Annotated in this window: 109 protein-coding genes and 1 tRNA gene (2 of these 110 cut by a window edge); 41 read left to right on the top strand and 69 right to left on the bottom strand. The window is 68.6% G+C overall.

Annotation, left to right across the window (positions count from 1 at the left end; all coding sequences use genetic code 11):
- The 3 genes in view from ACG00Y_RS07160 to ACG00Y_RS07150 are tightly spaced (at most 54 nt apart) and all read right to left on the bottom strand, a layout consistent with a single transcriptional unit that may run on beyond the window.
- Window positions 1–2162, bottom strand: partial view of a penicillin acylase family protein gene (locus ACG00Y_RS07160; protein WP_394477319.1) — the 5' portion only. Its footprint begins 199 nt before the window's first position; the window shows 2162 of its 2361 coding nt (coding positions 1–2162); the start codon lies at window positions 2160–2162; its stop codon lies beyond the left edge, outside the window.
- The gene (locus tag ACG00Y_RS07155) at window positions 2162–2950 is read right to left on the bottom strand and encodes an SDR family oxidoreductase (protein ID WP_394477318.1); all 789 of its coding nucleotides are present in this window, start codon (window positions 2948–2950) and stop codon (window positions 2162–2164) included. Before ACG00Y_RS07155 ends, ACG00Y_RS07160 begins: the two co-directional genes overlap by 1 nt.
- 54 nt (window positions 2951–3004) lie before the next feature.
- On the bottom strand, window positions 3005–4066 hold the full coding sequence (locus tag ACG00Y_RS07150; RefSeq protein WP_394477316.1) for an ABC transporter substrate-binding protein: 1062 nt from the start codon (window positions 4064–4066) through the stop codon (window positions 3005–3007).
- A 231-nt stretch (window positions 4067–4297) separates the two neighbouring features.
- Here ACG00Y_RS07150 and ACG00Y_RS07145 point away from each other — a divergent pair, with 231 nt between their 5' ends.
- Entirely contained in the window at window positions 4298–5929 is a 1632-nt protein-coding gene (locus ACG00Y_RS07145) for a sensor histidine kinase (protein WP_394477314.1), read from the top strand.
- On the opposite strand, the gene ACG00Y_RS07140 is transcribed toward ACG00Y_RS07145, so the two are convergent.
- The 13 genes from ACG00Y_RS07140 to ACG00Y_RS07080 form a co-directional block, all read right to left on the bottom strand.
- Entirely contained in the window at window positions 5923–6126 is a 204-nt protein-coding gene (locus ACG00Y_RS07140; RefSeq protein WP_394477313.1) for a hypothetical protein, read from the bottom strand. The genes ACG00Y_RS07145 and ACG00Y_RS07140 overlap by 7 nt on opposite strands.
- Window positions 6127–6181: 55 nt before the next feature.
- A complete protein-coding gene (gtfA, locus tag ACG00Y_RS07135; RefSeq protein ID WP_394477312.1) occupies window positions 6182–7678 on the bottom strand; it encodes a sucrose phosphorylase in 1497 nt (498 codons plus the stop codon).
- Window positions 7675–8976: an MFS transporter gene (locus tag ACG00Y_RS07130; protein ID WP_394477311.1), complete on the bottom strand. Its 1302-nt coding sequence runs from the start codon at window positions 8974–8976 to the stop codon at window positions 7675–7677. Before ACG00Y_RS07130 ends, gtfA begins: the two co-directional genes overlap by 4 nt.
- Window positions 8973–9860: a PfkB family carbohydrate kinase gene (locus ACG00Y_RS07125; RefSeq protein WP_394477310.1), complete on the bottom strand. Its 888-nt coding sequence runs from the start codon at window positions 9858–9860 to the stop codon at window positions 8973–8975. The genes ACG00Y_RS07130 and ACG00Y_RS07125 overlap by 4 nt, the downstream gene beginning before the upstream one ends.
- Window positions 9860–12148 carry a TonB-dependent receptor gene (locus ACG00Y_RS07120; protein ID WP_394477308.1) on the bottom strand — a complete coding sequence of 763 codons (2289 nt, stop codon included), beginning with the start codon at window positions 12146–12148 and terminating at the stop codon, window positions 9860–9862. The genes ACG00Y_RS07125 and ACG00Y_RS07120 overlap by 1 nt, the downstream gene beginning before the upstream one ends.
- Window positions 12149–12393: 245 nt before the next feature.
- Window positions 12394–13449 (bottom strand): LacI family DNA-binding transcriptional regulator, encoded by a 1056-nt coding sequence (locus ACG00Y_RS07115; protein ID WP_394477307.1) that lies wholly within the window; start codon window positions 13447–13449, stop codon window positions 12394–12396.
- A 163-nt stretch (window positions 13450–13612) separates the two neighbouring features.
- Complete coding sequence (locus ACG00Y_RS07110) at window positions 13613–15292, bottom strand: MFS transporter (protein WP_394477305.1); 1680 nt, start codon at window positions 15290–15292, stop codon at window positions 13613–13615.
- A gap of 189 nt (window positions 15293–15481) precedes the next feature.
- Window positions 15482–16141, bottom strand: a complete 660-nt coding sequence (locus ACG00Y_RS07105; protein ID WP_394477303.1) for a 2-hydroxychromene-2-carboxylate isomerase — start codon at window positions 16139–16141, stop codon at window positions 15482–15484.
- Complete coding sequence (locus ACG00Y_RS07100; protein WP_394477301.1) at window positions 16138–16362, bottom strand: DUF1289 domain-containing protein; 225 nt, start codon at window positions 16360–16362, stop codon at window positions 16138–16140. The genes ACG00Y_RS07105 and ACG00Y_RS07100 overlap by 4 nt, the downstream gene beginning before the upstream one ends.
- 85 nt (window positions 16363–16447) lie before the next feature.
- Window positions 16448–16960 (bottom strand): YbaK/EbsC family protein, encoded by a 513-nt coding sequence (locus tag ACG00Y_RS07095; protein WP_394477299.1) that lies wholly within the window; start codon window positions 16958–16960, stop codon window positions 16448–16450.
- A gap of 26 nt (window positions 16961–16986) precedes the next feature.
- A complete protein-coding gene (locus ACG00Y_RS07090) occupies window positions 16987–17391 on the bottom strand; it encodes a hypothetical protein (protein ID WP_394477297.1) in 405 nt (134 codons plus the stop codon).
- A 58-nt stretch (window positions 17392–17449) separates the two neighbouring features.
- Window positions 17450–18655, bottom strand: coding sequence for a cyanophycinase (locus ACG00Y_RS07085; RefSeq protein WP_394477296.1), 1206 nt, complete (start codon window positions 18653–18655; stop codon window positions 17450–17452).
- Between the two features lie 22 nt (window positions 18656–18677).
- Entirely contained in the window at window positions 18678–20117 is a 1440-nt protein-coding gene (locus tag ACG00Y_RS07080; RefSeq protein WP_394477294.1) for a cyanophycinase, read from the bottom strand.
- 176 nt (window positions 20118–20293) lie between these two features.
- On the opposite strand from ACG00Y_RS07080, the gene ACG00Y_RS07075 reads away from it, so the two are divergent.
- Window positions 20294–23053, top strand: coding sequence for a TonB-dependent receptor (locus ACG00Y_RS07075; RefSeq protein ID WP_394477292.1), 2760 nt, complete (start codon window positions 20294–20296; stop codon window positions 23051–23053).
- On the opposite strand, the gene ACG00Y_RS07070 is transcribed toward ACG00Y_RS07075, so the two are convergent.
- The 3 genes from ACG00Y_RS07070 to ACG00Y_RS07060 are packed head-to-tail and all read right to left on the bottom strand — an operon-like array spanning window position 23046 to window position 24875.
- Complete coding sequence (locus tag ACG00Y_RS07070) at window positions 23046–23465, bottom strand: acyl-CoA thioesterase (protein ID WP_394477290.1); 420 nt, start codon at window positions 23463–23465, stop codon at window positions 23046–23048. The genes ACG00Y_RS07075 and ACG00Y_RS07070 overlap by 8 nt on opposite strands.
- Window positions 23462–24085 carry a YceH family protein gene (locus ACG00Y_RS07065; protein ID WP_394477288.1) on the bottom strand — a complete coding sequence of 208 codons (624 nt, stop codon included), beginning with the start codon at window positions 24083–24085 and terminating at the stop codon, window positions 23462–23464. Before ACG00Y_RS07065 ends, ACG00Y_RS07070 begins: the two co-directional genes overlap by 4 nt.
- Before the next feature lie 7 nt (window positions 24086–24092).
- Window positions 24093–24875, bottom strand: coding sequence for an SDR family oxidoreductase (locus tag ACG00Y_RS07060; RefSeq protein ID WP_394477287.1), 783 nt, complete (start codon window positions 24873–24875; stop codon window positions 24093–24095).
- A gap of 132 nt (window positions 24876–25007) precedes the next feature.
- Here ACG00Y_RS07060 and ACG00Y_RS07055 point away from each other — a divergent pair, with 132 nt between their 5' ends.
- The 3 genes from ACG00Y_RS07055 to ACG00Y_RS07045 all read left to right on the top strand — a co-directional run bounded on the left by ACG00Y_RS07055 (window position 25008) and on the right by ACG00Y_RS07045 (window position 29650).
- On the top strand, window positions 25008–26681 hold the full coding sequence (locus ACG00Y_RS07055) for an electron transfer flavoprotein-ubiquinone oxidoreductase (RefSeq protein ID WP_394477285.1): 1674 nt from the start codon (window positions 25008–25010) through the stop codon (window positions 26679–26681).
- A 106-nt stretch (window positions 26682–26787) separates the two neighbouring features.
- Window positions 26788–28806 (top strand): S9 family peptidase, encoded by a 2019-nt coding sequence (locus ACG00Y_RS07050; RefSeq protein ID WP_394477283.1) that lies wholly within the window; start codon window positions 26788–26790, stop codon window positions 28804–28806.
- A 31-nt stretch (window positions 28807–28837) separates the two neighbouring features.
- Window positions 28838–29650: a DUF72 domain-containing protein gene (locus ACG00Y_RS07045; protein ID WP_394477282.1), complete on the top strand. Its 813-nt coding sequence runs from the start codon at window positions 28838–28840 to the stop codon at window positions 29648–29650.
- A gap of 3 nt (window positions 29651–29653) precedes the next feature.
- Here the strand turns inward: ACG00Y_RS07045 and ACG00Y_RS07040 are convergent, their stop codons facing one another.
- Together ACG00Y_RS07040 and ACG00Y_RS07035 are read right to left on the bottom strand one after the other, a co-directional pair.
- Window positions 29654–32515: a M16 family metallopeptidase gene (locus ACG00Y_RS07040; RefSeq protein WP_394477280.1), complete on the bottom strand. Its 2862-nt coding sequence runs from the start codon at window positions 32513–32515 to the stop codon at window positions 29654–29656.
- Window positions 32516–32630: 115 nt separating this feature from the next.
- Window positions 32631–33248, bottom strand: a complete 618-nt coding sequence (locus ACG00Y_RS07035) for an FMN-binding negative transcriptional regulator (RefSeq protein WP_394477278.1) — start codon at window positions 33246–33248, stop codon at window positions 32631–32633.
- A 165-nt stretch (window positions 33249–33413) separates the two neighbouring features.
- Between ACG00Y_RS07035 and ACG00Y_RS07030 the strand changes: the two genes are divergently transcribed.
- Window positions 33414–35972, top strand: a complete 2559-nt coding sequence (locus ACG00Y_RS07030; protein WP_394477277.1) for a chemotaxis protein CheW — start codon at window positions 33414–33416, stop codon at window positions 35970–35972.
- Between the two features lie 32 nt (window positions 35973–36004).
- Window positions 36005–36766: a formate dehydrogenase accessory sulfurtransferase FdhD gene (gene fdhD, locus ACG00Y_RS07025; protein WP_394477275.1), complete on the top strand. Its 762-nt coding sequence runs from the start codon at window positions 36005–36007 to the stop codon at window positions 36764–36766.
- Between the two features lie 7 nt (window positions 36767–36773).
- Here fdhD and ACG00Y_RS07020 read toward each other — a convergent pair whose 3' ends face one another.
- The 5 genes from ACG00Y_RS07020 to ACG00Y_RS07000 form a co-directional block, all read right to left on the bottom strand.
- Complete coding sequence (locus ACG00Y_RS07020) at window positions 36774–37733, bottom strand: family 43 glycosylhydrolase (protein ID WP_394477274.1); 960 nt, start codon at window positions 37731–37733, stop codon at window positions 36774–36776.
- A 54-nt stretch (window positions 37734–37787) separates the two neighbouring features.
- Window positions 37788–39836, bottom strand: a complete 2049-nt coding sequence (locus tag ACG00Y_RS07015) for a sensor domain-containing diguanylate cyclase (RefSeq protein WP_394477272.1) — start codon at window positions 39834–39836, stop codon at window positions 37788–37790.
- Window positions 39833–40804 (bottom strand): tripartite tricarboxylate transporter substrate-binding protein, encoded by a 972-nt coding sequence (locus ACG00Y_RS07010; RefSeq protein ID WP_394477271.1) that lies wholly within the window; start codon window positions 40802–40804, stop codon window positions 39833–39835. The genes ACG00Y_RS07015 and ACG00Y_RS07010 overlap by 4 nt, the downstream gene beginning before the upstream one ends.
- Window positions 40805–41041: 237 nt before the next feature.
- Window positions 41042–41515 (bottom strand): hypothetical protein, encoded by a 474-nt coding sequence (locus ACG00Y_RS07005; RefSeq protein WP_394477269.1) that lies wholly within the window; start codon window positions 41513–41515, stop codon window positions 41042–41044.
- A complete protein-coding gene (locus tag ACG00Y_RS07000; RefSeq protein ID WP_394477267.1) occupies window positions 41512–41799 on the bottom strand; it encodes a hypothetical protein in 288 nt (95 codons plus the stop codon). Before ACG00Y_RS07000 ends, ACG00Y_RS07005 begins: the two co-directional genes overlap by 4 nt.
- A 36-nt stretch (window positions 41800–41835) precedes the next feature.
- Between ACG00Y_RS07000 and ACG00Y_RS06995 the strand changes: the two genes are divergently transcribed.
- The gene (locus ACG00Y_RS06995; protein WP_394477265.1) at window positions 41836–42051 is read left to right on the top strand and encodes a hypothetical protein; all 216 of its coding nucleotides are present in this window, start codon (window positions 41836–41838) and stop codon (window positions 42049–42051) included.
- Window positions 42052–42356: 305 nt separating this feature from the next.
- Here the strand turns inward: ACG00Y_RS06995 and ACG00Y_RS06990 are convergent, their stop codons facing one another.
- The 3 genes from ACG00Y_RS06990 to ACG00Y_RS06980 are packed head-to-tail and all read right to left on the bottom strand — an operon-like array spanning window position 42357 to window position 44432.
- Window positions 42357–43403: a FecR family protein gene (locus tag ACG00Y_RS06990; RefSeq protein WP_394477264.1), complete on the bottom strand. Its 1047-nt coding sequence runs from the start codon at window positions 43401–43403 to the stop codon at window positions 42357–42359.
- Window positions 43404–43405: 2 nt separating this feature from the next.
- Entirely contained in the window at window positions 43406–43897 is a 492-nt protein-coding gene (locus ACG00Y_RS06985) for an RNA polymerase sigma factor (RefSeq protein ID WP_394477263.1), read from the bottom strand.
- 7 nt (window positions 43898–43904) lie between these two features.
- Window positions 43905–44432, bottom strand: a complete 528-nt coding sequence (locus tag ACG00Y_RS06980; RefSeq protein ID WP_394477262.1) for a hypothetical protein — start codon at window positions 44430–44432, stop codon at window positions 43905–43907.
- A gap of 241 nt (window positions 44433–44673) precedes the next feature.
- Between ACG00Y_RS06980 and ACG00Y_RS06975 the strand changes: the two genes are divergently transcribed.
- A complete protein-coding gene (locus ACG00Y_RS06975) occupies window positions 44674–44955 on the top strand; it encodes a helix-turn-helix domain-containing protein (RefSeq protein ID WP_394477260.1) in 282 nt (93 codons plus the stop codon).
- A 41-nt stretch (window positions 44956–44996) separates the two neighbouring features.
- Here ACG00Y_RS06975 and ACG00Y_RS06970 read toward each other — a convergent pair whose 3' ends face one another.
- The 7 genes from ACG00Y_RS06970 to cysS all read right to left on the bottom strand — a co-directional run bounded on the left by ACG00Y_RS06970 (window position 44997) and on the right by cysS (window position 52136).
- On the bottom strand, window positions 44997–46211 hold the full coding sequence (locus tag ACG00Y_RS06970) for a tyrosine-type recombinase/integrase (protein ID WP_394477258.1): 1215 nt from the start codon (window positions 46209–46211) through the stop codon (window positions 44997–44999).
- A 197-nt stretch (window positions 46212–46408) separates the two neighbouring features.
- Window positions 46409–46502: transfer RNA gene (locus ACG00Y_RS06965), tRNA-Ser, on the bottom strand.
- 47 nt (window positions 46503–46549) lie between these two features.
- The gene (locus tag ACG00Y_RS06960; protein ID WP_394477256.1) at window positions 46550–47827 is read right to left on the bottom strand and encodes an aspartate kinase; all 1278 of its coding nucleotides are present in this window, start codon (window positions 47825–47827) and stop codon (window positions 46550–46552) included.
- A gap of 59 nt (window positions 47828–47886) precedes the next feature.
- A complete protein-coding gene (gene tilS / locus ACG00Y_RS06955; protein WP_394477255.1) occupies window positions 47887–49191 on the bottom strand; it encodes a tRNA lysidine(34) synthetase TilS in 1305 nt (434 codons plus the stop codon).
- Window positions 49160–50131, bottom strand: a complete 972-nt coding sequence (locus tag ACG00Y_RS06950; protein ID WP_394477253.1) for an acetyl-CoA carboxylase carboxyltransferase subunit alpha — start codon at window positions 50129–50131, stop codon at window positions 49160–49162. Before ACG00Y_RS06950 ends, tilS begins: the two co-directional genes overlap by 32 nt.
- Complete coding sequence (locus ACG00Y_RS06945) at window positions 50131–50763, bottom strand: DNA-3-methyladenine glycosylase family protein (RefSeq protein ID WP_394477251.1); 633 nt, start codon at window positions 50761–50763, stop codon at window positions 50131–50133. The genes ACG00Y_RS06950 and ACG00Y_RS06945 overlap by 1 nt, the downstream gene beginning before the upstream one ends.
- Window positions 50763–52136: a cysteine--tRNA ligase gene (cysS, locus tag ACG00Y_RS06940; protein WP_394477250.1), complete on the bottom strand. Its 1374-nt coding sequence runs from the start codon at window positions 52134–52136 to the stop codon at window positions 50763–50765. Before cysS ends, ACG00Y_RS06945 begins: the two co-directional genes overlap by 1 nt.
- Before the next feature lie 128 nt (window positions 52137–52264).
- Here cysS and ACG00Y_RS06935 point away from each other — a divergent pair, with 128 nt between their 5' ends.
- From ACG00Y_RS06935 to ACG00Y_RS06915, 5 genes are read left to right on the top strand one after another with little or no spacing between them, the layout of a single operon-like run.
- Complete coding sequence (locus tag ACG00Y_RS06935; RefSeq protein ID WP_394477248.1) at window positions 52265–52783, top strand: tetratricopeptide repeat protein; 519 nt, start codon at window positions 52265–52267, stop codon at window positions 52781–52783.
- Between the two features lies 1 nt (window position 52784).
- Window positions 52785–53348, top strand: a complete 564-nt coding sequence (locus ACG00Y_RS06930; RefSeq protein ID WP_394477246.1) for a peptidylprolyl isomerase — start codon at window positions 52785–52787, stop codon at window positions 53346–53348.
- A complete protein-coding gene (locus ACG00Y_RS06925) occupies window positions 53345–53842 on the top strand; it encodes a peptidylprolyl isomerase (RefSeq protein WP_394477245.1) in 498 nt (165 codons plus the stop codon). Before ACG00Y_RS06930 ends, ACG00Y_RS06925 begins: the two co-directional genes overlap by 4 nt.
- The gene (locus tag ACG00Y_RS06920) at window positions 53839–54585 is read left to right on the top strand and encodes a UDP-2,3-diacylglucosamine diphosphatase (RefSeq protein WP_394477243.1); all 747 of its coding nucleotides are present in this window, start codon (window positions 53839–53841) and stop codon (window positions 54583–54585) included. Before ACG00Y_RS06925 ends, ACG00Y_RS06920 begins: the two co-directional genes overlap by 4 nt.
- Entirely contained in the window at window positions 54585–55358 is a 774-nt protein-coding gene (locus tag ACG00Y_RS06915; RefSeq protein WP_394477502.1) for a M90 family metallopeptidase, read from the top strand. The genes ACG00Y_RS06920 and ACG00Y_RS06915 overlap by 1 nt, the downstream gene beginning before the upstream one ends.
- 49 nt (window positions 55359–55407) lie before the next feature.
- Here the strand turns inward: ACG00Y_RS06915 and clpA are convergent, their stop codons facing one another.
- Both clpA and clpS read right to left on the bottom strand, forming a co-directional pair.
- Entirely contained in the window at window positions 55408–57735 is a 2328-nt protein-coding gene (clpA, locus tag ACG00Y_RS06910) for an ATP-dependent Clp protease ATP-binding subunit ClpA (RefSeq protein ID WP_394477242.1), read from the bottom strand.
- Window positions 57732–58112 (bottom strand): ATP-dependent Clp protease adapter ClpS, encoded by a 381-nt coding sequence (gene clpS / locus ACG00Y_RS06905; RefSeq protein WP_394477240.1) that lies wholly within the window; start codon window positions 58110–58112, stop codon window positions 57732–57734. The genes clpA and clpS overlap by 4 nt, the downstream gene beginning before the upstream one ends.
- A 210-nt stretch (window positions 58113–58322) precedes the next feature.
- Between clpS and ACG00Y_RS06900 the strand changes: the two genes are divergently transcribed.
- The gene (locus tag ACG00Y_RS06900; protein ID WP_394477500.1) at window positions 58323–58580 is read left to right on the top strand and encodes a cold shock domain-containing protein; all 258 of its coding nucleotides are present in this window, start codon (window positions 58323–58325) and stop codon (window positions 58578–58580) included.
- Window positions 58581–58782: 202 nt separating this feature from the next.
- Window positions 58783–61020, top strand: a complete 2238-nt coding sequence (locus tag ACG00Y_RS06895; protein ID WP_394477238.1) for an NADP-dependent isocitrate dehydrogenase — start codon at window positions 58783–58785, stop codon at window positions 61018–61020.
- 68 nt (window positions 61021–61088) lie between these two features.
- Here ACG00Y_RS06895 and ACG00Y_RS06890 read toward each other — a convergent pair whose 3' ends face one another.
- Window positions 61089–61457: a carboxymuconolactone decarboxylase family protein gene (locus tag ACG00Y_RS06890; RefSeq protein WP_394477236.1), complete on the bottom strand. Its 369-nt coding sequence runs from the start codon at window positions 61455–61457 to the stop codon at window positions 61089–61091.
- 247 nt (window positions 61458–61704) lie between these two features.
- On the opposite strand from ACG00Y_RS06890, the gene ACG00Y_RS06885 reads away from it, so the two are divergent.
- Window positions 61705–62715: a TerC family protein gene (locus ACG00Y_RS06885; protein ID WP_394477235.1), complete on the top strand. Its 1011-nt coding sequence runs from the start codon at window positions 61705–61707 to the stop codon at window positions 62713–62715.
- Between the two features lie 36 nt (window positions 62716–62751).
- On the opposite strand, the gene icd is transcribed toward ACG00Y_RS06885, so the two are convergent.
- From icd to hemN, 3 genes are read right to left on the bottom strand one after another with little or no spacing between them, the layout of a single operon-like run.
- On the bottom strand, window positions 62752–64005 hold the full coding sequence (gene icd, locus ACG00Y_RS06880) for an NADP-dependent isocitrate dehydrogenase (RefSeq protein WP_394477234.1): 1254 nt from the start codon (window positions 64003–64005) through the stop codon (window positions 62752–62754).
- Between the two features lie 60 nt (window positions 64006–64065).
- Window positions 64066–64692: an urease accessory protein UreH domain-containing protein gene (locus ACG00Y_RS06875; protein ID WP_394477233.1), complete on the bottom strand. Its 627-nt coding sequence runs from the start codon at window positions 64690–64692 to the stop codon at window positions 64066–64068.
- On the bottom strand, window positions 64692–66074 hold the full coding sequence (hemN, locus tag ACG00Y_RS06870; RefSeq protein WP_394477232.1) for an oxygen-independent coproporphyrinogen III oxidase: 1383 nt from the start codon (window positions 66072–66074) through the stop codon (window positions 64692–64694). Before hemN ends, ACG00Y_RS06875 begins: the two co-directional genes overlap by 1 nt.
- A gap of 107 nt (window positions 66075–66181) precedes the next feature.
- Between hemN and fnr the strand changes: the two genes are divergently transcribed.
- Window positions 66182–66934: a fumarate/nitrate reduction transcriptional regulator Fnr gene (fnr, locus tag ACG00Y_RS06865; RefSeq protein ID WP_394477498.1), complete on the top strand. Its 753-nt coding sequence runs from the start codon at window positions 66182–66184 to the stop codon at window positions 66932–66934.
- A gap of 53 nt (window positions 66935–66987) precedes the next feature.
- On the top strand, window positions 66988–68331 hold the full coding sequence (locus ACG00Y_RS06860; RefSeq protein ID WP_394477230.1) for an NAD(P)/FAD-dependent oxidoreductase: 1344 nt from the start codon (window positions 66988–66990) through the stop codon (window positions 68329–68331).
- Here ACG00Y_RS06860 and ACG00Y_RS06855 read toward each other — a convergent pair.
- From ACG00Y_RS06855 to ACG00Y_RS06815, 9 genes are all read right to left on the bottom strand, one after another.
- The gene (locus ACG00Y_RS06855; protein WP_394477228.1) at window positions 68273–68566 is read right to left on the bottom strand and encodes a hypothetical protein; all 294 of its coding nucleotides are present in this window, start codon (window positions 68564–68566) and stop codon (window positions 68273–68275) included. The genes ACG00Y_RS06860 and ACG00Y_RS06855 overlap by 59 nt on opposite strands.
- On the bottom strand, window positions 68563–68784 hold the full coding sequence (locus ACG00Y_RS06850) for a nitrogen fixation protein FixH (RefSeq protein WP_394477226.1): 222 nt from the start codon (window positions 68782–68784) through the stop codon (window positions 68563–68565). Before ACG00Y_RS06850 ends, ACG00Y_RS06855 begins: the two co-directional genes overlap by 4 nt.
- 124 nt (window positions 68785–68908) lie before the next feature.
- The gene (ccoG, locus tag ACG00Y_RS06845; protein WP_394477224.1) at window positions 68909–70306 is read right to left on the bottom strand and encodes a cytochrome c oxidase accessory protein CcoG; all 1398 of its coding nucleotides are present in this window, start codon (window positions 70304–70306) and stop codon (window positions 68909–68911) included.
- On the bottom strand, window positions 70306–71199 hold the full coding sequence (gene ccoP / locus ACG00Y_RS06840) for a cytochrome-c oxidase, cbb3-type subunit III (protein ID WP_394477222.1): 894 nt from the start codon (window positions 71197–71199) through the stop codon (window positions 70306–70308). Before ccoP ends, ccoG begins: the two co-directional genes overlap by 1 nt.
- Window positions 71196–71327 carry a cbb3-type cytochrome oxidase subunit 3 gene (locus tag ACG00Y_RS06835; protein ID WP_394477221.1) on the bottom strand — a complete coding sequence of 44 codons (132 nt, stop codon included), beginning with the start codon at window positions 71325–71327 and terminating at the stop codon, window positions 71196–71198. The genes ccoP and ACG00Y_RS06835 overlap by 4 nt, the downstream gene beginning before the upstream one ends.
- Window positions 71314–71973 (bottom strand): cytochrome-c oxidase, cbb3-type subunit II, encoded by a 660-nt coding sequence (gene ccoO / locus ACG00Y_RS06830; protein ID WP_394477219.1) that lies wholly within the window; start codon window positions 71971–71973, stop codon window positions 71314–71316. Before ccoO ends, ACG00Y_RS06835 begins: the two co-directional genes overlap by 14 nt.
- Before the next feature lie 10 nt (window positions 71974–71983).
- Window positions 71984–73429, bottom strand: a complete 1446-nt coding sequence (gene ccoN / locus ACG00Y_RS06825; protein ID WP_394477217.1) for a cytochrome-c oxidase, cbb3-type subunit I — start codon at window positions 73427–73429, stop codon at window positions 71984–71986.
- Between the two features lie 46 nt (window positions 73430–73475).
- Window positions 73476–73625, bottom strand: a complete 150-nt coding sequence (gene ccoS / locus ACG00Y_RS06820) for a cbb3-type cytochrome oxidase assembly protein CcoS (protein ID WP_394477215.1) — start codon at window positions 73623–73625, stop codon at window positions 73476–73478.
- Window positions 73625–75823, bottom strand: coding sequence for a heavy metal translocating P-type ATPase (locus ACG00Y_RS06815; protein WP_394477213.1), 2199 nt, complete (start codon window positions 75821–75823; stop codon window positions 73625–73627). Before ACG00Y_RS06815 ends, ccoS begins: the two co-directional genes overlap by 1 nt.
- Before the next feature lie 35 nt (window positions 75824–75858).
- Between ACG00Y_RS06815 and ACG00Y_RS06810 the strand changes: the two genes are divergently transcribed.
- Together ACG00Y_RS06810 and ACG00Y_RS06805 are read left to right on the top strand one after the other, a co-directional pair.
- Entirely contained in the window at window positions 75859–76296 is a 438-nt protein-coding gene (locus ACG00Y_RS06810; RefSeq protein WP_394477211.1) for a DUF192 domain-containing protein, read from the top strand.
- Window positions 76297–76497: 201 nt separating this feature from the next.
- Window positions 76498–76950 carry a cupin domain-containing protein gene (locus ACG00Y_RS06805; protein WP_394477209.1) on the top strand — a complete coding sequence of 151 codons (453 nt, stop codon included), beginning with the start codon at window positions 76498–76500 and terminating at the stop codon, window positions 76948–76950.
- A 50-nt stretch (window positions 76951–77000) separates the two neighbouring features.
- Here the strand turns inward: ACG00Y_RS06805 and ACG00Y_RS06800 are convergent, their stop codons facing one another.
- Window positions 77001–77723: a glutathione S-transferase family protein gene (locus ACG00Y_RS06800; RefSeq protein ID WP_394477207.1), complete on the bottom strand. Its 723-nt coding sequence runs from the start codon at window positions 77721–77723 to the stop codon at window positions 77001–77003.
- A 106-nt stretch (window positions 77724–77829) separates the two neighbouring features.
- On the opposite strand from ACG00Y_RS06800, the gene ACG00Y_RS06795 reads away from it, so the two are divergent.
- Window positions 77830–79047 carry a polyhydroxyalkanoate depolymerase gene (locus tag ACG00Y_RS06795; protein ID WP_394477205.1) on the top strand — a complete coding sequence of 406 codons (1218 nt, stop codon included), beginning with the start codon at window positions 77830–77832 and terminating at the stop codon, window positions 79045–79047.
- Between the two features lie 186 nt (window positions 79048–79233).
- On the opposite strand, the gene ACG00Y_RS06790 is transcribed toward ACG00Y_RS06795, so the two are convergent.
- Together ACG00Y_RS06790 and xseA are read right to left on the bottom strand one after the other, a co-directional pair.
- Window positions 79234–79821, bottom strand: coding sequence for a superoxide dismutase (locus ACG00Y_RS06790; RefSeq protein ID WP_394477203.1), 588 nt, complete (start codon window positions 79819–79821; stop codon window positions 79234–79236).
- Window positions 79822–79881: 60 nt separating this feature from the next.
- A complete protein-coding gene (gene xseA / locus ACG00Y_RS06785) occupies window positions 79882–81189 on the bottom strand; it encodes an exodeoxyribonuclease VII large subunit (RefSeq protein ID WP_394477200.1) in 1308 nt (435 codons plus the stop codon).
- 343 nt (window positions 81190–81532) lie between these two features.
- Here xseA and ACG00Y_RS06780 point away from each other — a divergent pair, with 343 nt between their 5' ends.
- From ACG00Y_RS06780 to ACG00Y_RS06750, 7 genes are all read left to right on the top strand, one after another.
- Window positions 81533–82150 (top strand): MotA/TolQ/ExbB proton channel family protein, encoded by a 618-nt coding sequence (locus ACG00Y_RS06780; protein ID WP_394477199.1) that lies wholly within the window; start codon window positions 81533–81535, stop codon window positions 82148–82150.
- Window positions 82151–82154: 4 nt separating this feature from the next.
- Window positions 82155–82571, top strand: a complete 417-nt coding sequence (locus ACG00Y_RS06775) for an ExbD/TolR family protein (RefSeq protein WP_394477197.1) — start codon at window positions 82155–82157, stop codon at window positions 82569–82571.
- Window positions 82572–82575: 4 nt separating this feature from the next.
- Complete coding sequence (lpxK, locus tag ACG00Y_RS06770) at window positions 82576–83592, top strand: tetraacyldisaccharide 4'-kinase (RefSeq protein WP_394477195.1); 1017 nt, start codon at window positions 82576–82578, stop codon at window positions 83590–83592.
- Window positions 83577–83792, top strand: a complete 216-nt coding sequence (locus ACG00Y_RS06765; protein ID WP_394477193.1) for a Trm112 family protein — start codon at window positions 83577–83579, stop codon at window positions 83790–83792. The genes lpxK and ACG00Y_RS06765 overlap by 16 nt, the downstream gene beginning before the upstream one ends.
- 73 nt (window positions 83793–83865) lie before the next feature.
- Entirely contained in the window at window positions 83866–84603 is a 738-nt protein-coding gene (gene kdsB / locus ACG00Y_RS06760) for a 3-deoxy-manno-octulosonate cytidylyltransferase (protein ID WP_394477191.1), read from the top strand.
- Between the two features lie 99 nt (window positions 84604–84702).
- Entirely contained in the window at window positions 84703–85356 is a 654-nt protein-coding gene (gene adk / locus ACG00Y_RS06755; protein ID WP_394477189.1) for an adenylate kinase, read from the top strand.
- A 96-nt stretch (window positions 85357–85452) separates the two neighbouring features.
- Entirely contained in the window at window positions 85453–86211 is a 759-nt protein-coding gene (locus tag ACG00Y_RS06750) for a 3-hydroxyacyl-CoA dehydrogenase (RefSeq protein ID WP_394477187.1), read from the top strand.
- A gap of 54 nt (window positions 86212–86265) precedes the next feature.
- Here ACG00Y_RS06750 and ACG00Y_RS06745 read toward each other — a convergent pair whose 3' ends face one another.
- From ACG00Y_RS06745 to tadA, 13 genes are all read right to left on the bottom strand, one after another.
- Window positions 86266–87519 carry a hypothetical protein gene (locus ACG00Y_RS06745; RefSeq protein ID WP_394477185.1) on the bottom strand — a complete coding sequence of 418 codons (1254 nt, stop codon included), beginning with the start codon at window positions 87517–87519 and terminating at the stop codon, window positions 86266–86268.
- Between the two features lie 82 nt (window positions 87520–87601).
- Entirely contained in the window at window positions 87602–88039 is a 438-nt protein-coding gene (locus ACG00Y_RS06740; RefSeq protein WP_394477183.1) for an ExbD/TolR family protein, read from the bottom strand.
- Between the two features lie 15 nt (window positions 88040–88054).
- Complete coding sequence (locus tag ACG00Y_RS06735; protein ID WP_394477181.1) at window positions 88055–88483, bottom strand: ExbD/TolR family protein; 429 nt, start codon at window positions 88481–88483, stop codon at window positions 88055–88057.
- A 30-nt stretch (window positions 88484–88513) separates the two neighbouring features.
- A complete protein-coding gene (locus ACG00Y_RS06730; RefSeq protein ID WP_394477179.1) occupies window positions 88514–89419 on the bottom strand; it encodes a MotA/TolQ/ExbB proton channel family protein in 906 nt (301 codons plus the stop codon).
- A gap of 6 nt (window positions 89420–89425) precedes the next feature.
- Complete coding sequence (locus ACG00Y_RS06725; RefSeq protein WP_394477177.1) at window positions 89426–90073, bottom strand: ABC transporter substrate-binding protein; 648 nt, start codon at window positions 90071–90073, stop codon at window positions 89426–89428.
- Between the two features lie 494 nt (window positions 90074–90567).
- Complete coding sequence (locus tag ACG00Y_RS06720) at window positions 90568–91194, bottom strand: TonB-dependent receptor (RefSeq protein ID WP_394477175.1); 627 nt, start codon at window positions 91192–91194, stop codon at window positions 90568–90570.
- Entirely contained in the window at window positions 91091–91579 is a 489-nt protein-coding gene (locus ACG00Y_RS06715) for a hypothetical protein (protein WP_394477173.1), read from the bottom strand. The genes ACG00Y_RS06720 and ACG00Y_RS06715 overlap by 104 nt, the downstream gene beginning before the upstream one ends.
- Window positions 91580–91632: 53 nt before the next feature.
- A complete protein-coding gene (locus tag ACG00Y_RS06710) occupies window positions 91633–93462 on the bottom strand; it encodes an ABC transporter ATP-binding protein (RefSeq protein ID WP_394477171.1) in 1830 nt (609 codons plus the stop codon).
- On the bottom strand, window positions 93455–94891 hold the full coding sequence (locus tag ACG00Y_RS06705) for an ABC transporter permease (protein WP_394477169.1): 1437 nt from the start codon (window positions 94889–94891) through the stop codon (window positions 93455–93457). The genes ACG00Y_RS06710 and ACG00Y_RS06705 overlap by 8 nt, the downstream gene beginning before the upstream one ends.
- A complete protein-coding gene (locus tag ACG00Y_RS06700) occupies window positions 94888–95871 on the bottom strand; it encodes an ABC transporter permease (protein WP_394477167.1) in 984 nt (327 codons plus the stop codon). The genes ACG00Y_RS06705 and ACG00Y_RS06700 overlap by 4 nt, the downstream gene beginning before the upstream one ends.
- Window positions 95871–98084, bottom strand: coding sequence for an ABC transporter substrate-binding protein (locus ACG00Y_RS06695; RefSeq protein ID WP_394477497.1), 2214 nt, complete (start codon window positions 98082–98084; stop codon window positions 95871–95873). Before ACG00Y_RS06695 ends, ACG00Y_RS06700 begins: the two co-directional genes overlap by 1 nt.
- A gap of 9 nt (window positions 98085–98093) precedes the next feature.
- On the bottom strand, window positions 98094–99074 hold the full coding sequence (locus ACG00Y_RS06690) for an LD-carboxypeptidase (protein WP_394477165.1): 981 nt from the start codon (window positions 99072–99074) through the stop codon (window positions 98094–98096).
- Window positions 99074–99616, bottom strand: a complete 543-nt coding sequence (gene tadA, locus ACG00Y_RS06685; protein ID WP_394477163.1) for a tRNA adenosine(34) deaminase TadA — start codon at window positions 99614–99616, stop codon at window positions 99074–99076. Before tadA ends, ACG00Y_RS06690 begins: the two co-directional genes overlap by 1 nt.
- 36 nt (window positions 99617–99652) lie before the next feature.
- Here tadA and pxpB point away from each other — a divergent pair, with 36 nt between their 5' ends.
- The 5 genes from pxpB (at window position 99653) to ACG00Y_RS06660 (ending at window position 103262) form a co-directional block, all read left to right on the top strand.
- Window positions 99653–100285, top strand: coding sequence for a 5-oxoprolinase subunit PxpB (pxpB, locus tag ACG00Y_RS06680; protein ID WP_394477161.1), 633 nt, complete (start codon window positions 99653–99655; stop codon window positions 100283–100285).
- Complete coding sequence (locus ACG00Y_RS06675) at window positions 100282–101214, top strand: 5-oxoprolinase subunit C family protein (protein ID WP_394477159.1); 933 nt, start codon at window positions 100282–100284, stop codon at window positions 101212–101214. Before pxpB ends, ACG00Y_RS06675 begins: the two co-directional genes overlap by 4 nt.
- Complete coding sequence (pxpA, locus tag ACG00Y_RS06670; RefSeq protein WP_394477158.1) at window positions 101199–101933, top strand: 5-oxoprolinase subunit PxpA; 735 nt, start codon at window positions 101199–101201, stop codon at window positions 101931–101933. Before ACG00Y_RS06675 ends, pxpA begins: the two co-directional genes overlap by 16 nt.
- Window positions 101930–102919: a DUF72 domain-containing protein gene (locus tag ACG00Y_RS06665; protein WP_394477156.1), complete on the top strand. Its 990-nt coding sequence runs from the start codon at window positions 101930–101932 to the stop codon at window positions 102917–102919. Before pxpA ends, ACG00Y_RS06665 begins: the two co-directional genes overlap by 4 nt.
- A gap of 109 nt (window positions 102920–103028) precedes the next feature.
- Entirely contained in the window at window positions 103029–103262 is a 234-nt protein-coding gene (locus ACG00Y_RS06660) for a CsbD family protein (RefSeq protein WP_394477154.1), read from the top strand.
- A 65-nt stretch (window positions 103263–103327) separates the two neighbouring features.
- On the opposite strand, the gene ACG00Y_RS06655 is transcribed toward ACG00Y_RS06660, so the two are convergent.
- Complete coding sequence (locus ACG00Y_RS06655; protein WP_394477152.1) at window positions 103328–103546, bottom strand: hypothetical protein; 219 nt, start codon at window positions 103544–103546, stop codon at window positions 103328–103330.
- A gap of 46 nt (window positions 103547–103592) precedes the next feature.
- On the opposite strand from ACG00Y_RS06655, the gene ACG00Y_RS06650 reads away from it, so the two are divergent.
- Window positions 103593–103853 (top strand): Loki-CTERM sorting domain-containing protein, encoded by a 261-nt coding sequence (locus tag ACG00Y_RS06650; protein ID WP_394477150.1) that lies wholly within the window; start codon window positions 103593–103595, stop codon window positions 103851–103853.
- A gap of 40 nt (window positions 103854–103893) precedes the next feature.
- Here the strand turns inward: ACG00Y_RS06650 and ACG00Y_RS06645 are convergent, their stop codons facing one another.
- Complete coding sequence (locus ACG00Y_RS06645) at window positions 103894–104508, bottom strand: TetR/AcrR family transcriptional regulator (RefSeq protein ID WP_394477148.1); 615 nt, start codon at window positions 104506–104508, stop codon at window positions 103894–103896.
- 141 nt (window positions 104509–104649) lie between these two features.
- Here ACG00Y_RS06645 and ACG00Y_RS06640 point away from each other — a divergent pair, with 141 nt between their 5' ends.
- From ACG00Y_RS06640 to acuI, 6 genes are all read left to right on the top strand, one after another.
- Window positions 104650–105438, top strand: coding sequence for an SDR family NAD(P)-dependent oxidoreductase (locus ACG00Y_RS06640; RefSeq protein WP_394477146.1), 789 nt, complete (start codon window positions 104650–104652; stop codon window positions 105436–105438).
- 83 nt (window positions 105439–105521) lie between these two features.
- Window positions 105522–106397: an alpha/beta fold hydrolase gene (locus tag ACG00Y_RS06635; RefSeq protein WP_394477495.1), complete on the top strand. Its 876-nt coding sequence runs from the start codon at window positions 105522–105524 to the stop codon at window positions 106395–106397.
- 12 nt (window positions 106398–106409) lie between these two features.
- Window positions 106410–107255: an alpha/beta fold hydrolase gene (locus ACG00Y_RS06630; protein WP_394477144.1), complete on the top strand. Its 846-nt coding sequence runs from the start codon at window positions 106410–106412 to the stop codon at window positions 107253–107255.
- A 32-nt stretch (window positions 107256–107287) separates the two neighbouring features.
- Entirely contained in the window at window positions 107288–107686 is a 399-nt protein-coding gene (locus ACG00Y_RS06625) for a helicase (protein ID WP_394477142.1), read from the top strand.
- 7 nt (window positions 107687–107693) lie between these two features.
- A complete protein-coding gene (locus tag ACG00Y_RS06620; protein WP_394477140.1) occupies window positions 107694–108941 on the top strand; it encodes an NADH:flavin oxidoreductase/NADH oxidase family protein in 1248 nt (415 codons plus the stop codon).
- 24 nt (window positions 108942–108965) lie between these two features.
- Window positions 108966–109838, top strand: the 5' portion of a protein-coding gene (acuI, locus tag ACG00Y_RS06615) for an acrylyl-CoA reductase (NADPH) (RefSeq protein ID WP_394477138.1). It continues 114 nt past the right edge of the window; only the first 873 of its 987 coding nucleotides appear in the window; it begins with the start codon at window positions 108966–108968; its stop codon lies off the right edge, out of view.

The following is a 109838-nucleotide window of genomic DNA, read 5'->3' as shown; positions in this document are numbered from 1 at the left end:
TGCACGCGCGGCATGTGGGCGTCGCCGGCCATGCCTTGCGAGGCCTGGTCCAGCCAGCCCGACAGCGCCGGCACGGCCGCGCTCAGCGGGTGGCGCATGGCGGTGGTGTTGTCCGCGCCCCAGGTCGCGGCGGCCAGGCTGCCGTGCCTGGCGACGAGTGCGGCGCGGCTGTCCAGCACGGCGCGCTGCAGCAGCTCGGGCCAGCTCTTGTGGGCCGCCGGCAAGGTGTCGGGCCGGGCGGCGTGGATCAGCGCCCAGCCGGGCGTCTCGGGCACCAGCTGCAGGTCCGACGCCTTCAGGCCGTTGGCTTCCATCAGGGCGGCCAGCGGCGCGAAGACCTGCTGCAGCGCCCGCTCGCGGAAGGCCCGCACGAGCAGATAGCCTTTCGCCTCGGGCCGCGCGGCGTCGGCGCTCTGGTCGACCTCGGCGCGGTAGTCGGCCAGCCCGTGGGCGGCGACGAAGTCCGGCGTCAGCACGCGGTCCAGCAGCAATTGGCGCCAGCGCTGCAGGAACAGCGCGCGGTGGTCAAGCTGGATGGCGTGCAGGCCGGCCTCGTCGAAGGCGGCTTGCGCGCGCAGGCCGTCGCGGATCTGCGTTGCGCGGGCGCCCAGGTCCCAGCCGCCGTTGCCCAGGGTCTGCATCGCGGCGCCACCCACCATGCGCGAGTTGGCCGTCCACAGCCGCCCGTCGGCCGGGTCGACGATGCGCGGCTGCTCGGCCGGCGCCAGGTAGCCCTGCCAGCGCGGGCGGCCGTCGCTCCAGTCCTGCGGGCGGTCGATGTCGTCGGCGCCGACGCGCTTCGGCACCGCGCCCAGCACGGTCCAGGCGATGCGGCCGGTGGCGTCGGCCACGAGCAGGTTCTGCGCCGGCACGCCGGTGCCGGCGGCGCTGCGCACGGCCTCATCCACGTTCGCGGCCGTCTCCAGCTGCGCCAGCCGCAGGTTCATGCCCTCGGCGTCATGGGCCACCCAGCGCAGCGCATAGGCCTGGCCATCGGGCGCCTGCTGGGCCATGACCGGCCCCCACTCGCTCTCCAGCACCTCGTGGTCGACGGCAGCCTCACCCGCGATCTCGATGCGCTCGACGCGGCGGGCCAGCGGCTTCTCCACGCCGCCCGCCAGGTAGTGCGTGCCGGCGGCATTGAGCTTCAGCGTGACCACGTCGGCCCAGTCGGAGGTCGTGTTCGTGAAGCCCCAGGCCACGCGGCCATTGCTGCCGACGATGAGCAGCGGCGTGCCGGCCAGCGTCACGCCAGCGATGTCGCGGTTGCCGGCGGCGTCCTTCCAGCGCAGGCGCGCCTTGAACCAGGTGCCGGGCGAGCGCAGGCCCAGGTGCATGTCGTCGGCGACGATGGCCCGCCCTTCGGCGCCATGCGCGGCGGCGACGGCGAAGTTGTTGCTGCCGAGGTCGCGCGAATCACGCAGCCGGCAGTCGCTGCAGGCCAGCTTGGCGGCGCGCAAGGCCTCGGGCATGGGCGTGGCCGGCAGCGGCACGGCGACCACGCGGCTGTCGTCCAGCGCCGCCTGCCAGTCGGCGCTGTGCTGCATCAGGAAGGCGTACCAGTCGGCCGGGATGGCGTCGTGCAGCCGGCCCATCGCGATGTCGTCGCGGCCTTGCGCGCCCTGCAGGTCCAGGTAGAGGCCGTAGCCCACCAGCAGCGTGTCGGCCGCGACCCAGGGCGTGGGCGACTGGCGCAGCAGCAGGTATTCCGGCGGCCGGCTGCCCAGCGCCGACAGCCCCGCGTTGACGCCGTCGACATAGGCGTCCAGCAGCGCGCGGTCGGCGGCGGGCATGGCGGCCAGCGCCGCGCCCGCACGGTGGCGAAAGCGGTGCAGCCGCCGCGCCTTGTCCAGCGGCAAGGCCATGGCGCCCACCAGCGCGGACAGCTCGCCGGCCGCGTTTCGCCGCATCAAGTCCATCTGGAAGAAGCGCTCCTGGGCATGCACGAAGCCGAGTGCGCGGGCCACGTCCAGGCGGTTCTCGGCCGTGATGGTCACGTAGCCGCGCGCATCGCGCTGCGCCTCGGCCGGCGCGCTCAGCGAGGCCACGCTGCGTTCGCCGTCGAGCTGGGCCAGGCTGCCGCGCAGCGCCAGCCAGAGCGCCAGGGCCAGTAGTCCCACGAGCAGCAACAGCCCCGCGACGATGCGCTTGAGCCAGGTCATCAGAAGGTCCCCGGGTAGCTCCCACCATCGAGCAGGATGTTCTGGCCGGTCAGGTAGCCGGCCTGCGCGCTGCACAGCATGGCGCAGAGCGCGCCGAACTCGGCCGCCGTACCGAAGCGCTGGGCAGGGATGGCCGCGCGGCGTTTGGCAGCCACCTCATCGACGCCGATACCGGCATTCGCGGCGCCGGCAGCGAAGGTCTTCTTCAGGCGGTCGGTATCGAAGGCCCCGGGCAGCAGGTTGTTGATCGTCACGTTGGCGCCGGCCAGACGCGGCTGGCGGGCAATGCCGGCGACGAAGCCGGTCAGCCCCGAGCGTGCGCCGTTGGACAGGCCCAGCACGTCGATGGGCGCCTTCACCGCGCCGGAGGTGATGTTGACGACGCGCCCGAAGCCGCGCGCCGCCATCGCGTCGACCGTGGCCTTGATCAGCTCGATGGGCGTCAGCATGTTGGCTTCCAGCGCCGCCAGCCACTGCTCACGACCCCAGTCGCGGAAGTCGCCGGGCGGCGGCCCGCCGGCGTTGTTGATGAGGATGTCCACCTGCGGGCAGGCGGCCAGTGCGGCGGCCCGGCCCTCGGCGGTGGCGATGTCGCCGGCCACGCTGCGCACGTCGACGTGTGGGTTCAAGGCGCGCAGCGCGGCGGCCGTGGCGAGCAGGTCGGCCTCGCCGCGCGCGGTGATGACGACGTTGACGCCCTCGCCCACCAGCGCCTCGGCGCAACCGCGCCCCAGGCCCTTGCTGGCCGCGCAGACCAGCGCCCAGCGGCCGTTCAATCCCAGATCCATGACGACTCCTAGCCTCGGCTGCGCCCTTGCGCAGCAGGCCGCATCATCGCGCGATCAGCGTCGGAAGCGGCCGTCCTCGTCGACGATGGACACGTCGGTGTACTCCAGGCCGCTGCGGTCCTTGTCCGAGTAGTTGACCTGCAGGCCGCCCAGGTCGATGCGGCCGTCCAGCGCCCGAGCGAAGCTGTCGCGGGTGATGTCTTTGCCGGCGCGCCGGAGCGCGTCGACGACGAGCTTGGCGGCGGCAAAGCCTTCGATGTGGGACGGCGTCAGCTCCTGGCGGCCGGCCGTCTTGGCCAGGCTCAGCGCCTCGCGCACCATCAGGTTGGCGGTGGAGCGCTCGTAGGGGAAGAGCTGGGTGACGATGACGCCACGCGCGTTCTCGCCCAGCGCCTTGACGAAGTCGGCCGAGGCGTTGTTGGACAGCGTCGCCACATGGGCCGTCGAGCCGGCCGCGCGCAGCGCCTTCACGCCTTCGACGACGGCATAGCCCGGCCCGATCAGCACCACGGCCTCGATGCCGGCCTTGGCGATGGCCTGCATGGTCGGCGCGAGGTTGGGCTTGTTGCGGTCGAAGCGCAGGTTGGACAGCGCGCGCAGCTTGAGATCGTCCAGGCCCTTGATCGCGCCCTTGCCGGCGTCGGTGCCGAAGGGGTCGTTGACCTGCACGATGGTGATGCGCTTCACGCCGATGCCGGCCAGGTGCTTGACGGCCCGCTCGGCCTCCTTCTGGTAGCTGGCGCGCAGATGGAAGACCCAGGGCTGCACCGGCTCGTGCAGGCTGATGGCGCCGGTGGCCGGGGCAATCAGGGGCAGGCGGTTTTCCTTGAGCACCGGCAGCATGGCCTCGGTGGGGCCGGTGCCGCGGCTGAGCATCAGCGCCAGCACGCCTTGGCTGGCCAGGGACTTGGCCTGCGTCACGGCCGTCGCGTTGTCGTACTTGTCGTCCATCGTGACCAGCTCGATGTTCTGGCCGCGGATGCCGCCCTGGGCATTGACCGCATCGAAGTACAGGCGCGCGCCGTCGGCGCTCTCCTGCACGATGCCCGCGACCGGCCCGCTGAACCCGGCCACCATGCCAATGCGCAGCGCGCCCTGCGCAAATGCGCTACCCATACCAAGACAGGCAGCGAACGCCACCGACAGGCCAACCCAACGATTCACTGTTCTTCTCCATGAGCGCACCGCCTCGGCGCGCTGGCGGCGGATTTTGGGGCCAGCACCCCGCCAGGCCGCAGCCCCCTCTCCCCGGGAAAAACCCGGCCCTCTGTAGCCTCGCACGCGCATTTCTGCCGGATTTCGCGGACCTACACTCGGCCGGCCTGCAGCACCGACCGTGCGTCGCCCATGACGGACCGCCCCGACCCGACCCCCACGACCGCAACGCCCCCGCTGACGCCCCATCTGTACGGATGGCAGCGCAACACTCTGACCTTCGCCGTCGTGCTGGCGCTGCTGCTGGGCCTGCTGCTGCCGACGACGGCGGTGCTGGTCTACGACATCCAGAAGACGCGCGCGACCGCCATGGACGACCTGCGGCGGGACCTGGCGCGCACGAGCGAGGTGATGTCGCTGTCACTGGCCGAGCCGGTCTGGCAGGTTTCGCCGGACCTGGCCGAGCCCATGGTCAAGGCCCAGGTGGACGACCCGCGCTTCGTCGCGGTCAAGGTGGTGGAGCCGGCGTCGTCGGCACCCTTCCTGTCCTTCGAGCGCCGCAAGGATGCAGAGGACACGGCGCTGATGCTGAGCCAGACGCGCCCCATCCAGCGCGACGGCCGCGAGATCGCCCGGCTGACGATCAGCATGACCGCCGCACCCCTGCTGCAGGCCAAGCGCGACGACGTGTGGCGCACCGTGTGGCGCAGCGGGCTGACGCTGACGCTGTCGCTGGTGCTGATGCTGTGGGTGCTGCAGCGCTACGTGCTGCGGCCCATGACCGCGCTGACCGGCGCCGCCGAGGCGCTGGCTGCCGGGCGGCTGGAGCAGCCGGTGCGCGTGGGCGGTGCCGACGAGATCGCCCGCGTGGGCGTGGCCATGGAGCGGATGCGCCAGGCGCTGCTGTCCGCCTTCGAGGCACTGCGCCAGCACAACCTCAACCTGGAAGAGACCGTCAACCAGCGCACGGCCGAGCTGACGGCCAGCAACGCGGAGCTGTCAGACGCGCTGCAGACGCTGCAGACGGCGCAGCGCGAGCTGGTGGAGTCGGAGAAGCTGGCCTCGCTGGGCCGGCTGGTGGCCGGCGTGGCTCATGAGCTGAACACGCCGCTGGGCAATGCGCTGACCGTCGTGTCGGCGCTGGACGACCGCTACAAGCAGCTGGAGGCCATGCTGGCGGGCGGCGTGCAACTGCGCCGCAGCCTGCTGGAGGAACTGGCGCGCGACACACGGCGGGGCCAGGACATCTTGCAGCGCAATGTGCAGAAGGCCGCCGACCTGGTGCGTGACTTCAAGCAGGTGGCCATCGACCAGACCAACGACATGCGGCGCGACTTCGACCTGGGCAAGGTGGTGGAGGACGTGCTGGTCATGGTGGAGCCCAGCTTCAAGCACACGCCCTTCGTCATCCAGACCGAGCTCTGTCACGGCCTGATGCTGAACAGCTACCCGGGCGCGCTGGGCCAGGTGCTGACCAACCTGCTGATGAACGCGCTGCTGCACGGCTTCGAGGGCATGGAGCACGGCCGCGTGACGGTGCACTGCGCGCCGCTGGGCGACAGCGAGGCCGAGCTGAGCGTCAGCGACGATGGCCGCGGCATGGACGAGTCCGTGCGGCGGCGCATCTTCGACCCCTTCTTCACGACCAAGCTGGGCACTGGCGGCTCGGGCCTGGGCATGCACATCGTGCACAGCATCGTGACGAATGTGCTGGGCGGGCAGATCGAGGTGAAGTCCACGCCCGGTGGCGGCACGCAGATGCTGATGCGCCTGCCGCTGGTGGCGCCGCAGCGCGGCGGCGCGGAACCGTCAGAGACTCATTGAGACGCGGCGGAAGCCGGCATGGAGGCGGCTTCAACGGCAGTGGCGACGGCGGCTGATGCAGCTTCAGAGGCAGCCGGCTCGTGGCTGCTGGAGATGCCATGCGACTCGCCGCCGAGGTCGATGTCACCGCCGCTCTTGGTCAGGATGAACAGGGCCAGCGCGGCAAAGGCGATGAAGGCGACGACGATCTTCCACATGCTTGAGTCTCCACAGGTTTGTACTGCGACGGATTCTGCGGGCCCAGGCTGACGCTCAACTGAAGGCCAGCGTCTCCCGGCCGACATCGGCGCTGCTGAAGCTCAGCTCGTGGGCGAGGCTGGAGAAGTTGACGCGCAGCGCCGCCCACTCGTTGCCGTGCTGCCAGCGCAGCTGCAGTTCGTCGTCAGCGCTGGGCTCGACGTGGAAGCTGCCAGCGAATGCCACGTGGCTGTTGCGCAGCCTGATCAGCTCAATGAGCCGGCGCACGACGGGGCGTTCGCAGTCGCGAGCGATCTCTTCCTCGTTGTAGTGGTGGCGGTTGATGTCGCGGCCGACCTGGCTGCGGGCGAGCAGGTCCATGTCGTTGTGGCCGGCCAGCAGGCCGACGTAGTAGACCTGCGGCACACCGGGCAGGAAGAACTGGATGGCGCGGGCCAGCAGATAGGCCGTCTCGTCGCGACCCATGGCGTCGAAGAACGTGCAGTTGACCTGGTAGAGGTCCAGGTTGCTGGCCGCAGCGCCGGTGGCCTGGCGGCTCTGACCGCCGCTGGCCGCGTGGATGCGCTCCACCAGCGCGTCCAGCTCCTCGGGCGGCACCAGGCCGGGGTGGGCGGCGCGGTCGCTAGCGTCCGCGCCGATGTCGATGATGCCGATGCCGTCATGCGTGTCGAGCACGGTCAGCGCATTGGTCGGGCGCACGGCGATCCAGCGCTTCAGCGCGCTGGCGGTGTGGAAGTTGAAAGCATGCAGCACCAGCGGCGGCAGCGCGAAGTCGTAGACCCAGTCCACCTGGCGCGCGATCTCGATCTGGCGCTGGTAGTAGGCGTGGATCTCGACCAGCACTTCGATGCCCAGCGCCCTCGCCTCGGCGGCGAACTCGGCGATGAAGTCGAAGGTCTCCGGCATCATGAAGCAGCTGGCGCCGGCCTTCTTGATCGCGTAGCCGACGGCGTCCAGCCTCACCATGCGGATGCCGTTGCCGGCCAGCGTCTGCAGGATGCTGGCGAGGTAGGCGCGGCCCTGCGGGTGGCGCACGGCGATGTCGATCTGCGCGGCAGTGAAGGTCGTCCACAGGATGCGGCGCTCGCCATTCTTCAGCGCGGCGTAGGTCAGCGGCAGTCCGGGGCGCGGGCGGTAGACGGCCAGCAGGCCCCGCTCGGTGGCGCCGTCAGGGAAGACGGCGTCCAGCGTCAGGAACAGGCCGGCGTAGGCCGAGGCCTCGCCCTTCTCGGAGTAGTCCAGGAACTGCGGCGACTCGGCAGACATGTGGTTGACGATGACGTCGGCCATCACGTCCAGATCCTCGGTCAGCGCCTTGATGTCACGCCAGTCGCCCAGGCGCGGATCGACCCGGGTGTGGTCAATGGGGTCGAAGCCCGCGTCGGCGCCGTCGATGGCGTCGAAGAAGGGCAGCAGGTGCACGCCGCCGAACACGCCTTGCAGCGGCGAGCCGGGCGCACCGAGCAGCCGCTTCAGGCGCGCGAGATCGGCGCCGTCGCGGCGGCCGCCGAGGCGGTCGACATAGGTGATGAGCTGGACTTGGTTTTTCATGAGGCGTTCGTCGGTTTGACGCGCAGCACGCAGAGGGCCGCGATGGCCAGCAGCACGCCGGCCAGGCGGATGACGTTCTCGGGCCGACCGCCGAGCAGGCTGTCGTAGAACAAGGGCAGGGTCACCGCCTGGATCAGCATGGGGATGACGATGAACATGTTGAAGATGCCCATGTAGACCCCGGCGCGCTCGGGCGGGATGCTGCCGGCCAGCAGCACATACGGATTGCCCATGATGGAACCCCAGGCCAGGCCGATGCCCACCATGGGCAGGAAGAGCCAGGCCTTGTCCTGGATGCCGGGCAAGGCCCACATGCCGGCCGCCGCGCAGGCGAGCGCAAAGGCATGGACCCATTTCGCACCCAGGCGTTTGGTGAACGGCACCATCGCGAAGGCGGCGACAAAGGCGACGGCGTTGTAGAAGCCGCCGACCTGGCCGTTGAGCAGCGCGGCGTCACGGAAGCCGGCGCTGTGCGGGTCGTCCGTGCCGAAGACCGTGGCGGCCAGCGTGGGCACGATGTAGATCCAGTAGCACATCATTCCGTACCACTGGAACAGCGCCATCCACCACAGGCGGCGCATCGTCGCGGGCATGTCGCGCAGCGCGGCCCAGATCTCGGCGAGCGCGGGGCCCAAGCCCTTGGGCAGGGCACGCAGCCGGGCCATCTCCTCGGCCGGCAGCGGCAACTCGGGCACCTTGCGCACGGACCACCACACGGTCGTGAACGACAGCAGCGCGCCGAGGACGAAGGCCAGCGTCGTCACGACCGGGATGCCGTTGGCGCCCAGCGCATCCTTGTTCATGCCGAAGAAGACCAGCAGGCTGGGCGTCAGATAGGCCAGCGTCTGCGCCAGCCCGGTGAACGAGGCCTGCGTGAGGAAGCCGCTGGCATGCTGCTCCGGCCGCAGCCGGTCGCTGACGTAGGCGCGGTAGGGCTCCATCGTCACGTTGTTGGCGGCGTCCAGAATCCACAGCAGGCCAGCCGCGAACCACAGCGCGGGGCTGAAGGGCATGACGATCAGGCCCAGCGAGCACAGCAGCGCACCGATCAGGAAGTAAGGCGTGCGCCGGCCCAGCCGGTGGGTCGTGCGGTCGCTCATGGCGCCGATGATGGGCTGCACCAGCAGGCCGGTGACGGGGCCGGCCAGCCAGAGATAGGGCAGGTCCTTCCCTTCGGCGCCCAGCATCTGGTAGATCGGGCTCATGTTGGCCTGCTGCAGGCCAAAGCTGAACTGGATGCCGAGGAAGCCGACATTCATGTTCACGATCTGGGAGAACGACAGGTGGGGCTTGTTCATGCTCGGTTCTCCTGCGGCAAGGCATGCAGCGCTTCGCGCCACGGAGCCAGCAACGCCGGGTCTGCCGGAAGCGGGCCGCGCACGCCGCAGATCATCGCGGCGTAGCGATTGGCCAGGGCCAGGGTGGCGGCCAGGTCGCGGCCCAGCGACAGGCCAGCCAGCAGCATGGCCGTGAAGCCGTCGCCGGCGCCGACGGTGTCGACAAGAGCGGGCTGGGCCACGCCATCGCCGCTCGCCAGCAGGCTGCCGCGCTCGCCATACAGCGCATACCCCGCCGCGCCGCGCGTGACCAGCATTCGCCGCAGCGCAAAGCGGGCCATCAGATCCGGCAGCCCGGGCTCGAACCAGGCGAGCAGGCGATCAAGCTCGTCCTCGTTGAGCTTGACCCAGTCCGCCAGCATCAGCACTTCAGCAGCCAGTGCCGGCGTGTCGGTACCGGGGCGCAGGTTGAGGTCCAGGAAACGCGAACCCGGCACACGCTTGACGGTGGCGCGGATGGCCGCGCGTGACGCCGGAGCGCGCTGGGCCAGGCTGCCGAAATAGACGATGCCGGCCTGAGTCGCTGCGGGCGCTTCGAGATGGTCCCAGGCCGCGTCGGCATGGATCTCGAAGCGGTGGCCGCCCTTCCCGTCCTCATGCACGCTGACGCGGCCGGTCGCACGGGCCGCGTCACGCTGGATGCCGTCCACCGCGAGGCAGAAGCGTGCGGCGCTGTCCAGCACGAGGCGGCCCGCCACGTCGTCGGCGCCGATGCGGCTGACGAAGCGCACCGGCGCACCCAATGCCGCCAGCGAGCGCGCCACATTGAAGGGCGCGCCGCCGGCAACCGGGCCGTCGTGGAACTCGTCCACGAGGGCCTCGCCAAGGACCAGGACGGGCGCCATCAGAAGCTGTAGCGCAGCGAAGCCTTGACCGTGCGGCCCGTGTAGGCCCGCGCGGCACCACGCCCGTCGTTGCTCTCCGTGTAGGCCAGCTCGTTGAGCAGGTTGTTGGCCGCCAGCGAGAGCGTCACGCGGTCGTTCAGCGCATAACTGGCAAACGCGTTGACCACGGTGTAGGCCGGCAGCGTGATGGTCAGCGGGCCGGTCGGGCCGTCGTCCAGGCTCTTGGTCGTGCCGACGATGCCGACGCCGAGGGTCAGGTCGTCACCGATGTTGGCCGTGGGCGTGAGCTGGTAGACCACCTTCGCCTGGCGCTTCGGAGCCCGCCCGTCCGCCTGCTTGGCCTTCGTATAGGTCAGCCCGCCGACCAGGTTGAAGATGCCGAAGCGCGCCGAACCCTCCAGTTCCAGGCCATTGCTGCGATAGCTGTTCTCCCGGGCGACGATGGGAACGGTCGTCACGTCGACGTTGACCTCGTCGGTCTTGGCGTGGAACAGCGTGGCGAACAGGCTCATGCCGCCGCCGCGGATCTTCACGCCCACTTCCGCCTGCTTGACCTTGTTGGTCGGGATGGTCGGGCTCTTGCCGTTGACGAGGTTGGGGTTGTTGAAGAAGGTGATGCGGTCGGCGTTGTAGGCGGCGCCGTCGGAGTAGCGGGCGAAGACCGACAAGTCCTTGCTCAGCGCGTAGTTGCCACCCAGCGAGTACGACGTGCGGCCGAAGTCGTAGTCGATGGCGTTCGGCCTGGTGAGGTCGTAGCTGACGCCGGCGTTGGACTGGTAGTAGGCGCCGCTGGCCTTCTGGTTGTCGCGGCGCAGGCCGATGTCGGCCGACAGCGCGCCGGACTCCAGGTTCAGCACGACATAGGGCGCGTTGGTCGTGTACTTGCTGTCCTGCGTGTTGCTGCAGCAGCCGCCGAAGCCGGGCGAGCCGTTGACGACGCCGGGCACGTTCAGCACGCGGGCGCCCTCGCCGCTGGCGGACAGTGAGTACTGGTTGAAGTTCCACGTCAGGTCCAGTTCCTGCACGGACGTGTAGAGGCCGGCGACGGCGCTGAGCTTGGTGCCGGCGCCCAGGTCGAAGTCACGCGAGAACTTCAGGTCGTTGGCCACCAGGCCGGCGTTGTCGACCTTGGTGTTGAAGATGACGGCGGTGAACTTCGTTCCCGTATAGGCGGCGCCGGCTTCGGGGCCAGTCGCGAGCGTGGTGCCGGCGGGCGCGGCGGCCACGTCGTCGCCCGGGAAGATGCCGATGAAGCGGCCCGAGTTCTTGCTCCAGGAGAACTTGTTCTGCAGGCGAAAGCCCGCGCCCACGTCCAAGTCCGCTTCGACGCCGAAGGCATCGCTCTTGGCGGACAGGCCGTCGCGGATGTTGCTGGTGGCGCGGCCGTTGGTGCCGGTCAGCGTGTTGTCCAGCGGCCAGGCGGCGTCGTAGAAGGCGGCGCGGCGCGGGTCCAGGCCGGGGATCTCCTGGATGCTGCCGTTCACGTACTTCACCGGCGTGGGCATGAAGGTGGGGCTGTGGTCGTCCAGGTGCTTGAGGCTGAATCGCACGAAGCTCTTGCCGGTCAGCTCGAAGGTGACGTTGGCGCGCACCTGGCCGCCGTTCTCGGTACCGTCGGCGCCCTTGCGGCCGCCGTCGCCGACGCGGTAGAAGCCGCCGACGAAGAAGCGCGTCTTGGGCGCCAGGCGGCCGCCGTAGCCGAAGTCGACGCGGGTGTGGTCGTAGTCCAGGCCCTTGCTGAGCTGCAGGCTGCCGCCGGGCTCCTGGCCGGTCTTGCTGATGAAGTTCAGGATGCCGCCGGGCGCGCCGGTGGCAAGCAGCGCGGCCGAGCCGCCGCGCACCACTTCCAGCCGCTCGAAGCCGGCGTCGGCGCGCATCCAGGTGTCCGGCGTGGCGAAGGCCACGTCGCCAAACTGCAGCACGGGCAGGCCGTCTTCCTGGAACTGGATGTAGCGCGCGCCGCCAGCCGAGACCGGGATGCCACGCACGGCGACGTTGGCGTTGGACTCGCCACCGCTGGCCTCGGCGCGGATGCCGGGCACGCCGCGCAGCAGGTCGGCCGAGCTGGCGGCGGTGACGGCGGCGACGCCCTCGCTTTCGATGGTCGAGATGGCGACGCTGGAGCGCATCTTGGACTTGGCCGACGAGCTGCCGGTGACGACCACGGCGTCTAGCTTGAGGCCATCGGCCGTCTCGGTGGCGGCCTGCTGGCCGTGCGCGGTGGCGCTCAGCAGCGCAAGGGCCACGGCGGCGGCCAGCGGCTGGAGGGAGGGGCGGGTGCTGGTCATGGTGTCTCCGGGATGTTGGTGTTCGGGCGCCCTCTGCGGGGCCGGCGGGCCGGCCGCCCTGTCGGGCGCCGGTCCGTGCCGTCATTCTGCGCGGCTGCCATTCGTTTTGCAATCGATTGCATTTTGGTAGAAACACGTATTTAAAGAACTACGGCTCGGCTGCTATGTATTTCAATGGAAACGATATCAACGCCGCCGGAGCCGCAGCTGGCGGGGCGGGCTAGTCCCAGCCGAGCCTGGCTCAGTCAGGCCGCAGCCGGGGCGCTGGCGCGCAATTTCAGGCAGACCGGCATCGTGCGCGGCCCGGGGCGCTCGCCGCTCAGCTGGCCCAGCAACGCCTCGACGAGCGCCTCGCCGGCCTCGCCGACCGGCTGGTGCACGGTCGTCAGCGGCGGGTCGCAATAGGCAGCGAGCGGCATGTCGTCATAGCCGACGACGGCCACCTCCCCCGGCACACTGCGGCCGGTGGCACGCAGCGCCTGGCTGGTCAGCAAGGCCAGCACGTCGCTGCAGCAGAACACCGCGTCGAAGTCGCGCCGCGCGGCGCAGAAGCTGCGCACGATGTCGGTGGCCACGCCGGGCTCGAAGGGCGCGGCAAGCTCCAGCGCCGGGTCCACCTGCAGCCCGGCCTCGCGCAGCGCCTGGGCATAGCCCTGCCGGCGCAGCCAGACTTCAGGCAGCTTGGCGTCGCCGAAGAAGGCGATGCGCCGGCGCCCCAGCTGCAGCAGGTGGCGCGTGGCCAGGCTGCCGCCCAGCACGTTGTCGCCGCCCACGCTGGCGTAGAGCTGCTGCGGCATCTCGCCGCCCCAGACCACCAGCGGCAGCTTGCGCGCAGCCATGTCGTTGAGCTGGTCGTGCTGGCGCCACTGGCCGATCAGCACGACGCCGATGGCCTTGCCGGAGTCAACCCAGTGCGCGGCTGAATCCAGCCGGTCGGCATCGACGCGGGACAGCAGCATGTCGTAGCCGCGGTCGGTCAGCGCGTCGGCGATGGCGCCGACGATGGACAGGAAGAAAGGGTCGGAGATGTGCTGGCGTGAACTGGCGTCGTAGGGCACGACGACCGCGATGGTCTTGTTCTCCTGCAGGCGCAGATTGCGTGCGCCGAAGTTGATGGAGTAGTTCAGCGAACGGGCCAGTTCGGCCACGCGCTGGCGGGTCTCGGCGTTGACAAGCTCGCTGCCGTTGAGGGCACGCGACACGGTGGAGACGGACACACCGGCCAGTCGGGCGATGTCGACCATCTGCAGGCGGCGCTGTTCGCCGCTGCCGGGCTCGGACGGGTCTTTGGATTTGGCCATGGGGCGGCATCGTCGCAGGGTGGGCTTGGGTCCACAAGCGGAGCGACCCAATAAGAAAGGGCCGGCATGAGCCGGCCCTTGACTTGCCTCATGCCAGCTCCCTGCAGGTCGCTGGCCTTCGGCAGGCGTCGGACAGTGCGCAGGCACTGTCCTCGGTCCTGCCTCAGTCTTTCGCGTAGATGTCCACGTCCTTCGTCTCACGGACGAACAGCACGCCGATGACCAGGGTCATGACGGCGATGACGATGGGGTACCACAGGCCGTGATAGATGTTGCCGTTCTGGGCCACCATCGCGAACGTGATGGAAGGCAGCATGCCGCCGAACCAGCCATTGCCGATGTGATACGGCAGGCTCATCGAGGTGTAGCGGATGCGGGTCGGGAACATCTCCACCAGCATGGCGGCGATCGGGCCGTAGACCATGGTCACGTACAACACCAGGATGAACAGGATGCCGATGACCAGTGGCACGTTGGCCTTGGCCATGTCCGCCTTGGCCGGGTAGCCGGCGGCCGTCATCGCGGCGCCCAGTTCCTTCTTGAAGGCAGCGATGGCCTTGGTGCTGGCTTCGTCGAACTTGTGCTCGGTCAGCTTGCTGGCCGTGGGCACGGCGATTTCCTTGTCGCCGACGCGCACGACGGTGGCTGCACCGGCGGGGGCCTCGACGGTCTCGGAGCTGGCCGACGAGCCGGCCAGTGCACGCTTGGCGATGTCGCAGGCGCTGGTGAAGTCCACTTCACGGGCGATCGGGCTGCCCTGGAAGGAGCAGCTGGCGATGTTCGTGCTGAGCGTGACCTTGGACGTTTCCTGGGCGCGGGCGAGGTCCGGGTTGGCCGCAGCGGTCAGCGCCTTGAACAGCGGGAAGTAGGTCAACGCGGCGAGCAGCAGGCCGGCCATGATGATGGGCTTGCGACCGATCTTGTCCGACAGCGTACCGAAGATGACGAAGAACGGCGTGCCCAGGATCAGCGAGATCGCGATCCAGATGTTGGCGCTGGACGCTTCGACCTTGAGCACCGACGTCAGGAAGAACAGCGCGTAGAACTGGCCTGTGTACCAGACCACACCCTGGCCGGCGACCAGGCCGAAGAGGGCCAGCAGCACGATCTTCAGGTTCTTCCACTGGCCGAAGGACTCGGACAGCGGCGCCTTGGAGGTCTTGCCCTCGGCCTTCATCTTCTGGAAGGCGGGCGACTCGTTCATGCTCAGGCGAATCCACACCGAGATGCCCAGCAGCAGGATGGAGACGATGAACGGAATGCGCCAGCCCCAGTCGCCGAAGTCCTTCTCGCCCAGCACCGTGCGGGTGCCGAGAATGACCATCAGCGACAGGAACAGGCCCAGCGTCGCGGTGGTCTGAATCCACGACGTGTAGGCGCCGCGCTTGCCGTGCGGGGCGTGCTCGGCCACGTAGGTGGCTGCGCCGCCGTACTCGCCGCCGAGTGCCAGGCCTTGCAGCAGGCGCAGGATGATCAGGATGACCGGCGCGGCAGCGCCGATGGTCGCGTAGGTGGGCAGCACGCCGACGATGAATGTCGACAAGCCCATGATCAGGATGGTGACCAGGAAGGTGTACTTGCGGCCGATCATGTCGCCCAGGCGGCCGAACACCAGCGCGCCGAAGGGGCGCACGATGAAGCCGGCGGCAAAGGCCATCAGCGACGCGATGAACGCGGCGCCGGGCTCAAGGCCCGCAAAGAACTGCTTCGCGATGATGGCCGCGAGCGACCCGTAGAGATAGAAGTCGTACCACTCGAACACCGTGCCCAGTGAGGAAGCGAAGATGACCTTCTTCTCCTCCTTGGTCATCGGCGTTGCGGCGGATGCTGCTGCAGTTGCCATGTTGAAAAGTCTCCGTCTGTTGTGGGGCCATCCGACGGATGGCCCGGCAGCGCGACTATTCAGCGTTCCTCTGACCGTGTTCTGACGCCGGCCTGCACCGAAACTGACAAACCCCGCAGCAACCCGGATACGGCGTTTCTCAATGCGAGATTGGGACCCTGTCGCGGGTAAGTCCCGAGAGTGCCTGCGTCAGTGGCGCCGGGCGATGCCAGGCCTCGGTTGCGCCGCCGCCTCCCACGCGCCGCTGCTAAACCAGGGGTCGCCGGCCAGCGCCGCGCGCAGCATGGGCAGCGCGTCCTGGCCCCAGAACAGACGCCCCTCGAACTCGACGCTAGGCACGCCGAACACGCCCAGATGCAGGGCCGCTTCGGTCTCGCTGCGCAGGCGCTGCTTGACCGCGTCGCCGGCCGGCTCCTGCGCCGGCGCGAGGCGCTCGGTCAGCGCGGCCAGGCGGGCCGCGTCATTGGCATCGGCCCCGGCGCCGCGCCAGACGTGATGGAAGAGCTGCTCGACGACCCAGCGCCCCGGCGTGTCGCCCGGCTGGCCCTCCGGCGCCGCGCAGGCCCACGCCAGGCGCAACAGCGGCAGCGGGTTGAAGGGATGCTGGGCCGGCGGGTCCAGCACCACGCCTTGCGCGTGCGCCAACCAGGCCACTTGCCGGAAGGTCCAGCGGCGCTTGGCCTCGATCTCGGCCGGCCCCTTCTGCCCCAGCGCCTGCAGCAGCGCCGCGAACAGGATGGGCTTGTAGACCACCTCGACGCTGTGGCCGGCCAGCGCCTCGGGCAGCGCCTCGAAGGCCAGTGCCGCGTAGGGCGAGATGGGGTCGAAGTAGAAGGTCAGCTGCTTCAAGGCGCGTACTCCTCAGAATGCTCCGGGCCCAGCCACAGGCCGCTGCGCTGCAAGGCGGCGCGGCGCTCCGGGAGTTGGGTCAGGATCTGACGCTGCCGACCCTCGGGCGCGCTGCCCCAGCCGGCGATCTCGTCCAGCCGCCGCGCGCAGCCCCGGCACCAGCCGCTGGCGGCGTCCATCTCGCAGACGTTGACGCAAGGCGAAGCAACTGCCTGCGGCATCACAGCCCCTCGCCTCGCGGGTACGCGAGGCGATCCCCCGAGGGGATGCCGGCCCGGCTTGGGGCGGCCCGGCGCTCGGTCCGCGTCATGCCTGCACCACGTCGATGACGGGCGCGCCGGTCAGCTTCTCCAGCTCGGCCGGGGTCAGCTTGAACACGCCGTTCGGGTGGCCCGCAGCGGCCCAGACGATGTCGAAGCGGAACAGCTCGCGGTCGATGAAGAGCTGCGGCGGTGCGGCGCCGTCGGCGGGCGCGAAACCGGCAGGAGACACGCCGCCGATGGAGAAGCCCGTGCGCGCCTTGACGAAGTCGGCATCCGCGCGGCCCAGTGGGCCGGTGTGCGGCTTGAGTTTGGCCTCGTCGACGCGCTTGTCGCCCGAGGTGATGACGAGCACGGCGGCGTCATCGGCCTTGCGGCGGAAGACGACTGACTTGGCGATCTGGCCCAGCGACACGCCCAGCGCATCGGCCGCCTCCTGCGCGGTGCGGGCGGCCACATCCAGCCACAGCGGGCGGTGCGGGTGCTCCAGCGCGGCAAGCGTGGCGCTGACGCGCAGGAAGCCTTCGGGTCGGATGTCGCGGGGGTCGAGTTCAGCCATGGCCGCGATTGTCTCGCGGCGCCTGCTCAGTCCTTGCCCTTGCCTCTTTCCTTGTCCTTGCCATGCCCCTTGCCCTTGTCATGGCCCTTGTCGTGGCCCTTTCCGCCATGGTCATGGCGGCTGTAGCGCTGCTCATACCAGTCCTCGCGGACGAAGTAGACCGGCGTGCCGCAGGCGTTGTAGCGAGCGCAGTGCTTGGCCCAGTTCTTCTGGTGGCCGGGCGGGATGCGCATGTAGACGGGCTCGACATGCACCGGCCGGCGCTGCACCCACACCGGCTCGCGCAGCACGACGGCGGGCGGCGCGGTGTTGCCGATGTCGATGCGGCCATAGAAGCCGGGCTGGCCGATCTGCACGGACACGCCGACGTCGGTGGCCTGGGCCGCCCCGGCGAGCAGCGTGGCGGCCAGGCTAAGGATGATCTTCTTCATGCGGTCTCCTTCGTTGTCAGGTAGGCGCAGTGTGAACCCGAAAACACGGCGCATGCCCTCACGGCTGGCCCGCAGCAGCCAGCAGCGGCGTGTACAGCGGGCTGGCGACGCGCACGGGGGTCACGTCGAGCCGCGCACCAAGCACGGTGCAGCCCTGGCTGCCGGGTGTAGCGAGGCGCCAGCCGACCAGGCCCGGCCCGCGATGCAGGCGGAACTCGAAGCCAACGTCGGGCAGGGGTTCGCGCGCCGTCGGATGGGCGCGGTAGGCCAGGCCGAGCACCTCGGGCTCGGGCCCTTCGAGCAACTGCGTCATGGCGGCCAGCATGCAGCCGTCGCCGAGGATGTCCATGAAGTAGCGGCCCGGCAGGTCAGCGGGCTTGAAACCCGGCGCGGCCGGGTCGATGCACGCGCCCTGCAGCTTGTGCGGCGCAGGCGTCGTCACGCCGCTGTCGAGGTCGTGGCGGTCGCCCGCGTCGAGGTAGGACAGCCGCGCGCCGCGCAGGTTGAAGGCCGGCAGCGCGGCATCGTGCGTGGCCTCGCCGAGATCGACGAGCATCGCGCCGCTGCCGCCGATCACCTCCAGCTGCGCGCCCTGGATGACGACGGCCGCGTTCTCGTCCACGCCCAGGCCCAGGCGGCAGCCGAGGAAATGCAGCGCCGGCAGCATGCGGCCGATGCGGCCGCGGCGCAGGAAATGCTGGTCGATGAGCAGCCCGTCGCGCAGGAAGCCCAGGCCGCGGTCGTACTCGCGCCCCGGCCGCCACAGGCCCTTGAGCACGGCGATGTTGTCCATCGCGTCGCGGAACATCACCCGGCTCATGGCAGCCGCGCCTGCGCTGGTCCCGGCGATGACGCCACCGGCCGCGAACACGCTGCGGATGGCCTCCAGCATGGCCGTGGGCTGGCCGCCGGGCTGCAGCGTGTCGACGACATACTCCTGCGCGCCGCCCGAGAAGAACACCGCACGGCTGGCGGCCACGCGGGCGATCAGCGCCGGGTCGTGCAGGCGGGCCTGCAGGTCAACGCCAGTGAGATGAGGCGCGATGGGGATGACCTCGGCGACGGCGCCGCAGCGGCTCAGCGCCGCGACGATCTGGGCGGCGATGCGCTCGGGCTCGTAGGCGGCCGTGGGGAAGACGGCGATAGGCGCGCCTGCGCCGCCGGCCTCGTCGACGACGCGCTGCCAGACGGCATCACTGTCGGCTTTCAGCGCGCCGCCGATGACGACGACGGTGCCGCTGCCGGCTTGAGGAAATGTCTGCAATGGATCGCGGAGCCGTCGCCGGCTATTGCCCAGACGGCGCCTGTGCCGGCGGCGCCGTCGTGGCCGGCACGACGGGCGGCGATATCTTGGCCGGCCCCGCCCAGCCGCCATACAGCGGCATCGGCAGGCGCACGGGCGTGATGTCCAGGTAGAGGTTGGTCACCGTGAACTGCTCACCGCCGAACTCCTCGGTGCTCCAGCCCAGCGAGTCCGAGCCCTTGTAGAGGCGGAACAGGAAGCCCAGCTCGGCCAGCGGGTCGTTGGCGCGTGGCAGCACGTCGAAGGCCAGGCCCTTGACCTCCTTGCGCACGCTGTCGATGAGCCGGCCCATGGCGCTGGAGATGGTCGAGTCGCCCAGCATGTCGAGGTGGAAGACGTCCTCGGTGTAGTAGGGCTTGAAGTTCGGCGACTCGGGGTCGTGCGTCTCGCCGCGCAGCTTGGGCGCCGACGGCGTCGTCGAGCGGGCGCGCATGTGATAGCGGTCGCCATGCTCCAGGTAGGACAGTCGCGCGCCCTGCACGTTGAACGCGCCCAGCGTGGTGTCGCTCGTGGCCTCGGTCAGGTCCACGACCATCGCGCCGCGGTCGCCGATGACCTCGATCTCCTCGCCGCGGATGATGGCCGCCGTGTTCTCGTCCACGCCCAGGCCGAGCTTGTAGCCCTTTGCCATCATCACCGGGATCATGCGGCCGAAGCGTCCCCGCTTGAGGAAGTGCTGGTCGACGAACAGGTGCGGGCCGACGAAGCCCAGGCCGCGGTCCACCTGCTTGCCGTCGGCGAAGCGGCCCTTGAGGATGTTCATGACGCTGGGCGCATCGCGGAACATGATGGTGCTCATGATGGCTGCGCCCGCCGACGTGCCGGCGACGACGCCGCCCTTGCGGTAGACCTCCCAGATGGCCTCCAGCATCGGCGTGCTCTGACCGTCGGGCTGCAGCACGTCGACGATGCGCTCCTGCGTGCCACCGGTGAAGAAGATGCCCCGGGCCGCCTTGACTTTGGCGATCAGGGCCCGGTCGCGCACGACCTTGTTCAGGTCCACCCACAGGAACTTGGGCGCCACCGGCAAGGCCTCGGCGACGGCGCCGCGCCGCTGCAGCAAGTCCACGACCTGCTTGGCGCTGGCTTCGGGGTCTTCACTGGCGGTGCCGAAAACGACGAAGCGTGCGCCCTTGCCGCCGGCCAGCTGCACGATGCGCTGCCAGACCTCGTCGTTGTCCGCCTTCAGCGCCCCGCCGATGGGCACGGCATAGCCGCGGATGGCCGGTTCGGGCTCGGGGGCCGGCGCCACCTCGGTGACCGGCGTGGCGGCCGCCGCTGGCGGCGTTGCGCGCGGCGCCGGTGCGGCGGGGCGCGCGGCGCGGGAGTTCTGCGCCGTCGTGCCGGCCGTCGTCGGCGGGGCCGCCTGCACGCCCATGGCCACCGCCATCGTCACCACGCCAGCCCAGATCCATGCCCTCATGCCCACAACCCTCCTTGGTCAGAGCCCGCATGATGACAGAGCCCCTGTGACGGATTCGCCCCTAGCTCGAAGCAGCCATGGCGTGGCGCGGGCGAGACGATCTCACCACTGACAACCGGCTGCTAGCTGCGCCGTGCCTAGACTCGCGCGAATCCCGCCGCCCCCGGAGCCTGCTCATGAGAATCCCCTGCCCCACCCGTGTCGCCATCGCCACGGCCCTGCTTGCGCTGGCCCACGCCGCACAGGCCCAGTCGTCGTCCCAGCTCGAACGCGTCGAGGTCACCGGCACGGCCATCAAGCGCATCGAGGGCGAGACGGCGCTGCCGGTGCAGGTCATCACGCGGGCCGACATCGACAAGGCGGGCGTGACGACGGCGGCCGAGCTGATCGCCCGCCTCAGCGCCGGCGCCAACAACCTGACCGACGGCGGCAGCGTGGCCTTCGGGGGTTTCAGAGACCAGATGGGCTTCAACGCCGCCAACCTGCGCGGCCTGGGTGTGTCGTCCACGCTGGTGCTGCTGAATGGCCGGCGCATGGCGAACTTCGCATCACCCGGCGACGCGGCCGGCGTGGACCTGAACAGCATCCCGGCGGCCGCCATCCAGCGCGTCGAGATTCTGCTGGACGGCGCCTCGTCGCTGTACGGTTCGGACGCGATCGGCGGCGTCATCAACTTCATCACGCGCAAGGACTTCAGCGGCGTGGACCTCAACGTGCTGGCCGGCAACACCAGCGAGGGCGGCGCCAGCAAGCGCTCGGCGACGGTAGCGGGTGGCTTTGGCGACTACGGGCGCGACGGCTTCAACGTCATGGCCGTGCTGGACGTGCAGAAGACCAGCAGCCTGAACGCGTCGCGGCGCAAGTTCATCAAAGAGCTGGACATCCCCGGGCGGCTGCCGGACCTGCTGTCCAGCGCCGGCTTCCCCGGCAACATCCTGCTGGACCAGAACCTGCCCGGGTCGGAGCAACGCGACCTGCTGATCGATGAAGGCTTCAAGGCCAATGGCAAGGACGTCATCAGCGAATACACCATCAACCCGGCCGCTGCCACCGGCTGCGGCGCACCGGCCACGCTCTACCTGCCGGACGGCATCGGCGGCGTGGACGGCTGCACCTTCGACTACATGCGCGACATCGAGCTGTACCCCAAGTCCAGGAAGAGCAGCCTGTTCACCCGTGGCGTATTGAACCTCGGCGGCGGCCACCAGTTCTTCGCCGAAGCGTCGCTGGCACGGGCACGCACCTTCTACACGGGCACGCCCAACCGCGTCGACGCGGAAATGGACGTCTCGCTGGTGCCGGCGCTGAGGACCACCGGCATCGCCGCGTTCGACGCGGACGACGAGCGCCGCATCATCGTCGTGCGCACCCGGCTGCAGGAGGCCGGCCTGCGCACCAGCGAGCTGGTGTCCTCGGGCAACCGCTTCGTGCTGGGCACGAACGGCCTGCTGGGCGGCTGGGACTATGAATGGGCGCTGAACCACAGCACCAGCAAGGTCTCCGACCGCGACTACCAAGGCTATCTGGACGAGCAGATGGTCATGGACGGTTTTGCCGCCGGCATTCTCAATGCCTTCGGTCCTTCCGGCGCGGCCGGCCTGGCGCTGTACGAGAAGGCGCAGATCCGCGGCGAGGTTCGCCGCGCCACGGGCACCATGGACAGCCTGGACTTCAAGGCCTCCAAGGGCATCGCCAAGCTCGCGGGTGGCGACCTGGCGCTGGCCTTCGGCGGCGAGTTCCGCCGCGAGAAGCAGAACTACCACCAGTCCGACGCGCTGAAGCAGGACCTCATCCTCGGCGAGTCCTCGCAAGGCCCTGACACCGACTTCGGCAGGTCGCGCAAGGTCAGCGCCGTCTTCACCGAGATCAGCGCGCCCATCACCAAGCAGCTCGAACTGCAGGCCGCGCTGCGCTACGAGCACTACCAGGTCAGCGGCGGCGCGGCCAGCCCGAAGATCGGCCTGCGCTACGTGCCCAGCCCTGAGCTGCTGCTGCGCGCCTCGGTCGGCAAGGGCTTCCGCGCGCCCAGCATGTCGGACCTCTACCGCCCGCTGACGCAAGGGTCCTCGGCCACGGTCACCGACCCGGTCTGCCTGGCGGATGACCCCGACAACACGGTCACCGACTGCTCGGACCTGTGGACGACGCTGCACTACAGCAACCCCAAGCTCAAGCCCGAGAAGTCGCGCCAGTTCTCCGCCGGCGTCGTCTTCGAACCGCAGCGCGGGGTGACGCTGAACGCCGACTACTGGCACATAGAGAAGAGCAACCTGATCAGCACGCTGGGCGTGGACGTGATCCTGTCGGACCTGAACAAGTACGGCTCGCTCGTGCACCGCTACTGGGACACCACCAACCTGCCCGCCGACTGCGCCGACGACTACGACGAGGACGACTTCGACATCTGCGCCATCGACCTCGTCAAGGAGAACCGCGGCAAGCAGAAGATCTCGGGCGTGGACCTGGGTGTGGTGCTGTCCGGCATGAAGACCGGCTTCGGCGAGTTCGGCCTGCGCCTGAACGGCACGCTGACCTTGAAGTCCAGCCAACAGACCGGCAACGGCGACCCGTTCATCAGCAACCTGGGCCGCTTCGTCAACGACGGCGTGGTGCAGCGCTGGCGGCACACGGTCAGCCTGGACTGGGAGCGCGGCCCGTTCTCGGCCACGGTGTCCAACAACTACCTGTCGGGCTACGACGACCAGCACATCATCGGCAAGCCGGGCCGCAAGGTGGGCGCCTATTCGCTGTGGAACCTGTCCGCCGCCTGGGAGGCCACCAAGGCGCTGACCTTGCGCGCCGGAGTGCAGAACGCGTTCGACAAGGCACCGCCGTTTTCGCAGCAGGCCTGGTTCTTCCTGTCGGGCTACGACCCCAGCTACACCGACCCGCGTGGGCGTTACGGCTACGTGAGCGCGAAGTACACGTTCAAATAAGCAGCGTTCTTACCCAGTCCGGCAACGCAATGGCCTTGTCGGTCTGGGCGTCGAACCACAGCGTCGTCGCCCCGCCCTCGGCATAGATGACGCCCGGCTCGTCGGCCCGCTCCAGCGTGATCCAGGTCTCGAAGCTGGTGCGGCCGGGGTCGCTGACGTAGTGCCTGGCCAGCACCTCGCCCGGTGCCTTGAGCTGTCGGTAGAAGTTGCAGAAGGCGTTGACGATGACGGGGCCCTGCCCGCCCGGGTTGGGCGGCACGCCGATGCTGGTCATCCAGTCGACACGGGCGATCTCCAGGTAGCGGAAGTAGAGCGTGTTGTTGATGTGGCCCATCGCGTCCATGTCGCCCCAGCGCATGGGGATGCGGCACTCGTAGGTCAGCTTCTTCGCCGCCGGGACGGCGTATCTCACGGCTCGATGCCCAGTTCGGCCGCCATGCGATGGACGAGTTGGCGCAGCGACGCCACCTCCGCGCGCAGCAAGGCCACCTCCTCGTCTCGCGGCAGGGCTGCGGCGACCGCCTGTTCGACGGAAGCTACCGGTCCGCACAGCAGATGCGCCCAGCGCGCCTCGCGAGCACCGGGCGCTCTGGCGAGCTTCACCGCGTAGGGCGGGTCGCGACCCGCCAGCTCGTCGAGGAAGCCCTCCACGGACGACACATCCGCAAACCGGTGCAGCCGCTCCGTGTTCTGCCGCAGCTCGGCCGCCGTCTGCGGGCCGCGCAGCATCAGTTGCGTCAGCAGCGCCATCGCAGCACCCGGCACGCCGATGCCACGTGCGAAGTTGTGCTGATAGCGCACCACGCGGCTGCCACTCACGGTGTTGACGAGATGCAGCGCCTTCAGCTCCTCCACCGTAGCCAGCACCTCGGCCTCGCTCACGTCCATCACGGGGTCGCGCGCCGTCTTCTGGTTGCAGCCGGAGGTCAGCGCGTTGGCCGACAGCGGGTAGCTGTCCGGCACGGTGCTCTCTTTTTCAACCAACACCGCGAGGACGCGGGCTTCCAGTGGGGTCAGGTCTCGCTTGAGCATCGGCGCCTCAGACTCCGAAGCCGTCGTCGGCCTGGATCACCGCGCCATTGATGAAATGGCTCTCGGTGGCGCACAGCATCAGCAGCGCCGTGTCCAGGTCCTGGGGCTGGCCCACGCGCTTGCGTGGCAGCAGGTCGATGAGCTTCTTGCCCTGTTCTGTGCCCCAGTGGTGGTGGTTGATCTCGGTGTCGATGTAGCCCGGGCAGATGGCGTTCACGTTGATGCCGTACTTGCCCCACTCGAGCGCCATCGCCCGCGTCATGTGGATGACGGCGGCCTTGCTCATCGCATACACGCCGATCTGGGTCAGTACGCGCAGGCCGGCCATGGACGCGATGTTGACGATGCGCCCGCCGATGAAGGTGCCCGGCGCCGCACCGCTGGCGCGGGCCAGCATGCGCTTGCCGACCTCCTGCGCGACGAAGAAGGCACCGCGCGTGTTGGTGTCCATCACGTTGTCGTAGTCGTTCTCGGTGACATCCGTCAGCCGCTGCGTCATGCCGACACCGGAGTTGTTAATGAGGATGTCCAGCGTGCCGACCTCGGTCTCGGCATGCGCCACCGCCGACTTGATGCTGGCCACGTCCGTCACGTCCAGATGCACGACATGGGCGTCGCCGCCGCCGCCCTCGAGTTCGGCGCGCAAATCCTTCAGCCGCTCCATGCGCCGGCCCGCCAGCACGACGCAGGCACCCGCCTTGCTTAATGTGCGTGCGAACTGTGCGCCCAGCCCGCTGGATGCACCGGTGACGAGCGCCACGCGGCCTTCGAGGTTGATGGAGTAACTCATGGGACTGCTTTCTGAGTGGGTTGCGACCATCCTACCGGGCTAGGCATAGCGACCTAAAAAAGCACGATCGTTCTTTTTGCGATTCACCCTCTCTAGAATCGCGCGCAATTCAAAGCTGACGAAAGACCCGGCATGACATCCGCAGAAATCCTCGCCCAGTTCGGCCCCCGCGAGTCCATGGAGTACGACGTGGTCGTCGTCGGCGGCGGCCCGGCCGGCCTGGCGACGGCCATCCGCCTGAAGCAGATCAAGCCCGACGCCAACATCGTCGTGCTGGAGAAGGGCTCTGAGCCCGGCGCCCACATCCTGTCCGGCGCGGTGATGGACCCGCGCGCCATCACCGAGCTGTTCCCGAACTGGAAGGAACTCGGCGCGCCGCTGAACCAGGCCGTGGCCAGCGACGACGTGCTGTTCCTGTCCGAGACCGGCAGTCAGCGCACGCCCGACTGGCTTGTGCCGCGCAACTTCCACAACCACGGCTGCTACGTCATCAGCCTGTCCGATGTCGTCAAGTGGATGGCGCAGCAGGCCGAGAGCCTGGGCATCGAGATCTTCCCGGGCTTTGCCGCTGCCGAGGTGCTCTACGACGAGCAAGGCCGCGTGCGCGGCGTGGCCACCGGCAACATGGGCCTGGGCAAGGACGGCGCGCCGAGCGACCACTTCCAGCTCGGCATGGAGTTGCTCGGCAAGTACACGGTGTTTGCCGAAGGCGCGCGCGGCCATCTCGGCAAGCAGTTGCTCGCCAAGTACAAGCTGACCGAGGGCAAGGACACGCAGACCTATGCCATCGGCATCAAGGAGCTGTGGGAGATTCCTGCCGACAAGGCCCAGCCCGGCAAGGTGGTGCACACGGCCGGCTGGCCGATGGAAGGCGACACCTTTGGCGGCGGCTTTCTGTACCACCTGGAGGGCAACAAGGTCACGCTGGGCTTCGTCATCGGCCTGGACTACGACAACCCCTACCTCAGCCCCTTCGACGAGATGCAGCGCTGGAAGGCCCATCCCGCCATCCGCGCCCATATCGAGGGCGGCAAGCGCATCGGCTACGGCGCCCGCGCCATCAACAACGGCACGCCGCAGGCCCTGCCCAAGACCGTGTTCCCCGGCGGCTGCCTGGTGGGCTGTGACGCCGGCTATCTAAACGCCGCGCGCATCAAGGGCAGCCACGCGGCCATCAAGAGCGGCATGCTGGCGGCCGAGGCGCTGGCCCCCGCGCTGGACGCCGGCCGCGCGCAGGACGAACTGGCCGCCTACCCCGAGGCGTTCGACAAGAGCTGGCTGAACGAGGAGTTACAGCAGACGCGCAACTTCAAGTTGTGGTTCAAGAAGGGCAAGACCACCGGCCAGTTGATGACCGGCATCGAGCAGTGGCTGCTGCCCAAGCTGGGCGTCGCCAGCCCGCCGTGGACGCTGCACAACCACAAGGCCGATCACCAGTCGCTGCGCCCGGCCGCCGAGTGCCAGCCCATCCGCTACCCCAAGCCCGACGGCAAGCTGACCTTCGACAAGCTCTCCTCGGTGTTCATCTCCAACACCAACCACGAGGAGAACCAGCCCGCCCACCTGACGCTGAAGAGCGACGCGGTGCCGGTGCAGGTCAACCTCGCCACCTACGCCGGCCCCGAGAGCCGCTACTGCCCGGCCGGCGTCTACGAGTTCGTGCCCGGTGAGGGCGGCAACCAACGCCTGCAAATCAACGCGCAGAACTGCGTGCACTGCAAGACCTGCGACATCAAGGACCCGACGCAAAACATCGTCTGGGTCACACCCGAAGGCGGTGGCGGGCCGAACTACGCCGGCATGTAGACTGCCGCCCCGCAAGCAACGAGCCAGCAACCTCTTCGGAGATGCTGGCTTTTTTGTTTGTCGACCGGCCGCAGAGCCGGCTTCCCCGCCCTTTCGCTGTCATCCCATGCGTCCGACCCCGCTTGCCCTGCTGCTGGCTGCTGCACTGTTCGCCTTGCCCGCCGCCGCCCAGTCGCCCGAGCCCTCGCCGGCGCTGCGCCCGCTGAGCGCCGAGGAGGCCTTCGGCGGCGCCAACTTCGCCGCGCCGCGCCTGTCGCCCGATGGCCGCCACCTCGCGCTGCTGGCGGCGCGCCGCGGCCGCATGGGCCTGAGCATCTTCGACCTGGAAAAGGGCGTGTACGAATCCCACCTCAACTTCGCCGATGCCGACATCGCCGATCCGATGTGGCTGGGCAACGGTCGCCTGCTCTACACGCTGGCCCAGCACGGCCAGAGCCGCACGACGCAGCTCACTCAGGGCGGCCTGTTCGTCGTCAGCCGCGACGGCCAGCAGCAGCGCAAGCTGCACGCCACTTACAACGACTGGGTGTCCAGCAGCCTGCGCCGCTACACATGGATGACGCCGCTGCAGGCAGTGCCCGGCAGTGACGAGGAACTGATCGCCACCTGCAACGACATCGACAAGGACAGCGTCGACGTCTACCGCGTCAACGCCGTCACCGGCAAGCGCCAGCGGCTGACCACCGAGCGCCCGGCGCGCACGCGCGACTGGGTGCTGGACACGCAGCTGCAGCCGCGCGTCACCATCAGCGATGTGGAGAAATCGACGGAGCGGGTCGTCCACTATCGCGAGGCCAACGGCCGCTGGCGCGAGCTGTGGCGATTCCGTGCGGGTCATGACGACGTGCGCGTGCCCGTCAGCGTCGAGGCGGACGGCAAGCTGCTGGTGGCCACCAACGAGGGCCGTGACACCGTCGCACTGCGCGAGTATGACCCGACGAGCGGCCAGTGGGGCGATGTGCTCATCGAGCACCCGAACTACGACGTCGCCATCGACGCGCTCGGCGACCAGGCCGGCGCGCTGCTGCACCACGAATCCAGCGGCGAACTGCTGGGCGTGCAGATGGACACCGTGCGACCTGTCTTCGCGTGGATGGACGAACGACGCCAGCGGCTGCAGGCGATGGTGGACAAGGCCCTACCCGGCCGCATCAACGCGCTGCAGTTGTCCAGCTCGCGACAGGTATTCGTCAGCTCCCGCTCCGACACCGAACGCGCGCGCTGGTACCTGCTGGATTCGCGCAGCGGCCGGTTCAGCGAAGTGCTCAACGTTCAGCCCGGCCTCGACCCCGAGCGTGTGCCCGCCACCGACACGCTGGCGCTGCGCAGCCGCGACGGCCTGCCGCTGTCCGGCCACGTGCTGCGACCGCCGCAGGCGGCACCGGCCAAGCCGCTGCCCACCATCGTGCTGGTGCATGGCGGCCCGTGGGTGCGGGGCTCGACCTGGGGTGATACGGGGCTGGACATGTCGATGGCGCGCTGGCTGGCGTCACGCGGCTATCAGGTGCTGCTGCCGGGCTTTCGCGGCAGCACCGGCTTCGGCAAGCGCTTCACGTTGGCGGCCCGTGGCCAGTTCGGCCTGGCGATGCAGGACGACATCGAAGACGCGCTGGACGCACTGATACAGCGCGGCGACGCCGACCCGCAGCGGCTGTGCATCATGGGCAGCAGCTACGGCGGCTATGCCAGCCTGATGGCCGTGGCCCGCGCGCCGGACCGCTACCGCTGCGCCGTGGCCGGCTTCCCGGTCTCGGACCTAGCGCGCCAGCTCACGTCCGACTGGGGCGACATCTCGCGCAACCACGAGGCACGCGCGTTCTGGGTCGACATGGTCGGCGACCCGGAGAAGGATCGCGCCGCGCTGGACGCCGTGTCACCGCGCTACCTGGCGTCGCGCATCAAGGCCAAGGTCATGATCCACGCCGGCCAGCATGACCAGCGCACGCCGCTGGAGCAGGCTGAGTTCATGCGCGACGCGCTCAAGCGCGCCGGCAACGAGCCGCTGTGGCTGGCCAAGTTCGGCGAAGGCCACGGCTACAGCCTGAAATCCGGCCACGACGAGATGCTGGATCTGCTGGAGACCTTCCTCGCCGAACAGCTTGCGCCGACCAAGCCACGCCGATAGATTCGCGCCACGATTTCCGCAAGGGGACAACGTGGGCGCAGGCAAGATCAGGGTGGGCATCGGCGGCTGGAACTTCGAGCCGTGGCGTGACGGCTTCTATCCCAAGGGCTGGCCGCAGGCGCGCGAGCTGGAGTACGCCAGCCGCCGCCTGACGGCCATCGAGATCAACAGCACCTACTACGGTGCCCAGAAGCCCGCCACCTTCGCCAAATGGCGCAAGGACACGCCGGACGGCTTCGTCTTCTCGCTCAAGGCCATCCGCTACGCGACGCAGCGCCGCGTGCTGGCCGATGGTGCCGATTCCATCAAGCGCTTCGTCGACAGCGGCATCGCCGAGCTGGGCGACAAGCTGGGGCCCATCGTCTGGCAGCTGGCGTCGACGCACCGGTTCGACGCTTCTGACCTGACGGCCTTCCTGGAACTGCTTCCTGCCCAAGTGGACGGACTGCCGCTGCGCCACGCGCTGGACGTGCGCCACGCCAGCTTCCAGTCGCCCGAGTACCTGGCCTTGGCGCGCAAGTTCAACGCGGCGACGGTGTTCACCGAGTCCGACGACTACCCGCCCATCGCCGACCTGACGGGCGAGTTCGTCTACACGCGCATCATGCGCACGCACAGCGACGAGCCGCTGGGCTGCCAGGCCGACGTGTTCCCCGCGCTGGCCGCGTCAGCCCAGGCCTGGGCCGAGGGCGGGGAGCCCGCCGGCTTGCCGCGCATCGCACCGCCGGCCAGCGCCAGGGCGCCGCGCGACGGGTTCGTCTTCTTCATCAGCGGCGCCAAGGAGCGCGCGCCGCACGCAGCCATGGCATTGCGCCGCGCGCTGGGCGAGACCGTCGAGCCCTGAGCCCTAGGACCCGGCGGCCCGTGCAACCACCTCGACGGGCGGTCGCGGCGCGATGTGATCGCGGAAGTAGGCCTGCACGCCCTCCGCCGTCACGGCCTGCAGACCGGCGACTTCGGCCCGCATCGCGTCCTTCATGCGCGGCTCCGCCTGGATGCGCGCCAGCCAGTTGACCCAGTACAACGGGTTCTCGGGCTCCTTCAGCACGCTCTCCACGCGGGGCTGCAAGGCACGCTGCAGCTCGTCGGCGCTGACGGGCTGCTCGGCCAGCTCGCGCAGCTGCGCGCGCAGCAACTCGCGGACGGTGTCGAACTTCTCCGGCGGCATCTCGACGTTCACGGCAAAGCGCCCCGAGCCCGGCACGTCCATCGAGGCGAAGGCCCCGGCCTGCGGCGAGTAGGTGATGCCCAGCTTCGCACGCACGGTGTCCACCAGGCGGGCCCGCAGCACCGCACCGGCCACGCGGCCGGTGTACGACAGCGCCGGGTCCGTCCAGTGGTCGGGCATGGCCCAGTACCAGCCCAGCACCGCCTGGTCCGCCCTACCGCGGTGATGGACCACATAGGGCGCCGCGCCGCCCGCCACGGGCTCGGCCTTCAGCTCGGCACGCGGCTGCCGCGGCCGCTCGTCGCCGGCGCCGAAGGTGGCCTGCACGGCGGCGATGGCCGCTTCTTCGGTCACGTCGCCGACGATGACGATGTCGGGTGCGCCAGCCAGCGCCGGCTTCAGGAGGGCGGGCAGCGCGTCGGCCCGCGTGGCCCTCACGTCGGCGGCGCTGGGCTGCGCGCCCAAGCGCGCATCGCCGCGGTTCATGACGCGCGACACCTCGCGCGAATGGACGCCGGCAGGCTGTGCCTCCAGCGAGGCCACCTGGCTGCCGCCCAGCGCGGCCAGCTTCTCGCCGAACTCGGGGCGAAAGCCCGGGTCGCGCACATGGGCCGCCAGCAGCTGCAGCTGGGCCAGCAGGTCGGCAGGGCGGGTCGTGCCCGACAGCGTGAACGCATGCTGGCCCACGCCGAAGCCGACCGCGATGCGCTGGCCACTGCGCTGCTGCCACTGCTGGATTTCCGAAGCCGACCGCTGGCCGGTGCCGCCCAAGGTCACCGCCGGGCCCAAGGCCCAGATGGCATGCCAATCCTTGGGGGCGATGCCGGCACGCCCCTGGCCCACCTGAACGCGCACGCTCACGCTGTCCTTCTGCAGCGAGGTGCTCTTGATGACCAGCCGCGTGCCGTTGGCGAACTGGACGTTGGTCGTGCCCAGCTCGGCGTCCTGCGTGCGGGCCACGATGGCGCTGGGCGGGCCAAAGTCGGTGTAGGGCCAGTCTGCGGCCGCGACCACCACGGGCTCGGCGAGCGGCCGCGTCATCGCATGGACCAGCTGCTGGTTCACCTTCTCCACACCGAAGGGGCCCGACTGGGTGCTGCGGAACAGCAGCGGCTGCGTATCGCCGAAGTTGCGACGCAACGACTCGGTCAGTTCCTCGGGCTGGAGCGCGGCCAGCAGCGGCTCCGTCTCGGTCATCGCCTGCTGCGCGCTCAGGTAGGGCGCATGCGGCTGGACCGCGTTGATCAGCCGGTCCGCAATGGCCCCATGCGGTCGTGTGGGCTCCTGGGCCAGGCGGGCCTGCATCTGGCTGCGCACACCCGGCAGCAGGCGCTGCAGGTCGGCATCGCTCACGCCGTGGGCCAGCAGCTGCCGCAGCTCGGCCACCGCCGCGTCGAGCGCGTCGGTCCAGCGCCCCGGTTGCGCCTGCACCGCCAGCTGGGCCAGCCCGGCCACCCCGTAGACCGAGGCCCGCAGGCTGGCCGTGGCACCGAGAAAGGGGCTGCCCGGCTGCTGCGCGCGGTCCCTCAGACGCTGGTTGAGTGCGCTGACGGCCAGCCCCTGGACGAGGAACTCACGCGACACCGCCGGCGTGTGCGGGCGCACATCCACCGGCCGCAGCCAGGTCAGCGTGAGCGCGCTGGGCGCGTCTGGCACCACGTACTCGACGGTCGGCCGCGTCGGCCGGGCGACGCCCAGGTCGGGCGTGTCGGCCGGCGTGTCATTGCGCCAATCGGCAAAACGCGCGCGGATCTGCCGCTCCACGGCGTCCACGTCGATGTTGCCGACGACGATGATCGTTGCGTTGTCCGGCCGGTAGTTGGCCGTGTAGTAGCGGCGCAGTCGCTCGGCCGTGGCGGCCTGGACGGTCTCGATGCGGCCGATGGGCAGGCGCTGCGGCACCCGCGTCCCCTCCAGTTGCTGCTGCAGCTGGGCGACGCCGGCCCGCAGCGTGGGCCCATCGCGCACGCGCTCTTCGGACAGGATCACCCCCTTCTCCTGCTCGATGAGCTGCGGGTCCAGCGTCAGCCGCTCGCCGATCTCGCGGAACAGCAGCAACCCCGTGTCCAGCGCGGCGGCGTCGGCCTTGGGAAAGTTGAAGTGGTAGATCGTCTGGTCCAGCCCCGTGGAGGCGTTCGTGTCTGGCCCGAAGCGCAGTCCCTGGCGCTCCAGCATGCGCACGACCTCGCCGTCCGGCAGGTTGGCGCTGCCCCGGAAAGCCATGTGCTCCAGGAAGTGGGACAGCCCCCGTTCCTCGTCGCGCTCCTGCAGCGAGCCCGAGCCGATCCGCATGCGCATGGCCACGCCGTCCCTGGGCGTCTCGTTGCGCTGCAGCGCGTAGCGCAGGCCGTTGGGCAAGCGGCCGAAGCGCACGGCGGGGTCGGGCATGCGCTGCGACTGCTCGAAACCCCATTTCGGGCCCGTCGCCGCCAGCGTGCCGGCGGGCGCATCGGCCAACGCCTGCGACGCCAGCAACGGCAGCGCCAGTGCGAGCGCCGCGGCGAGGCGCAGAAAAGTCTTCGTGGGGCTTGTCTCGTTCATCGGGTGTTGTCGTCAGGCCTGAAGGCGGCCGCACGGTAGCGCCCGGGCGCTGCGAAACCGAATCAAACGCCTGAGCGATTGGCGGGCAATATTCCCCTGCCAGCCTGGTGACTGCTCATGAGGCCAGGCGGGCCATCCATGCCGCCACGTCGCGCGCGTCGCCATGCTCCGACGCCGCCAGCGCCTCGCGGATGCGCTCGCGCTCCACCGCCGCCCGGTTCTGGCTCAGCTTGAGCTTGAGTTCCCAGCGCGTCACGCGGATGCGAAAGCCGACGATGGCGCCCAGCAGCTTGTGCTGGTAGGCCTCGGGCAGGCCGCGCCACTGCTCGGCGTAGTCGGGCTCGAAGCGCCCAATGAGCCGCTTGAGCAACGCATCCTTGTCGGCGGCGCCGTCGATCAGCTCGATCTCGCCGTAAGCATGCAGGGCCGCGTAGTTCCAGGTCGGCACGTTCTGCAGGCTGTCGTAGTGGCTGGGGCTGACGTAGGCGCTCGGGCCGCTGAAGACGGCCAGCAGGCGCTGCTGCTGCGACAGCCAGCCCCAGTGCGGGTTGGCGCGCGCCATGTGGCCTTCGAGCACCAGGCCATCGGCGCCATATTCCGCCACCAGCGGCAGGTGGCTGCCGAAGCTGTCGCCACCGGCATCCGGCCCCACGAGCAAGGCCAGCGGATGCTCGGCCGCCAAGCGCAGCGCGAATTCGAGATCGGTGCAGACGAAGTGCTTGGGCTGGTACACGGCGGCGGTAGCGATGCGGGTGGGCCGCGATCATCGCGCAGCGCCATGCAATGGGCGTTTCCGTGACGGCTTGCGCGGGCGCTGCCGGCTTTCCCTCGTGACGCCGGGATCGCGCTGCTGCATGCTGCCTTTCCGGTCCAACCGAACAGCAAAGAGTGTCGCGCGATGAACAAGGTCTGGCACAAGGGTCTCCCGTTCAGCGCCGAGGTGCTGCCCTATCTGCGCCGCATGCCGCTGGTGGACGAGCACCGCGAGGCGCTGCTGCGCCTGCAGGGCGTGTGGGACAGCCTGGCCCTGCTGGGCCAGATGAGCGGCACGGCCACCGACATCGCGCACACGCGCACCGCCTTCCAGAACCTCACCACCACGCTGCTGGACAGCCTGGCCCGGCGCCTGCGCAGCCACGCGCTGCAGCGCATGGACGGCAAGGCCCGCGTGGCTATCGACATCCTCGTGCGCAACCTGTTCGAGCGCACGGCCGACGTGGGCTTCCTGGCCGTCGACGGGCCGCTGTGCGCCCATGCCGCGCTGGACCCGGCCGACCCCGACCACGCCGCCAGCCGCGCGGCGCTGCAGGCGCGCTTTGCGGCCTACACGGCCAAGTACTCGGTCTACGACGACATCGTCGTGCTGTCGCCGCGCGGCGAGGTGCTGGCGCGGCGTGACGAGAGCGGCTCGCAGGCCGCCTGCCACGAGCCCTGGGTCGCCGAGGCGCTCGCCTCCGACCCGCCCTACTTCGAGCGCCACGGCGCCAGCACGCTGCTGGGCGGCCGGCAAGGCCTGATCTACGCCCGCGCGCTGCGCTCGCCGGCCGGCGGCAACGACGTGATCGGCCTGCTGTGCCTGTCGTTCCGGCTGGAGGACGAGATGGCAGCCGTGTTCCGCCAGCTGCTGTCCGGCCACGACGAGCGCTCGGTGATCTGCCTGCTGGACGCCCAACAGCGTGTGCTGCAAAGCTCCGACGCCTGGCAACTGCCCGTCGGCGCAACGCTGCCGCTGAACGGCGAGCGCCTGTTCTTCGCCGGGCGCGACTACCTCTGCGCCAGCGCCGCTGCCAGCGGCTATGAGGGCTACATGGGCCCGCCGGGCTGGCAGGCCTGCGTGCTGACGCCGCTGGAATGGGCCTTCGAAACCGGCGAGGACCACGGCACCAATGACGAGCTGAAGCGCCTGGGCGCCACGCTGGACACGCGCCAGCTCTTCGACGCCGAGCTGCAGGGCATCCCGCTGGAGGCCCGCCGCATCCAGCGCAACCTGTCGCGCACGCTGTGGAACGGCAAGCTGCGCAGCCACGCACAGGCTGCCGGCGACCTGGCCGGCGCGGGCTTTGCGACGACGCTGCTCAACGAGGTGCAGCGCACCGGCGGTCAGCTGCGCCAGGTGTTCGAGCAGGCGATCGATCAGTTGCAGAGCCATGCGCTCGAAGCCGTGTTCGACGGCGCGCTGTTCCAGGCCCGGCTGGCCATCGACATCATGGACCGCAACCTATACGAGCGCGCCAACGACTGCCGCTGGTGGGCGCTGGATGTGCGCCTGCAGCGCGCGCTGGCCGCCCAGGGAACACCGCAGGCGCAGGCCGCAGCGGCCGAGGCCCGGCAGGTGCTGCAACACATCAACGGGCTCTACACCGTCTATTCGCTGCTGCTGGTGTTCGACACGCAGGGCCGCGTCGTCGCGGTGTCGGACCCGGCCCAGAACGGCCAGGTCGGCCAGCGCCTGGAGGGCGGCTGGGTCAACGCCGCACTGGCGCTGCGCGACCCGGAACGCCACGTCGTGTCACGCCACGAAGCCAGCACGCTCTACGACGCCAGCCGGCCCACCTACGTCTACGCAACCTCGCTGCAGCACGAGGGCCAGGTCGTTGGCGGCATCGCCATCGTCTTCGACGGCGCACCGCAGTTCGCCGCGATGCTGGCGGACGCACTGCGTGACGCAAGCGGCACCCAGGCCGCCGGCCTGTTCGTCGCCCGCGATGGCCGCGTGGTGGCCAGCACCGACGCACGCTGGCCCGCCGGCACGACGGCACCCGTGCCGCCCGCCACGCTGGCCGGCCTGGCCGCCGGCAGCACGCGGCGCACGGAGCTGGAAATCGACGGCATGGTCTACGCCGCCGGCCTGGCCATGTCCCAGGGCTACCGCGAGTACCGCCAGGGTCAGGCCGCGTCGGCCGAGGACGTGGCCGCCGTGCTGCTGCTGCCGCTGGGCCCGCGCCTGTCAGCCCAGGCCGACGCCGCCGAGACGGGCTTTGCGCCGCCGCCCGCCAAGGCCGCCGCCGAGAGCCTGGACATCGCCGCCTTCAGCGTCGCCGGCCAGTGGCTGGGCCTGCCTGCCGGCCACCTCGTCGAGGCCGTCGAGCAGCCGCGCCTGACCGCCATTCCCAACGCACCGCGTGCCATCGTCGGCATGCTGCAGCACGAGGGCCGCATGCTGCCGGTGCTGGACCTGAACCTGGCCCTCCATGGCCGCGCGCCCGACACGGCGGAAGGCCCCGTCATCATCTGCCGCAACGAGCGCGGCCAGGGCCTGGCGGTGCGCGTGGACGAGTTGGGCCCCGTGTTCACCATCCCCGCAGCACTTGCCCTGCCCAGCCCCGGCACGCGGGCACGGCTGGTGCGCGGGGCGGAAGGCGCCAGCCACCGCATGCTGACGCTGCTGCCGCCCGAAGACCTGTGGGCGCACATCGGCATCGTCGCCCCCAGCCAGCCCGCGTTGATGGCGCCCTGATTGCCCCTGACCTGCCTCCTATCATGGCGGGCATGCACTTCCCGCCCCTGCTCCACCTGCGCCCACACGGCGCTGCGGCGGACGAAGAGGTGGCCGTCGAAGTGCCCGTGGCGCTGACCGTCAACGGCATCTCGCAAGCCGTCATGCTGGCCACGCCGTCCGACCTGGAAGACTTCGCCGTCGGCTTCGGGCTCAGCGAGGGCTGGTTCACGTCGCGGCAGGAGCTGCTCGATATCGAAGCCCTGCCGCAGGCCGACGGGATCGAACTGGCGCTGACCGTGACGGCCGCTTGCGAGCAGCGCCTGAAGTCCCGCCGCCGCACGCTGGCCGGCCGCACCGGCTGCGGCCTGTGCGGCGTCGAGAGCCTGGCCGAGCTGGGCAGTCGGCGGCCCGCCGTCGTCACCGCACCCGCGCTGCAGCCCGGCGCGCTGGACCGCGCACTGGCCGCCCTGCCCCCTGCCCAGCCCTTGAACGCGCGCTGCGGCGGCCTGCACGGCGCGGCCTGGTGCTCAAGCAGCGGCGAGCTGCTGCTGGCGCGCGAGGACATCGGCCGGCACAACGCGCTGGACAAGCTGACCGGCGCCCTCGCCCGCCAGGGCGCCGACCCACGCGGCGGCTTCGTGCTGATGTCCAGCCGCGCCAGCTTCGAGCTGGTCCACAAGACGGCCATGGCCGGCGCTGGCCTGCTGGCCTGCATGTCGGCGCCCAGCAGCCTGGCCATAGCGACGGCGCGCGACCTGGGCGTACAGCTCTGGGCCTTCGTGCGCGAAGGCCGCGCCACGCGCTACGCGTAGCGGCGGCTTACGGTTTGGGCTTGGGCGGCTTGCCCACCTGCGACGGGTCCAGCGCCACCGGGCGGATGCTGCCGTCGGCGCTGTATTCCAGTGGCGCGATGGTGATGGAGCGGCGCTCGCTGCTGCCGCCCGGCAACAGCTTGTCGTGGAAGAAGATGAAGCTGCGGCCCTCATGTTCCAGGATGGCCTGGTGGTTGGTGGAGATCTTCAGGTAGTCGATCACCAGGCCGCGGTACGTGAACGGCCCCAGCGGCGAGGAGCCGGTGGCATAGACGATCTGCCCCGGCCAGCCGGTCGAGAACGTGAAGTAGTAGAGCCCGCCGCGTTCGTGCAGAAAGGGCGCCTCGCCGTAGGTTTTCTTGTGCTCGGCCAGCCCCTGGATCTGCACGTCCTGGATGGGCCCGTCCAGGCTCACCATGTCGGCCTTCAGCTTGACGACCTTGGGCACGCGGGTGCCGAAGTAGAGGTAGGCCTGGCCGGCCTTGTCGACGAACACGGCCGGGTCGATAGGCTCGTCACCGGCATTCGCATCACGGGCCTTGTCGACGAGGGCGTCGGCGCGCGCATCGACGAAGCCGCCGTCCGGCCGGCTGGACTGGGCCACGCCGATGCGGTCACCGCCCACCGGCGCGTAGAAGAAGTATTTGCCAGCGCGGTAAGCGGCCTCGGGCGCCCAGGCCTTGGCGTCAGGTCTTGCCCACTTGAAGACGCTGACGTCCAGCGGCACGCCGGCATCCGCCCAGGTTGTCAGGTCCGGCGAGGTGTAGAGCCGCCAGCTGGTGGAATCCCAGTACTTGCCGGAGTTGGACGCGTCGTCCGTCGCGTACAGGTAGAAGCCGCCACCTGTGGTCGTCTTGAAGTGATGCGGCGACGGGTCCGCGTTGAAGCGCGATGAGATCGGCTTGGCGACCTGAGCTGCGGCGGTCGTCGCGGCGCAGGCCAGCAGGGCACAGAGGAGATGTCGCATGGCGCCGGAGTGTAGGAAGCGCGCCCAACCTGCGCCGCCGCCGCGCCGGATCGCTCAGCAAGATGAGCGCGCCACCTCGCCCTCGCCGGCCTCGAAACAGCGCGTGGCGATGCGGTCGCGGCCACTGCGCTTGGCCTCGTACAAGGCCTCGTCGGCGAGCCCGTACATCGCCTCGGGCGTCAGCTTGGGCGTGGGCGCCGCCCACCAGGCCAGGCCGAAGCTGGCCGTGACGATGCCCGCCGCGCTGTGCGGGTGCGGCAGTGCCAGCGCCTGCAGCGCGGTGCGGAGCTGGCCGACAAAGTCCTGCGCGGCCTGGGCGGACGCGGCCGAGAAGATGACGCCGAACTCTTCGCCGCCGAGGCGGAACAGCGCATCGGTGGAGCGCTTGAGCCTGCCCTTCAGCGTCTGCGCCACGGCCTGCAGCACGGCATCGCCGGCCTGGTGGCCGTGGTGGTCGTTGTAGGCCTTGAAATGGTCAATGTCGAGCATGCACAGCGCCACGGACTGGCCGCGTTGAGCGCCGGCGAGCGCGGCCAGGCAGACGTCGCTGAAGTGCCGCCGGTTGAAAGCGCCGGTCAGCGCATCCAGGATGGCCAGGTCGCGCAGTTGGCGGTTGGCGGCCTCCAGCGCGCGCGCGTCGTCCTGCAGGCGCTGCTGGTCGGCCTTGCGGCGCGAGATATCCATGTGCGTGCCGGCCAGCCGCAGCGCGCGGCCGTCGGCGTCGCGCTCGAAGATGCGGCCGGTGCTCTGGACCCACACCCAATGCCCGTCGGCATGGCGCATGCGGAACTCGGCGCTGAAGCGGTCCGCCTCGCCCTGGAGGTGCCGCTGCAGCGCAGCGTTGGCATCGACGAGATCAACCGCATGGCACAGGCGCTGCCAGGTCGCGCCTGTGGCCGGCTCCAGCTCCTCGCGCGAGCGGCCCAGCATCTCGGCCCAGCGCTCGTTGATGATGAGCCGGCCGCTGTCGCAGTGCCAGTCCCAGGTGCCGGCGCCGGTGCCGTCCAGCACGTTGGTCAGGTGCTTGCGGTCCTCGGCCAGCACGGCCTCGGTGCGCTCCAGCCGGCGGCGGATGGCGAGGCTGCGCGCCACGGCCAGCGCCACCAGCAGCGTTGCCGCCACGCCCGCCGCCAGCGCAGCCAGCGGCAGCTCGTCAGCGCCCGCGCCGACAAAGCCGGCCCTGGGCCTGAGCACCAGTTGCCATGGCCGGCCGCCCACATCGACGCTCAGAGTCGTGTCGTGCGCGTCGGCCCGGAAGGGCTCGCTGCCGGCCGACGAATAGATCAGCCGATGCTGCTCGTCCTGGTCGAACACGAACAGGTCCAGCTCGTTGGCGTCGGCGCGCAGGGCCGCCTCGCGCATCAACTCAGGCACCTCGATGACGCCGGCCAGGAAGCCCGTCAACGCCGCACGCCGCGCCTCGACGCCCATGGGCCGCACCGTGCGGTAGACCGGCGCCGACACCGCGAAGCCGCTGGCCGCCGGGCCGGTCTGGCCGCGCCGGATCAGCCCGAAGGTCTCCGAGGCCACCGGCGAGCCGGCATCCCGGGCGAGCCACTTGGAGCGCATGCGGCGCGGGTCGAAGGCCATGTCCACGCCCAGCGCCGCGCCGGTCTCGGGCCAGGAGTGCAGCACCGGCACATGCGTCTCGCGCCGCTGCGCCGGGATGAAGCCGTCACCGGCCGGGCCCGCCTGCGGCTCGACGACGCGATAGCCCGGCAGCTCCCGCGCCGCCCGCCGCTCGAACTCGGCGAGCTGCGCCTGCGGCACCACGGGCTGCCACTCCAGCAACGTCAGCGTCGACGACTCGCCCAGCAGCGCGGCGCCATGGCGCTGGAACTGCTCACGGCTGGGCGGGCCCTGGGCCGACAGCATCTGCGCGCTGACCTGCAAGGCCTCGATGGCGCGCACCAACTGCAGGTCGAAGGCGCCCACCACGCTCTGGCCCATTGCGTTCAGCAACTCGCGTTGCTGGCTCGCAGCGCGCGACGCCAGCGATCGGTAGGCGGTGACGCTGCCCGCCAGGCCCACAGCCAGCAGCGTCGCCAGCAGCACGGCATCCATCACCACCGACCACAGCGGCCTGCGCCCGCGACGCGTCATGGCGGGGCGCCCAGCAAGGTCACCAGGCGCTCGTAGAACTGCTGCTGCTGGCTCAGGTAGGCGGCCGGGTCGCGCAGCGCGCGGATGCGCGGCGCGGCGCCGGTGGCCTCGGTGGCGGCCTGCCACTCGGCGTCTTCGGCCACCTGCGTCAGCAGCGCGCGCCACTGCGCCACGGCGGCCGGGCTCATGCCGGGCGGTCCGAGCAGCGCCGACCAACCCTGCAGGTTCTGCATGTCCCGCAGGCCCAATTCGGCCGCGTTCTGCAGCCGTGGCAGCGCCTTGAGCCGGCCCTGCGCCGTCGTCATCAGGCCGCGCAGCGTGCCGGCCTGCAACTGCTTGAGCACGCTGCGCGCCGTGTTGCAGCTGAAGTCCGCCTCACCGTCCAGCAGCGCCTGCGTCGCTCGCGGGCCCTGGTCGACATGCACCGGGCGGGCAGCGTCATCGGGCAGCCCGCTGAGCGACAGCAGATAGCGCACGGCCAGGTTCTGCAGCGTGCCGGCACCGGCCGTGCTGTAGCGCAGCTTGCCCGGCTGCGCGGCGAGGGCCGCCTGCAGCTCGCGCATCGACTGGATGGGCGACCCCGCCCGAACGACGCAGATCAGCGGTGTCTGGTCCAGCACGGCCAGCACGGTGAACTCGGACAAGGGCAGCCCCCTGCGCGGCGACAGCGCCGGCTGGATGGCATTGCTGCCCACACGGGCCAGCAGCAGCGTGCGCCCGTCGGGCGGTGCGGCGTGCACCGCCCGGCCAGCGGCGGCACCGGATTCGGCCGTCAGGTAGACCGTCTCGACGGCCTGGCCGTTGAGCCGGGACACAGTCCTCAGCAAGTTGCGCCCCGCCGCGTCCGCACCGCCACCGGCGCTGAAGGGGATGTAGAGCCGCACCACCGGCGCCCCGGCGCCCAGCGGCCGGGCAACCGGCTCGCTGCGGGCCGCCGCCATCCCTCCGGCCAGCAAGACGCCAGCCAAGGTGAACCGCAAAGCGAGATATCGCCCGAACCGATCTGTTCTTCTGACCGCCACCCGGCGATCATAAATAGCGGCACCAACCGGCGAATTGATCAATCTGCGCACGGTTCTCTCAATTCACGCCTGGCGGCAGGGGCGCCCTGACCAGATGGGCATCCGCCAGCGCCCTGAACGGAGGGCACATACGAAAAATGGGCCCGGAGGCCCATTTCATCGGACGGAGTGTAGGACCATGACCTAGCGATGCCCCGACAGTTCGGTCTGTGCGAACTCACGCGCCGCCTTCTGCAGGAGCGCCGCGTTCGTGCCGGCCGGCATCGACAACATGATGTTGAAGGCTTCCCGCCGGTGGCCTTCCTCTGGGATCAGTGAGCCGCCGTAGCGCCACTGATCGGCCAGGTCTCGCACGGCTTCCTTGCCCGCGCGAACCACCTCGCGGTCGTCCTCGATCTCCAGCTTGCCGTTCTTGCTGATGTACCGGAAATGAGCTGCGATCGCCGCCATCCCTCGTCCACCGCCAGTCACCTTGACCATCACCTGCGGCGCTCTGCGCACCGTCGCTTCGATGCGCTGTCGGATCACGGCAGCCTTGCGCCGCAGCATCCCGTCCAAGCGAGGCAGCGGCGCCGACTTGACGATCCGGTTGCCGGGGTAGAACAGCCGTTCGCCCCACTGAACCAGAACACCGTCGATGTGCTGTGCGCTGGTCATCGCCCTGACCGCCTGGCTGGGCGGAGTTCGGCAACCAACGCGGCTGCAACCGCAAGGTGCTGCCGTACATCCTTCGTCAAGGAAGTGATGCTGGCGCGATACGGCTCCAGCTGCGGGACAGCGGCCCGGCCGAGCACGCGCAGGAACGCGTTGAGATCAGCCGACAGCGCGGCCACGCGATCCGTCGACGCCATGAGCGCCTTCACTGCCGACGCATGGTCTGCAGGCAGCGCGACAGGCGCCATGCCGTCCAGAAGCGAAGAGACATAGTCGCCTTGCGACATGTCGGCAGAGCGCGCCCGCGCGGCTAGCGACGCTGCATGAACGCCTGCCACGCGCAGCGTGACTTTCACGACTCCGCGCGCGGGGGTATCAGCGCACGTGGCGACGGCGGGTACCTCGCCGCTTGGGCGGTCATCGAGCAGCAGCAGAAAAGCGCGCCTCGTCAGGACGGCGGGTGTCGTGCGCTGACGCTGAGCCTGCGCACGGAGTCGATCACCGAGGCCGTGCAGGTCCACGCACACACGGTCGCGTGAGTTCCCTCGCCCTGACCTGCGCGGTGCACCGGCCAGGCTCCCTGTGAGCGGCGTCGCGACGGCACCCAGCAGGTCAAGCTGCTGATGTTCGCTCTCGCGCCCTGTTGAGACCATGCACCCTATCGTGCACCCAGCCTCGCCGATGCGGTAGATCCCGAAGGCCGACGCGTCGTCCGTCCCAGAGGCGCCAGGCACGTCTGACGACGTCCCATGCCTTCCCGGGAGGCTGGCTCACTGGTCACCATTCGTATCAACTCCGCAGCGCCAAGCCCGCGTCAGCCCGCGCGCTGGACTGGGCACGCGGCCTACGGCTGGATAAGTTCCAGGCGATCACCATGGTTGCGCACGACCAGGCCATGCAAACTTGCCATGGCTTCGGCGAAGCTGGCGTTGTCGCCCGTCTTGACCACGCCGCTCACGCGTCTCTCGCCGGCCGTGCCGGACACGACGATCGGCACGCGGTCGTAGCGGTTCATCTCATCCACCGCTTCGAGCAGCGCCACATTGTCAAAGTGGGCCTCGCCCCGCCGCCAGGCCAGCACCTGATCCATCTGAGGCCGATCCACGCGGGTCGCCGTGGCGGGACGCTGCGCCTCATCAGAACGGCTGAGGCGCAGTCGTTGGCCGGGCACCATCACCCAAGGCTTTTCCAGCAGGCGGCCCTCGCTAGCAGCGCTTCGCACTACCACCTGGCCTTCAACCAGCGTCACGGCAAGCGCTTGGTCACCCGGCTTGGCTGCGGGCGACGCCTGAACCAGGAACGCCGTGCCGGTGGCGACGACTTCCGTGCCTGCTGCATGGACGACGAACGGGCGGCTGGCATCCTTGGCGACTTCGAACAGGGCTTCGCCGCGCTCCACCTTGACGGTGCGCTGTGCCTCAGCGAAGTCCACTTGGATCCTCGTGGAGGTGTTCAGCGACAGGCGAGTGCCGTCCCGCAACACGACGATGCGCTGTTCGCCAACGCCGGTGTCGTAGGCGTCACCGGCTTTCAAGGGCTGAAGCGCCAGCGCGCTCGCCACGAGCACCAGGGCAACGGCTAGACCTGAGCGCCGTGTCCAGGATCGCCCTGCCCTGCGGCTGCCTGCAAGTTCTCGAGTCGCAGTCGCGGTGGCGTAGCCCGCAAGCGTGAGGCTGGCCACGTCCTGCCAGGTGTCGGTGCAGCGCTCGAAGGCCAGCCGGTGTGCGGCGGAGCGGGTCTGCCAGGCGCGGCACTCTTGCTCCATCTGCGGGGTGCGGTGACCGCCATGCAGGCGGGTGATCCACACGGCGGCCTCGGCGGCAACGTCCTTCGGCACGAGCGGTGGTCCCTCGGGATCCGCCGCCGCGGCGGACGCCTGCCGGCGTTTCATGGCTACCAGCCTTCCATCCACGTTGTGAGTTGCAGCGTGGCCTTGGCGATGTGCTTGTGGACGGTCGTTGTGCTCAGGCCGTACAGCCGTGAGAGCTCGACGATGGTCAGCCCGTCGATTCGGTGGGACAGGAAGATGTTCCGCGTGGTCTCGCTCATGCGGCTGACGCCGAGGCTCAAGCGTTCGAGCCGCTCCTTGGCGAGCAGCGTGGCCTCGGCCGTGGGCGCGATGTCGATGAGAACGACATCTTCGACCAGCACCTCGTCACCTCGGGTCATCTGCGCGCGATGGACGTCAACGGACAGGTTCAGCGCGGTGCGCATCAGGAAGGCCTCGGGCCGCTCGACGGGCTGGTCGCGCTCGTAGCAGGCAAGCCGGACCCAGGCTTCCTGCACCAGGTCATCGGCTTCGTGCGCGTTGCGGCCACGGCGCATCAGGGCGCCGCGCACCCGCGCGAGCGTCTCGCGCAAGTTCTTGACCAAGGCTGCGGTCATGGGCAGGTCACGCGGCTTGCTGAGATGCAGGCGTCCCGACGGCGCGAGAACGGCGCAGGGACGTCTTGAATCTCAGCCTGGGGAGGCCCTGGAGCTGACGGTCGGCGTTTTCGAGGGCGTGCATGAGGAAGGCCACAGCGGCACCCTCGTCCGCGAACGGGGCCTGGCGCTTGATCGCACGGGTAAGGCTGGCCTGCAAGCGTTCAGCAGTCGCGGTGGCCGACTGAAGGGCTGCACGGCGTCGTGGGCCGAAGGTGCTTGCGGCATCAGCATCGCCAGACGCCGACCAGGCGACCGCATCGGGATAGGTCGATGTGCAGTCCACGCCCTTCTCAGCGGAGATCGCCTTGATGTGCTCGATGCCGCGGTCGTGGAGTTCATGGGCAACAGTCGGCAAAGGCACGTGTGCAGGCCATGCGCCTAGAAGCTCGTACTCATCCTGCCTAAACAGCCCAAGTGCCCAACGCCACGGGATGTGCTTGGCGGCGCCGTCGCCGTCCCGCACAGGCAATTGCAGGGTCTTGAAATCAGTCAAGACATACCTGAGGCAAAGCGCCCTACTCAACCAGCGCGAGCCAGGAGAGGGGTCGTCATCGCTGGATGCAGCTGGCCAAATCGTGGCCAAACCTTGAGTAGACGGGTTCATAGGCGGACCTCCTGATGAATGCCAAGGCAGCTCGTCGTGTCACGACTTTCGTGACGACACATTATGCGCGCGTTACGAGACTCGTGACATGTCTTTGGAGGATCAGCCATCAACCGTCGTCGGACGCCGCATGCGCGCCCGACGCGAGGAGTTGGGCTGGTCTCAGGAAAAAGTGGGGGTGCTCATCGGAATCGATGAGTCCAGCAGCAGGGCCCGCATCAGCCGCTATGAGTTGGGTGTTCACGAGCCGGCCATAGCAACCGCCAGATTGATCGCCGACGCGCTGGGCGTCTCGCTGCCCTACCTGTACTGTGAAAACGACGCTGTCGCGCATCTGCTTCACGCCTTGCACCAGCTTCCCAGTGAGCAGCAGGCTCGCCGCGCGGAACAGCTACTTGCCACCTTCCGATAGCTAAGGCTTCAACCTCTCGTCGCTTTGCCCAGTGAAAGCGTCTACGCGCAGAGCTTGCGAAGCGCCACTACATTGCCGGCGATGGCGGCATCGAGGTAGTCGCTCCAGGCTTGCATCATTCGTGCACGCTGGGGCAAATACAGCGCATGGTTGTAGCTCGCCGAAACGGCATCACGTTCCTGGTGAGCGAGTTGCAGCTCGATGTGCGAATGCTCGAATCCTTGCTCGTGAAGTAGCGTTGAAGCGACGCCTCGAAAGCCATGCCCGGTCATCCGGCCCTTGTAGCCCATGCGCTCGAGCGCCTTGAGGATCGTATTGTTGGACATCGGCTTCTTGGGATCGCGCTCTCCCGGGAACAGCAAGGCCTTGCCACCAGTGCTGGTGCGGAGCGCCCGCAGCAGCGTCACAGCCTGTGAGGATAGCGGGACGATGTGCGGTGTTTTCATCTTCATTCGGCTCGCTGGAATATCCCAGCGGCCCGCGTCGAGGTCGAACTCATCCCATCCGGCGCCAATCAGCTCACTGGTCCGCACAAAGGTCATGGCCATCAGCTTCAATGCAGCGCGCGTGATGGACGCGCCCTGATAGACCTCGATCTTCCGCAACAGGTTGGGCAGCTCATTCGCCTCCACCCGCGCATAGTTCTTCTTCTTGCGTGTGGGCAGCACATCACTCGGACGAATGTCGGTCGCTGGATTGCGGGACGCCTTCCCATGCGCGATTGCGTAGCGAAAAACCTGACCGCACGTTTGCATCGAGCGCTTCGCGATGTCCAACGCGCCGCGCGCTTCGATGCGCTTCACCATTGCTACCAGTTCGGCCGCCTCAAGCTCGGCAATGGGCCGATGACCAATTACCGGGAACACATCCGCCTCAAGCCGCCGCTCGACATATTCAGCGTGACGGCTTGAACGGGCTCCCTTCCAACTCGCCCACCATTTGCGAGCCACTGACTGAAACGAATTGTCCATGGCGATGCGCTGGGCAACCTTCACCTGGCGGCGCTCGCCCATCGGATCGGTGCCTGCGGCCAGCAACTTGCGCGCCTCTTCCCGCTTCTCGCGAGCCTGGGCCAGCGAAACGTCGGGATAGCCGCCCAGGGCCATCAGCTTTTCCTTGCCGGCGTGACGGTACTTCCAGCGCCAGAGCTTCGCCCCCTGCGGCTTCACCAGCAGGTACAGCCCCCTCTCGTCGCTCACCTTGAGTGGCTTGTCGGCTGCCTTGAGGTTTTTGATAGCGATATCGGTAAGAGACATCTCGGGTACTCCTGGGATCGCCAGAGGAAAGTACCCCCAGCTCCTCGTTCAAGTACCCCCAACCGTACCCCCACGCGTCGCGGGCTGTCAACGAACGCTTCAGGACGCCAGGAAACAAAAAAGCCCGTCTCCACTGGGGAAAACGGGCTTCTTCTAGTTCTTTATGGGACTTCAAAAGACGTCCCGGAACTGATCTTTGGAGGAGACGGAGGGATTCGAACCCTCGATTCGCGTTTTAGCGCAAATACTCCCTTAGCAGGGGAGCACCTTCGGCCACTCGGTCACGTCTCCAGCACAGCCGCGCATTCTACACAGCCGCAGCGCACTTTTGACAGAAATCAGGCGGCCGCAGCGTCCTGGTCCAGATCGAAGGCCTTGTGCAGCGCGCGCACGGCCAGTTCCATGTACTTCTCGTCGATGACGACGCTGGTCTTGATCTCGCTGGTGGAGATCATCTGGATGTTGATGCCCTCTTCCGACAGCGCGCGGAACATCTTGCTCGCCACGCCCACGTGCGAGCGCATGCCGATGCCGACGATGGAGACCTTGCAGATCTTGGGGTCGCCCAGGACCTTGCTGGCATTCGTCGCCGGACCGACCGTGTTCTGCAGCAGCTCCATCGTGCGCGTGTAATCGTTGCGGTGCACGGTGAAGGAGAAGTCGGTCTTGCCGTCGTGCGAGACGTTCTGGATGATGACGTCGATGTCGATGTTGGCCTCGGCCACGGGGCCCAGGATCTGGAAGGCGATGCCGGGCTTGTCGGGCACGCCCAGCAGCGTCACCTTGGCCTCGTCACGGTTGAAGGCAATGCCCGAAACGACGGCTTGTTCCATGTTCTCGTCCTCTTGTTCGAAAGTGATCAGCGTGCCGGAGGCGGCCTCTTCGGTGATGTCGATGTCCCAGGGCGTGAAGCTGGACAGCACGCGCAGCGGCACGCGGTACTTGCCGGCAAACTCCACCGAGCGGATCTGCAGGATCTTGGAGCCCAGCGAGGCCATCTCCAGCATTTCCTCGAAGGTGATGGTGCTGAGGCGGCGCGCCTCGGGCACCACACGCGGGTCGGTCGTGTAGACGCCGTCCACGTCGGTGTAGATCAGGCACTCGGCCGCCTTCAACGCCGCCGCGATCGCCACAGCCGAGGTGTCGGAGCCGCCGCGGCCCAGCGTGGTCACGTGCCCGTCCGGGTCGATGCCCTGGAAGCCGGTGATGACGACCACCTTGCCGGCGGCCAGGTCGGCGCGCACGCGCTTGTCGTCGATGCTCTCGATGCGGGCCTTGGTGAAGGACGAGTCGGTCGCGACCGCGACCTGCCAGCCGGCGTAGCTGACGGCTTCCAGCCCCTCGGCCTGCAGCGCGATGGCCAGCAGGCCGACGGAGACCTGCTCGCCGGTGGCGGCAATCGCGTCCAGCTCGCGCGCCAGCGCCGGCGTGTGCTTGCCCGGCGACAACTCCTTGGCCAGGCCGAGCAGGCGGTTGGTCTCGCCGCTCATCGCCGAGGGCACGACCACCATCTGGTGGCCGGCGCGCGCCCATTTGGCGACGCGCTTGGCGACGTTGCGGATGCGCTCGGTGGACCCCATCGAGGTGCCGCCGTATTTGTGGACGATCAGAGCCATGTGTTTGAGCGAAGGCTTAAGGTGAGCGGCCGGGGCGGCGCGCTGGCAAGCCCATGATTTTATGCGGTCGTACCGGCCGGGCCTTCGCGCTGAGGCAAGGCGGAGTCGTCCAGCCAGCTGAGCGCCAGCTGCAGCTCATCTTGATCGGCGAAGGCACGGGCGTCCATGCCCAGCCCGGCGACGGCGATCAGGCGTTCTTCGGCGTCGAACAGCAGCGGCCCGCCGCGTCGCCAGGGCGGCAAGCCGGCTTCCTGGCAGGCCTTCTTCAGGCTGCGAAGCGCTGACTTCGGCGCGCGCTGGAACTGCTCGGCACCCGCCCGGGCGCGCTGGGTCAGGCGGGCCAGGCGTGCGGGGGCGATGCCAGCGCTGGCCGGCTCGACCAGCCAGGCGCCCTGCCAGCCTGGTTGCGGATGCAGGCCCGGGCGGCTCAGGTCGACGGCGGAGGGTGGCGGGAACGTGCCCGCCGCCTCGGCCCAATGCAGGCCGTCGCGGTAGGCATGCAGCTCGCCACCGGGCGCGGGCCAGCACAGCGTCGCCCCTGGCCGCCATTCGGTCAGCAGGCGCTCGACGAGACTGGCCGGCGCGGCGGTGTGCGGCGCCAGCCAGGCCCGCAGCGCGTTGCTGGCGCGGGCGGGCGACAGAGCGGCCAGGCCGGCAAGGTCGAGGCGCTCTAGCGTCGCCAGCCGGGCGAGATCATCACCAGCGACTTCGGCAGCCAGAGCCTCGGCCTGCTGAGCCCAGCGCGCGGCCTGCGCGAGCCCCGCTTCCGCACTCGGGAAGGCCGGCCACACGGTCTGCCGCAGCCGGTTTCTGGCGAAGCGCGCGTCGCCGTTGCTGGGGTCTTCGATCCAGCGCAGCCCATGCTGCTCGGCATAGGCCTGGATCAGTTCGCGCGGCTGCTCAAGCCAGGGCCGAGCCCAGCAAAGGCCGTCGCGCCATTGCACCTTCGGCATGCCGGCAAGACCGGCCATACCTGCGCCGCGCATGGCCTGCAGCAGGAAGGTCTCGGCCTGATCGCGGCGGTGATGAGCCAGCAGCAGCAGGTCGACGCCGGCCGCCCCAGCCATGTCGTGCAGCGCACGATGCCGCCCTTCTCGGGCCCAGGCCTCGACGCTGTCGCCACGCCCCGGCGCGCCGCTCAGCCGCGTGCAGGCGAAAGCGGCGCCGAACTCGCGCGCAACGCCCTCGCAATGCACCGCCCATTCATCGGCCTGCGGCTGCAGGCCATGGTGGACGTGCAAGGCAAGCACGCGCGCACCCGAGCGGGTGGCAACGTGGAGCAGCGCGGTGGAGTCGAGGCCGCCGCTGAAGGCGACCGCGACAACGTCAGAGTCAGCGAGCCTTGGTGTCGCTGAAGCGGCCATAGGCCTGGATGCGCTCGTAGCGGCGGTCGACCAGCTCGCGGGTCTTCAGGTCGCTGACCTGGCGCAGCGCGTCGCTCAATGCACGCTTCAGGTTGGACGCCATCTGCTTGGGATCGCGGTGCGCGCCGCCAACGGGCTCGCTGACGATCTTGTCAATCAGGCCCATGGCCTTCAGGCGGTGGGCCGTGATGCCCAGCGCATCGGCGGCCTCCGGGGCCCGCTCGCTGCTCTTCCACAGGATGGACGCGCAGCCCTCAGGCGAGATCACGGAGTAGGCCGAGAACTGCAGCATCAGCACCTGGTCGGCCACACCGATGGCCAGCGCGCCGCCCGAGCCGCCCTCGCCAATGACAGTGGCGATGATGGGCACTTCCAGCTGCGCCATCTCGAAGATGTTGCGGCCGATGGCCTCGCTCTGGCTGCGCTCCTCGGCACCGATGCCGGGGTAGGCGCCCATGGTGTCGATGAAGGTGAAGACCGGCAGGCCGAACTTCTCGGCCAGCTTCAGCAGGCGCAGCGCCTTGCGATAGCCCTCGGGGCGCGGCATGCCGAAGTTGCGCAGCGTGCGCTCCTTGGCGTCGCTGCCGCGCTGGTGGCCGATGACCATGCAGGCCTGGCCGTTGAAGCGCGCGAGACCACCGACGATGGCCGCGTCATCGGCGAAGTGGCGGTCACCGTGCAGTTCCTGGAACTCGGTGAAGACTTCCGAGCAGTAGTCCAGCGTCTGCGGGCGCTGCGGGTGGCGGGCGATCTGGTAGACCTGCCAAGGTGCCACGCTCGCGTAGACCTCCTTGGTCAGCTGCTGGCTTTTCTTGGAGAGGCGGTCGATCTCTTCGGAGATGTCGACGGCCGACTCGCTTTGCACGTAGCGCAGCTCTTCGATCTTCGTTTCGAGTTCCGCGATCGGCTGCTCGAATTCAAGGAAATGTTTTTTGCTCATCAGGTGTCCACCGGTAGGGGATCCAGGCTGCGCCAAATGTACCAAACCGCTACCGAGCGGTAGGGCGCCCAGGCGTCGCCGACCTCGCGCGCTTCGGCGCGGGAGACGGGCTCGCCGGAAAAGTAGTTCAGGCCTATGCCCTTCAGCAAGCCGACGTCGTCCAGCGGCATGACGTTGGGGCGCATCAGGTGAAAGATCAGGAACATCTCGGCCGTCCAGCGACCGATGCCGCGAATGGCGACCAGCTCTTCGATGATGGCCTCGTCGTCCATCTGCGCCCACTGGCGCACATGGACGCTGCCAGCGTTGAAATGCTCGGCCAGATCGCGCAGGTAGTCCACCTTGCGCGCCGACAGCCCGGCCGCGCGCTGCGATTCCACGTCCAGCGCCAGCACCGCCGCAGGCTGGAGCTTGGGAGCCAGGGCGACCCAGCGGTTCCAGACCGACTGCGCCGCCTTGACCGAGATCTGCTGGCCGATGATGGAACGGGCCAGCGTCGTGAAGGCGTCGCCATGGCCTTGCAGCCGGGCCTCGCCGAACTGCGGGATCAGCTTCTTCATGACCCGATCGCGCTTGGCCAGGTGCTTGCAGGCTTCGTCCCAATAGGACGGGACCACGTCGGCGGGTGCCATCAGCTCTTGACCCAGGTCGTGCCGTCTGCGCCATCCTTCAGCGCAACGCCCCTGGCCGCCAGCTCGGCACGGATGGCGTCGGCACCAGCGAAGTCGCGCGCCGCCTTGGCAGCGGCGCGAGCGGCGATGCGCTCAGCGATCCACGCGGCCTCGTCGCCGCCCGAGCCACCCTGCAGATAGGCGCGCGGTTCCTGCTGCAGCACGCCCAGCACACCGGCCAGCGCCTTGAGCAGGCCGGCCTTCTGCGGCGAGCGGTCGCGGTTGACCTCGTTGACGAGGTCGAACAGCACGGCCATGGCACCAGGGGTGCCGAAGTCTTCATCCATCGCCGTCTTGAAGGCGGCCGCGCTGGGATCGGTCCAGTCGATGGTGACGTCAGCGGGCGGCACGGCGTCCAGCGCCGTGTAGAGCCGAGTGAGCGCCGAGCGGGCGTCTTCCAGGTGCGTGTCGCTGAAGTTGAACGGCCGGCGGTAGTGCGTGCGCAGCATGAAGAAGCGCAGCGTCTCGCCGTCGAACTTCTGCAGCACGTCGCGAATGGTGAAGAAGTTGCCCAGGCTCTTGGACATCTTCTCGCCGTCGACGTTCAGGAAGCCGTTGTGCAGCCAGTAGGTGGCAAAGCCGTAGCCGGCGCCCTCGCTCTGCGCGATCTCGTTCTCGTGGTGCGGGAACTGCAGGTCCGCGCCGCCGCCGTGGATGTCGAAGCTCTCGCCCAGCAGCGCGCAGCTCATGGCCGAGCACTCGATGTGCCAGCCGGGGCGGCCTTCGCCGAAGGGCGCGGCCCACTTGGCGTCGGCGGGTTCCTCGGCCTTGGCAGCCTTCCAGAGCACGAAGTCCAGCGGGTCCAGCTTGCCGTCGTCCACCGCCACGCGTTCGCCGGCGCGCAGGTCGTCGACGCTCTTGCCGCTCAGCTTGCCGTAGCCGTCGAACTTGCGCACGGCGTAGTTCACGTCACCGCCTTCGGCGCGATAGGCCAGGCCGCGCTCTTCCAGGCGCTCGATGAGCGACAGCATCTGCGGCACGTACTCGGTCGCGCGCGGCTCGTGGTCCGGGCGCAGCAGACCCACGGCAGCGAAGTCCTCGTGCATCGCCGCCGTCATCTCTTCGGTGAGCTGGCGGATGGTGATGCCGCGCTCCACCGCGCGCTTGATGATCTTGTCGTCGATGTCCGTGATGTTGCGCACATAGGTGACGGCATAGCCGCTGGCGCGCAGCCAGCGGTAGATGACGTCGAACGCCATGTTCATGCGCAAGTGCCCCATGTGGCACAGGTCGTAGACCGTGATGCCACACACGTACATGCGCACCTGGCCCGCGACGAGCGGCTTGAAGTCTTCCAGGGTGCGACTGAGGGAGCTGTGGACGCGCAGAGACATGTGAAACGGGAACTGGGGGCAGGCGCCTGCACCAATAAGTAGCCCCGCGCAGGGGCCGGCCAGGCGGGGCTCATAGAATGATTTCAGTATACCGGCCGACCCTGAAGCCGCTCCCCGCTACAACCCTCATGCGCCTGCCCCTCACCACCCTTGCGTTGCTTGCTGCACTGGCCATGGCGCCAGCGAGCGCCGACGATCTGGCCGGCGCCCAGCGTCTGTGGCTGGCCGGCCAGAAGACCCAGGCCATCGAGCAGGTCGAGCAAGCCCTGACCCGCACGCCGGACGACCTGCAACTGCGCTTTGCGCTCGGGGTGATGCGCATGGAACTCGGTGAGCGCGACAAGGCCAAGGGCATCTTCACGCGCCTGACCCAGGACTTCCCCGACCTGGCCGACCCCTACAACAACCTGGCCGTGCTACATGCCGCCGCAGGCGACCTCGACGAAGCCCAGGCCGCGCTCGAACAGGCGCTGCGCCTGCAGCCCGAGCATGCCCAGGCGCAGGAGAACCTGGGCGACGTGCTGGTGCGCCTGGCGCTGCGCGCCTACCAGCGCGCGCAGAAGCTGTCGCTGGCCTCCAGCGAGGTGCTGGCAGGCAAGATCAATCGCACGCTGGTGCTGACCAGCGCTTTCACCAAGCCCCGCTGACATGACAAAGACCGCCCTGTTCCTCGCCGCCTTGCTGGCCGCCGCCAGCGCCTCGGCTCAGACCGTCAAACTGCAGACCACCGAGGGCGACATCCGCATCGAACTCAATGCAGAGAAGGCGCCCAAGACGGTCGCCAACTTCGTGCAGTACGTGAAGGCTGGCCACTACAACGGCGTCATCTTCCACCGCGTCATCCCCGGCTTCATGATCCAGACCGGCGGCTACGACGCCAAGCTGAACCAGCGCCCGACCAAACCGCCCATTCCGCTGGAGTCGGGCAACGGACTGTCCAACCTGCGCGGCAGCGTCGCGATGGCGCGCACCAATGACCCGAACTCGGCAACGTCGCAGTTCTTCATCAACGTCGTCGACAACGCCTTCAGCCTCGACGCCAGCGTCGGCCGCAACGGCACCGGCTATGCGGTCTTCGGCCAGGTCGTCGAAGGCATGGATGTCGTGGACAAGATCCGCGCCGTCGAAACGACGGCCAGGAGCGTCCACGAAAACCTGCCCATCAAACCCATCTTCATCACCAAGGCCGTCATCGAGCCTGCAAAAAAATGAGCCAAGTCAAACTCACCACCAACCACGGCGACATCCTCATCGAGCTGGACGCCGACAAGGCACCGCTGTCGGTCGCCAACTTCCTCAGCTACGTCCGCAAGGGCCACTACGACGGCACGGTCTTCCACCGCGTCATCAAGGGCTTCATGATCCAGGGCGGCGGCTTTGAAGTCGGCATGAAGCAGAAGGCGACCGACGCGCAGATCCAGAACGAGGCTAACAACGGCCTGAAGAACGCCCATTACACGCTGGCCATGGCGCGTACCAACGCACCGCACTCGGCCACGGCGCAGTTCTTCATCAACACGACCAACAACGGCTTCCTGGACTTCAAGTCCGAGAGCCCGTCCGGCTGGGGCTATGCAGTCTTCGGCAAGGTCATCGAAGGCCAGGACGTGGTCGACAAGATCGAGAAGGTCAAGACCGCCACGAAGAGCGGCCACGGCGATGTGCCGGTCGAAGACGTCATCATCGAAAAAGCCGTCGAAGTTTGATCCACACGCTGACGGCCCCGGCGCAGTGGCAGCAGGTCGACCTGCTGTCCGACCTGCACCTTGGGCCGGACACGCCGGCGACGGTCGCACGGCTTGAGCGCCACCTCGCCGAGACGCCCGCGCAAGCGGTGCTGCTGCTCGGCGACATCTTCGAGGTGTGGGTCGGCGATGACGCACGCGACGAGCCGTTCGAGGCTGGCATCGTGCGACTGCTGCGCGACGTGTCGCAGCGGCTCGACCTCTTCTTCATGCACGGCAATCGCGACTTCCTCGTCGGCACCGAACTGCTGGCGGCGACCGGCATGATCGCCCTGCCCGACCCCACCGTGCTGGCCGCCTTCGGCCAGCGCTGGCTGCTCGCGCATGGCGACGCGCAATGCCTGAACGACGCGGCCTATCAGGTCTGGCGCTCAACCAGCCGCTCCGCCGCCTGGCAAGCCGACTTCCTCGCCAAGCCCCTGGCGGACCGCCAGGCCTTTGGACGCCAGGCGCGAGCACAGAGCCGCGCGTCCCAGGCGGCGCAGCTGATGTCGACCGACCTTGATGCCGACGCCTGCCGTGCGTTGCTGAACGAGGCGGACGCAAAAACAATGATCCACGGCCACACGCACCGCCCCGCCGCGCATGACCTCGATGGCGGCCTCCAGCGCGTCGTGCTATCGGACTGGGACCTGGACGCCACGCCACTGCGCGGCGACGTGATCCGCCTGTCCGCCGCCGGCCTGCAGCGCCTCCCGCTGTGATCCTGAAAGCCTTACGCAGTTGGCGCGAACAGCGCGCCGTGGAGCGCCACGCCATTCCCGATGCGCTGTGGCAGTTGACGCTGCTGCGCTACCCCTTCCTGGCCCAACGCAGCGTGGACGACCTCGTCGAGCTGCGGCGCCTCAGCAGTCTCTTCCTGGCAAGCAAGGAGTTCCATGGCGTCGATGGCTTCGAGGTGACCGACGAGGTCGCCGTCGCCGTCGCGGCGCAGGCCTGCCTGCCGGTGCTGCGCCTCGGCCTCTCCTGGTACGACAGCTTTGTCGGCATCGTCATGCACGCGGGCGAGGTCGTGGCACAGCGCACCTACCAGGACGAGGACGGCGTCGTCCACGAGTACGACGAGGAGCTGGCCGGCGAGGCCATGGAAGGCGGCCCACTGATGCTGGCCTGGAACGCGGTCGCCGTCAGCGACGACCCGGCCGAGTTCGGCGCGGATGCGGTATTCAACGTCGTCATCCATGAGTTCGCCCACGTCATCGACATGCGCGACGGCCTGGCCGATGGCGTGCCGCCGCTGGACCCGGATGCGCGCGAACGTTGGATCAGCGTCATCGACGCCGAGTGGGAGGGCTTCTGCAAGCGCATCGACGCCGGCGAGGCCACGCTGATCGACCCCTACGGCGGCGAGGCCGTGGAGGAATTCTTCGCCGTGGCCGTCGAGGCCTTTTTCGTCGCCCCGGCCGCCATGCGCGCCGAGGAGCCGGCGATGTACGCGCTGCTCGCCGGCTTCTTCGGGCAAGACCCGGCACCTTAAAGGACAAAAGGGACGCCGAAGCGTCCCTTCCCGTTCAATGCCCTCAGGCTCAGGCGGCGGTAGCGGGCTCCGCCTTGGGCTTGTTGTCCCGGGCCGGCTTGGGCGGCGTGGGCTGGATGTCCAGCACCGTCTCGCCCTTGTCGTCCACGTCCACGCTGAGACGGCCACCGTCGACCAGCTTGCCGAAAAGCAGCTCGTCGGCCAGCGCGCGGCGGATGGTGTCTTGGATCAGGCGCTGCATAGGCCGCGCACCCATCAGCGGATCGAACCCCTTCCTGGCGAGCTGCTTGCGCAGCGCGTCCGAGAAGCTGACCTCGACCTTCTTCTCCTGCAGCTGGCTTTCGAGCTGCAGCAGGAACTTGTCGACCACGCGCAGGATGATTTCCTCGTCCAGCGCGCGGAAGGACACGATGGCGTCCAGCCGGTTGCGGAACTCGGGCGTGAACAGGCGCTTGATGTCGGCCATCTCGTCGCCCTGCTGACGCGAGTTGGTGAAACCGATGGTGGCCTTGTTCAGCGCCTCGGCGCCCGCATTCGTCGTCATGATGATGATGACGTTGCGGAAGTCGGCCTTGCGCCCGTTGTTGTCGGTCAGCGTGCCGTGGTCCATGACCTGCAGCAGCACATTGAAGACGTCCGGGTGGGCCTTCTCGATCTCGTCGAGCAGCAGCACCGAGTGCGGCTTCTTCGTGACGGCTTCGGTCAGCAGGCCGCCCTGGTCAAAGCCCACATAGCCCGGAGGCGCACCGATCAGGCGGCTCACGGCGTGGCGCTCCATGTACTCGGACATGTCGAAGCGGATCAGCTCGATGCCCAGGATGTAGGCGAGCTGCTTGGCCACTTCGGTCTTGCCGACGCCCGTGGGGCCACTGAACAGGAAGCTGCCCACCGGCTTCTCGGGCCGGCCCAGGCCTGAGCGCGCCATCTTGATGGCGGCGGCCAGCGCGTCGACGGCCGGGTCTTGCCCGAACACGACGCTCTTCAGGTCGCGGTCCAGCGTCTTGAGCTTGCTGCGGTCGTCGCTGTTGACGGACGCGGGCGGGATGCGCGCGATCTTGGCGACGATGTCTTCCACCTCGACGCGCGTGATGGTCTTCTTCTGCTTGCTCTTGGGCAGGATGCGCTGCGCGGCGCCAGCTTCGTCGATGACGTCGATGGCCTTGTCGGGCAGGTGGCGGTCGTTGATGTACTTGGCCGACAACTCGGCCGCGGCCTGCAGCGCGCCCAGGGCGTACTTGACCGAGTGGTGCTCCTCGAAGCGGCTCTTCAGCCCCTTCAGGATCTCGATGGTCTGCTCGACCGACGGCTCGGGCACGTCGATCTTCTGGAAGCGCCGCGACAGCGCCGCGTCCTTCTCGAAGATGCCGCGGTACTCGGTGAAGGTGGTCGCGCCGATGCACTTCATCTGGCCGCTGGACAGCGCGGGCTTCAACAGGTTGCTCGCATCCAGCGTGCCGCCCGAGGCCGCACCGGCGCCGATCAGCGTGTGGATCTCGTCGATGAACAGCACCGCGTTGGGCTGGTCCTTCAGGGACTTCAGCACCGCCTTCAGGCGCTGCTCGAAGTCGCCGCGGTACTTGGTGCCGGCCAGCAGTGCGCCCATGTCGAGCGAGTAGACGACAGAGTCCGCCAGCACCTCGGGCACCTCGCCCTCCGTGATGCGCCAAGCAAGACCCTCGGCGATAGCTGTCTTGCCGACGCCTGCCTCACCCACCAGCAGCGGGTTGTTCTTGCGCCGACGGCACAGCACCTGCACCACGCGCTCGACCTCGGCCTCGCGGCCGATCAGCGGGTCGATCTTGCCGTCCTTGGCGAGCTGGTTCAGGTTCTGCGTGAACTGCTCCAGCGGCGAGGCCTTGGCGCTGGCGCCCTCGGCTTCCTCGCGCTCACCTTCCTGGCCCTGCTGCTGGCCTTCGGGCGCCTTGGGCGGCTCGGGGTCGGTCTTCTTGATGCCGTGGGCGATGAAGTTGACGACGTCCAGGCGCGTGACGCCCTGCTGGTGCAGGTAGTAGACGGCGTGCGAATCCTTCTCGCCGAAGATGGCCACCAGCACGTTGGCGCCGGTCACTTCCTTCTTGCCACTGCCCGTGCTCTGCACATGCATGATGGCGCGCTGGATGACGCGCTGGAAGCCGAGCGTGGGCTGGGTGTCCACCTCGTCGCTGCCGCCCACCATGGGCGTGTTTTCCTTGATGAACTGCGTCAGGCTCTTGCGCAGATCGTCCAGGTTGGCCGCGCAGGCGCGCAGCACCTCGGCGGCGCTGGGGTTGTCCAGCAGCGCGAGCAGCAGGTGCTCGACGGTGATGAATTCGTGCCGCTGCTGGCGCGCCTCGACGAACGCCATGTGCAAACTGACTTCAAGTTCTTGCGCAATCATGCGGCCTCCATAATGCACTGCAGGGGGTGGCCGGCACGCCGGGAGGCGGCCAGTACCAACTCCACCTTGGTCGCGGCGACGTCCTTGGTGAAGACACCGCAAACCCCGCGACCCTCGTGGTGGATTTTGAGCATGATCTGCGTCGCCGTATCGAGGTCATGCCGGAAAAATTCCTGCAGAACCATGACTACAAACTCCATTGGCGTGAAATCGTCGTTCAGCAGCAGAACCTGGTAGAGCCGTGGCGGCTCGGTTTTCTGCGTCTGGCGCTCGACGACGACCGCGCCATCGCCTTCGTCCTTACCCGGCCTCAAAGGAGGAGCGGGCGGGGGCGGAGCCGACTGGTTTCGCGGTGAAAAAACGGGGAGCACAGGCATGCGGGGATTCTATCGACGGGGGTATTTCCCTCGGGCAGATGAGCAAACCCCGTGACTGCGTGCAGTTGGAGCCGTTGGGCGGAAATGCAAGCCAGCACGGCGCCCAAGGGTGAACCCGGCCGGGAAGGTCCCGAATTGACGCCCTTGTTCACGTCACCAGAATCGCGTCCGCCTTCCGCAGTAGGCGCAAAAAAGAACGGAGACAAGATGATGGCACTGGGCAAAGTCAAGTGGTTCAACGATGCCAAGGGCTTTGGTTTCATCGAACCTGAAGCCGGCGGCGACGATGTCTTCGCCCATTTTTCGGCGATCCAGATGGAAGGCTTTCGCACGCTGAAGCAGGGTTCGCAGGTGCAGTTCGACCTCGTGCAAGGCCCGAAAGGCCAGCTCGCTCAGAACATCACGCCGATGGAAGCCGCCGCCGCCCTGGCAGCCGAGCAGCAGCAGCAGCCGACGCTCACGTCCTGAGCCACCCCGCAGACGACACAAGCCCCTTGGCCCCGTGCCACGGGGCTTTTGACCTTTGGGCGCCCGCCAGCCATGCCCCCGCCGAAGCCCGGATAGACGGCCAAAGAAGCGCCGGCAAGGCAGCAGCAGTGCAATCGCGCGGCCCGGCTTGCTAGAGTTCATGCCTTGCCCGTAGGGATTCCTCACTCACCGGAACCGCTTCATGACCGCCGAAAAGACCCAGATCGTTTACACCCTGACCGATGAGGCCCCCCGCCTGGCCACCGCCTCGCTGCTGCCGGTCGTGCAGCGCTTTGCTGCGCAGGCCGGGATCGACGTCGTCTCCAGCGACATCTCGGTGGCCGGCCGCGTGCTGGGCCAGTTCCCGGAGCTGCTGACCGAAGAGCAGCGCGCTCCCGACAACCTCGCCGCCCTGGGCAAGCTGACGCTCAAGCCGGAAGCCAACATCATCAAGCTGCCCAACATCAGCGCCTCGGTGTCGCAGTTGAAGGCCGCGATCAAGGAACTGCAGGACAAGGGCTACGCGATTCCGGACTACCCCGAGAAGCCGGAGACGGACGAGCAGAAGGACATCCGCGCCCGCTACAACAAGTGCATCGGCTCGGCCGTGAACCCGGTGCTGCGCGAAGGCAACTCCGACCGCCGCGCGCCCAAGGCCGTCAAGGAATACGCCCGCAAGAACCCGCATCGCATGGACGAGTGGAGCCAGGCCTCCCGCTCGCACGTCTCGCACATGCACGACGGCGACTTCTATCACGGTGAAAAGTCCATGACCATGGATCGCGCCCGCGACGTGAAGATGGAACTGATCACCAAGAGCGGCAAGGCCATCGTGCTCAAGCCCAAGGTCTCGCTGCTGGACCGCGAGGTGGTGGACTCGATGTTCATGAGCAAGAAGGCGCTGCTGGACTTCTACGAAAAGGAGATCGAGGACGCGCACAAGACCGGCGTGATGTTCTCGCTGCACGTCAAGGCCACGATGATGAAGGTGTCCCACCCCATCGTTTTCGGCCACTGCGTGCGCATCTTCTACCGCGACGCCTTCGAGAAGCACGCCAAGCTGTTCGACGAGCTGGGCGTCAACGTCAACAACGGCATGGTGGACCTGTACACCAAGATCGCCACGCTGCCGCAAAGCAAGCAGGACGAGATCAAGCGCGACCTGCACGCCTGCCACGAGCACCGCCCCGAGCTGGCCATGGTGGACTCGGCCAAGGGCATCACCAACTTCCATTCGCCCAACGACGTGATCGTGGACGCGTCCATGCCCGCCATGATCCGCAGCGGCGGCAAGATGTACGGTGCCGACGGACGCCTGAAGGACGTCAAGGCCGTGATGCCCGAGTCGACCTTCGCCCGCATCTACCAGGAGATCATCAACTTCTGCAAATGGCACGGCGCCTTCGACCCGCGCACGATGGGCACCGTGCCCAACGTCGGCCTGATGGCCCAGCAGGCCGAGGAATACGGCTCGCACGACAAGACCTTCGAGATCCCCGAGGACGGCGTGGCCAACATCACCGACCTGGCCACCGGCGAAGTGCTGATGAGCCAGAACGTCGAGCAGGGCGACATCTGGCGCATGTGCCAGTGCAAGGACGCCGCCATCCGCGACTGGGTCAAGCTGGCCGTCACACGCGCCCGCAACTCCGGCATGCCGGTGGTGTTCTGGCTGGACCAGTACCGCCCGCACGAGGCGCAGCTGATCACCAAGGTCAAGATGTACCTGCACGAGCACAACACCTCGGGCCTGGACATCCAGATCATGAGCCAGGTGCGCGCCATGCGTTACACGCTGGAGCGCGTCATCCGCGGCCTGGACACCATCAGCGCCACCGGCAACATCCTGCGCGACTACCTGACCGACCTCTTCCCCATCATGGAACTGGGCACCTCGGCCAAGATGCTGTCCATCGTGCCGCTGATGGCCGGCGGCGGCATGTACGAGACGGGCGCCGGCGGCTCGGCGCCCAAGCATGTGCAGCAGCTGGTGGAAGAGAACCACCTGCGCTGGGATTCGCTGGGCGAGTTCCTGGCGCTGGCCGTGAGCCTGGAGGATGTGGGCATCAAGACCGGCAACGCCAAGGCCAAGGTGCTCGCGAAGGCGCTGGACAAGGCCACGGGCGAGCTGCTGGACAAAGGCAAGGGCCCCAGCGCCAAGACCGGCGAGATCGACAACCGCGGCAGCCACTTCTACCTGACGCTGTTCTGGGCGCAGGCGCTGGCCGAGCAGACCGAAGACGCCGAGCTGGCCGCGCGCTTCAAATCGCTGGCGGACACGCTGACGGCCAACGAGGCCAAGATTGCGGCCGAGCTGAAGGAAGTCCAGGGCAAGCCGGCCGACATCGGCGGCTACTTCCTGCCGGATGTGGCCAAGCTGGACAAGGTGATGCGTCCGAGCGCGACGTTCAATGCGGCGCTGGAGTCGCTGGCGAGCTGATCGTCACTTCATGACGGGGCCTGGCCCCGTTGATCACGCCGCTGCGCAGCCCCTGCCAGCGGCGTTTTTCATGGTGGGGCGTCGACCACCTCTGCGGCAGCACGGAAAGCGTCCACCGCCGCCGGGAAACCGCAGTAGACGCTGGCATGCAGGAAGATCTCCTGCAGCTCTTCCACCGTCACGCCGTTGTTCAGCGCGCCCCGCACATGGGTCTTCAACTCGTGCATGCGCCCCAGCGCCACGAGCATGGACACCGTGACGATGCTGCGCGTGCGCAGGTCCAGGCCCAGGCGCTGCCAGGTGTTGCCCCAGGCATGGCGAGTGACCAGTTCCTGCAGCGGCTCGGTGAACGGCGTGACCCTGGCCAGCGCGCTGTCAACGTAGGCATCGCCAAGCACCGCGCGACGGGTGGCAAGGCCTTGGGGGTCGAGGTCCATGACTGCTCCTTCAGTGGTGCTGTGCGGCGAACATCACGACGCGTCGCTCATGTTGGCACAGCGGCAAAGCCGCGCTGCCGCCCCGCTCGATGCACAGGTTTTTCCGATGTCCACGTTCTCGAAAAGCTGCTTCATCAGATGCGCCGGGGCGGCCACATTGCGTGCTCCCAAGCGAGGGAGATTCCCAACGCTTCCGTCGTTCTTCAGCCCACCCACAGCTTTCCTGAAACTCACTTAGGGAACGGACATGCAATCCATCGGCTCTCCACTCATGTGGTCCCTGTTCGCGGCATTCGTGCTGGTCGCGCTGCTGGTCGACTTCTTTGCGATGAGCAAGCAGGGTGCGCACCGCGTCACGACGCGCGAGGCCGCCGTCTGGTCGCTCGTCTGGGTCGGCGTGTCCTTCGTGTTCATGGGCTGGCTGTGGTGGTACCTCGGCGGCACCGGCACGGACGAGGCCGCACGCGTGCTCGCGAATGCCAAGGCCCTGGAGTTCCTGACCGGCTACCTGATCGAGAAGGCGCTCGCGGTCGACAACATCTTCGTGTTCCTGATGTTGTTCACCTACTTCGCGGTGCCGGCCGAGTTCCAGAAGCGCGTGCTGATGATCGGCATCCTGGGCGCGCTGGTGCTGCGCGCGGCCATGATCCTGGTGGGCGCCTGGCTGATCGCGCAGTTCCACTGGGTCCTCTACGTGTTCGGCGCCTTCCTGCTCTTCACCGGCATCAAGATGTGGTGGGCCGCCGGGCAGGAGCCCGACTTGGACAACAACCCGGCGCTGAAGTGGATTCGCGGCCGCTTCAAGATCGCGCCGGACTACGACGGCGAGAAGTTCTTCACCATGAGCAATGGCGTCAGGATGGCCACGCCCTTGCTGGTGGTGATCCTGCTCATCGGCATCGTCGACGTCGTCTTCGCCGTCGACTCCATCCCGGCCATCTTCGCCATCACGACCGACCCCTTCATCGTGCTCACGTCCAACGTGTTCGCCATCCTTGGCCTGCGCGCGATGTATTTCCTGCTCGCCAACATGCACGAGCGTTTCCACCTGCTCAGCTATGGCCTGGCCATCGTCCTCGTGTTCATCGGCGCCAAGATGCTGCTGATCGACGTCTACAAGATCCCGGTGGCCTTCTCGCTCGGCTTCACCGCGGTCACGCTGGCCGTGACGATGGTCCTGTCGCTCAAGATTCCGCCCAAGGGCAAGGCCGGCACGGCGTATCCGTTCGGCGCGAAGAAGCAGGACGAAAACGAATGAGGCGCGTGCCAGAACCGGCGCGCGGCCGGCGACACCTCACTCCATGTTGTCGATCAACACCTGGCCGAACCCCGAGCACGACACCTGCGTCGCGCCGTCCATCAAGCGCGCGAAGTCGTAGGTGACCTTCTTGCTCAGCACCGCCTTCTCCATCGCGCTGATGATGAGGTCGGCCGCTTCCTTCCAGCCCATGTGGCGCAGCATCATCTCGGCCGACAGGATGGAGGAGCCTGGGTTCACATAGTCCTTGCCGGCGTACTTGGGCGCTGTGCCGTGGGTGGCCTCGAACATGACGACCGAGTCGCTCATGTTGGCGCCCGGCGCGATGCCGATGCCGCCGACCTGCGCGGCCAGCGCGTCGGAGATGTAGTCGCCGTTCAGGTTCAGCGTGGCGATGACGCTGTACTCGGCCGGGCGCAGGATGATCTGCTGCAGGAAGGCGTCGGCGATGACGTCCTTGATGGTGATGAGCTTGCCCGTCTTCGGGTTCTTCAGCCGGCACCACGGGCCGCCGTCGATGGGCTCGGCGCCGAATTCCTTCTGCGCCAGCGCATAGCCCCAGTCACGGAAGGCGCCTTCCGTGAACTTCATGATGTTGCCCTTGTGCACGAGGGTCACGCTGGGCTTGTTGTGGTCGATGGCGTACTGGATGGCCTTGCGCACCAGGCGCTCGGTGCCTTCGCGGCTGACCGGCTTGATGCCAAGCGCCGAGGTCTCGGGGAAGCGCAGCTTCTTGGCACCCAACTCGTCGCGCAGGAAGGCGATCAGCTTCTTCGCGTTGTCGCTGCCGGCCTCGTACTCGATGCCGGCGTAGATGTCCTCCGAGTTCTCGCGGAAGATGACCATGTCGACCTTGCGGGGCTCCTTCACCGGGCTGGGCACGCCGTCGAAGTAGCGCACCGGGCGCAGGCAGACGTAGAGGTCCAGCTCCTGGCGCAGCGTGACGTTCAACGACCGGATGCCACCGCCCACCGGCGTGGTCAGCGGGCCCTTGATGGAGACGAGGTAATCGCGCGCGGCCTGGACCGTCTCGGCGGGCAGCCAGGTGTCGGCGCCGTAGAGGCGGGTGCTCTTTTCGCCGGCGTAGACCTCCATCCAGTGGATCTGGCGAGCGCCGCCGTAGGCCTTGGCGACCGCCGCATCGACCACCTTCAGCATCACGGGCGTCACGTCCAGGCCAACACCGTCGCCTTCGATGAAGGGGATGATGGGCTGGTCGGGGACGTTCAGCGAGAAGTCGGCGTTGACGGTGATCTTCTGGCCGCCTTCGGGCACCTGGATGTGGGACATGGCTGCTGGCTCTGCGAACGGGAGCGCGGAATGGTCGTGACCCGGCGAGTTTAGGGCGCCTCAGCAGGCCAGCAGCAGCCGCTCCCAGACGCCATGCCCCAGCCCCCAGGCCGCGCCCAGCGCCAGCGCCAGGCCGGCCAGGCGCAGCGCCAGCACGTCGCCGCCCGCACCGCGCCTGAGCAGCCGCGCCCGCCACAGCGGCGCGATGACGAGGCCCGGCGTGCTGGCCAGCGCAAAGCCGGCCATGGCCGCGCCGCCGCTCAGCGGCGAGCCGGACAGGCCGGCCAGCAACAGCGCCGCATGCAGCAGGCCGCAAGGCATCGCCACCCAGGCCATGCCGGTGGCGAAGGCATGACGGGGTTGTGGCCGCCAGCTGACCGCGCCCAGCCAGGCCGGCACGCGGCCGCGCGCCAGCAGCGTCAGGCCGAACAGTAGCAGCGCCGCCTGCAGCAGCGCCCAGGCGGGCTGCAGCAGCGTCACGTTCTGCGACACACGCGCCAGCGCCTCGGCGGAAGCCGCCGCCACCACGCCGCCGGCCGTGTAGCCCAGCAGCCGCCCCGCCAGCAGGCCGACCGGCCGCTTGCCGCCGGCCAGCGCACAGGGCGCGCTGCACATGGCCGCGCAATGCGGCATGCCGGCCAGGCCCATCAGCGTGGCGGACACGATCAGTGCCGCGTCGAGTGCCATCAAATGATCTTGGAGAAGCGCTCGCGGCTGGCGTCGGCCTGCAGGTAGCGGTCGAACACCAGGGCCACGGCGCGCACGAAGTACCAGCCCAGCGGCGTGACCTGGATGGCGCCCGGCTCCAGCACGACCAGGCCTTGCGCAGCCAGCTGCGTCAGCCGCAACAGCTCCGGCGCGAAGTAGCTCGGCACATCGACGAGATACGACGCCGCGATGGACTCGAACTCGACACGGCCCTGGCACATCAGCGCCATGATGACCGCGCGGCGCAGCAGGTCGTCGCGGGTCAGCGCCAGGCCGCGTTGCACGGGCAGTTGGCGCTGGTGCAGCGCGTCCTCGTACTCGTCCAGCGTCTTGGCGTTCTGCGCATAGGTGGCGCCCACGCGGCTGATGGACGACACGCCCAGGCCCACGAGGTCGCAGTCCGGCTGCGTCGAGTAGCCCTGGAAGCCGCGGTGCAGCAGGCCTTGCCGCTTGGCCACGGCGAGCGGGTCGTCAGGCAGCGCGAAGTGGTCCATGCCGATGTAGGTGTAGCCCTCGCCCAGCAGCGCGCTGATGGCGCCGGACAGCATGGCCAGCTTGTCGCCGGCCGGCGGCAGCAACTCGGCGACGATGCGCCGCTGCGGCTTGAAGCGCTGCGGCAGGTGGGCGTAGGCATACATCGCGATGCGGTCCGGCCGCAGCTCGGCGACTTGCGCGATGGTGCGGGCGAAGCTGGCCGGCGTCTGCAGCGGCAGGCCGTAGATCAGGTCGACGTTGGTGGACGCGAAGCCCAGCTCGCGGGCGCTCTGCATCAGCGCGGCCACCTGCGCAAAAGGCTGCACGCGGTGCACGGCCTTCTGCACGGCGGCATCGAAGTCCTGCACGCCGAAGGACAGGCGGTTGAAGCCCAGCAGCCGCAGATGGGCCAGGCGATGCAGGTCGACGGTGCGCGGGTCAACCTCGATGGACAGCTCGGCGCCCGGCAGCAGCTTGAAGCGGCGGCGCAGCGCGTCCATCAGCGTGCTCAGCTCGGCGTCGGACAGGAAGGTTGGCGAGCCGCCGCCCAGGTGCAGCTGCGACACCGGCGCAAGGCCACCCACGGCTTCGGCGACCAGGTCCATCTCCACGTTCAGCGCGGCCAGGTAGGGCGCGGCGCGTTCATGGTGCTTGGTGATGATCTTGTTGCAGGCGCAGTAGTAGCAGAGCTGCTCGCAGAACGGGATGTGCACATAGACCGACAGCGGCTGCGCCGTGCCGCGCTGGCGCAGCGCCTGCAGGTGCTGGGCGCCCTGGTGGGCCTCGACGAAGCGGTCGGCCGTGGGGTAGGACGTGTAGCGCGGGCCTGCCACGTCGTGACGGCGCAGGAGGTCGGTGTCGAGAGTACGGTCGGTGACGGCAGCCATGCCGCCACTGTGCCGAGACAGGCACCGCCGGGCCTTGATCCACGTCAAGGCCGCTGCGCGTCCTCTGGCAAAGAATGCCGTTCATGCTGACCACCCTGCCCCGCGCGATGCCCGTGCCGACAAACTCTGACTTGGCCGCCGCACCCGCCATCGAACCGCTCAAGGTCGCCTGCGCCAGTTGCAACCTGCGCGAGCTGTGCCTGCCGGTCGGCTTGAACGCGGGCGAGATCGACCGGCTCGACGGCCTGGTCAGCAACCGCCGCAGCGTGACGCGTGGCGAGCACCTGTTCCGCAACGGCGAGCGCTTCGAGGCGCTGTATGCCGTGCGCACGGGCTTCTTCAAGACCTGCGTCGGCAGCGAGGACGGCCGCGACCAGGTGACCGGCTTCCAGATGGCCGGCGAGCTGCTCGGGCTGGACGGCATCAGCAGCGACCGCCACCACTGCGACGCCGTCGCGCTGGAGGACTCGTCCGTCTGCGTCATCGCCTACAGCCAGCTCGAAGACCTGTCGCGCGAGTTCACGTCGCTGCAGCACTCCTTCCACAAGATCATGAGCCGCGAGATCGTGCGCGACCATGGCGTCATGCTGCTGCTGGGCAATATGCGCGCGGAGGAGCGGCTGGCCGCCTTCCTGCTGAACCTGACGCAACGTCTGCAGGCACGCGGCTTCTCGCCGTCCGCCCTGGTGCTGCGCATGACACGCGAGGAGATCGGCAGCTACCTCGGGCTGAAGCTGGAGACCGTCAGCCGCACCTTCTCCAAGTTCCAGGATGACGGGCTGCTGGAGGTGAAGCAGCGGCAGCTGCGCATCCTGAACCAGGCCGGGCTGCAGGCGCTGGTCAACAACAGCCGCTGCTAGACGACACCGGCCCTCATGCTGCGCCGCACAAAACCGGGCGTAGGATGGGATTCATGCGTCCCCAAGTCCTGATCATCGGCTGCGGTTTTGGCGGCCTGGAGGCGGCGCGAGCCCTGCGCTCGGCCGATGTCGACATCACCCTCGTCGACAAGACCAACCACCACCTGTTCCAGCCGCTGCTCTACCAGGTGGCGACCGCCGGTTTGTCGGCACCTTCCATCGCCGCGCCGATACGCCACCTGTTCCGGCGCCAGCGCAACGTGACGACCTTGCTCGGTGAGGTGGTTGCCATCGATCCGCAGGCGCGCACGGTCGCGCTGAAGGACGGCGCCACGCTGCACTGGGACCATCTCATCGTCGCCGCCGGCGCCACGCACAGCTACTTCGGCCGCGACGACTGGGCGCCGTTCGCGCCGGGGTTGAAGACACTGGACGACGCCTTCGAGATCCGCAGGCGCGTGCTGATGGCCTTCGAGGCGGCCGAGCGTGAGGACGACCCGGCCAGGCGTGCGGCGCTGCTGCAGTTCGTCGTCGTGGGCGGCGGGCCGACCGGCGTCGAGCTGGCCGGCACCTTCGCCGAGATCGCCCGCCACACGCTGCCGGGCGAGTTCCGCCGGATCGACCCGCGCCAGGCACGCGTGCTGCTGGTGGAAGGCGGCGCGCGCGTACTGCAGTCCATGCCCGAGCGCCTGTGCGAGCGCGCCCGCGAGCAGCTGACGGCGCTGGGCGTGGAGGTGAAGCTGGCGGCCCGCGTGACCGGCATCGACGCCGAGGGGTTGGACATCACGTCGGCCGCCGGCCACGAGCGGCTGCTGAGCCGCTGCATCGTCTGGGCGGCGGGCGTGGCCGCGTCGCCGTTGGGCCGCACGCTGGCCCAGGCCACCGGCTGCACGCTGGACCGCGCCGGCCGTGTCGTCGTCGAGCCGGACCTGAGCCTGCAGGGCCACCCGAACATCCAGGTCATCGGCGACTTGGCCGCCGCGCACAGCCATGTGCCGGGCCGCGAGCCCAGGCCCGTGCCGGGCGTGTCACCGGGCGCCAAGCAGATGGGTCGTTATGCCGCCGCCAACATCCAGCGCCGGCTGCGCGGCGAGGCGACGCAGGCCTTCCGCTACGCCGACTACGGCAACCTCGCCACCATCGGCCGCAACAGCGCGGTCGTCGACCTCGACACACCGGCCGGGCCACTGCGCTTCTCAGGCTATTTCGCGTGGCTGTTCTGGCTGTTTGCGCACGTCTGGTTCCTGATCGGCTTTCGCAACCGCTTCGTCGTGCTGGTGGACTGGGCCTGGGCCTACTGGACGCACGACCGCCATGCGCGCGTGGTGGCGGGTGGCATCAGCGCGGCCAGCCCGGCGAGCGCCGCTGCGGCTTCGGCTCGTCCGCCGGCAGGTTGACGAGCAGCAGCGCCAGGCTGGCGCCCAGGGCGATGACGCCCCAGAAAATCAGGAAGCTGAGCGTGTAGACAGCCTGCGCCGACAGCTCCACCGGCGCGCCGCCGAACCAGCGCAGTTCGTGCGGGTCGACAACGGCGAACACCATCGCCTCCAGCACGCCGGCCGCGAGGAAGGACGACCAGGCCACCGCCATCGCATAGCGAGCGATGCGCGACGGCCCCGGTGCGCCGGTCACGGCTTGGCTCCAGGCACCACGCCGGTAGCGGCATGGTTGCGCGCGGCCTGGGCGGGCGCGGCATCGGTCGTCGCACGCGTCACCAGCGGCGGGTCGGGGTGGCGGATGGCCAGCGTCACCGTGACGATGCTGGCGAGGATGACCGCCACCGGGCCCGACACGACGAGCCAGACCATGGGCTCGCGCCAGGCGGAGGAGTGAGGGGTGAGTTGGGCCATGGTGGGCTCCTTAGTTGTCGATGCCGTCGGGCCGAGCGCCGGGCCGCTCCCAAGCCGTCCCCTTGGGGGACCGACCAGGCGTGCCCGCGTGCAGCGGCGCGGGACTGGGCGAGGGTCGGCGTCATCAGCGCGGCACGACGAAGGTGGATTTCTCGGCGACGCTGTCGCCCGTGGCGCTGCGCACGACCCAGCGAATGGGCTGGGCGCCGGGCTTGAGCTGCTGGGCGGCCTCGGGCGGCAGGCGCAGCGCGACGGTGACCCAGCGCGCCTCGGTCGGGGCCAACGTGACGTTGGTGACGCTCGTACCGGGGCTGACCTGCAGCCCGGCCAGGCCGTCCGCCGCGACGCTGAGCTGCTGCGGCGCCTCGGTGGCATTCATCAGCTGCAGACGGTAGAGGTTCTCGATCCAGCCGTCCTCGACCTGCCGGGCCAGCGTGGCGCGGTCGCGCACGATGTCGACGCGGAAGTCATGCCGGCTCATCAGGCTCCACAGCACGGCCGTGCTCAGGCCCAGCAGCAGCGTGCCGTAGATCAGCACGCGCGGCCTGAAGATGCGGCGCCAGCGCTCGGCGCGCGTGAGCTGGCCGGCCATGCCGTTCTCGGTGTCGTAGCGGATGAGGCCGCGCGGCGTGGCCATCTTGTCCATGACGCCGTCGCAGACGTCGATGCAGGCGGCGCAGCTGATGCACTCGTACTGCAGGCCCTCGCGGATATCGATGCCCGTGGGGCAGACCTGCACGCACAGGCCGCAGTCGATGCAGTCGCCGACGGCCTGGCTGCGTGCCTCGCTCTTCTTGTTCCGCAGCGCGTTGTTGCCGCGCGGCTCGCCGCGGGCGGGGTCGTAGCTGACGATCAGCGTGTCGCGATCGAACATCGCGCTCTGGAAGCGCGCATAAGGGCACATGTACTTGCAAACCTGCTCGCGCATGAAGCCGGCGTTGCCATAGGTGGCGAAGCCGTAGAACAGCACCCAGAAGGCCTCCCAGGGACCGAGCGCCAGGCCCAGGAGTTCACGGATGGGCGTGAAGTAGCCGACGAAGCTGAAGCCGGTGAACAGCGCCAGCGCCACCCACGCGAGCTGCTTGCCGCCCTTGCGCCAGAACTTGTTGAATGACCAGGGCGCCTTGTCCAGCTTGAGCCGCGCATTGCGGTCGCCCTCGAACCAGCGTTCGATGAGCACGAACAGCTCGGTGTAGACCGTCTGCGGGCAGGCATAGCCGCACCACACCCGCCCCGCCACGGCAGTGAACAGGAACAGCGCATAGGCCGAGATCAGCAGCAGGGCCGTCAGGTAGACGAAGTCCTGCGGGTAGAGCACGAAGCCGAAGACGTAGAAGCGCCGCGCGGCCAGGTCGAACAGCACGGCCGGGCGGTCGCCCCAGGTCAGCCAGGGCAGGCCGTAGAAGACCAACTGCGTCAAGGCCACGCAGGCCCAGCGCAGGTTGGCGAAGCGGCCGCGCACGCTGCGCGGGTGGATCTTGTCCTCCGACTTGTAGAGGCGGATGACGGCTTCAGAGTCCATTACTGGGACAAGCCCCAGACGTAGGCAGAGAGCACGCGGATCTGCTCCGGCGTGAGCCGCTCGCCATGCGCGGGCATCTGGTTGTGCTTGCCGCCGTTGATCATCGCGACGATGGCGGGCTCGCCCCAGCCGTGCAGCCAGACCTTGTCGGCCAGGTTGGGCGCGCCGAGCGCCGGGTTGCCCTTGCCGCCCATGCCGTGGCAGGCCGCGCAGGCAGCGAACTTCGGCTTGCCGAGCTGGGCGTACAGCGGGTTGTGCGGGCTGCTGGAGAGCGACAGCACGTAGTGGGCGACATTGCGCACGTCGTCACTGGTGCCCACGGCGGCAGCCATCGGCGGCATGTTGCCTTCGCGGCCCTGCGTGATGGTCTCGCCGATGGTCTCGAAGCTGCCACCCCAGAGCCAGTCCTTGTCGGTCAGGTTGGGGAAGCCCTTGGAGCCCTTGGCGTCGGCGCCGTGGCAGGTGGCACAGTTGTTGGCGAACAGGCGCTCGCCGATCGCATGGGCCTTGGCGTCCTTGGCGAGCTGCTCCGGCGGCATGTCGGTGAAGGCGGCATAAACCGGCGCCATCGCCGCGCGCGCCTGGGCCACGTCGGCCTGGTGCTCGTTGACGCTGGTCCAGCCCAGCGAGCCGGACACGCTGCCCAGGCCGGGATAGAGCGCCAGGTAGATGCCGGCGAAGACGACGGTCAGCACGAACAGGCCCATCCACCACAGCGGCAGCGGGTTGTTCAGCTCGCGCAGGTCTTCGTCCCAGACATGGCCGGTGGTGTTGTCGGCCGCAGCGGGCTGCCGGCGGCTGGCGATGATCAGCAGCGCGAGGCAGGCCACCAGGCCCAGCACGGTGGCGGCGGCGACGAAGATGGACCAGCCGTCGTTGAAAAAGTCGCTCATTGATCGCCCCCTTCAAGCGGCAGGTGCGCTGCGGCCTCGAAGCGGCCACGCCAGGCCCAGACGACGATGCCGATGAAGACGGCCAGCGACACCAGGGTCACGGCCACGCGCAGTTCATTGATTCCCACGGGGAGCCTCCTTCTTCGACGCAGCGCCGGCCGTGCCCAGCACCTGCAGATAGGCGACGAGTGCGTCCAGTTCGGTCTTGCCGGCGGCGGCCTGGGCCGCACCCTCGACCTCGGCGTCGCTGTACGGCGTGCCCAGCGTGCGCAATGCGCTCAACCGTGCAGGCAGCCCGGCGGCATCCACCGGCGCACTGGCCAGCCAAGGGTAGGCCGGCATGTTGGACTCCGGCACCAGGTCGCGCGGGTTGAGCAGGTGGATGCGATGCCAGTCGTCGCTGTACTTGCCACCGACGCGGTGCAGGTCGGGCCCGGTGCGCTTGCTGCCCCACTGGAAGGGGCGGTCGTAGACGAACTCGCCGGCCTTGGAGTACTCGCCATAGCGCAGCGTCTCGGCCAGCAGCGGACGGATCATCTGCGAGTGGCAGTTGTAGCAACCCTCGCGCACATAGATGTCGCGGCCCGCAACCTGCAGCGCCGTGTAGGGCTTGAGCCCGGGTGCGGCCTGCGTCGTGGAGCGCTGGAAGAACAGCGGCACGATCTCCACGAAGCCGCCGACGAAGACCGTCAGCAGCACCAGCACGATCATCAGCAGGTTGCTGGTCTCGATGCGCTGGTGGCCGGTGACTTTTTCAGTGTTGTTGTTGCTCATGTCGACCTCCTCAAGCGTGTGCCATGACCTGGGGAATGCGCACGCGCTCCGGCTTGCCGGCCTGCACGGTCTTCACCACGTTCCAGACCATCACCAGCATGCCGGCCAGGTACATCAGCCCGCCCACCAGCCGCGTCACGTAGAACGGCCAGGTCGCCTTGACGCTTTCGACGAAGGTGTAGACCAGCGTGCCGTCCGGGTTGACCGCGCGCCACATCAGGCCCTGCATGACACCGGCGATCCACATCGCGGCGATGTAGAGGACGATGCCCAGCGTCGAGATCCAGAAGTGCAGCTCGATGGCGCTCTTGGAGTGCATCTCGGTGCGACCATACATGCGCGGGATCAGGTGGTAGAGCGAGCCCATCGAGATCAGCCCCACCCAGCCCAGCGCACCCGCGTGCACGTGACCAACGGTCCAGTCGGTGTAGTGCGACAGCGCGTTGACCGTCTTGATCGACATCATCGGCCCCTCGAAGGTGGCCATGCCGTAGAAGGACAGCGAGACGATGAGGAACTTCAGGATGGGGTCGTCGCGCAGTTTGTGCCACGCGCCCGACAGGGTCATGATGCCGTTGATCATGCCGCCCCAGCTGGGCGCCAGCAGCACCAGGCTGAAGATCATGCCCACGCTCTGCGCCCAGTCCGGCAGGGCCGTGTAGTGCAGGTGGTGCGGGCCCGCCCACATGTAGGTGAAGATCAGCGCCCAGAAGTGGACGATGGACAGGCGGTAGCTGTAGACCGGCCGCTCGGCCTGCTTGGGGATGTAGTAATACATCATCCCCAGGAAGCCGGCGGTCAGGAAGAAGCCGACCGCGTTATGGCCGTACCACCACTGCACCATCGCATCCTGCACGCCGGCATAGGCCGAGTAGCTCTTCCAGAACGTGACCGGCAGCACCGCGCCATTGACGATGTGCAGCAGAGCCACGGCCAGGATGAAGGCGCCAAAGAACCAGTTGGCCACGTAGATGTGGCGGATCTTGCGGCGCCCCACGGTGCCGAAGAAGACGATGGCATAGGCGACCCAGGAGACGGCGATCAGCAGCGCGATGGGCCACTCCAGCTCCGCGTATTCCTTGCCGCGCGTGAAGCCCATGGGCAGCGTGATGGCCGCACCGACGATGACCGCCTGCCAGCTCCAGAAGTGGAACCAGGCCAGCATGGGCGCGAACAGCCGCGTCTGGCCGGTGCGCTGCACGACGTGGTAGCTGGTCGCCATCAACGTGCAGCCGCCGAACGCGAAGATGACAGCGTTCGTGTGCAGTGGCCGCAGGCGGCCATAACTCAACCATGAGATGCCAAAGTTCAGCTCCGGCCAGGCCAGCTGCGCGGCGATGAACACACCCACCGCCATGCCTACCACCCCCCACAGCACGGCAGCCAGCGCGAATGCGCGTACTGGCCCGTCCTCGTATGTCGTCCCGGTGCTTGCCGGGACTCTCTCGTTCGCCATCGCGACTCCTTCAGTCTGATGCGAACGATTCTTCTCGGCGGAGGCACTAGGCGCCTTGATCCTCATCAAGCAGGATGCGTTCAGCCTCGTTTTCGAAGCCATCCAGTTGCCCGTCGTGCACGGCCCAGCCGAATACGGCCACGATCAGCAGCACCAGCAGGACCGAGAAGGGGATGAGGAGGTAGAGGATGTCCATCAGCGGTTCAGGCGTTGGGCATTGAGCACGACGAACAGCGAGCTGGCCGCCATGCCAATGCCGGCCGCCAGCGGCGGCAGCAAACCGGCCAGCGCCAACGGCACACAGGCCAGGTTGTAGAGCGCCGCCCAGGCCAGGTTCTGGCGCAGCACGCGGCGGGTCTTCCTCGCCAACGTGAGCGCCTGCGGCACGGCCATCAGCCGGTTGGACAGCAGCAGCGCATCTGCCGCGCTGCGCGCCAGCATGGCGCCCTGCCCCATCGCGATGCGCACATCGGCGGCCGCCAGCACAGGTGCGTCGTTGATGCCGTCGCCCACCATCAGCACACGTTCGCCAGCGGCCTGCCAGTCGCGCACGGCGGCGAGCTTGGACTCGGGCGTCGCGCCGGCCCGCCAGTGGGCGATGTCCAGCGCTGCGGCCATGCGCGCAACGGCGGCGGGCTGGTCGCCCGACAGCAGGCGCACGCGCCGGCCCTGGGTTCGCAGCGCCGCGACCGCCTCGGCCGCATCGGCGCGTGGCGCTTCGGCGAGGTCCAGCCACAACGTGCAGTCCCCGCAACCGAACGCCAGCCGTGCAGCGGGGTCTGGCTCTTGGCTGACCCAGGCCGGCGCCCCCAGCCGCCACAGCTTGCCCGCCGCGTCGCGCGCTTGCACGCCACGGCCCGGCAGCTCGCGCACGTCGGTCCAATTGCCCACGATGCCATCGGCCAGCGCCCGCGCATGCGGGTGGCGAGACAGTGCGGCCAGGCTGCGCGCGCCGGCCAGCAGCGCGTCGGCATCGGCGTCAACCGCCCAATGCCTGCGCAGTTGCAGCCGGTCCTCGCTGAGCGTGCCGGTCTTGTCGAAGACGACGGTGTCCACCGCGCACAGCCGCTCCAGTGCCGACAGATCGGCCAGCAGCAACCCACGCCGCGCCAGCGCGCCGCCGGCCGTCAGCCACGCGGCGGGCGCGGCCAGCGTCAGCGCGCAGGGGCAGGTGACGATGAGCACGGCCACCGCGACGGCGACCGCGCGCGACGGGTCTATCCACCACCAGGCGATGCCCGCCCCCAGCGCCAGCAGCAGCACGACGGCCGTGAAGCCGGCGGCCACGCGGTCGAGGATGCCGTTGGCAGAAGGCCGCTGGCTCTGCGCCTGCTGCATCAGCCGCACGATGCCTTGAGCCGTCGTGTCCGCGCCCACGCGTTGCACGGCGACGACGAGCGAGCCGTCGACGTTGATGCTGCCCGCCACGACCGCATCGCCCACCGCCTTGGCCACCGGCGCCGATTCACCCGTCAGCAGCGCCTCGTTCACAAAACCCTGGCCGGACAGCACGCAGCCATCCGCAGCAAACGCCTCGCCGGCCGCCACGCGGATGCGCTCACCAACGCGCAGCGCCTCGGGCGGCACGCGCTCGCTGCTGCCATCGTCGTTCAAGCGCTCGGCCGTCATCGGCAGCGAACCCGCCACGGCCTCCAGCGCGTCTGCCGCCCGGTGACGCGCGCCCAGCTCGAACCAGCGCGCCAGCAGCAGCAGCGCGACGAACATCGTCAGCGAATCGAAGTAGACCTCGTGGCCCAGCGGGCCGCCGGGGTCGAACAGCGCGCCGGTGCTGGCGACAAACGTGACCGCGATGCCCAGCGTCACCGGCACGTCCATGCCCAGCTGGCCTGCCTTCAGCTGCCGCCAGGCGCCGCTGAAGAACGGCCCGGCCGCGAAGGCCATGACCGGCAGCGTCAGCACCCAACTGCCCCAGCGCAGCAGGCGGTCCAGATCGGCCGACAACTCGCCCGCCTCGGCCACATAGGCCGGCGTTGCCAGCATCATGACCTGCATCATCAGGAAGCCCGCCACGAACAGCCGCCACAGCGCCTGCCGCCTTTCCTGCCGGCGCAGCTCGCGCGCCGGCGCGGCCACGTCGGGCGTCGCGCGATAGCCGGCGGCCTGCAGCGCCGCCAGCACATCGGCCAGCGCGACCTGCGCCGGCCACCACCGCAGCGCCAGCCGCGCCGACGCCGCATTGACACTCGCGTCCGCCACGCCCGGCAACTTCAGCAGCGCCGCCTCGATCAGCCCCGAGCAAGCCGCGCAATGCATGCCGGCCACCTGGAACTGCGACAGCGCCACGCCACCCGGGCCGTCGGGCCAGGTCGTGAAAGGGGCTAGCGCCTGCGCGTCGGCATCGGCCGCGTGCAAGCCAGGGGGTGAAGCACTCACGCCGATAATCTTGGCCGCACCCACCCGCCCCGCCCATGATCTGCATCAAAGCGTTTGCATTCGCCGCCCTCGGCCTCGTTGCCGGCATGACCAGCGCCCAGGACGCCCCGCAAAAGCTGCGCAGCATCCCGCTGACCGCCGGCATGCACGTCATCCAGGCCGAAGTGGCCATCACGCCGGAGCAGCGCGCCATCGGCCTGATGCACCGCAAGGAGATGGCCACCAACAACGGCATGCTGTTCGTCTTCGAGGAGGCGCAGCAGCAGTGCTTCTGGATGCGCAACACGCTGCTGCCGCTGTCCATCGCCTTCGTCGCGGATGACGGCACAGTCGTCAACATCGCCGACATGAAGCCGCTCGACGAAACCTCGCACTGCTCGGCCAAGCCGGTGCGCTATGCACTGGAGATGAACAAGGGCTGGTTCGCCAAGCGGGGCGTCAAGGCCGGCAGCAAGCTGGGCGGCTTGAAGTAGGCCCCTCGCCCAAGGAGTACCTTGGTCGGTCCCCCTGGGGGACGGCGATGCTCGCGGCATTTAGCCGCTCGCACATCGCCCAGCGGGCCGGCTTGGGAGCGGCCCGGCGCTCGGCCCGGAACACAGGAACACGCAAGCGCGCGTCCGGGAATGCGTCTTGCAAGCCCGAAGGGTCTCCCCAGCATTTCAGGAGGCCAGGCCATGTCGGATCTTTCGGAACCCCTCAGCGCTTCGAGCACCAGCTCAGGTACGACGTTCTCTCACGTGAAGCCGGGCGACACGCCCTGGCGCAGTGACGGGCTCAGGGACTTCTTTCTTTACCGCGACCTCGGCATCGCCGCCGCCACGGGTGGGCGCGTCATCGCGCACCTTGTGAAGGCGAACATGGCCCCGGAAAAGGGCACCGGCTGGCACCGCCATGAGGCGGATTTCCAGATCGTGCTGATGACCAAGGGCTGGGCCAAGTTCATGTACGGCGACCAGGAGACCCTGGTCGAGGCCGGCGACTGCGTGCACCAGCGCCCGGGCATCGTGCACTACCTGTTCGACTACTCCCCGGACATGGAGTACCTGGAGATCGTGTCGCCGGCGGACTTCAAGTCCATCGACGCGCCCGCGCCCTGCGACGTGCCTGTCCCCACGCCCTGGCCCTGACCTTCAGCGTTAAACAGCGCTCATGCGCTGCTCAACGGCTGCGAACCTCGTCAAAAGTCCATGTCGAGGAGGTCGATCTCCTCTGGCTCCAGCTTGGCCTCGGCGATCCAGGTCTTCATCTCCGTCATGCCCAGGATGGTGTCGCGGTAGGCCGCGCAGGCGTCGGGCAGCGGCACGCCATAGGTCTTGAAGCGCGTGGCCACCGGCGCAAAGATCGCATCGGCCGCGCTGCGCTTCTTGCCGAAAAGGAAGGGCCCGCCATAGCTGGCCAGGCAATCGCTCCAGATCTCGATGATGCGCTCGATGTCCGGCTTGGCACCGGCCCAGATCTTGTGCTTGGGGAAATGCCCCTTCAGGTTCATCGGGAGCGCCGAGCGCAGGTTGGCGAAGCCCGAGTTCATCTCGCCGCAGACAGCGCGCGCATGGGCCCGCGCCACGCGGTCAGTCGGCCACAGGCCGGCCTTGGGGAAGGTCTCGTTGAGGTACTCGGCAATGGCCAGCGTGTTCCACACCGTGGCCCCCTCATGGCGCAGGCAGGGCACGCGGATGGACGGCGCCAGCAGCAGCAGTTCCTTCCTCGCGTCCGCGTCGTCGGGCGGCAGCATGACCTCGTCGAAGGTCAGCCCCGCAAAGCGGGTCAGCAGCCAGCCGCGAAGTGACCAGGACGAGTAGTTCTTGCTGCTCAGCGTCAGCGTCGCGGTGGCGGGTATGGCGGGCGCGATGGCCTTGCTGGACTTGCGAGCCGCTGGTTTGGTCGGCGTGGCAACGGGCATGGGCATCTCCTTGATGTCGGGGCTTCGTCAGCCTCGACGCAAGCCCCATGCCACGCTGGCGCGCTCCTTGCGATGCATGAGGCACCACCAAAGCGCAGGAGACTCCATGTACCCCGCCTATCAGGCCCATGTCGACCTGCTGTGGCCGCTGCGCGCGGCGACCCGCTGGTCCCTGCCCTTCCTGCAGGACCCGAGCCTGGCCGACAACAACTGGCTGCCCGCCCGCCAGATGGCGGCGGCCGGCCAGGTGTTCGAACTGGCGCAGGTCACGCACAAGCGCCCGCCCTGGCGCATCGCCGAGGTCGTCAGCAGCGCCGGCGAACGCTGGCCGGTGGCCGAAGAGGCCGTGCTGACCACGCCGTTTGCCACGCTGATGCGCTTTCGCCGGGAGGGCGCACCGGCCGCGCCCAAGGTGCTGGTCGTGGCGCCCATGTCGGGCCACTTCGCCACGCTTCTGCGCGACACGGTGCGCACGCTGATGCAAGACCACGACGTCTACGTCAGCGACTGGCACAACGTGCGCGACGTGCCGCTGTCGGCCGGCCGCTTCGGCCTGGACGAATACACGCAGCACATCATCGACTTCCTCGCGGCGATGGGCCCGGGTGCCAACGTCGTGGCCGTCTGCCAGCCCTGCGTCAGCTCGCTGGCCGCCGTGGCCATCATGGCCGAGGACGACCACCCCGCCACGCCCGCCAGCCTGACGCTGATGGCCGGCCCCATCGACTGCCGCGTCAACCCGACGGCGGTGAACGAGCTGGCGACGAGCAAGCCCATCGAGTGGTTCAGGAAGAACCTCATCAGCCATGTGCCCTGGCAGCACGGCGGTGCGGGGCGGCGGGTCTATCCGGGCTTCGTGCAGCTGTCGGCCTTCATGAGCATGAACAAGGACCGGCACGCCAACGCCTTCAAGGACTACTACAAGCACCTCGTCAACGACGAGTTCGACAAGGCCGAAATCACCCGCACCTTCTACGAGGAATACATGGCCGTGGCCGACCTCGCGGCGGATTTCTATCTGGAGACCGTGGAGCGCGTCTTCCAGACCTACGACCTGCCGCGCGGCGAGCTGATGTTCAAGGGCCGCCGCGTCAACCCGGCGGCCATCCGCCGCACCGCGCTGCTGACCGTGGAAGGCGAGCGCGACGACATCTGCTCGGTGGGCCAGACGCTGGCCGCGCAAGACCTGGCGAGCAGCCTGAAGATGTATCTGCGCACCCACTACATCCAGCCCAATGTGGGCCACTACGGCGTGTTCAGCGGGCGGCGCTGGCAGCACCAGGTCTATCCGCTGGTGCGACGGGTCATTCAGGTATCCCAGTAGCGAGCCCCTCGTCCAGTTGCGCCGCGCTGAACGCGGGCGTACCTGGCCGGTCCCCCGAGGGGACGGCGATGCTCTCGGCATCGAGCCGAGATCACATCGCCAAGCGGGCCGGCTTGGGAGCGGCCCGGCGCTCGGCCCGAGAACAAAAAGCCGGCATCAGCCGGCCTCTGTTCAACAACGATCCGCTTACGCGAAGTTGGCTTCAGCGAACTGCCAGTTGACCAAGTTGCTCAGGAAGGTCTCGACGAACTTCGGGCGCAGGTTGCGGTAGTCGATGTAGTAGGCGTGCTCCCACACGTCGACCGTCAGCAGCGCGGTGTCGGCGCCGGTCAGCGGCGTGCCGGCGGCGCCGGTGTTGACGATGTCGACCGAGCCGTCGGCCTTCTTGACCAGCCAGGTCCAGCCCGAGCCGAAGTTACCGACGGCGCTCTTCACGAAGGCTTCCTTGAAGGCCGCATAGCTGCCCCACTTGGCGTTGATGGCGTCAGCCAGCGCGCCGCCGGGCTCGCCGCCGCCCTGCGGCTTCATGCAGTTCCAGAAGAAGGTGTGGTTCCAGATCTGCGCGGCGTTGTTGTAGACGGGGCCCGGGTTCGGCGCCTTCTTGATGATCTCTTCCAGCGTCAGGGCTTCGTACTCGGTGCCCTTCTGCAGGTTGTTGAGGTTCACGACGTAGGCGTTGTGATGTTTGCCGTGGTGGAACTCCAGCGTTTCCTTGCTGTAGTGCGGGGCCAGCGAGTCGATCGGGTAAGGCAGCGGGGGCAGCGTGTGTTCCATCGTGGAATCCTCAAGGGTTTGGGGGGAAGGGAGACGCGGCGGATTGTAGGGAGCGTCCATTCAACCCGCTGGCAATGGCCGTACCCGCAGGACTTGCATGTCGGCGCTGCCGTCGGCCAGCACGGCGCGCACCTCGGTGCTCGCCTGCAGGGCCTGCACGGAGGTGATCGCCCCGCCCTGCCCGTCGTCCAGCCAGGCATAGCCGCGGGCCAGCACATGCTGCGGGTCCAGCGCCTGCAGGCGGGCCTGCAGGGCGTCCAGCCGCGTGGTCTGGCGGCGCAAGGTTTCTGCCAAGGCCCGGGCCGGGCGCGGCGCCAGGTGGGCAAGGCGCTGGCGCTGCAGTTCGACACGCCGGCCCGGCGCCGCCGCAGCGCGCTGGGCCAGCAGGTCCAGCAGCCGGCGCTGGCGGGCCAGAGCATCGCTGGGCCGGGCAAGGCGCAGCGCGATGCGGTCCAGACGCTGGCCCAGCGTCTGCAGGCGATGGTCCAGGCGCAGCGTCAGGCCGCGCTCCAGCGTGGCGAGCTGCTGCAGCAGGCCGTCGCGGGACGGCGCGGCCAGCTCGGCCGCCGCCGTGGGCGTCGGCGCGCGCAGGTCGGCTGCCAGGTCGCTGAGGGTGATGTCGGTCTCGTGCCCCACGCCGCAGATCACCGGCACGGCCGATGTCGCCACGGCGCGCACGACGCGCTCGTCATTGAAGGCCCACAAGTCCTCCAGCGATCCGCCGCCGCGCACCAGCAGCAGCACGTCCACTTCGGCCCGGGCGTTGGCGATGCGCAGCGCATTGACCAGCGCCGGCGGCGCCTCCCCGCCCTGCACCGGGCTGGGGTAGACGACGACCTCCACCTGCGGCGCCCGCCGCGCCAGCGCCGTCAGCACGTCGTGCAGGGCCGCGCCGGCCGTGGACGTGACGACGCCGATGCGCTGCGGCATGGCGGGCAGGGCCCGCTTGCGATCGGCATCGAACAGGCCCTCGGCGGCCAGCCGCTCGCGCAGCCGCAGGAACTGCTCGTACAGCGTGCCGGCGCCGGCCCGGCGCATGGCCTCGACGACGAACTGCAACTCGCCGCGCGGCTCGTACACGGCAACGCGGCCACGCAGCTCGACCAGCGCGCCGTCGGCCGGCGTGAAGTCCAGCATCGCCGCTGCGCGGCGGAACATCGCGCAGCGCAGGCTGGCGGCCTGGCCGTCGGCGTCCTTCACGCCGAAGTAGCAATGCCCGCTGGCCGCCCGCGTGAAGCCGCTGATCTCGCCGCCGACGACGACCACCGAGAAGCGCTCGGCCAGGCTCTGCGAGATGGCCTCCACCAGGCCCGCCACGCCCCAGACGCGACGATTTGATGCGGTCTCGCGCCCGTCAATCACGCGCAAACCCAATGCCGGCGCGGGCCGGGAAGTCCACAGCCGCGCCAATGCTGGGCTGGCGGGCGATTTCGGCCCATCGCGCCTGTCACGGCGCCGTCATGAGCACATAAGGCCTTGTTTTTCAATTCGAATTCCACTGCTCAAACTTGAGGCAAATTGTCCAAGGCCTTGATTTGACGGCCTCTGGCGGTCCGCGCACCGGGCTTGCCCACAAAGTTATCCACAGCAGCAGTGGATTGTGGAGGCGCTTTCAGCGGGCCGAGACGCTGGCATGAGCGCGCATGCCAGGGCCCATAATCCGGCGCACTTCCTGGCCGGTCGCGGCCGCCTTTTTTCGACGGGGACGCCCTTGTTTTCGATCATACAAGCCGCCGGCTGGCCGATCTGGCCCTTGCTCCTTTGCTCCGTGGTGGCCCTGGCCCTGATCATCGAACGCTTCACCAGCCTGCGCGCCAGCCGCGTGCTGCCGCCGCGGCTGCTGGAGGACGTGCTCAACGTCAGCGCCCAGCAACTGCCTGCGCCCGAGATGGTCAACCGTCTGGCCGAGAACTCGGTACTCGGTGAACTGCTGGCCTCCGGCCTGCGCGCGGTCGCCGCCGAACCGCAGATGCCCGAGAGCAAGCTGCGCTCCGTGTTCGAGTTCGCCGGCCGCCGCGCAGTGCACCAGCTGGAGCGCTACATGAACACGCTGGGCACCATCGCCACGGCCGCGCCGCTGCTGGGGCTGATGGGCACGGTGGTCGGCATGATCGAGATCTTCGGGAGCCAGACGCCCGGCGGCGGCAACCCCGCCCAACTGGCGCACGGCATCTCCATCGCGCTCTACAACACCGCCTTCGGCCTGATCATCGCCATCCCGGCGCTGATGTTCTACCGCTACTTCCGCGGCCGCATCGAGGAGTACGTGCTGGAGCTGGAGGCCGCCGCCGACCGCATGCTGGGCCAGTTGCGCCGCCACACGGCCTGACGTCATGAGGTTCCGTTCACCTCACCGCGAGCCGCCGGAGATCAACCTGATCCCTTTCATCGACGTGCTGTTGGTGATCCTGATCTTCCTGATGCTGTCGACGACCTACTCCAAGTTCACCGAGCTGCAGATCACGCTGCCCTCGGCCGACGCGGACAAGCTCAAGGACCGGCCGCAGGAGGTCATCGTCGGCATCGCGGCGGATGGCCGCTTCGTCATCAACAAGCAGGCTGTCGAAGGCCGCTCGGTGGAGCTGCTCATCACCGCGCTGCGCCAGGCCTCGGGCGGCAACGCAGAGGCCTCGGTCATCATCTCGGCCGACGCCGCCACGCCCCACCAGGCCGTCATCAACGTGATGGACGCGGCCCGCCGCGTGGGCCTGACCCGTGTCACCTTCGCCGCGCAGACCGACGCTCGCTGATCGGTTGCAGCAGCAGTGGCTGACGGGCGGGCCGCTGTCAGCCGCACTGCTGCCGCTGAGCTGGCTCTACCGCGCGCTGCTGGCGTTGCGCACGCTGGCCTATCGCCTGGGCTTGAAGCGCACCGAGACGCTGCCCGTGCCGGTCATCGTCGTCGGCAACTGGATCGTCGGCGGCGCCGGCAAGACACCCACAACGCTCGCGCTGCTGGACCTGCTGCGGGCACGCGGCCTGCGTGCCGGCGTCATCTCGCGCGGCTATGGCCGCGAGGTCGACGGCATCCACCTCGTCACCCGTGCGTCGACAGCGCGCCAGGCCGGTGACGAGCCGTTGCTGATCCATCTGCGCGGCCGCGTGCCGGTCGCCGTGGGCCGCGACCGCGTCGCCGCCGCCCGGGCGCTCGTGGCGGCTCATCCCGACTTGGACCTGCTGGTCAGCGACGACGGCCTGCAGCACTGGCGCCTGCCGCGCGCTTTGAGCCTGCTGGTCTTCGACGAGCGCGGCCTGGGCAATGACCGGCTGCTGCCCGCCGGCCCGCTACGGCAACCTCCCGACAAGCCGACGGCGAACCAGCTCGTCGTCTACAACGCCCCACAACCCAGCACCGCCCTGCCCGGCTTCGTCGCCCAGCGCCGGCTGACGGGCGCAGTCCCGCTGGCCGACTGGTGGGCGGGCCGGCCTGCCGACATGGCCGCGCTGCTGGCCCTGCGCGGCAAGCCCGGCCTCGTCGCCTGCGCCGGCCTGGCGAGGCCACAGCGCTTCTTCGACATGCTGACCAGCCTGGGCCTGGCCTTCGAGCCGCTGCCGCTGCAGGACCACGCCGATTTCTCCGCCCTGCCCTGGCCGGCCGGCACCGCAGGCGTGCTGCTGACCGAGAAGGACGCCGTCAAGCTGCCGCCCGAGGTCGTCGGCGCGACCGCCGTCTGGGTCGTGACGCTAGACTTTCAACCCGGCCCCGGCTTTGAAGCGGCGCTGGACACCCAACTGCAACGCCTGTTTCCCACCCGATGGATCAACGACTGATCGAAATGCTGGTCTGCCCGCTCTGCAAGAGCCCGCTGACCCTGTTGCGCGAAGGTGCCGGCCTGGAGTTGCCGGCGCTGGCCTGTCGCGCCGACCGCCTGGCCTTCCCCATCCGCGACGGCATCCCGCTGATGCTGGAGAGCGAGGCCAAGGCCTGGGACCCGGACGCGCCCGCGCCGCCGGTCGTGCTGGCGCCGTGAGCGCCGCGCCGGGCCGTCCCAAGCAAGCTCGCTCCCGCGTGGCGGGACAGGCCGCAGGCCGAAGGGTGCACCAATGAGCTTTACCGTCATCATCCCGGCGCGGCTGGCGTCGACCCGCCTGCCCAACAAGCCGCTGGCGGACATCGCCGGCCTGCCAATGATCGTGCGCGTCGCCCAGCGTGCCGCCCTGTCGGGCGCCAGCCAGATCGTCGTCGCGACCGACGCGCCCGAGGTCGCCGCCGCCTGCGCCGCCCACGGCGTGCGCGCACTGATGACGCGGGCCGACCATCCCTCCGGCAGCGACCGGCTTGCCGAGGCCGTCGAGCAGCTTGGCCTTGCCGACGATGCCGTGGTCGTCAACGTGCAGGGCGACGAGCCGCTGATCGCGCCGGCCATGATCGACGCCTGCGCGGTGACACTGAGCGCACAGCCGGACTGCGTCATGTCCACCGTCGCCCATGCGCTGACCGACGCCGCCGAGTTCGCCAATCCCAACGTCGTCAAGCTCGTCACCGACAAGGCCGGCCGGGCGCTGTACTTCTCGCGAGCCCGCATCGCCTGGTGGCGCGACGGCGCCGGCCAGCCTAACCAGGCGCTGCGCCATGTCGGTCTGTACGCCTACCGCGCCGGCTTCCTGCGCCGCTTCCCGACGCTGGCGGTCAGCCCGCTGGAGCAGATCGAGTCGCTGGAGCAGTTGCGCGTGCTCTGGCACGGCGAGCGCATCGCCGTGCACGTCAGTAGCGAACGGCCCGGCCCGGGCGTCGACACGCCCGAGGATCTGGAGCGAGTGCGGCGCTTGATCCAGGGCTGAACCGGGCCTGCCGCGTCAGGCCCGCGAAAGTACGCATGCGATACTCGTGCGCAGAGCTGAGCGGGACTTTTTAACAGTCCCGACATGACGAGGAGACCCATGCGACTGATCCTTCTTGGCGCCCCTGGCGCCGGCAAAGGCACCCAAGCTGCCTTCATCTGCAAGCAATTCGGCATTCCGCAGATCTCGACTGGCGACATGCTGCGCGCCGCCGTCAAGGCAGGCACGCCGTTGGGGCTGCAGGCCGATTCCGTGATGAAGTCCGGCGCCCTGGTCAGCGATGACCTCATCATCGCCCTCGTGAAAGAGCGCATCGGCCAACCAGACTGCAGCAACGGCTTTCTTTTCGACGGCTTCCCGCGCACCATCCCGCAGGCCGACGCGATGAAGGCGGCCGGCGTCAAGCTGGACTATGTGCTGGAGATCGACGTGCCCTTCGACGCAATCATCGAGCGCATGAGCGGTCGCCGCTCCCACCCGGCCTCGGGCCGCACCTACCACGTCAAGTTCAACCCGCCCAAGGTCGAAGGCAAGGACGACGAGACCGGTGAGGACCTGGTGCAGCGCCCCGACGACGAGGAAGCCACCGTCAAGAAGCGCCTGGACGTCTATTCCGCTCAGACCCGCCCGCTGGTCGACTACTACTCGCAGTGGGCCGCCACCGGCGACGCCAGCGCGCCGAAGTACCGCCGTATCGAAGGTCTGGGCTCGGTCGACGACATCACGCGCCGCGCGCTCGCTGCGCTGGCCTGATCCCTGCTTGCTGACAAAGCCGCAGCGCGCGAGCCCTGCGGCTTTTTTGTTGGCGACAATTGACGTTCACGTCAATTCACGCGGGGGATTCTCATCATGGAAATCGCAGGCAAGGTGTTCATCGTCACCGGCGGCGCCTCGGGGCTGGGGGAAGGCACGGCCCGCATGCTGGCCGCCCATGGCGGCATGGTCGTCATCGCCGATCTGCAGGTCGAACGCGGCGAGCAGGTCGCGGCCGAGCTGGGCGGCGTCTTCGTCAAGTGCGATGTCAGCCAGGAGGCTGACGGCCAGGCCGCCGTCGCCGCAGCCACGGCGCTGGGCAAGCTCATGGGCCTCGTCAACTGCGCCGGCATCGCACCCGCGATCAAGACGGTCGGCAAGGACGGCGCCCATCCGCTCGCGAGTTTTTCGAAGACGATCACGGTCAACCTGATCGGCACCTTCAACATGATCCGCCTGGCCGCCGAGGCCATGGTCCGCAACGAGCCGGAGCCGACCGGCGAACGCGGTGTGCTGATCTCCACCGCCTCGGTCGCCGCCTACGACGGCCAGATCGGCCAGGCGGCGTATTCGGCATCCAAGGCTGGCGTCGTCGGCATGACGCTGCCGATCGCCCGGGACCTGGCCCGCAACGGCATCCGCAACATGACGATCGCCCCGGGCATCTTCGGCACGCCGATGCTGTTCGGCATGCCGCAGGAGGTGCAGGACGCGCTGGCCGCCAGCGTGCCCTTCCCGAGCCGCCTGGGCACGCCGCAGGACTACGCCAAGCTCGTGCACCAGATCGTCACGAACGAGATGCTCAACGGCGAGGTCATCCGGCTGGACGGCGCGATCCGGATGGCGCCGAAATAGAAAAGGGCCTGGTTCGCACCAGGCCCTTTCTGTTTCAACTCGCAGCCGGAAGGATCAGCGCTTGCGCGAGTAGACGACCCACAGGCGAGCCAGGTCGGCCGCGCCTTCCGAGCCCTTGACCGAGCGCCAGGCGGCCTGGGCCTTGGACGTCTCGCCGGCCAGTTGATGCGCCAGGCCCAGGTAGAGCTTCGCGTCCTCCGGGCGCTTCAAGTTGCCCTTGGCGATGCCTTGCTCGATCTGCGCGATGCCCTTCTTGGCATTGCCGCCGAAGGCGTTGGCCAGACCCAGCGTCACGAAAGCATTGCCGTCCTTCGCGTCCTCGGCGGCCTTCTCGTTGGCCGCAGCGTTGGCCTTGGCCTCGCCGATCTTCTTGATCATCAGGTCGGCCAGACGCTTGTGCCGGGCGCCTTCAGCACCCTGCCCCAGCACGCCGGCAGCCAGGCCCTTGTCGACGACCTGCTTGCCCTCTTCCGGATAGCCGGCCTGAGCGGCCAGCTGCGCCATCTCCATGTAGTCCTCAGCACCACGCGACATGTTGTTGGTCGCCAGGCGCAGGCGGTAGAGATCCAGCGCGTAGCGGCTGCTGTCGAAGCTCTTCTTCTCCGGCAGGCCGCCGAGGATCTGGGCCCACAGCTTGGGATCGGGGTAGTAGTTCAGCAGCTTCTCGGTCGCGAGGGCCTCAGCGTTCGCGTCACCCTTCTTCTGCGCAGCCCAGAGCAGATTGGTGAGCTTGTCCCTCGCCGGGGCACGGCCGGCCTTCTCATCGCTCTGGATCTCGGCCAGCGTGTCCTTCATGAAACCCGTCACGTCGCCAGACTTGAACTGGGCCTGCTGCTGCACCTGCTTGACCGTCGGGCTGTTGCCGCCGGCCGCGAAGTACTTGTTGGCCCATTCCAGCGCCTTGGCAGCACTGCCGCCACGCAGGTAGGTGCCAGCGATGGCTTCCATGTACTGCAGCTGCTGGGCGCCGGACAGCTTGCCCGCGCCCTTCAAGGCCTCGAAGGAGCGCACCATCGTGTCGGGCTCGTTGGCCACCATGGCCGCCGAGAAGCGGATGCCTTCGATGGCGTTGTTCTCGGCAGCCGTGCGGCCACCAACAGCCTCGGCATCACGCACCTTGGCCAGCGCCTCCTTGGCCTTGCCGGCCCTGAGCAGCTTGTTGGCGTCCTGCAGCGGCGTGCCGACTTCCTTGCGAACGCTGTCCTGGGCAGCCGCCTGGCTGAAGCCGAACTCGGCGCCGGGCGCACCGTTCAGGGACAAGGCCAGCGCGCCAACGGCGACGGCCACCACGGTTTTCAATGTCTTCAACTTGCTCTCCTACAAAGCAAAAACGCGCCGCCCTCTCGGGCAGCGCGCTCAAAGTATCGGCGTCAACTGGCCCGAGACCACGTCACTTGACGTATTGCTCGTTACCAACCATGCCCATCTTCTTGACGTTGTGCCGCTGGGCCGAAGCCATCACCGCAGCCACGACACCGTAGTCGACGAGCTTGTTCGGCTTGATGTGGATCTCGGGCTGGCCGCTGATGGGCATCGCACCGATCTCCTGCATTTTTGCGTTCACGTCCGGCAGGCCGGTCAGTGCAAGCTCGTCCCAGTAGACGGTGCCGTCAAAGTCGATCATGACGGTGTGCACCACCGGGTCTTCGACCGGAGGGTTCGAACTCGGTGGCGGCATGTCCAGGTTGATCGTGTGCAGCTGGATGGGGATGGTGATGATGAGCATCACCAGCAGCACCAGCATCACGTCGATCAGCGGCGTCGTATTGACGTCCATCATCGGCTCGGCATCACCGTCGCCCGACGAACTTCCAACATTCATTCCCATCTTTAACTCCTGGGATCAGCCGCCGCGAGCCGGCGGTTCGGTGACGAAATTGATCTTCATGATGCCGGCGCGCTGGCAGGCGAAGATCACACGACCGACCGATTCGTAGCGGGATTTGTCGTCACCCCGGATGTGCACCTCGGGCTGCGGATTCTTGACCGCTTCCTTGCCAAGGCTCTGCACCAAGGAGTCCATGTCGGGAATCAGCCTGGTATTCCAGTAGACGTCGCCGTCCTTGCTGACCGAGATTTCGATGTTCTCCGGCTTGGTGACGCGAATGATGTTGGTCTCCTTGGGGAGGCTGACCGCGATCGTTTGCGTCACCACCGGAACGGTGATGAGGAAGATGATCAACATCACCAACATCACGTCCACGAGGGGCGTGGTGTTGATGGTGGAGTTGACTTCGTCCTCGCCGGAAGCGGTTCCGACGTTCATGCCCATGGCATTGGCTCCTGTACGAGGGCGCTCTGCTTAGCGCTTGGCAACGGCGCGATTGCCCATCAGGACGCCATGCAGGTCGCTGGCGAACGCCCGCACTTGCGACATAACGGTCTTGTTGCGATTGAGCAGCCAGTTGTAGCCGATCACCGCCGGCACGGCGACAACCAGACCGATGGCGGTCATGATCAGCGCGGCGCCCACGGGGCCGGCGACCTTGTCGATGGAGGCCTGGCCGGCGACGCCGATGGCGGTCAGCGCGTTCAGGATGCCCCACACCGTACCGAACAGGCCGATGAAGGGAGAGGTCGAACCGACGGTGGCGAGGAAGCCCAGGCCGGAGGAGATCTTGGTGTTGACGTCGGCAACGGCGCGATCGACGTTCATCGTGACCCAGCTGCTGTGGTCGATGTTCTCGGTCAGAGCGCCTTCGTGGTGCTCAGAAGCATCGATGGCAGCGGAGGCGATGTAGCGGAAGGCACTTTCTTCCTTCAGGCCCTTGACGCCGTCAGCCAGGCTGGGCTTCTTGAAGAACGTCGCGCGGACTTCGTTGGCTTCGGACTGCAGCTTGCGGGTGTCCCAATAGCGGACCACCATGATGTACCAGGAGCCCATGGACATGATGGCCAGGAGGACAAGCACGACCTGGTCGACGATGTTGCCGTGGGCAATGATGTTGGCCAGGCTGTAAGGATTGTCGACGGCCGAGGCAGCAGCGGCCGGAGCGGCAGCGGTCTCGACGGGAGCGGCAACGGCTTCAGCGGCAGGGGCCGATGCGGCCGGCTGCTGGTCTTGCGCCTGAGCGGGAGAAACGGCCAGGGTCGCGACCATGGCGATGGCGGCAAGGAAGCCGGTGATGCGAGAAATCATGGAGTCAACTCCTAGGGAAAGATTCTGTTTTGGTAGGTTCTGGGTGCGCCGAACGGGCGCGCAGTTCAAGATGACTTAGTCGATCTTGAAATGGAACTCTTGCTCGAAGATGTGGTCGCCGGGGCACTCATAGGTGTCCTTCAAGTGCTGGTCGATCGCCTGCGTCAGCTGGCGCTGGGCCTTGCGATCCACGCCACCACGCAGCGAAGCGAACTCGACGGAGGTCACGCGGCCCTGCTTCACGGTTGCGGTCGCCTTGTAAAGCGCCTCACCGCTCCAGTTGACAGCCGGCGCCTCAAGTTTGCCCATCTTCGTGCAGACCATGCCGGCCGTGACGGGGCCCTTGCGCGCCGGGGGAGCCGGGGCGGCTGCAGCCACGGGGGCCGGAGCGGGCTTGATGCTCTCAACGGCGGGCGGCGCCACTTGGGTCGACTGGATGGCCGGCGCCGGCGGTGCCGGTGCCGTGACCTGGAACTCAGGCGGCGGCACGAAAGGCGGCGGAGGCGCCTTCAGATCCGGCGGCGGCGGGACGATCTTTTCGGGCGGCGGCGGCGGCTTGACCTTTTCCTCGATCACCTTCACGTCGATCGGGCCGGTGACCTTCTTGACGATGTCCTTGGCCAAGCCGCTGGCCAGCGCGTAGATGGCCACGACGTGGATCAGGACCACGATGCCGATGCCCGTGAACCGCGACGCGCCTTGCTTCTCCTGCGCAAAATTCATGCGCGCTCCTTCTTGCAACTACAAATCACAGTCAATGACTTTCAGGAAAGCGGCCGCTGGGCATCGGCGGAGATGGAACTCCAGCCTCGGGCCAGCCCCCGAAGGGCGTGCATTCTAAAACGCGGGAAGAACCTACCCACCTCGTTGAAAACACGCAGTCAGCCGGGCTTGCAAGGCTTCTTTACATCCGGTTCGGCCAAAAAAAACGCCCGGTGGCAGGAGCCGTCGGGCACGCGTTTATCGCCACGAACCTGATGTGGAAAAACCACACCTCCGGCCAAACTTGGCCATGCCCTCATCTTAGCCCCCCGCCTCCGCCCCCCTCTTGGGGGTAACCCGGACAGACGAAACAGCGCGATTACATGCGACGAATCGCCTTGATGCGTCGCCACCGAAATCGAATTCACCTGGCAAATAAAAAGGGGAACGCGCTGGACGCGCCCCCTTTTATCTATGCTCCCTCAGAGGCGAGGCAATTCGACACCGGCGTCAGATCACTTGAACTGATAAGTCACCGTGCCATAGATGAAGCGGCCGCGCGGATCGGCAAAGGAACCCGCGAAACCGGCCGCGTGCGAGCCATAGCTGGAGGAGGCGACGAACGGCGGGTCCTGGTCGAACGCGTTGCGTGCGCCCAGAGCCAGGCGCAGGTTCTTGAATCCGCGGTAGCTGACCGCCAGTATCCAGCGGCTGGTGTCCTTGACGTTGTACGGCGCATCCACGCCCAAGTTGGTGTCGACGACGGCGGCCGACTCCTGCCAACCCTTCGTGAAAACGTTCTCCAGCGCCACGTTCCACGAACCCAGCGTCCAATCGAAGGACAGCGTGTGCTGCCATTCCGGCACCGGCGGATTGCCACCAAGCGACTTGCCAACGTAGTCGGTGAACGGCAGGTCCTTGCCGTTCTGCAGTTCGTACTTGAGCGTGCGGGTGGCGGCGGAGCCGACGCGCAGGAGACCAAGACCGGCCAGTTGCACGGCCGACTTAATGTCAATGTCGATGCCGGAGGTCTTGAGTTCACCTTGGTTTTCCGCCGGCGTCTCGACGCAGGAGATGAAACCAGTGGTCGGGGAACGCTTCAACCGCGTCTTGTACTTGGTGTACAGGCCGGGCTCGGCCATCAGCGCGTCGCCGTTGATGACGCCGATCTGGTCCTACTTCTGGATGTTCCAATAGTCGATGGCGCAGGCGCGGAACAGCAACTCCTTGCTGGGCTGGAAGCGCAGCGCGACGCGGGCTGCCGAAGTCGCTGTAGCTGTCATAGCGCGCCGCGACCGAGGCTTCCCAGCCCTTGGCGAACGGCAGCGACAGTTCGCTGTAGACCGCCAAGATGCTGCGGCTGGCCGAAGTGGCGGGCACCGAGCCCTCACCGCCGATGTGCGAGCCCTTGGAGCACTCGGGGTGGGCCGGGCTGTTGTCGGCCTTCTCGCGGCGCAGGTCCAAGCCCACGGCCATCATGCCGCCGTCCATCTTCATCAGGTCGCGGCTGACCTTGGTGTCCAGCACGACGGGCAGCCCGCTAGCGCGGAAGCCAGGGACGTTGCTGGTGCGCGGCACCGTCAATCCATGACCCGCAGCCGCGGCACGGCGGCGAGCAAGCCCTGCGTGTAGGCCTCGCGCGGTGCACCCAGCACGTCGGCGCAGGCGCCCTGCTCGACGATGCGGCCGCGCTGCATGACGGCGATGTCGTCGGCGATGTACTCGACGACGCCGATGTTGTGCGTGATGAAGAGGTAGGCCAGCCCCTGCTCGCGTTGCAGGTCGCGCAGCAGGTTGAGGATCTGGGCCTGCACCGACACATCCAGCGCCGACGTGGGCTCGTCGCAGACGATGAGCCTGGGCTCCACCGCCAGCGCGCGGGCGATGGCGATGCGCTGGCGCTGGCCGCCGGAGAACTCGTGGGGCCAGCGCTGCAGTGCGTCGCGGCGCAGGCCGACCTGGTCGAGCAGCGTGTGCAGGCGCTCGCGGCGGGCCGTGGCGTCCAGCTCGGGGCGCAGCGCGATCAGGCCTTCTTCCAGCACGTCGGCGACGCGCATGCGCGGGTTCAGCGATGCGAACGGATCCTGAAAAATGATCTGGATGCTGCGCCGCGCCTTCACGAGAGCCGCGCCGCTGAGCTGGAACAAGTCCTGCCCGTCGAACAGCGCCTGGCCGCTGATCTGGGCCTGGCGGCGCAGCAGCTGGACGATGGCCTTGCCGGAGGTCGTCTTGCCGCAGCCGGATTCACCCACCAGGGCCAGCGTGCGGCCGGCGTGGAGCTGGAAGCCGACGCCATCGACCGCGTCGAAGTGGCGCGGACCGCGGTGGAAGGGCGGCGTCTTCAGCGCGAAGCGCACATGCAGGTCGCGCACGGCCAGCAGCGGCGCGCCCTGCCCGGTCGGCGCGGTCGGGAGCGGCTTGGGCACGGCCACCTCGCGCGGCAGCGCCTCGCCGAGCTGGCTGTAGAGCAGGCAGCGCACGCGGTGCTGCGGGCCTTCCTCGGTCAGCTCGGGCGGCGTCGTGGCGCAGTGGCGCATGGCCTTGTCGCAGCGCGGCGCGAAGCGGCAGCCGGCAAAGTCCAGCCACAGCGGCGGCACGGTGCCGGCGATCGCTGCCAGCGGCGCGCCGCGCCGGGCGGCGTCGGGCAGGGCCTGCAGCAGCAGTCGCGCGTAGGGGTGCTTGGGCGTTGTGAAGAACTCCGCCGCCGGCGCGACCTCGATGATCTGGCCGGCATACATCAGCGCGACGCGGTGAGCCATGCCGCTGACCACCGCCAGGTCGTGCGTGATCAGCAGCACGCCCAGCTGGCGCTCGCGCTGCAGGTCGCGGATCAGGTCGAGGATCTGCGCCTGGATGGTCACGTCCAGCGCCGTCGTCGGCTCGTCGGCGATCAGGTAGTCGGGCTCGGCGGCCAGCGCGATGGCGATCATCACGCGCTGCTTCTGGCCGCCGGATAGGCGGAAGGGGTAGTCGTCGATGCGGCGCTGCGGCTCGGGGATGCCCACGCGCGACAGCCAGGCTATGGCCTTGGCGCGGGCGGCCGCGCCGCGCAGCGGGGTGTGGGCTTCGATGGCTTCGACGATCTGATCGCCCACGCGCATGACCGGGTTCAGGCTGGTCGACGGCTCCTGGAAGATCATGGCCATGCGCCCGCCGCGCACCTCGCGCATGCGGGCTTCGGGCAGGGCCAGCAGGTCCTGGCCGTCCAGCCGCACGGCGCCGCTGGCGACACGGCCGTTCTCGGGCAGCAGGCGCATCAGCGCCAGCGCCGTCATGCTCTTGCCGCAGCCACTCTCGCCGACGAGCGCGAAGGTTTCTCCGCGCGACAGGCTCAGGCGCATGCCGTCAATGGCGCGCACCAGGCCGGCGTCGGCGTCCAGCTGCACGCGCAGGTCGTCGATCTCAAGCATCGGCGGCTCTCCGGCGCACGAAGAGGCGCGGCCGCGCCGAGCGGGCCTTGGGGTCGAAGGCGTCGCGCACGCCGTCGGCGAACAGGTTGGCGGCCAGCACCAGGCCCACCATGAAGCCGAAGGCCGCCGCGAAGCTCCACCAGACGACCGGGTCGCGCGACATCTCGGCGCGGGCCAGGTTGATCATGCTGCCGAAGCTGCTGGTCGTCGGGTCCACGCCGACGCCGACATAGGTCAGCACCGCTTCGTACAGGATCAGCTCGGAGAAGCTCAGCACGACGGTGATCAGCACCAGGTGCATCACGTTGGGCAGGATGTGGCGGGCCATGATGCGCAGGTCGCCCACGCCGAAGGCCGTGGCGGCTTGCACATAGTCCAGCTCGCGCAGCTTCAAGGTCTCGGCGCGCACCAGGCGACACAGGCCCGCCCAGCCGGTCAGGCCGAGGATGAGGCAGAGCATCAGCATCTTCAGGTCTGAACGCTCGGCGGCCGTCTCGAAGAGCTCGGGGTTCTTGTCCAGGAAGACCTGCACCATCAGCACGCAGGCCGCAATCAACAGCACATTGGGCACGGAGCTGAGCGTCGTGTAGACGTACTGAATGGCCTCATCCACCCAGCCCTTGTAGTAGCCCGCCAGCACGCCGAGCACCAGCGCGAGCGGCAGCGTGGCCAGCGTCGACAGCGCGCCGATGACAAAGGCGGTGCGCACGCTCTTCAGTGCCTGCACGAGCACGTCGTTGCCTGTGCGGTCCGTACCGAACACGTGGTAGTGCGGCATCAGCGCGAGGACGGGGCCGGCGAGCAGCAGGATCACCGCCAGCGTGATGAGCACGGCGCGCAGCGGGTAGAAGGTGCGGTCGGCGGCGAGGTCGGCCAGCGCGTGGCGCCAGCCATGGTGTTGGCGGGCGAGCGCGGCGGCCGTCAGCGCAACGAGCAGGGCGGCGACGGCGAGCCCGCCGCCCAGGCCCAGCGCGGTCCGGCGGGCCACGTCGCCCGACCATTGCGTGGCCGGGTCACTCAGGTGCGCGCCACCGAACTTGAGCCGCGGATAGTCACGTCGGGCCTGGCCCTGGGCGTCGACGATGCTCTCCTTGTTGAAGCCGTGCGCGCTCAAGGGCGCCGAGTAGCTGACCTCGCGCATGGCCGTCTGGCGCGTCAGCAGCAGGTCCAGCGTGGACAGCGTGCGCGTGTCGTAGACGGTGCTGCCATCGGTCGTGGCCAGCGCCGGGCGCAGGTGGATGCTGTCGAGCAGCGTGACCCCCAGGAACAGCGCCATGACGACGCCGGCGCTGGCGGCCACCGGGTCGCGCAGCACATGGCGCCAGGTGTTGCGCAGGTTGGCCTGCGATCTGACGCGCAGCGCGTAGGCCACGATGGCGGCCACCATCAGCCACAGCGCGAGGTCGGTCCACAGCAGCACGATCTTCATTGCAGTCTGACGCGGGGATCGACCCACGTGTAGGCGATGTCGATCAGCGCATTGCTGGCGATGTAGAGCAGCGCCCCGAGGAAGACCATCGTCCGCACGATGGCGAAGTCCTGCCCCGTGATGGCCTCGATGACGAAGGCGCCCAGGCCCGGGATGCCGAAGAAACTCTCGAACACCAGGCTGCCGAGGAAGACATACGGCAGATAGCTGCCGGCGCTGGTGATGATGGGGATGAGCGCATTGCGCAGCACGTGGCGACGCAAGACCCGACCCTCGCTCAAACCCTTGGCGCGCGCGGTGCGCACGTAGTCCTTGCCCATCTCCTCCAGGAACATCGCGCGGTACAGGCGCGCCTCGCCGCCCAGCCTGGAGAGCAGCGACAGCAGGATGGGCAGCGCCAGAAAGCGCACCGCATCCAGCCCAGGCGCGAAGCCGTTCATCGGCACCAGCTTGAGCACGCGGGCGAACAGGAACTGGCCGACGATGATGTAGAACAGGCTGCTGATGGACAGCATCAGCACGCACAGCACGACGCCCCAGAAGTCGATGCGCGTGTGCCGGAAGAACACCAGCAGCAGCGAGAACGCGACGCTGACGATGACCTGCAAGATGAACAGCGGCAGCGCCAGCTGCAGGCTCACGCCCATGCGCACCTTGATCTCGTGGCCGATGTTGATGGCCTGGCGAGCGTCGCTCTTGCCGAAGTCCAGCGCGAACAGGCTGACCGAGCGCTCCCACAGGATGGTGTGCGTGAGCTGCTCGGTGCCGGTCTTGGCGGCGTCGAAGTACAGCGGCTTGTCATAGCCGCGCTCGGTCTTCCAGGTGTCGATCTGGGCCTGCGTGATGCGCTTGCCGCCGATGTTCAGCCGCGCCATGTCGTCGGGCGTATTGACCGAGAAGAACAGGAAGAAGGTGAACAGGTTGACGCCGACGAGGATGGCCAGGCCGTAACCCAGGCGGCGCAGCATTAAGCGCAGCATCAGCGCACCTCCACGGCCGTGGCGGTCTCGCGCCTGCGCCAGGCACGGCGCGTGGCGATGAAGATCGCCAGCCCACCCACCGCCAGCACCGCCAGCGGCCAGTACACCGGCTGGTTCCACGCGGCGACCTTGGCGGCGCGCTCGTTCACATCCACGCGCAGGTAGCGCGCCCGATCACGCACGACGACACCCGGCTTGCCGTTGTAGACCCAGTGCTGGAAGGCCAGGCCCGAGTAGCTCCAGAAGCCCCAGGCCCAGGGCGCATCCTGGCGCGCGATGTCGTTCATCTGCGCCATGACCCGGACCTTCTCGTCGCCGTCCTCCAGCGACTGCAGCTTGCGGAACAGACGGTCGAACTCCGGGTTGACGTAGTTCGCCGTGTTATCGCCCTCGTGCTGGCTCTTGCTGTTGGGGCCGTAGAGCAGGAACAGGAAGTTCTCCGCGTCGGGGTAGTCGGCAAACCAGCCCCACCAGAAGATCTGGTGCTTGCCCTGGCGGATCTTTTCCTGGAACTGGTTGAAGTCGGTCGCGCGCACGTCGAGCTGTATGCCCAGCTTGGCGTACTGCCGCACCATCCAGTCGTTCTGCGCCTTCAGCTCGGGCGTGACGACGCGCTGGAAGTCGTAGTTCAGCACCAGCGGCTTGCCGGTCTTCACGTCGCGACCGCCGGGGTAGCCGGCCTCCTCCATCAGCTTGAAGGCATCCGCGAGCGGCCTGCGCTGGGCCTTGCCGTTCACCAGCCGGTGCGTGACAGGGTTGAACTCGCCCGGCTGCCCCTCCCTGGACCCGAACACGCCGGGCGGGATGGGCCCATGGGCCGCGTCGCCACCCGTGTCGCGGAAGATGCGGCCATAGCCCTCCTCCCAGTCGATGGCGATGGAGATGGCCTGGCGCAGCGCGCGGTTGCGCCTCTGCTGCTCCGGTGTGTCGCCCTTGCCGACGACGGGGTCCAGCCAGTTGAAGCCCATGTACCAGTTGGTGATGTCGACATCCATCGGCAGCCGAAAGCCGCGCTGCTCGAAGAATGCCTTCACCGCGTCCGAGTCATCGCGGTCCACCGCGAGGTTGACGCCCCAGTCGGCGCGGTCCATCTCGGGCAGGTCCAGGTAGCCCTGCTTGAACAGCTCCTTGATCGGCACCTTCTCCTTCACGTTGATGGCCACGACCTTGTCGACGAACGGGATGCGCTTGCCGCAGTCCGCCAGCAGGCCCGCTTCGGCGTCACCCGGGCTGCCGTCGCAGGGGTAGGTGTCAGGCCGGTAGTTGGGATTGCGGCTCATCACATGCCGGCGGTCCTGCACGTACTCGGTCATCATGAACGGGCCGCTGCCCACCGGCCACTGGTTCCAGCTCATCGAGTTGGCCGCCATGCCGGGCTGGGCGTAGAAGGCGTCCACCTCCCAGGGGATGGCCGCCGTGAAGTTGGTGGCCATCCAGTATTGCCACTGCGGGTAGCGGCCCTTCAGGCGGATGCGCAGCAGGTGGTCGTTCACCGCCACCGCGCCGGCCAGCGGCCAGCGGCGCAGGTCCAGGAAGGGCTTGTCGGCCAGGTTCTCGGGCAGCCCGGCCAGCTGCTCTTCGTTCGCACGCTTGACCGTGGCGATGTAGTCCTTCAGCCCCAGCACATGCTCCGAGAACACCGCCGCCAGCGGCGCGTCCAGACGCGGGCTGGCGTGGCGCTTGAGCGCGTAGACGAAGTCCTCGGCCACCACTTCACGCGTGGCCAGTTGCTTGAACTCGAAAGGGCTGCGCTTGCTGCCCAGCTCGCCCGGCTTGAGCTGGTGATAGAGGTAGTTCCCCTGCGCGTCCTTGGCGAACGCGGGGTGGGGCGACCACTTCAGGCCGGGGCGGATGGGCACGTCGTAGACGGCCTCGGCGATCTGCTCGTCGGGCGCGTCGTCGGGCAGGCGCCGGCCTTGCGCGTCAAGGTAATAAGGCTTGGCCAGCGCATCCGCCGCGCGCGGGATCAGCGTGTAGGGTCGCTTGAGCGGGTGGTAGCCGTAGGGCGGCTCGCTGATCTCGTAGACATAGGTGCTCTCGGGCGCGGTATAGGACGAGGTCGGGTCCAGATAACGCGGCGAGCGCTCCGAGAATGCCATGTAGAGCGTGTTCTCGCGCTCGGCGCCAAGCGGATGCGGGCTGTTGTTGCAGGCAGCCAGCAGCACGACCGCGAACGCGCTCGTAACCCGTTTGACCCAGCCGCCGAATCCCACCACGACGGTTCAGTGCGCGTGACCGCAGTCCGGGGCGCAGTCGTCGCCATGCTCATGCGCGCCATGCGCCAGCCGCGGGTCGGACTGCCAGCCCAGGATGGCCTCCCGGCCCTGCACGTACAGCTCCACCGTGCCACCGACCGGCAGGCAGACCTTGGTGCGCACATGGCCGAACGGCAGGCCCGTCAGCACGGGAGTCTTCGTGCGGCTGCGCAGCGCGGCGACGGCGTCCTTGAGCCCATAGCCCCGGTCGTTGGCCGTCTTGGCCGCGCCGCTGAAGTCGCCCAGCAGCACCGCCGCCTGGGTGTCGATCACGCCGGCCTGCTGCAGCTGCAGCAGCTGGCGCTCGACGCGGTAGGGGTGCTCGTTGACGTCTTCCAGGAACAGGATGCCGCCCTTGACCTTGGGCCAGTGCGGTGTACCGAGCAGCGAGCACAGCACGGTCAGGTTGCCGCCCCAGAGCCGGCCACGCGCCTCCAGGCCGTCGAAGCCGCCGGTCGGCTCGCGGAAGCCAACCGCCTCCAGCGCGCCGCTCATCGCTTCGAGAAAGCAGTCACGTGTGACCTCGTCGACACCGCCGTCCGCCTCACTGCGGCCGAAGTCGTCGCAGGCCAGCGGGCCGGACCACATCGCCAAGCCCTTGTGGCGGGCGATGAAGCCGTTCTGCAGAGCGGTCAAGTCGCTGTAGCCAACCCAGCGCGTGCCCTGCTCCACGCTCTTGGCGATGCGGGCCCAGGCTATCTGGTCCAGCAGCCGCGTCATGCCATAGCCGCCGCGCGTGGCCAGCGCGATGGAGGGCGCGGCATCGGCAATGCGGTGCAGCGCTTCAAGGCGGGTCGCGTCGTCGCCGGCAAAGCGCTGATGCCTGGCCAGCGCATCGGCATCGATGGCAACCTCGAAGCCCAGCTTCGTCAGCCGCTTGGCTGCGCGCTTCAGCGGCTCGGCCTTGGGCAAGGCGCCAGCGGGGGTGAAAAGGGTCAGGGAAGTCATCAGGAGGGGTCCAGTTCAGTGGCTTCGCCGGTGGGAATCAGGCCTTGCCGCTCGGCGCGCCGCGCTCGGGCAGCCTCGCGGCGCTCGGCGAAGAACTCACGCAGCAGCTTGGCGGAGGCGTCGGCCATCAGCCCGCTTTCGATGCGCGTGTGATGGTTGAGCTGGGGCTGGCCGAACAGGTCGATGACCGATCCGGCCACGCCGGTCTTGGGGTCGGGCGCGGCAAAAACCACGCGCTTGAAACGCGCGTGCATCAGCGCCATCGCACACATCGCGCAGGGCTCCAGCGTGACGAACAGTTCGCACTCCGGCAGCCGGTAGTTTTCCAGCAGCGTGGCGGCGTGGCGCAGCGCCACGATCTCGGCATGGGCCGTCGGGTCGTGCGTCGTGATGGGGCGGTTGTAGCCGGTGGCGATGACCTGGCCACCCCGCGTGATGACGGCGCCAACGGGCACCTCGCCCACCAGCCAGGCGTTCTGCGCCTGATCCAGTGCGAGCCGCATGGCGTACTCGTCGGCGGGCGTGAAAAGGGGCTGGGTCATGTGGGCCGGCAGTTTACCCATGGCATGCTTTCGGCCATGACCCCGCTGTCCATCCATCCCCTCGGCGAGACGGCCTTGTGCTGCACATTGCCGGCGCCGCTATCGCTGGCGCAGCAGCAGCGCCTCTGGCAGCTCGCCGATGGCCTGAAAGGCGTGGACGGCGTGCAGGCCCTGATCCCGGGCATGAACAACCTGACCCTGGTGTTCGACCCGCTGCGCACCGAGCCCGCCGAGCTGGAAGCGGCGGCGCTCGCGCTGTGGGCCAAACCGCCGCGCCGCCAGCAGCTGGGCCGGCTCGTCGAGATCCCTGTGACCTACGACGGCCCCGACCTCGGCGATGTCGCGTCGCACTGCGGGCTGAGCGCCGAAGAGGTCCAGCACCGCCACACGCAAAGCGAGTACGTCGTCTACTTCATCGGCTTCCAGCCCGGCTTCGCCTACCTGGGCGGGCTGGACCCGGCCCTGCACACGCCGCGCCGCGCCGAACCACGCTTGGCCGTGCCGGCCGGCGGCGTGGGCATAGCCGGTGCGCAGACGGGCATCTACCCGCTGGCCACGCCGGGTGGCTGGCAGCTGATCGGTCGCACGTCGCTGGCCTTGTTCGACCCGCAGGCCGAGCCGCCCACGCTGCTGGCGCCGGGCGATCGCGTGCGCTTCGTGGCGACATGATCGAGATCGTTCGCGCCGGCCCGCTCGCCACCGTGCAAGACCTCGGCCGCCCCGGCTGGCGCGACCGGGGCCTGAGCCTGTGCGGCGCGCTGGACGAGTTCGCGCTGCAGGCCGGCAACCTGCTCGTCGGCAACCCGCTGGGCACGGCCGGCCTGGAGTTCACGCTCGGCGCCGCCACGCTGAGCTTTCATGCCGACGCCTGCATCGCCGTCACCGGCACGGATGCCGAGGCCAGCCTTGACGGCCGCCCGCTGCGCCCCTGGTGGCGCCAGCGCGTGCGCGCCGGCCAGACACTCAAGCTCGCCGCGCCGCGTGAGCGCATGCGCAGCTATGTCGCCATCGCCGGCGGCCTCGACCTACCTCTCGCGCTGGGCTCGCTGAGCACCGATCTCAAGGGCGGCTGCGGTGGGCTGGACGGCCGCGCGCTGCGCGACGGCGACCGCCTGCCGCTGATGCCCTTGCCTGCCCTGCCCGCGCGCGCCGTCGGCATGCGCCCGCCTGCGTGGACACCGACCGTGCGCGTGCTACCCGGCCCCGAGCACGACGACTTCACGGCTGCTGCGCGCGAAGCCTTCTGCGCCAGCGACTGGACCGTCACGCCGCAGAGCAACCGCATGGGCTACCGCCTCGCCGGCCCCGCGCTTGAGCGCGAGCGAGGCGAGGAGCTGGCCTCGCACGGCGTGCTGCCCGGCGTCGTCCAGGTGCCGCCTTCCGGCCAGCCCATCGTGTTGCTGGCCGATGCACAGACGACGGGCGGCTACCCCAAGATCGCCGTCGTCATCCGCGCTGACCTGTGGAAGCTCGGCCAGCTGCGCCTGGGCGCGCGGCTGCGCTTCCTGCCCTGCACGCCGGCCGAAGCGCTGGCCGCGCTGCGCGAACAACGATTGCTGCTGGAGCAGATGAGGATGGCGCTATGCATGTCGACCTGAACGCCGACCTCGGCGAAGGCGCACCCGACGACGCCGAGCTGCTGGCCCTGGTCAGCTCCGCCAACATCGCCTGCGGCTGGCATGCCGGCGATGCGCGGCTGATGCAGGCCACTGCGACGGCAGCGCTGGCGCGCGGCGTGGCCATCGGCGCCCACCCGAGCTACCCGGACCGTGAGAACTTCGGCCGCAGCGAGATGCAGCTGAAGCCCGCCGACGTGCAGGCCGACCTGATCTACCAGATCGGCGCGCTCGACGCTCTCGTCAAGGCGCAGGGCGGCCGGCTGCACCACGTCAAGCCGCATGGCGCCCTCTACAACCAGGCCGCGCGCGACCCGGTGCTGGCCGATGCGATCGCTGCCGCCGTGCTGGACGTGGACCCCGGCCTCGCCGTCTACGGCCTGGCAGGCAGCGAGCTGCTACGCGCCGCCGAGCGGGCCGGGCTGCGCCCCGTGGCCGAGGTGTTTGCCGATCGCGGCTACCGCGCCGACGCCAGCCTGGTGCCGCGCGGCCAGCCCGGCGCGCATGTCGACGATGTGGACGAGGCCGTGGCGCGCACGCTGCGCATGGTGCGCGAAGGCGTTGTGCAAGCCGTGACCGGCGAGACGGTGCCGCTGCAGGCGCAGACGATCTGCCTGCATGGCGACGGGCCGCATGCGCTGGCCTTCGCGCGGGCCATCCACGCGGCGCTGACGGCGGCCGGCGTGCAACTGCGCCCATGACGGACCAGAACGACCTCTTCGGCGCGCCACCCGAGAAACGTCCACGCGGCGTGCAGCCCGCGCCGCCGCTGGCCGAGGACTTGGCGCTCGCGACGCGGCTCTCGCCCCACATCCACCTCGGCACCTCCACCTGGAGCTATCCCGGCTGGCAAGGCCTGGTCTGGGCCGGCAAGCACAGCGAGGCCACGCTGTCCAAGACCGGCCTGCCGGCCTATGCCGCCCACCCGCTGCTGCGTGCCGTCGGCATCGACCGCGGCTTCTACCGGCCGCTCGCCGCCAGCGAGTTCCAGCGCCATGCCGAGCAGGTACCGCGCGGCTTTCGCTTCACCGTCAAGGCGCCCAGCCTCGTGACCGACGCGCTGCTGCGCAGCGAGGGCGGCCGCGGCCAACAGCCCAACCCGCTGTTCCTGGACCCGATGGCGGCGTTGCAGGACTTCATAGCACCCGCCTATGAAGGCCTGGGGCAGAGCATCGGCGCGCTGGTTCTCCAGATCAGCCCCCTGCCCGGCCCAAGGCTGGCGCGCATGAACGAGCAGTTCGACCTGCTGCACGCGCTGCTGCTGGCGCTACCGAAGCCGCCGGCCGGCGTGCTGGCCGTGGAGGTGCGCGATGTTGCCTGGCTGACGCCCGATCTCGTCGCCCTGCTGCGCGACACCGGCGCGCGCTATTGCCTGGGCCTGCACCCCAAGCTGCCGCCGCTGAGCGAACAGCTCCCACTGCTGCGCGCGCTCTGGCCCGGCCCGCTGGTGGCGCGCTGGAACCTGAACCGACTGCACGGCGCCTTCGGCTACGAGGCCGCCGAGAAGAAGTACGGCGAGTTCAGCGAGATGCTGGACCCCGACCCCGAGACGCGTGCCGAGCTGGCCCGCGTCATCCGCGGCACGGCCGGCGAGGGGCAGGATGTGTTCGTCACCATCTCCAACAAGGCCGAGGGCTCGGCGCCTCTGAGCGTGCGCGCGCTGGCACAAGCCGTCGTACAGGGCTGACCGGTTCCGTCCTACAACCGCCCTCCCCCTGCGCCGACCCGCCGATCCAGTGCATCCAAGCACAGTGACCTCACCGCAGCGCCAGCTGCTTTGTTCACAAGGAGTCACCATGAACTGGGATCGCATCGAAGGCCAATGGAAGCAACTGACCGGCAAGGTGCAGGAGCAATGGGGCAAGCTGACCGATGACGACCTCGACGTCGTCGCCGGCCGCCGCGACCAGCTCGCCGGCAAGATCCAGGAGCGCTATGGCGTGGCCAAGGACGACGCCGAGAAGCAGATCGCGTCCTGGGAGCGCAGCGCGACGGACGACTGGTTCGACCGCCCGCGCACCAAGGTCTGAGGCCTCGCGCCGTGAACAAAGCCGCCCTGGCCGGGCGGCTTTCTCGTTGCCGACGCCAAAGCCTCTCAGTTCGTGGCTGCGGAGGCCTCTTCGGCAGCGCGCCGGGCCGCGTCGTTGAGGCTGTCCTGCACCTGCCGGCCCGCCGCCTCCGGCTGGGACAGCGGCGCGCTCGCGGCGGAGGCGCTGGCAGCCGGCGGCTTCAGCACGGCCGTCTGCTTCTTGACCAGCGACAACACGATGGCCGCCACGATGACGAGGGCGAGGATGCTGAGGGCAGCGCGCATGACGAGGGCTCCAGTTGTTGAATCAGCTTAACGCGCCAGCCAGGCCTTGAACTCCGCTGCTCGCTCCTGGCTGACGAACAGCCCGCCCGCCAACGCAGGGCGCAGCTGCAGCGTCAACCGCCCCTTGCCCGCCGCCGCACGCGCGGCCAGCAAGGTCTGGCGGTTGGCACTCGCCTACGGCGTTCTGCTCGTCGGCGGCCTGGTGCTCTGGTGGCCCAAGCGCCGGCGGCAGGCATTCCCGCTCGTGCTGGCCCTCGTGATGCTCGGCGTGACGGGGCTCTGGCTGTGGTGGCGCAGAAGGCGTTGACGTAACGAGGCTGTGTACAGCTCGGGAAATCGAGGCGGCGTCAACCTCGTTGGCTGCCCGCCGAAGGCCCCGCTTCACTCTGTGGCGCCACCAGCGACCCGAGGATGGCGTCGCGGCAGACGGTGAGGAATTCGTCGGCGAGTGGCGAGTCGTCCGGGCAGGCCCGCGACATGACGAGCGCGCCCACGGCGTGGGACAGCAAGTCGATGATCCTGGCTCGCGCTTGGCTGGCGTCGGCCTCGGACACCGTTTCACCACGCGGAGCCAGTGCGGCGATCAGGGACTCGATGCCCGTCGAGAAGGCAGCCCGCACGGCGTCGGGCTGCCGCGCCGCATCCCCTCCCAGGGCGGCCATGGTGCAGCCGGTGGATCGCCCGTCGCGGTGCTCACGCGACAAGTAGTACCTGACGAATTCGGCGGGGTCCAGGCCCTCGCCCGTCAGCGCCACGGTCTGGGCGATGCCGCAGGCCGTCGACTCCGCGATCAGGTCGGTCTTGGAGCCGAACTGCTTGTAGAAGCCGCCGTGGGTGAACCCCGCCGCAGCCATCAGGTCGGCCACGCCGACGCCGTCATAGCCGCGCTCGCGAAACAGCTGGGAAGCCGTCTCGACGACATGCGCCCGATTGGCCTGCGCCTGCGCTTTGCTGACCTTCATCGCTTCTGTACCCCGGAACGCGTTGTTTTACCGGGCGAATCTTATATTGATGTCAATCATCATCAAAGTCTTGACTTTTTTGATGACGAACATAATCATTGAGGCATCCCAACCCATCACGCCGCGCAGGCGCTCGCGAACATGACCACCCTCTCCACCGTCCTCATCACCGGCGCGTCCAGCGGCATCGGCGCCGTCTACGCCGAGCGCTTTGCCCAGCGTGGCCATGACCTGGTCCTCGTCGCCCGCGACAAGTCGCGCCTGGACGCCCTGGCGGCCCGCCTGCGCGACACGCACAAGGTGGCGGTCGACGTGCAGCAGGCGGACCTCACCCAACAGGCCGACCTGGCTGCGGTCGAAGCCCGTCTGCGCGAGGACGCGCGCATCGGTACGCTAATCAACAACGCCGGCATGGCGCAGTCCGGCGGCTTCGCCCAGCAAGCCCCGCAAGACATCGAGCGGCTGATCGCCCTCAACACCACGGCGCTGACACGCCTGGCAGCGGCGATCGCGCCGCGCCTGGTGCAGGCCGGCGCGGGCGCCATCGTCAACATCGGCTCGGTGGTGGGCCTGGCGCCGGAATTCGGCATGACGATCTACGGCGCGACCAAGGCCTTCGTGCTGTTCCTGTCGCAGGGCATGCACCTGGAACTCTCGCCCAAGGGCATCTACGTGCAGGCGGTGCTGCCGGCGGCGACGCGCACAGAAATCTGGGAGCGCGCGGGCATGGACGTCAACAGCCTGCCCGAGGTCATGGACGTCGACGAGCTGGTGGACGCCGCGCTGGTGGGCTTTGACCGCCGCGAGCTGGTCACCATCCCGCCGCTGCAGGTCGCGGAACGCTGGGATGCGCTGAACGGCGCCCGCCAGGGGCTGCTGTCGGACGTGCGCCAGGCGCACGCGGCCGAACGCTATCGGTCGCAGGCCTGAGCGGCCCCTTCATGTCACCCCGGAGCCACGCCATGCCCATCCGTCTTCTCAAATCGAGCGTCTACGCGCTGGCACTGTCTGCCATGCTCGCGTCACCCCTTGCCGCTGCCAGTGACACGGCTGCCGCGACGTGGAAGGACGTGCCGACGCAGAGTATCTCTGCCGATGGCGTGACCTACGCCTACCGCGAACTGGGGCGCCAAAACGGCGGCACGCCCGTCGTGCTGCTGGTGCACCTGGCTGCCGTGCTGGACAACTGGGACCCGCGCATCGTCGATGGCCTCGCCGCCAGGCACCACGTCATCGCGTTCGACAACCGCGGTGTCGGCGCCTCCAGCGGCAGCCCGGCCAACACCATGGAACAGATGGCCGACGATGCCCTCAGCTTCATCAAGGCCAAGGGCTTCAAGCAGGTGGACCTGTTCGGCTTCTCGATGGGCGGGATGATTGCGCAGGAGGTCGTGCTGAAGGAGCCGCAGCTGGTGCGCCGCATGATCCTGGCCGGCACCGGCCCCGCCGGCGGCGAGGGCATCAGCACCGTTGCGGGCGTGGCGAACTACGACCTGATCCGCGCCACGCTGACGGGCCAGGACCCCAAGCAATACCTGTTCTTCACGCGCACGCCCGCCGGCATCGACGCCGGCAAGGCCTTCCTGCAGCGCCTGCAGGAGCGCACCGACAACCGCGACCGCGACATCGCCGTCTGGGCCTATGTGTCGCAGCTTCAGGCGCTGAAGGCGTGGGGGGAGAAGCGGCCGGCCAATCTGTCGACGGTCAAGCAACCCGTCCTCGTGGCCAACGGCGATGACGACCGCATGGTGCCCACGAGCAACTCCTATGACCTGGCCAAGCGCCTGCCCAACGCGCAGCTGGTCATCTACCCGGACGCCGGCCACGGCGGCATCTTTCAGCACCACGCGGACTTCGTGTCCAAGGCGCTGGCCTTCCTGGCCAACTGAGCGCAGCACCCCATGACTGACACCCACCTCACCACGCCCACGCGATTCCTGGCGGTCGACGGCACCCGCTTCGCCTACCGCCGCTGGGGCAACGCGGCTACTGCGCAGCCGCCGCTGCTGATGCTGCAGCACTTCCGCGGCGGCATGGACCACTGGGACCCGCTGATGACGGATGGCCTGGCCGAAGGCCGCGAGGTGATCCTGTTCAACGGCCGCGGCGTGGCTTCGTCAGGCGGCACGCCGCGCACGCGCATCGAGCACATGGCCGATGACGCCGCCGCCTTCGTCCGCGCGCTGGGCTTGAACCAGATCGACCTGCTCGGCTTCTCGCTGGGCGGCTTCCAGGCGCTGGACCTGACCTGGCGCCACCCCGAGCTGGTGCGCAAGCTGATGCTGCTGGGCACCGGCCCGCGCGGCGGCGACCCGGAGATGGAGCACCGCGTGCTGGGCACGGCCGTCAACCCGGTGCCGACGCTTGAAGACTTCCTCTACCTGTTCTTCGGGCGCTCCGAGGCGGCGGCGCAGGCCGGCCGTGACTTCTGGGAGCGGCGCCATCGGCGTGTCGACCAGGACCCGCCGTCCTCACCCGAGGCGGCCAAGGCCCAGATCGAAGCCAACCTGCACTACCTGCCCAGGCTGTCCGAAGACGATCCCTTCGCCTATCTGCGCGGCATCCAGCAGCCCACGTTCATCCTCAATGGCGTGCACGACGTGATGATCCCGACCGTCAACTCGTTCTACATGGCGCGCAACCTGCCCAACGCCCAGTTGTTCGTCTACCCCGACTCTGGCCACGCCGCGCAGTTCCAGTCGCCGCAGCGCTTCCTGCGCCACGCGGTCCAGTTCCTCGGCGAGTGATCGCCTTGCCCGCCCTCTGAAGGTCGCCCGTCATGTTGAAGTTCAAGTTCCTGTTGTGGGCGTTCGCCCAGATGCTCAAGCGCAAGATCCGCAGCGACGCCGACTGCGCGCGCTACGTCGCCAGCAAGCGCCTGGTGTTCCAGATCCGCACCGCCTCGGGCGCCGGCCGCTACTTCGTCATCGAGGGCGGCGCCATCCGTTCCTTCGCCGGGCTGGCTGCGGCTCCCCAGTTCACCTTCAGCTTCAAGGACGCAGCCAAGGGCTTCGCCACCCTGTCGGCCAAGGACAGCCAGGCCGCCTTCCTCCGCGCGGTCGGCAGCAAGCACCTCACCATCAGCGGCGACTTCCAGGAAGTGATGTGGTTCCAGGGGCTGACGGCCTATCTGCAAGCACCCAAGCGCGTCTCGCCCTACGACCGCACCGCCTTCTGAGCCGCCCATGCCAACCAACCTGCTGAACCAGCCCCTGCGCCTGCCCAACGGCGGCGTGCTGCGCAACCGGCTCGCCAAGGCGGCCATGAGCGAGACGCTGGCCACCTACGACAACCGCCCGACGCCGGGCCTGGTGCAGCTGTACCGCCGCTGGGGGGCCTCGGGCCTGGGGCTGATCGTCACCGGCAACGTGATGATCGACCGGCGCGCACTCGGCGAGCCCGGCAATGTCGTCATCGAGGACGAGTCCGAGATGGCCGTCCTGCGGCAATGGACGCAGGCGGCGACCGCGCAAGGCTCGGCGCTGTGGGCGCAGCTCAACCACCCGGGCAAGCAATCGACGCGGGGCTTGAATGCCTTCAACCTGGCGCCCTCGGCCGTGCCCTTCCGCGAGGACATGGCGGCCTTCTTCGACACCCCGCGCGAGGCCAGCGCTGCCGACATCCAGGACATCATCCAGCGCTTCGGGCGCAGCGCGGCCCTGTGCAAACAGGCCGGCTTCGATGGCGTGCAGATCCACGCCGCGCACGGCAATCTGATCAACCAGTTCCTGTCGCCGCATCACAACCGCCGCAGCGACGATTGGGGCGGCACCGCCGAGAAGCGGCGTCGCTTCCTGCTGGCCGTCTACGCCGAGATCCGCCGTCTGGTCGGCCCGGACTTTGCGGTCGCCATCAAGCTCAACTCGGCCGACTTCCAGCGCGGCGGCTTCACCGAGCAGGACTCGCTGGCGACGATCCACGCGCTGGCCGATGCGGGCATCGACCTCATCGAAATCTCCGGCGGCACCTACGAGGCGCCCGCCATGAGCGGCGCGTTGCACGAACCGCTCAAGGCTTCCACGGCGGCCCGGGAGGCTTACTTCCTCGGCTTCGCGGAGCAGGCGCGCGCCACGACCCGGGTGCCGCTGATGGTGACCGGCGGCTTCCGCACGGCGGCCGGCATGAACGCGGCGTTGCGCAGCGGCGCACTGGACGTGGTGGGCCTGGCCCGGCTACTGGCCATCGACCCCGACGCGCCCGCCGCCCTGCTGCAAGGGCGGGACAGCACACAGCAGGTCCGCACCATCAGCACGGGCCTCAAGGCCGTGGACCGGCTGGGCATCATGGAAGTGCTCTGGTATGCGCGCCAGCTCAAGCGCATCGCGCGGGGCCAGGCGCCGCGCCCGGCCGAGAGCGGCCTGGCGGCCTTCCTGAAGTCGGCCCTCGGCAGCGGCTGGGGCACGTTTCGCACGCGCCGCCTGCGGGTTCGCTAACCCATCATCACAACGGAGACACACATGAACTTCCAGGCGCTGCTGGCCAGCAAGACGGACGACAAGACCTCGACGGCCCTGGTCGACTTCGACGAAGCCGACCTGATGCCGGGCGACGTCACCGTGGCCATCGACTATTCGACGGTCAACTACAAGGACGCGCTCGCGGTCAGCGGTCGCGCGCCGGTGATCCGCCACTACCCGCTGATCCCCGGCATCGACTTCGCCGGCACGGTGCAGGCCTCGTCCCACGCCGGCTTCGCGGTGGGCGACCGCGTGGTGGCCAATGGCTGGGGGCTGAGCCAGACCCACCATGGCGGCTTTGCGCAGCGGGCGCGCGTCAACGGCGACTGGCTGGTCCAGCTGCCCGACGTGTTCTCGACGCGCGACGCCATGGCCATCGGCACGGCGGGCTACACGGCGATGCTGTCCGTGCTTGCGCTGGAGCACGCGCAAGTCATGCCCGACTCGGGCGATGTGCTGGTCACCGGCGCCGGCGGTGGCGCCGGCTCCATCGCCATCGCGCTGCTGTCCAGGCTGGGCTACCGCGTCGTCGCCTCGACGGGGCGCCTGGCCGAGACCGACTACCTGCGCCAGCTGGGTGCGGCCGAAGTCATCGACCGCCGCACGCTGTCGGAGCCAGGCGTGCCCATCGCCAGGGAGCGCTGGGCGGGCGCCATCGACTCGGTGGGCAGCCACACGTTGGCCAACGTGCTCGCGCAGACCCGCTATCGCGGCGCCGTCGCGGCCTTCGGGCTGGCCCAGGGCACCGACCTGCCGGCGTCGGTGCTGCCCTTCATCCTGCGCAACGTGACCCTGGCCGGCATCGACTCCGTCAACGCCCCGCAGCCGCTGCGGCTGCAGGCCTGGGCCCGGCTGGCGAGCGCCCTGGACCTG

This window comes from Pelomonas parva, assembly GCF_043555835.1.
Lineage (GTDB): Bacteria > Pseudomonadota > Gammaproteobacteria > Burkholderiales > Burkholderiaceae_C > Pelomonas > Pelomonas parva.
The sequence above is the reverse complement of the archived record's forward strand: the minus strand, read 5'-3'. Positions and strand labels throughout refer to the sequence as shown.

Excerpts from the sequence above, each read along its gene's own strand:
- ACG00Y_RS07090 (WP_394477297.1), bottom strand. The coding sequence starts at position 17,391 with ATGAAGAAGATCATCCTTAGCCTGGCCGCCACGCTGCTCGCCGGGGCG.
- fdhD (WP_394477275.1), top strand. The coding sequence starts at position 36,005 with ATGCACTTCCCGCCCCTGCTCCACCTGCGCCCACACGGCGCTGCGGCG.
- ACG00Y_RS06895 (WP_394477238.1), top strand. The coding sequence starts at position 58,783 with ATGACCGCCGAAAAGACCCAGATCGTTTACACCCTGACCGATGAGGCC.
- ACG00Y_RS06995 (WP_394477265.1), top strand. The coding sequence starts at position 41,836 with ATGAACGCCTGCCACGCGCAGCGTGACTTTCACGACTCCGCGCGCGGG.
- ACG00Y_RS07155 (WP_394477318.1), bottom strand. The coding sequence starts at position 2,950 with ATGGATCTGGGATTGAACGGCCGCTGGGCGCTGGTCTGCGCGGCCAGC.
- ACG00Y_RS06645 (WP_394477148.1), bottom strand. The coding sequence starts at position 104,508 with ATGAAGGTCAGCAAAGCGCAGGCGCAGGCCAATCGGGCGCATGTCGTC.
- ACG00Y_RS07065 (WP_394477288.1), bottom strand. The coding sequence starts at position 24,085 with ATGCTCAAGCGAGACCTGACCCCACTGGAAGCCCGCGTCCTCGCGGTG.
- ACG00Y_RS07100 (WP_394477301.1), bottom strand. The coding sequence starts at position 16,362 with ATGCCGCAGGCAGTTGCTTCGCCTTGCGTCAACGTCTGCGAGATGGAC.
- ACG00Y_RS06925 (WP_394477245.1), top strand. The coding sequence starts at position 53,345 with ATGAGCCAAGTCAAACTCACCACCAACCACGGCGACATCCTCATCGAG.
- ACG00Y_RS06930 (WP_394477246.1), top strand. The coding sequence starts at position 52,785 with ATGACAAAGACCGCCCTGTTCCTCGCCGCCTTGCTGGCCGCCGCCAGC.
- ACG00Y_RS07000 (WP_394477267.1), bottom strand. The coding sequence starts at position 41,799 with ATGTCGCAAGGCGACTATGTCTCTTCGCTTCTGGACGGCATGGCGCCT.
- ACG00Y_RS06945 (WP_394477251.1), bottom strand. The coding sequence starts at position 50,763 with ATGGCACCCGCCGACGTGGTCCCGTCCTATTGGGACGAAGCCTGCAAG.
- ACG00Y_RS06765 (WP_394477193.1), top strand. The coding sequence starts at position 83,577 with ATGGATCAACGACTGATCGAAATGCTGGTCTGCCCGCTCTGCAAGAGC.
- ACG00Y_RS06640 (WP_394477146.1), top strand. The coding sequence starts at position 104,650 with ATGACCACCCTCTCCACCGTCCTCATCACCGGCGCGTCCAGCGGCATC.
- ACG00Y_RS07075 (WP_394477292.1), top strand. The coding sequence starts at position 20,294 with ATGAGAATCCCCTGCCCCACCCGTGTCGCCATCGCCACGGCCCTGCTT.
- ACG00Y_RS06675 (WP_394477159.1), top strand. The coding sequence starts at position 100,282 with ATGATCGAGATCGTTCGCGCCGGCCCGCTCGCCACCGTGCAAGACCTC.
- ACG00Y_RS06805 (WP_394477209.1), top strand. The coding sequence starts at position 76,498 with ATGTCGGATCTTTCGGAACCCCTCAGCGCTTCGAGCACCAGCTCAGGT.
- ACG00Y_RS07145 (WP_394477314.1), top strand. The coding sequence starts at position 4,298 with ATGACGGACCGCCCCGACCCGACCCCCACGACCGCAACGCCCCCGCTG.
- clpS (WP_394477240.1), bottom strand. The coding sequence starts at position 58,112 with ATGCCTGTGCTCCCCGTTTTTTCACCGCGAAACCAGTCGGCTCCGCCC.
- ccoG (WP_394477224.1), bottom strand. The coding sequence starts at position 70,306 with ATGGACTCTGAAGCCGTCATCCGCCTCTACAAGTCGGAGGACAAGATC.
- ACG00Y_RS07005 (WP_394477269.1), bottom strand. The coding sequence starts at position 41,515 with ATGACCAGCGCACAGCACATCGACGGTGTTCTGGTTCAGTGGGGCGAA.
- ACG00Y_RS07040 (WP_394477280.1), bottom strand. The coding sequence starts at position 32,515 with ATGAACGAGACAAGCCCCACGAAGACTTTTCTGCGCCTCGCCGCGGCG.
- ACG00Y_RS07095 (WP_394477299.1), bottom strand. The coding sequence starts at position 16,960 with ATGGCTGAACTCGACCCCCGCGACATCCGACCCGAAGGCTTCCTGCGC.
- ACG00Y_RS07120 (WP_394477308.1), bottom strand. The coding sequence starts at position 12,148 with ATGACCAGCACCCGCCCCTCCCTCCAGCCGCTGGCCGCCGCCGTGGCC.
- ACG00Y_RS06890 (WP_394477236.1), bottom strand. The coding sequence starts at position 61,457 with ATGGACCTCGACCCCCAAGGCCTTGCCACCCGTCGCGCGGTGCTTGGC.
- ACG00Y_RS06690 (WP_394477165.1), bottom strand. The coding sequence starts at position 99,074 with ATGACTTCCCTGACCCTTTTCACCCCCGCTGGCGCCTTGCCCAAGGCC.
- cysS (WP_394477250.1), bottom strand. The coding sequence starts at position 52,136 with ATGTCTCTGCGCGTCCACAGCTCCCTCAGTCGCACCCTGGAAGACTTC.
- gtfA (WP_394477312.1), bottom strand. The coding sequence starts at position 7,678 with ATGAAAAACCAAGTCCAGCTCATCACCTATGTCGACCGCCTCGGCGGC.
- ACG00Y_RS07060 (WP_394477287.1), bottom strand. The coding sequence starts at position 24,875 with ATGAGTTACTCCATCAACCTCGAAGGCCGCGTGGCGCTCGTCACCGGT.
- ACG00Y_RS06970 (WP_394477258.1), bottom strand. The coding sequence starts at position 46,211 with ATGTCTCTTACCGATATCGCTATCAAAAACCTCAAGGCAGCCGACAAG.
- ACG00Y_RS07080 (WP_394477294.1), bottom strand. The coding sequence starts at position 20,117 with ATGAGGGCATGGATCTGGGCTGGCGTGGTGACGATGGCGGTGGCCATG.
- ACG00Y_RS06710 (WP_394477171.1), bottom strand. The coding sequence starts at position 93,462 with ATGCTTGAGATCGACGACCTGCGCGTGCAGCTGGACGCCGACGCCGGC.
- ACG00Y_RS06655 (WP_394477152.1), bottom strand. The coding sequence starts at position 103,546 with ATGCGCGCTGCCCTCAGCATCCTCGCCCTCGTCATCGTGGCGGCCATC.
- ccoS (WP_394477215.1), bottom strand. The coding sequence starts at position 73,625 with ATGGACATCCTCTACCTCCTCATCCCCTTCTCGGTCCTGCTGGTGCTG.
- hemN (WP_394477232.1), bottom strand. The coding sequence starts at position 66,074 with ATGGCTGCCGTCACCGACCGTACTCTCGACACCGACCTCCTGCGCCGT.
- clpA (WP_394477242.1), bottom strand. The coding sequence starts at position 57,735 with ATGATTGCGCAAGAACTTGAAGTCAGTTTGCACATGGCGTTCGTCGAG.
- ACG00Y_RS06705 (WP_394477169.1), bottom strand. The coding sequence starts at position 94,891 with ATGAAGATCGTGCTGCTGTGGACCGACCTCGCGCTGTGGCTGATGGTG.
- ACG00Y_RS07055 (WP_394477285.1), top strand. The coding sequence starts at position 25,008 with ATGACATCCGCAGAAATCCTCGCCCAGTTCGGCCCCCGCGAGTCCATG.
- ACG00Y_RS06860 (WP_394477230.1), top strand. The coding sequence starts at position 66,988 with ATGCGTCCCCAAGTCCTGATCATCGGCTGCGGTTTTGGCGGCCTGGAG.
- pxpA (WP_394477158.1), top strand. The coding sequence starts at position 101,199 with ATGCATGTCGACCTGAACGCCGACCTCGGCGAAGGCGCACCCGACGAC.
- fnr (WP_394477498.1), top strand. The coding sequence starts at position 66,182 with ATGCCCGTGCCGACAAACTCTGACTTGGCCGCCGCACCCGCCATCGAA.
- ccoN (WP_394477217.1), bottom strand. The coding sequence starts at position 73,429 with ATGGCGAACGAGAGAGTCCCGGCAAGCACCGGGACGACATACGAGGAC.
- ACG00Y_RS06720 (WP_394477175.1), bottom strand. The coding sequence starts at position 91,194 with ATGGCCGAGCCCGGCCTGTACACCAAGTACAAGACGCGGTTGAAGCGT.
- ACG00Y_RS07110 (WP_394477305.1), bottom strand. The coding sequence starts at position 15,292 with ATGGCAACTGCAGCAGCATCCGCCGCAACGCCGATGACCAAGGAGGAG.
- ACG00Y_RS06660 (WP_394477154.1), top strand. The coding sequence starts at position 103,029 with ATGAACTGGGATCGCATCGAAGGCCAATGGAAGCAACTGACCGGCAAG.
- ACG00Y_RS06750 (WP_394477187.1), top strand. The coding sequence starts at position 85,453 with ATGGAAATCGCAGGCAAGGTGTTCATCGTCACCGGCGGCGCCTCGGGG.
- ACG00Y_RS06975 (WP_394477260.1), top strand. The coding sequence starts at position 44,674 with ATGCGCGCCCGACGCGAGGAGTTGGGCTGGTCTCAGGAAAAAGTGGGG.
- ACG00Y_RS06990 (WP_394477264.1), bottom strand. The coding sequence starts at position 43,403 with ATGAAACGCCGGCAGGCGTCCGCCGCGGCGGCGGATCCCGAGGGACCA.
- ACG00Y_RS06935 (WP_394477248.1), top strand. The coding sequence starts at position 52,265 with ATGCGCCTGCCCCTCACCACCCTTGCGTTGCTTGCTGCACTGGCCATG.
- ACG00Y_RS06790 (WP_394477203.1), bottom strand. The coding sequence starts at position 79,821 with ATGGAACACACGCTGCCCCCGCTGCCTTACCCGATCGACTCGCTGGCC.
- ACG00Y_RS06800 (WP_394477207.1), bottom strand. The coding sequence starts at position 77,723 with ATGCCCGTTGCCACGCCGACCAAACCAGCGGCTCGCAAGTCCAGCAAG.
- ACG00Y_RS07150 (WP_394477316.1), bottom strand. The coding sequence starts at position 4,066 with ATGGGTAGCGCATTTGCGCAGGGCGCGCTGCGCATTGGCATGGTGGCC.
- ACG00Y_RS07020 (WP_394477274.1), bottom strand. The coding sequence starts at position 37,733 with ATGCGACATCTCCTCTGTGCCCTGCTGGCCTGCGCCGCGACGACCGCC.
- ACG00Y_RS07130 (WP_394477311.1), bottom strand. The coding sequence starts at position 8,976 with ATGAACAAGCCCCACCTGTCGTTCTCCCAGATCGTGAACATGAATGTC.
- adk (WP_394477189.1), top strand. The coding sequence starts at position 84,703 with ATGCGACTGATCCTTCTTGGCGCCCCTGGCGCCGGCAAAGGCACCCAA.
- ACG00Y_RS07140 (WP_394477313.1), bottom strand. The coding sequence starts at position 6,126 with ATGTGGAAGATCGTCGTCGCCTTCATCGCCTTTGCCGCGCTGGCCCTG.
- ACG00Y_RS06810 (WP_394477211.1), top strand. The coding sequence starts at position 75,859 with ATGATCTGCATCAAAGCGTTTGCATTCGCCGCCCTCGGCCTCGTTGCC.
- ACG00Y_RS06875 (WP_394477233.1), bottom strand. The coding sequence starts at position 64,692 with ATGGCACTCGACGCGGCACTGATCGTGTCCGCCACGCTGATGGGCCTG.
- ACG00Y_RS06635 (WP_394477495.1), top strand. The coding sequence starts at position 105,522 with ATGCTCGCGTCACCCCTTGCCGCTGCCAGTGACACGGCTGCCGCGACG.
- tadA (WP_394477163.1), bottom strand. The coding sequence starts at position 99,616 with ATGACCCAGCCCCTTTTCACGCCCGCCGACGAGTACGCCATGCGGCTC.
- ccoP (WP_394477222.1), bottom strand. The coding sequence starts at position 71,199 with ATGAGCGACTTTTTCAACGACGGCTGGTCCATCTTCGTCGCCGCCGCC.
- ACG00Y_RS06885 (WP_394477235.1), top strand. The coding sequence starts at position 61,705 with ATGCAATCCATCGGCTCTCCACTCATGTGGTCCCTGTTCGCGGCATTC.
- kdsB (WP_394477191.1), top strand. The coding sequence starts at position 83,866 with ATGAGCTTTACCGTCATCATCCCGGCGCGGCTGGCGTCGACCCGCCTG.
- ACG00Y_RS06775 (WP_394477197.1), top strand. The coding sequence starts at position 82,155 with ATGAGGTTCCGTTCACCTCACCGCGAGCCGCCGGAGATCAACCTGATC.
- ACG00Y_RS06735 (WP_394477181.1), bottom strand. The coding sequence starts at position 88,483 with ATGGGCATGAACGTCGGAACCGCTTCCGGCGAGGACGAAGTCAACTCC.
- ACG00Y_RS06950 (WP_394477253.1), bottom strand. The coding sequence starts at position 50,131 with ATGAGCAAAAAACATTTCCTTGAATTCGAGCAGCCGATCGCGGAACTC.
- ACG00Y_RS06740 (WP_394477183.1), bottom strand. The coding sequence starts at position 88,039 with ATGGGAATGAATGTTGGAAGTTCGTCGGGCGACGGTGATGCCGAGCCG.
- ACG00Y_RS06795 (WP_394477205.1), top strand. The coding sequence starts at position 77,830 with ATGTACCCCGCCTATCAGGCCCATGTCGACCTGCTGTGGCCGCTGCGC.
- ACG00Y_RS06900 (WP_394477500.1), top strand. The coding sequence starts at position 58,323 with ATGGCACTGGGCAAAGTCAAGTGGTTCAACGATGCCAAGGGCTTTGGT.
- icd (WP_394477234.1), bottom strand. The coding sequence starts at position 64,005 with ATGTCCCACATCCAGGTGCCCGAAGGCGGCCAGAAGATCACCGTCAAC.
- ACG00Y_RS06625 (WP_394477142.1), top strand. The coding sequence starts at position 107,288 with ATGTTGAAGTTCAAGTTCCTGTTGTGGGCGTTCGCCCAGATGCTCAAG.
- ACG00Y_RS06630 (WP_394477144.1), top strand. The coding sequence starts at position 106,410 with ATGACTGACACCCACCTCACCACGCCCACGCGATTCCTGGCGGTCGAC.
- pxpB (WP_394477161.1), top strand. The coding sequence starts at position 99,653 with ATGACCCCGCTGTCCATCCATCCCCTCGGCGAGACGGCCTTGTGCTGC.
- ACG00Y_RS06725 (WP_394477177.1), bottom strand. The coding sequence starts at position 90,073 with ATGAATTTTGCGCAGGAGAAGCAAGGCGCGTCGCGGTTCACGGGCATC.
- ccoO (WP_394477219.1), bottom strand. The coding sequence starts at position 71,973 with ATGAGCAACAACAACACTGAAAAAGTCACCGGCCACCAGCGCATCGAG.
- ACG00Y_RS07030 (WP_394477277.1), top strand. The coding sequence starts at position 33,414 with ATGAACAAGGTCTGGCACAAGGGTCTCCCGTTCAGCGCCGAGGTGCTG.
- ACG00Y_RS06960 (WP_394477256.1), bottom strand. The coding sequence starts at position 47,827 with ATGGCTCTGATCGTCCACAAATACGGCGGCACCTCGATGGGGTCCACC.
- tilS (WP_394477255.1), bottom strand. The coding sequence starts at position 49,191 with ATGGCCGCTTCAGCGACACCAAGGCTCGCTGACTCTGACGTTGTCGCG.
- ACG00Y_RS06620 (WP_394477140.1), top strand. The coding sequence starts at position 107,694 with ATGCCAACCAACCTGCTGAACCAGCCCCTGCGCCTGCCCAACGGCGGC.
- ACG00Y_RS06850 (WP_394477226.1), bottom strand. The coding sequence starts at position 68,784 with ATGGCCCAACTCACCCCTCACTCCTCCGCCTGGCGCGAGCCCATGGTC.
- ACG00Y_RS06665 (WP_394477156.1), top strand. The coding sequence starts at position 101,930 with ATGACGGACCAGAACGACCTCTTCGGCGCGCCACCCGAGAAACGTCCA.
- ACG00Y_RS07015 (WP_394477272.1), bottom strand. The coding sequence starts at position 39,836 with ATGACGCGTCGCGGGCGCAGGCCGCTGTGGTCGGTGGTGATGGATGCC.
- ACG00Y_RS07125 (WP_394477310.1), bottom strand. The coding sequence starts at position 9,860 with ATGGCGCCCGTCCTGGTCCTTGGCGAGGCCCTCGTGGACGAGTTCCAC.
- ACG00Y_RS07050 (WP_394477283.1), top strand. The coding sequence starts at position 26,788 with ATGCGTCCGACCCCGCTTGCCCTGCTGCTGGCTGCTGCACTGTTCGCC.
- ACG00Y_RS06700 (WP_394477167.1), bottom strand. The coding sequence starts at position 95,871 with ATGCTGCGCTTAATGCTGCGCCGCCTGGGTTACGGCCTGGCCATCCTC.
- ACG00Y_RS06985 (WP_394477263.1), bottom strand. The coding sequence starts at position 43,897 with ATGACCGCAGCCTTGGTCAAGAACTTGCGCGAGACGCTCGCGCGGGTG.
- ACG00Y_RS07115 (WP_394477307.1), bottom strand. The coding sequence starts at position 13,449 with ATGGCCAAATCCAAAGACCCGTCCGAGCCCGGCAGCGGCGAACAGCGC.